Annotated in this window: 110 protein-coding genes (2 of these 110 running past the window's edge); 48 read left to right on the top strand and 62 right to left on the bottom strand. The window is 46.6% G+C overall.

The window, feature by feature from the left end:
• The 3 genes from ACVA6Q_RS09650 to chrA all read right to left on the bottom strand — a co-directional run.
• Positions 1–578, bottom strand: the start of a protein-coding gene (locus ACVA6Q_RS09650) for an AMP-binding protein (protein ID WP_353496946.1). It extends 1,111 nt beyond the left edge of the window; 578 of the gene's 1,689 nt are visible here — the first part of the coding sequence; the start codon lies at positions 576–578; its stop codon lies off the left edge, out of view.
• Between the two features lie 224 nt (positions 579–802).
• Positions 803–1,936 carry an HD domain-containing phosphohydrolase gene (locus ACVA6Q_RS09645; protein ID WP_446647367.1) on the bottom strand — a complete coding sequence of 378 codons (1,134 nt, stop codon included), beginning with the start codon at positions 1,934–1,936 and terminating at the stop codon, positions 803–805.
• 223 nt (positions 1,937–2,159) lie between these two features.
• The gene (gene chrA, locus ACVA6Q_RS09640; RefSeq protein WP_446647501.1) at positions 2,160–3,326 is read right to left on the bottom strand and encodes a chromate efflux transporter; all 1,167 of its coding nucleotides are present in this window, start codon (positions 3,324–3,326) and stop codon (positions 2,160–2,162) included.
• Positions 3,327–3,497: 171 nt separating this feature from the next.
• On the opposite strand from chrA, the gene ACVA6Q_RS09635 reads away from it, so the two are divergent.
• Positions 3,498–4,418: a LysR family transcriptional regulator gene (locus ACVA6Q_RS09635; protein WP_446647500.1), complete on the top strand. Its 921-nt coding sequence runs from the start codon at positions 3,498–3,500 to the stop codon at positions 4,416–4,418.
• A 55-nt stretch (positions 4,419–4,473) separates the two neighbouring features.
• Here the strand turns inward: ACVA6Q_RS09635 and ACVA6Q_RS09630 are convergent, their stop codons facing one another.
• Positions 4,474–5,817 carry an MATE family efflux transporter gene (locus ACVA6Q_RS09630; RefSeq protein ID WP_353496943.1) on the bottom strand — a complete coding sequence of 448 codons (1,344 nt, stop codon included), beginning with the start codon at positions 5,815–5,817 and terminating at the stop codon, positions 4,474–4,476.
• A 350-nt stretch (positions 5,818–6,167) separates the two neighbouring features.
• Between ACVA6Q_RS09630 and ACVA6Q_RS09625 the strand changes: the two genes are divergently transcribed.
• A complete protein-coding gene (locus ACVA6Q_RS09625; RefSeq protein ID WP_446647366.1) occupies positions 6,168–7,352 on the top strand; it encodes an NnrS family protein in 1,185 nt (394 codons plus the stop codon).
• Between the two features lie 50 nt (positions 7,353–7,402).
• Here the strand turns inward: ACVA6Q_RS09625 and asnB are convergent, their stop codons facing one another.
• From asnB to nagA, 4 genes are all read right to left on the bottom strand, one after another.
• Positions 7,403–9,067 (bottom strand): asparagine synthase B, encoded by a 1,665-nt coding sequence (asnB, locus tag ACVA6Q_RS09620; protein WP_446647365.1) that lies wholly within the window; start codon positions 9,065–9,067, stop codon positions 7,403–7,405.
• Between the two features lie 214 nt (positions 9,068–9,281).
• Positions 9,282–10,862 carry a cation:proton antiporter domain-containing protein gene (locus ACVA6Q_RS09615; protein ID WP_446647364.1) on the bottom strand — a complete coding sequence of 527 codons (1,581 nt, stop codon included), beginning with the start codon at positions 10,860–10,862 and terminating at the stop codon, positions 9,282–9,284.
• Positions 10,863–10,966: 104 nt separating this feature from the next.
• Positions 10,967–12,181, bottom strand: coding sequence for a DNA-binding transcriptional regulator NagC (gene nagC / locus ACVA6Q_RS09610; protein ID WP_446647363.1), 1,215 nt, complete (start codon positions 12,179–12,181; stop codon positions 10,967–10,969).
• A 2-nt stretch (positions 12,182–12,183) separates the two neighbouring features.
• On the bottom strand, positions 12,184–13,320 hold the full coding sequence (gene nagA / locus ACVA6Q_RS09605) for an N-acetylglucosamine-6-phosphate deacetylase (protein WP_353496939.1): 1,137 nt from the start codon (positions 13,318–13,320) through the stop codon (positions 12,184–12,186).
• A gap of 458 nt (positions 13,321–13,778) precedes the next feature.
• Here nagA and nagE point away from each other — a divergent pair, with 458 nt between their 5' ends.
• Together nagE and glnS are read left to right on the top strand one after the other, a co-directional pair.
• On the top strand, positions 13,779–15,350 hold the full coding sequence (gene nagE, locus ACVA6Q_RS09600; RefSeq protein WP_353496938.1) for an N-acetylglucosamine-specific PTS transporter subunit IIBC: 1,572 nt from the start codon (positions 13,779–13,781) through the stop codon (positions 15,348–15,350).
• A 206-nt stretch (positions 15,351–15,556) separates the two neighbouring features.
• Positions 15,557–17,224, top strand: coding sequence for a glutamine--tRNA ligase (gene glnS / locus ACVA6Q_RS09595; RefSeq protein ID WP_446647362.1), 1,668 nt, complete (start codon positions 15,557–15,559; stop codon positions 17,222–17,224).
• A 240-nt stretch (positions 17,225–17,464) separates the two neighbouring features.
• On the opposite strand, the gene fcrX is transcribed toward glnS, so the two are convergent.
• Positions 17,465–17,911: a ferric iron uptake transcriptional regulator FcrX gene (fcrX, locus tag ACVA6Q_RS09590; RefSeq protein WP_112459624.1), complete on the bottom strand. Its 447-nt coding sequence runs from the start codon at positions 17,909–17,911 to the stop codon at positions 17,465–17,467.
• A gap of 201 nt (positions 17,912–18,112) precedes the next feature.
• On the opposite strand from fcrX, the gene ACVA6Q_RS09585 reads away from it, so the two are divergent.
• A complete protein-coding gene (locus ACVA6Q_RS09585; RefSeq protein WP_446647361.1) occupies positions 18,113–18,616 on the top strand; it encodes a DUF4442 domain-containing protein in 504 nt (167 codons plus the stop codon).
• A gap of 72 nt (positions 18,617–18,688) precedes the next feature.
• On the opposite strand, the gene fldA is transcribed toward ACVA6Q_RS09585, so the two are convergent.
• The 3 genes from fldA to ACVA6Q_RS09570 form a co-directional block, all read right to left on the bottom strand.
• Positions 18,689–19,222 carry a flavodoxin FldA gene (fldA, locus tag ACVA6Q_RS09580; RefSeq protein ID WP_112459625.1) on the bottom strand — a complete coding sequence of 178 codons (534 nt, stop codon included), beginning with the start codon at positions 19,220–19,222 and terminating at the stop codon, positions 18,689–18,691.
• A gap of 50 nt (positions 19,223–19,272) precedes the next feature.
• Positions 19,273–19,494, bottom strand: a complete 222-nt coding sequence (locus tag ACVA6Q_RS09575) for a DUF2788 domain-containing protein (protein ID WP_042496654.1) — start codon at positions 19,492–19,494, stop codon at positions 19,273–19,275.
• 97 nt (positions 19,495–19,591) lie between these two features.
• Complete coding sequence (locus ACVA6Q_RS09570; RefSeq protein ID WP_446647360.1) at positions 19,592–20,350, bottom strand: alpha/beta fold hydrolase; 759 nt, start codon at positions 20,348–20,350, stop codon at positions 19,592–19,594.
• 92 nt (positions 20,351–20,442) lie between these two features.
• Here ACVA6Q_RS09570 and seqA point away from each other — a divergent pair, with 92 nt between their 5' ends.
• From seqA to rlmM, 6 genes are all read left to right on the top strand, one after another.
• Entirely contained in the window at positions 20,443–20,973 is a 531-nt protein-coding gene (gene seqA, locus ACVA6Q_RS09565; protein ID WP_353496933.1) for a replication initiation negative regulator SeqA, read from the top strand.
• A gap of 92 nt (positions 20,974–21,065) precedes the next feature.
• The gene (gene pgm / locus ACVA6Q_RS09560; protein ID WP_429761043.1) at positions 21,066–22,712 is read left to right on the top strand and encodes a phosphoglucomutase (alpha-D-glucose-1,6-bisphosphate-dependent); all 1,647 of its coding nucleotides are present in this window, start codon (positions 21,066–21,068) and stop codon (positions 22,710–22,712) included.
• Between the two features lie 413 nt (positions 22,713–23,125).
• A complete protein-coding gene (locus ACVA6Q_RS09555) occupies positions 23,126–24,034 on the top strand; it encodes a transcriptional regulator GcvA (protein WP_353496931.1) in 909 nt (302 codons plus the stop codon).
• A complete protein-coding gene (locus ACVA6Q_RS09550; RefSeq protein ID WP_353496930.1) occupies positions 24,027–24,665 on the top strand; it encodes an alpha/beta family hydrolase in 639 nt (212 codons plus the stop codon). The genes ACVA6Q_RS09555 and ACVA6Q_RS09550 overlap by 8 nt, the downstream gene beginning before the upstream one ends.
• Positions 24,658–25,074: a DUF423 domain-containing protein gene (locus tag ACVA6Q_RS09545; protein ID WP_446647359.1), complete on the top strand. Its 417-nt coding sequence runs from the start codon at positions 24,658–24,660 to the stop codon at positions 25,072–25,074. Before ACVA6Q_RS09550 ends, ACVA6Q_RS09545 begins: the two co-directional genes overlap by 8 nt.
• Positions 25,071–26,162: a 23S rRNA (cytidine(2498)-2'-O)-methyltransferase RlmM gene (rlmM, locus tag ACVA6Q_RS09540; protein ID WP_446647358.1), complete on the top strand. Its 1,092-nt coding sequence runs from the start codon at positions 25,071–25,073 to the stop codon at positions 26,160–26,162. The genes ACVA6Q_RS09545 and rlmM overlap by 4 nt, the downstream gene beginning before the upstream one ends.
• Before the next feature lie 26 nt (positions 26,163–26,188).
• On the opposite strand, the gene xni is transcribed toward rlmM, so the two are convergent.
• From xni to queF, 5 genes are all read right to left on the bottom strand, one after another.
• On the bottom strand, positions 26,189–26,971 hold the full coding sequence (gene xni / locus ACVA6Q_RS09535) for a flap endonuclease Xni (protein ID WP_353496927.1): 783 nt from the start codon (positions 26,969–26,971) through the stop codon (positions 26,189–26,191).
• 62 nt (positions 26,972–27,033) lie between these two features.
• The gene (gene ppnN / locus ACVA6Q_RS09530) at positions 27,034–28,395 is read right to left on the bottom strand and encodes a nucleotide 5'-monophosphate nucleosidase PpnN (protein WP_446647357.1); all 1,362 of its coding nucleotides are present in this window, start codon (positions 28,393–28,395) and stop codon (positions 27,034–27,036) included.
• Between the two features lie 230 nt (positions 28,396–28,625).
• Positions 28,626–30,194, bottom strand: a complete 1,569-nt coding sequence (locus ACVA6Q_RS09525) for a GGDEF domain-containing protein (protein ID WP_353496925.1) — start codon at positions 30,192–30,194, stop codon at positions 28,626–28,628.
• A gap of 103 nt (positions 30,195–30,297) precedes the next feature.
• Positions 30,298–32,580: a tetratricopeptide repeat protein gene (locus tag ACVA6Q_RS09520; protein ID WP_446647356.1), complete on the bottom strand. Its 2,283-nt coding sequence runs from the start codon at positions 32,578–32,580 to the stop codon at positions 30,298–30,300.
• A 25-nt stretch (positions 32,581–32,605) separates the two neighbouring features.
• Positions 32,606–33,451, bottom strand: a complete 846-nt coding sequence (gene queF / locus ACVA6Q_RS09515) for an NADPH-dependent 7-cyano-7-deazaguanine reductase QueF (RefSeq protein ID WP_353496923.1) — start codon at positions 33,449–33,451, stop codon at positions 32,606–32,608.
• Positions 33,452–33,561: 110 nt separating this feature from the next.
• Between queF and syd the strand changes: the two genes are divergently transcribed.
• Both syd and ACVA6Q_RS09505 read left to right on the top strand, forming a co-directional pair.
• Complete coding sequence (syd, locus tag ACVA6Q_RS09510) at positions 33,562–34,107, top strand: SecY-interacting protein (protein WP_353496922.1); 546 nt, start codon at positions 33,562–33,564, stop codon at positions 34,105–34,107.
• Positions 34,108–34,109: 2 nt separating this feature from the next.
• Positions 34,110–34,886, top strand: coding sequence for a Zn-ribbon-containing protein (locus tag ACVA6Q_RS09505; protein WP_446647355.1), 777 nt, complete (start codon positions 34,110–34,112; stop codon positions 34,884–34,886).
• A gap of 82 nt (positions 34,887–34,968) precedes the next feature.
• On the opposite strand, the gene metQ is transcribed toward ACVA6Q_RS09505, so the two are convergent.
• Genes metQ through metN form a run of 3 tightly spaced genes read right to left on the bottom strand, consistent with a single transcriptional unit; the run spans position 34,969 to position 37,514 of the window.
• The gene (metQ, locus tag ACVA6Q_RS09500) at positions 34,969–35,778 is read right to left on the bottom strand and encodes a methionine ABC transporter substrate-binding lipoprotein MetQ (protein ID WP_353496920.1); all 810 of its coding nucleotides are present in this window, start codon (positions 35,776–35,778) and stop codon (positions 34,969–34,971) included.
• A 34-nt stretch (positions 35,779–35,812) separates the two neighbouring features.
• The gene (locus tag ACVA6Q_RS09495) at positions 35,813–36,490 is read right to left on the bottom strand and encodes a methionine ABC transporter permease (protein ID WP_353496919.1); all 678 of its coding nucleotides are present in this window, start codon (positions 36,488–36,490) and stop codon (positions 35,813–35,815) included.
• The gene (gene metN / locus ACVA6Q_RS09490; protein WP_446647354.1) at positions 36,480–37,514 is read right to left on the bottom strand and encodes a methionine ABC transporter ATP-binding protein MetN; all 1,035 of its coding nucleotides are present in this window, start codon (positions 37,512–37,514) and stop codon (positions 36,480–36,482) included. Before metN ends, ACVA6Q_RS09495 begins: the two co-directional genes overlap by 11 nt.
• A 199-nt stretch (positions 37,515–37,713) precedes the next feature.
• Here metN and gmhB point away from each other — a divergent pair, with 199 nt between their 5' ends.
• The 5 genes from gmhB to treC all read left to right on the top strand — a co-directional run bounded on the left by gmhB (position 37,714) and on the right by treC (position 43,045).
• The gene (gene gmhB, locus ACVA6Q_RS09485; RefSeq protein WP_353496917.1) at positions 37,714–38,265 is read left to right on the top strand and encodes a D-glycero-beta-D-manno-heptose 1,7-bisphosphate 7-phosphatase; all 552 of its coding nucleotides are present in this window, start codon (positions 37,714–37,716) and stop codon (positions 38,263–38,265) included.
• Positions 38,266–38,289: 24 nt separating this feature from the next.
• Positions 38,290–38,658: an MliC family protein gene (locus ACVA6Q_RS09480; RefSeq protein WP_353496916.1), complete on the top strand. Its 369-nt coding sequence runs from the start codon at positions 38,290–38,292 to the stop codon at positions 38,656–38,658.
• A gap of 14 nt (positions 38,659–38,672) precedes the next feature.
• Entirely contained in the window at positions 38,673–39,617 is a 945-nt protein-coding gene (treR, locus tag ACVA6Q_RS09475) for a trehalose operon repressor TreR (RefSeq protein WP_446647353.1), read from the top strand.
• A gap of 239 nt (positions 39,618–39,856) precedes the next feature.
• Positions 39,857–41,281 carry a PTS trehalose transporter subunit IIBC gene (treB, locus tag ACVA6Q_RS09470; protein ID WP_353496914.1) on the top strand — a complete coding sequence of 475 codons (1,425 nt, stop codon included), beginning with the start codon at positions 39,857–39,859 and terminating at the stop codon, positions 41,279–41,281.
• A gap of 81 nt (positions 41,282–41,362) precedes the next feature.
• The gene (gene treC / locus ACVA6Q_RS09465) at positions 41,363–43,045 is read left to right on the top strand and encodes an alpha,alpha-phosphotrehalase (protein WP_446647352.1); all 1,683 of its coding nucleotides are present in this window, start codon (positions 41,363–41,365) and stop codon (positions 43,043–43,045) included.
• A gap of 209 nt (positions 43,046–43,254) precedes the next feature.
• Here the strand turns inward: treC and ACVA6Q_RS09460 are convergent, their stop codons facing one another.
• On the bottom strand, positions 43,255–43,854 hold the full coding sequence (locus ACVA6Q_RS09460; RefSeq protein WP_446647351.1) for a YitT family protein: 600 nt from the start codon (positions 43,852–43,854) through the stop codon (positions 43,255–43,257).
• Positions 43,855–44,202: 348 nt separating this feature from the next.
• On the opposite strand from ACVA6Q_RS09460, the gene glyA reads away from it, so the two are divergent.
• Positions 44,203–45,453 (top strand): serine hydroxymethyltransferase, encoded by a 1,251-nt coding sequence (gene glyA, locus ACVA6Q_RS09455; RefSeq protein ID WP_353496911.1) that lies wholly within the window; start codon positions 44,203–44,205, stop codon positions 45,451–45,453.
• Positions 45,454–45,537: 84 nt separating this feature from the next.
• Here the strand turns inward: glyA and ACVA6Q_RS09450 are convergent, their stop codons facing one another.
• From ACVA6Q_RS09450 to leuS, 13 genes are all read right to left on the bottom strand, one after another.
• On the bottom strand, positions 45,538–45,867 hold the full coding sequence (locus ACVA6Q_RS09450) for a hypothetical protein (protein WP_042496692.1): 330 nt from the start codon (positions 45,865–45,867) through the stop codon (positions 45,538–45,540).
• A 171-nt stretch (positions 45,868–46,038) separates the two neighbouring features.
• Positions 46,039–47,004 (bottom strand): lipoyl synthase, encoded by a 966-nt coding sequence (lipA, locus tag ACVA6Q_RS09445; RefSeq protein ID WP_446647350.1) that lies wholly within the window; start codon positions 47,002–47,004, stop codon positions 46,039–46,041.
• A 4-nt stretch (positions 47,005–47,008) separates the two neighbouring features.
• Entirely contained in the window at positions 47,009–47,650 is a 642-nt protein-coding gene (gene lipB / locus ACVA6Q_RS09440) for a lipoyl(octanoyl) transferase LipB (protein ID WP_446647349.1), read from the bottom strand.
• A gap of 175 nt (positions 47,651–47,825) precedes the next feature.
• The gene (gene ybeD, locus ACVA6Q_RS09435) at positions 47,826–48,104 is read right to left on the bottom strand and encodes a DUF493 family protein YbeD (protein WP_042496698.1); all 279 of its coding nucleotides are present in this window, start codon (positions 48,102–48,104) and stop codon (positions 47,826–47,828) included.
• A gap of 143 nt (positions 48,105–48,247) precedes the next feature.
• Positions 48,248–49,426 carry a serine hydrolase gene (locus ACVA6Q_RS09430; RefSeq protein WP_353496909.1) on the bottom strand — a complete coding sequence of 393 codons (1,179 nt, stop codon included), beginning with the start codon at positions 49,424–49,426 and terminating at the stop codon, positions 48,248–48,250.
• Positions 49,427–49,525: 99 nt separating this feature from the next.
• Positions 49,526–50,329, bottom strand: coding sequence for a septal ring lytic transglycosylase RlpA family protein (locus ACVA6Q_RS09425; RefSeq protein WP_446647348.1), 804 nt, complete (start codon positions 50,327–50,329; stop codon positions 49,526–49,528).
• On the bottom strand, positions 50,329–51,450 hold the full coding sequence (gene rodA / locus ACVA6Q_RS09420) for a rod shape-determining protein RodA (protein WP_353496907.1): 1,122 nt from the start codon (positions 51,448–51,450) through the stop codon (positions 50,329–50,331). Before rodA ends, ACVA6Q_RS09425 begins: the two co-directional genes overlap by 1 nt.
• Positions 51,447–53,333: a penicillin-binding protein 2 gene (mrdA, locus tag ACVA6Q_RS09415; RefSeq protein ID WP_353496906.1), complete on the bottom strand. Its 1,887-nt coding sequence runs from the start codon at positions 53,331–53,333 to the stop codon at positions 51,447–51,449. The genes rodA and mrdA overlap by 4 nt, the downstream gene beginning before the upstream one ends.
• An 11-nt stretch (positions 53,334–53,344) precedes the next feature.
• Positions 53,345–53,815, bottom strand: coding sequence for a 23S rRNA (pseudouridine(1915)-N(3))-methyltransferase RlmH (rlmH, locus tag ACVA6Q_RS09410; RefSeq protein ID WP_042473711.1), 471 nt, complete (start codon positions 53,813–53,815; stop codon positions 53,345–53,347).
• A 4-nt stretch (positions 53,816–53,819) separates the two neighbouring features.
• A complete protein-coding gene (rsfS, locus tag ACVA6Q_RS09405; RefSeq protein ID WP_112459641.1) occupies positions 53,820–54,137 on the bottom strand; it encodes a ribosome silencing factor in 318 nt (105 codons plus the stop codon).
• Positions 54,138–54,208: 71 nt separating this feature from the next.
• On the bottom strand, positions 54,209–55,228 hold the full coding sequence (holA, locus tag ACVA6Q_RS09400; RefSeq protein WP_418641997.1) for a DNA polymerase III subunit delta: 1,020 nt from the start codon (positions 55,226–55,228) through the stop codon (positions 54,209–54,211).
• Positions 55,229–55,241: 13 nt separating this feature from the next.
• The gene (locus ACVA6Q_RS09395) at positions 55,242–55,814 is read right to left on the bottom strand and encodes an LPS-assembly lipoprotein LptE (protein WP_353496903.1); all 573 of its coding nucleotides are present in this window, start codon (positions 55,812–55,814) and stop codon (positions 55,242–55,244) included.
• Between the two features lie 132 nt (positions 55,815–55,946).
• Positions 55,947–58,520: a leucine--tRNA ligase gene (gene leuS / locus ACVA6Q_RS09390; protein WP_418641999.1), complete on the bottom strand. Its 2,574-nt coding sequence runs from the start codon at positions 58,518–58,520 to the stop codon at positions 55,947–55,949.
• 114 nt (positions 58,521–58,634) lie between these two features.
• Between leuS and ACVA6Q_RS09385 the strand changes: the two genes are divergently transcribed.
• The gene (locus ACVA6Q_RS09385) at positions 58,635–59,105 is read left to right on the top strand and encodes a zinc ribbon-containing protein (RefSeq protein WP_446647347.1); all 471 of its coding nucleotides are present in this window, start codon (positions 58,635–58,637) and stop codon (positions 59,103–59,105) included.
• A gap of 47 nt (positions 59,106–59,152) precedes the next feature.
• Here the strand turns inward: ACVA6Q_RS09385 and cysZ are convergent, their stop codons facing one another.
• A complete protein-coding gene (gene cysZ, locus ACVA6Q_RS09380) occupies positions 59,153–59,887 on the bottom strand; it encodes a sulfate transporter CysZ (protein WP_353496900.1) in 735 nt (244 codons plus the stop codon).
• Positions 59,888–60,071: 184 nt separating this feature from the next.
• Between cysZ and zipA the strand changes: the two genes are divergently transcribed.
• From zipA to ACVA6Q_RS09365, 3 genes are all read left to right on the top strand, one after another.
• Entirely contained in the window at positions 60,072–61,052 is a 981-nt protein-coding gene (gene zipA / locus ACVA6Q_RS09375; RefSeq protein WP_446647346.1) for a cell division protein ZipA, read from the top strand.
• Positions 61,053–61,118: 66 nt separating this feature from the next.
• Complete coding sequence (gene ligA, locus ACVA6Q_RS09370) at positions 61,119–63,122, top strand: NAD-dependent DNA ligase LigA (RefSeq protein WP_446647345.1); 2,004 nt, start codon at positions 61,119–61,121, stop codon at positions 63,120–63,122.
• A gap of 481 nt (positions 63,123–63,603) precedes the next feature.
• Positions 63,604–64,746: a porin gene (locus ACVA6Q_RS09365; protein ID WP_446647344.1), complete on the top strand. Its 1,143-nt coding sequence runs from the start codon at positions 63,604–63,606 to the stop codon at positions 64,744–64,746.
• Between the two features lie 125 nt (positions 64,747–64,871).
• Here the strand turns inward: ACVA6Q_RS09365 and ACVA6Q_RS09360 are convergent, their stop codons facing one another.
• Positions 64,872–65,495: a YccT family protein gene (locus tag ACVA6Q_RS09360; protein ID WP_446647343.1), complete on the bottom strand. Its 624-nt coding sequence runs from the start codon at positions 65,493–65,495 to the stop codon at positions 64,872–64,874.
• Between the two features lie 168 nt (positions 65,496–65,663).
• Here ACVA6Q_RS09360 and cueR point away from each other — a divergent pair, with 168 nt between their 5' ends.
• Positions 65,664–66,062 (top strand): Cu(I)-responsive transcriptional regulator, encoded by a 399-nt coding sequence (gene cueR / locus ACVA6Q_RS09355; RefSeq protein ID WP_446647342.1) that lies wholly within the window; start codon positions 65,664–65,666, stop codon positions 66,060–66,062.
• Between the two features lie 39 nt (positions 66,063–66,101).
• On the opposite strand, the gene ACVA6Q_RS09350 is transcribed toward cueR, so the two are convergent.
• On the bottom strand, positions 66,102–66,275 hold the full coding sequence (locus ACVA6Q_RS09350) for a hypothetical protein (RefSeq protein ID WP_162631220.1): 174 nt from the start codon (positions 66,273–66,275) through the stop codon (positions 66,102–66,104).
• A gap of 416 nt (positions 66,276–66,691) precedes the next feature.
• On the bottom strand, positions 66,692–67,606 hold the full coding sequence (locus ACVA6Q_RS09345; protein WP_446647341.1) for a TraB/GumN family protein: 915 nt from the start codon (positions 67,604–67,606) through the stop codon (positions 66,692–66,694).
• Positions 67,607–67,883: 277 nt separating this feature from the next.
• On the opposite strand from ACVA6Q_RS09345, the gene ACVA6Q_RS09340 reads away from it, so the two are divergent.
• From ACVA6Q_RS09340 to ACVA6Q_RS09315, 6 genes are all read left to right on the top strand, one after another.
• Complete coding sequence (locus ACVA6Q_RS09340) at positions 67,884–70,541, top strand: beta-N-acetylhexosaminidase (RefSeq protein ID WP_446647340.1); 2,658 nt, start codon at positions 67,884–67,886, stop codon at positions 70,539–70,541.
• An 80-nt stretch (positions 70,542–70,621) separates the two neighbouring features.
• Positions 70,622–71,773: a porin gene (locus tag ACVA6Q_RS09335; protein WP_353496893.1), complete on the top strand. Its 1,152-nt coding sequence runs from the start codon at positions 70,622–70,624 to the stop codon at positions 71,771–71,773.
• Between the two features lie 49 nt (positions 71,774–71,822).
• Positions 71,823–72,287, top strand: a complete 465-nt coding sequence (locus ACVA6Q_RS09330) for a DUF2057 family protein (RefSeq protein WP_353496892.1) — start codon at positions 71,823–71,825, stop codon at positions 72,285–72,287.
• Between the two features lie 461 nt (positions 72,288–72,748).
• On the top strand, positions 72,749–73,420 hold the full coding sequence (locus ACVA6Q_RS09325) for an oligogalacturonate-specific porin KdgM family protein (protein WP_338165150.1): 672 nt from the start codon (positions 72,749–72,751) through the stop codon (positions 73,418–73,420).
• 215 nt (positions 73,421–73,635) lie between these two features.
• Positions 73,636–73,989 carry a DUF2799 domain-containing protein gene (locus ACVA6Q_RS09320; protein WP_353496891.1) on the top strand — a complete coding sequence of 118 codons (354 nt, stop codon included), beginning with the start codon at positions 73,636–73,638 and terminating at the stop codon, positions 73,987–73,989.
• Between the two features lie 310 nt (positions 73,990–74,299).
• The gene (locus ACVA6Q_RS09315) at positions 74,300–75,043 is read left to right on the top strand and encodes a porin (protein ID WP_353496890.1); all 744 of its coding nucleotides are present in this window, start codon (positions 74,300–74,302) and stop codon (positions 75,041–75,043) included.
• Positions 75,044–75,103: 60 nt separating this feature from the next.
• Here ACVA6Q_RS09315 and ACVA6Q_RS09310 read toward each other — a convergent pair whose 3' ends face one another.
• Positions 75,104–75,553: a DUF411 domain-containing protein gene (locus ACVA6Q_RS09310; protein WP_418642004.1), complete on the bottom strand. Its 450-nt coding sequence runs from the start codon at positions 75,551–75,553 to the stop codon at positions 75,104–75,106.
• Positions 75,554–75,625: 72 nt separating this feature from the next.
• On the bottom strand, positions 75,626–78,382 hold the full coding sequence (locus ACVA6Q_RS09305; protein ID WP_446647339.1) for a heavy metal translocating P-type ATPase: 2,757 nt from the start codon (positions 78,380–78,382) through the stop codon (positions 75,626–75,628).
• A gap of 146 nt (positions 78,383–78,528) precedes the next feature.
• Here ACVA6Q_RS09305 and gltX point away from each other — a divergent pair, with 146 nt between their 5' ends.
• Positions 78,529–79,956, top strand: a complete 1,428-nt coding sequence (gene gltX / locus ACVA6Q_RS09300; protein ID WP_446647338.1) for a glutamate--tRNA ligase — start codon at positions 78,529–78,531, stop codon at positions 79,954–79,956.
• Positions 79,957–80,085: 129 nt separating this feature from the next.
• On the opposite strand, the gene dxs is transcribed toward gltX, so the two are convergent.
• The 3 genes from dxs to xseB are packed head-to-tail and all read right to left on the bottom strand — an operon-like array spanning position 80,086 to position 83,123.
• Positions 80,086–81,951 (bottom strand): 1-deoxy-D-xylulose-5-phosphate synthase, encoded by a 1,866-nt coding sequence (gene dxs / locus ACVA6Q_RS09295; RefSeq protein WP_446647337.1) that lies wholly within the window; start codon positions 81,949–81,951, stop codon positions 80,086–80,088.
• Between the two features lie 24 nt (positions 81,952–81,975).
• Positions 81,976–82,860, bottom strand: a complete 885-nt coding sequence (gene ispA / locus ACVA6Q_RS09290) for a (2E,6E)-farnesyl diphosphate synthase (RefSeq protein ID WP_353496885.1) — start codon at positions 82,858–82,860, stop codon at positions 81,976–81,978.
• A 20-nt stretch (positions 82,861–82,880) separates the two neighbouring features.
• Positions 82,881–83,123 (bottom strand): exodeoxyribonuclease VII small subunit, encoded by a 243-nt coding sequence (gene xseB / locus ACVA6Q_RS09285; protein WP_353496884.1) that lies wholly within the window; start codon positions 83,121–83,123, stop codon positions 82,881–82,883.
• 334 nt (positions 83,124–83,457) lie between these two features.
• On the opposite strand from xseB, the gene pomA reads away from it, so the two are divergent.
• From pomA to thiI, 3 genes are all read left to right on the top strand, one after another.
• The gene (gene pomA, locus ACVA6Q_RS09280) at positions 83,458–84,222 is read left to right on the top strand and encodes a flagellar motor protein PomA (protein WP_353496883.1); all 765 of its coding nucleotides are present in this window, start codon (positions 83,458–83,460) and stop codon (positions 84,220–84,222) included.
• Between the two features lie 33 nt (positions 84,223–84,255).
• Positions 84,256–85,191, top strand: a complete 936-nt coding sequence (locus tag ACVA6Q_RS09275) for a flagellar motor protein MotB (protein ID WP_353496882.1) — start codon at positions 84,256–84,258, stop codon at positions 85,189–85,191.
• A gap of 268 nt (positions 85,192–85,459) precedes the next feature.
• Positions 85,460–86,908 (top strand): tRNA uracil 4-sulfurtransferase ThiI, encoded by a 1,449-nt coding sequence (gene thiI / locus ACVA6Q_RS09270; protein WP_353496881.1) that lies wholly within the window; start codon positions 85,460–85,462, stop codon positions 86,906–86,908.
• A gap of 151 nt (positions 86,909–87,059) precedes the next feature.
• On the opposite strand, the gene ACVA6Q_RS09265 is transcribed toward thiI, so the two are convergent.
• On the bottom strand, positions 87,060–88,631 hold the full coding sequence (locus ACVA6Q_RS09265) for a lytic transglycosylase (protein WP_353496880.1): 1,572 nt from the start codon (positions 88,629–88,631) through the stop codon (positions 87,060–87,062).
• Positions 88,632–88,707: 76 nt separating this feature from the next.
• Positions 88,708–89,466, bottom strand: coding sequence for a hydroxyacylglutathione hydrolase (gene gloB / locus ACVA6Q_RS09260; protein WP_446647336.1), 759 nt, complete (start codon positions 89,464–89,466; stop codon positions 88,708–88,710).
• A gap of 38 nt (positions 89,467–89,504) precedes the next feature.
• Between gloB and ACVA6Q_RS09255 the strand changes: the two genes are divergently transcribed.
• Complete coding sequence (locus ACVA6Q_RS09255) at positions 89,505–90,254, top strand: class I SAM-dependent methyltransferase (RefSeq protein ID WP_446647335.1); 750 nt, start codon at positions 89,505–89,507, stop codon at positions 90,252–90,254.
• Here the strand turns inward: ACVA6Q_RS09255 and rnhA are convergent.
• Positions 90,251–90,715, bottom strand: a complete 465-nt coding sequence (gene rnhA, locus ACVA6Q_RS09250) for a ribonuclease HI (RefSeq protein ID WP_353496877.1) — start codon at positions 90,713–90,715, stop codon at positions 90,251–90,253. The genes ACVA6Q_RS09255 and rnhA overlap by 4 nt on opposite strands.
• Positions 90,716–90,772: 57 nt before the next feature.
• Here rnhA and dnaQ point away from each other — a divergent pair, with 57 nt between their 5' ends.
• Positions 90,773–91,519 carry a DNA polymerase III subunit epsilon gene (gene dnaQ / locus ACVA6Q_RS09245; protein WP_353496876.1) on the top strand — a complete coding sequence of 249 codons (747 nt, stop codon included), beginning with the start codon at positions 90,773–90,775 and terminating at the stop codon, positions 91,517–91,519.
• 9 nt (positions 91,520–91,528) lie between these two features.
• On the top strand, positions 91,529–92,785 hold the full coding sequence (locus tag ACVA6Q_RS09240; protein ID WP_446647334.1) for a TIGR03503 family protein: 1,257 nt from the start codon (positions 91,529–91,531) through the stop codon (positions 92,783–92,785).
• A 130-nt stretch (positions 92,786–92,915) separates the two neighbouring features.
• Here ACVA6Q_RS09240 and fadE read toward each other — a convergent pair whose 3' ends face one another.
• Entirely contained in the window at positions 92,916–95,360 is a 2,445-nt protein-coding gene (fadE, locus tag ACVA6Q_RS09235) for an acyl-CoA dehydrogenase FadE (RefSeq protein WP_446647333.1), read from the bottom strand.
• A gap of 334 nt (positions 95,361–95,694) precedes the next feature.
• Here fadE and lpcA point away from each other — a divergent pair, with 334 nt between their 5' ends.
• Positions 95,695–96,270: a D-sedoheptulose 7-phosphate isomerase gene (lpcA, locus tag ACVA6Q_RS09230; protein WP_353496873.1), complete on the top strand. Its 576-nt coding sequence runs from the start codon at positions 95,695–95,697 to the stop codon at positions 96,268–96,270.
• Positions 96,271–96,319: 49 nt separating this feature from the next.
• The gene (locus ACVA6Q_RS09225) at positions 96,320–97,162 is read left to right on the top strand and encodes a class II glutamine amidotransferase (protein WP_353496872.1); all 843 of its coding nucleotides are present in this window, start codon (positions 96,320–96,322) and stop codon (positions 97,160–97,162) included.
• A 107-nt stretch (positions 97,163–97,269) separates the two neighbouring features.
• Here ACVA6Q_RS09225 and purN read toward each other — a convergent pair whose 3' ends face one another.
• Both purN and purM read right to left on the bottom strand, forming a co-directional pair.
• Positions 97,270–97,908, bottom strand: coding sequence for a phosphoribosylglycinamide formyltransferase (gene purN / locus ACVA6Q_RS09220; RefSeq protein WP_353496871.1), 639 nt, complete (start codon positions 97,906–97,908; stop codon positions 97,270–97,272).
• Positions 97,909–97,912: 4 nt separating this feature from the next.
• A complete protein-coding gene (gene purM / locus ACVA6Q_RS09215; RefSeq protein WP_353496870.1) occupies positions 97,913–98,953 on the bottom strand; it encodes a phosphoribosylformylglycinamidine cyclo-ligase in 1,041 nt (346 codons plus the stop codon).
• A 243-nt stretch (positions 98,954–99,196) separates the two neighbouring features.
• On the opposite strand from purM, the gene upp reads away from it, so the two are divergent.
• Positions 99,197–99,823: a uracil phosphoribosyltransferase gene (gene upp / locus ACVA6Q_RS09210; RefSeq protein ID WP_112459669.1), complete on the top strand. Its 627-nt coding sequence runs from the start codon at positions 99,197–99,199 to the stop codon at positions 99,821–99,823.
• A gap of 77 nt (positions 99,824–99,900) precedes the next feature.
• Here the strand turns inward: upp and ACVA6Q_RS09205 are convergent, their stop codons facing one another.
• Positions 99,901–101,142 (bottom strand): uracil-xanthine permease family protein, encoded by a 1,242-nt coding sequence (locus ACVA6Q_RS09205; RefSeq protein ID WP_353496869.1) that lies wholly within the window; start codon positions 101,140–101,142, stop codon positions 99,901–99,903.
• 259 nt (positions 101,143–101,401) lie between these two features.
• Between ACVA6Q_RS09205 and ACVA6Q_RS09200 the strand changes: the two genes are divergently transcribed.
• Positions 101,402–102,601 carry a DUF2066 domain-containing protein gene (locus ACVA6Q_RS09200; protein WP_353496868.1) on the top strand — a complete coding sequence of 400 codons (1,200 nt, stop codon included), beginning with the start codon at positions 101,402–101,404 and terminating at the stop codon, positions 102,599–102,601.
• Positions 102,602–102,711: 110 nt separating this feature from the next.
• Here the strand turns inward: ACVA6Q_RS09200 and ACVA6Q_RS09195 are convergent, their stop codons facing one another.
• From ACVA6Q_RS09195 to bepA, 4 genes are read right to left on the bottom strand one after another with little or no spacing between them, the layout of a single operon-like run.
• Complete coding sequence (locus tag ACVA6Q_RS09195) at positions 102,712–103,137, bottom strand: DUF2069 domain-containing protein (RefSeq protein WP_446647332.1); 426 nt, start codon at positions 103,135–103,137, stop codon at positions 102,712–102,714.
• 33 nt (positions 103,138–103,170) lie between these two features.
• Positions 103,171–103,746: an NAD(P)H:quinone oxidoreductase gene (gene wrbA / locus ACVA6Q_RS09190; protein WP_446647331.1), complete on the bottom strand. Its 576-nt coding sequence runs from the start codon at positions 103,744–103,746 to the stop codon at positions 103,171–103,173.
• Entirely contained in the window at positions 103,746–104,096 is a 351-nt protein-coding gene (gene arsC, locus ACVA6Q_RS09185; RefSeq protein WP_112459673.1) for an arsenate reductase (glutaredoxin), read from the bottom strand. Before arsC ends, wrbA begins: the two co-directional genes overlap by 1 nt.
• A gap of 18 nt (positions 104,097–104,114) precedes the next feature.
• Positions 104,115–105,566, bottom strand: a complete 1,452-nt coding sequence (bepA, locus tag ACVA6Q_RS09180; protein WP_353496865.1) for a beta-barrel assembly-enhancing protease — start codon at positions 105,564–105,566, stop codon at positions 104,115–104,117.
• 265 nt (positions 105,567–105,831) lie between these two features.
• Here bepA and ACVA6Q_RS09175 point away from each other — a divergent pair, with 265 nt between their 5' ends.
• Positions 105,832–106,089 carry a sulfurtransferase TusA family protein gene (locus ACVA6Q_RS09175; protein ID WP_353496864.1) on the top strand — a complete coding sequence of 86 codons (258 nt, stop codon included), beginning with the start codon at positions 105,832–105,834 and terminating at the stop codon, positions 106,087–106,089.
• The gene (locus ACVA6Q_RS09170; protein WP_353496863.1) at positions 106,083–107,153 is read left to right on the top strand and encodes an AI-2E family transporter; all 1,071 of its coding nucleotides are present in this window, start codon (positions 106,083–106,085) and stop codon (positions 107,151–107,153) included. Before ACVA6Q_RS09175 ends, ACVA6Q_RS09170 begins: the two co-directional genes overlap by 7 nt.
• A gap of 71 nt (positions 107,154–107,224) precedes the next feature.
• On the opposite strand, the gene bcp is transcribed toward ACVA6Q_RS09170, so the two are convergent.
• Together bcp and ACVA6Q_RS09160 are read right to left on the bottom strand one after the other, a co-directional pair.
• Positions 107,225–107,689, bottom strand: coding sequence for a thioredoxin-dependent thiol peroxidase (gene bcp, locus ACVA6Q_RS09165; RefSeq protein WP_446647330.1), 465 nt, complete (start codon positions 107,687–107,689; stop codon positions 107,225–107,227).
• Between the two features lie 31 nt (positions 107,690–107,720).
• The gene (locus ACVA6Q_RS09160) at positions 107,721–108,263 is read right to left on the bottom strand and encodes a glycine cleavage system protein R (RefSeq protein WP_042496795.1); all 543 of its coding nucleotides are present in this window, start codon (positions 108,261–108,263) and stop codon (positions 107,721–107,723) included.
• A 326-nt stretch (positions 108,264–108,589) separates the two neighbouring features.
• On the opposite strand from ACVA6Q_RS09160, the gene dapA reads away from it, so the two are divergent.
• Both dapA and bamC read left to right on the top strand, forming a co-directional pair.
• A complete protein-coding gene (gene dapA / locus ACVA6Q_RS09155; RefSeq protein WP_042496796.1) occupies positions 108,590–109,468 on the top strand; it encodes a 4-hydroxy-tetrahydrodipicolinate synthase in 879 nt (292 codons plus the stop codon).
• Positions 109,469–109,518: 50 nt separating this feature from the next.
• Positions 109,519–110,541: an outer membrane protein assembly factor BamC gene (gene bamC / locus ACVA6Q_RS09150; protein ID WP_446647329.1), complete on the top strand. Its 1,023-nt coding sequence runs from the start codon at positions 109,519–109,521 to the stop codon at positions 110,539–110,541.
• Positions 110,542–110,646: 105 nt separating this feature from the next.
• Here bamC and ACVA6Q_RS09145 read toward each other — a convergent pair whose 3' ends face one another.
• The 4 genes from ACVA6Q_RS09145 to ACVA6Q_RS09130 are packed head-to-tail and all read right to left on the bottom strand — an operon-like array spanning position 110,647 to position 113,123.
• Positions 110,647–110,859, bottom strand: coding sequence for a DUF2897 family protein (locus ACVA6Q_RS09145; RefSeq protein ID WP_446647328.1), 213 nt, complete (start codon positions 110,857–110,859; stop codon positions 110,647–110,649).
• Positions 110,860–110,868: 9 nt separating this feature from the next.
• Complete coding sequence (locus tag ACVA6Q_RS09140; protein WP_446647327.1) at positions 110,869–111,543, bottom strand: M15 family metallopeptidase; 675 nt, start codon at positions 111,541–111,543, stop codon at positions 110,869–110,871.
• A gap of 31 nt (positions 111,544–111,574) precedes the next feature.
• Positions 111,575–112,714 (bottom strand): succinyl-diaminopimelate desuccinylase, encoded by a 1,140-nt coding sequence (dapE, locus tag ACVA6Q_RS09135; RefSeq protein ID WP_353496858.1) that lies wholly within the window; start codon positions 112,712–112,714, stop codon positions 111,575–111,577.
• Positions 112,715–112,772: 58 nt separating this feature from the next.
• On the bottom strand, positions 112,773–113,123 hold the full coding sequence (locus ACVA6Q_RS09130) for an ArsC family reductase (RefSeq protein WP_353496857.1): 351 nt from the start codon (positions 113,121–113,123) through the stop codon (positions 112,773–112,775).
• A gap of 285 nt (positions 113,124–113,408) precedes the next feature.
• On the opposite strand from ACVA6Q_RS09130, the gene ACVA6Q_RS09125 reads away from it, so the two are divergent.
• Positions 113,409–113,690, top strand: a complete 282-nt coding sequence (locus ACVA6Q_RS09125; RefSeq protein ID WP_042496808.1) for a winged helix-turn-helix domain-containing protein — start codon at positions 113,409–113,411, stop codon at positions 113,688–113,690.
• Positions 113,691–113,779: 89 nt separating this feature from the next.
• Here ACVA6Q_RS09125 and ACVA6Q_RS09120 read toward each other — a convergent pair whose 3' ends face one another.
• The gene (locus ACVA6Q_RS09120; protein ID WP_446647326.1) at positions 113,780–114,130 is read right to left on the bottom strand and encodes a DUF4156 domain-containing protein; all 351 of its coding nucleotides are present in this window, start codon (positions 114,128–114,130) and stop codon (positions 113,780–113,782) included.
• Complete coding sequence (locus tag ACVA6Q_RS09115) at positions 114,117–114,455, bottom strand: DUF2956 domain-containing protein (RefSeq protein WP_446647325.1); 339 nt, start codon at positions 114,453–114,455, stop codon at positions 114,117–114,119. Before ACVA6Q_RS09115 ends, ACVA6Q_RS09120 begins: the two co-directional genes overlap by 14 nt.
• A 127-nt stretch (positions 114,456–114,582) precedes the next feature.
• Between ACVA6Q_RS09115 and ACVA6Q_RS09110 the strand changes: the two genes are divergently transcribed.
• Complete coding sequence (locus ACVA6Q_RS09110) at positions 114,583–115,080, top strand: DUF2919 domain-containing protein (protein WP_446647324.1); 498 nt, start codon at positions 114,583–114,585, stop codon at positions 115,078–115,080.
• A gap of 35 nt (positions 115,081–115,115) precedes the next feature.
• Positions 115,116–115,343, top strand: partial view of a Dyp-type peroxidase gene (locus tag ACVA6Q_RS09105; protein WP_446647323.1) — the 5' portion only. It continues 678 nt past the right edge of the window; only the first 228 of its 906 coding nucleotides appear in the window; its start codon is at positions 115,116–115,118; the stop codon falls past the right edge of the window.

Genomic DNA, 115,343 nt, shown 5'->3' with positions numbered 1-115,343 from the left:
GGAAGACCAGATGTACCAGAGGTATAAACCAAAGACATCAGTTTGTCGTCATAGTGCACTGGACGCTCTTCACTTGGCTGATGATCCGCTACAAGCTGAGTAAAGCTGTGTTGGCAGCTCGGCGCTGTATCGTAAGGCAGTGAAACGGTGATAAGCGAATCCAGTCCACTGATGACTTCACTGGTTGCCGTTGGGTCATCAAGCTTACCGGCAATAAGCGCTTTACTCTCACTGTGTGTTAAGCAGTACTCAATAGTGTCAGGGCCGGCCGTTGGGAAAATAGGTACGCTGACATAATCGCCAAGCATCATGGCTAAATCACAGATGAACCATTCAGCACAGTTTTTCGATATCAGTGCGACTTTATCACCCGGCTGCACCCCAAGTGATCGTAGTGCGCTGACGAGTCTCAGCGCTTTATCAGCAACATCGGCATAAGTAAATTCTACGAACTCACGATTGATGATCTGTTTGAGGTAAACCTCATTCGGTTTTTCATGCGCCCACTTTAGGATCATTTCATTGGGCGGCGGTAGCGTACAGCTAGAAGTAGTCGTTTCGTTATTAGGCTGTATCATTCTTGAACTCCGTTTGCGTGTAGAACGATAGATTTTATAGTTGTAGTTATGTTAATTGATTGTTAACAATACAATACTAGTCACTGTGATTAGGGACTGCAAGAAGGGAGTGACTGATAAATGAGGCCTTTAGCACATAATTTGAGTAAAAACTCAGATCTGTTTACGAGGAGTCACTTCAACATCGAGCGCAAGCTATGAGATCACTTGCGCTTACATGAGCGTTAAACTCTTGGTACGTGAGCCGACTGCATCACAAGCCTGACAGCGTCTTGCTGGGCTCGAAGTGCTTGTACACAATTACCATCAAGCTTGCCCATGGCCACCATTTTTTCGAGCTCAAGCAGGGCGTGAGTCAATGACCAAGATTCGCTGTAATAGCGATGACTTGTTAGAGCATCAAAAATGTTAGCAACAGTAACAATGCGAGCTGACACTGGTATGTCAGCGTGGCGCAAACCAAGTGGGGCGCCACTGCCATCTAAATATTCATGATGATATTGAATGATGTCACGTAGCAATTGCACACAGGTGTGTTGCTGCTCATGGATTTGTCGTGCCAAATCATTAACTAGATTTAAACCGTGTTGGATTTGAGCGGTCAGTTGTAAGTGATTCCCCCAATCTTCAAGCCATAGACTTTGCGAAGAGGTGCCAAGCGCTGAGTATTTTCCAATATCATGCAACTGAGCAAACTGCACGATATGATCCAAAGTTTCATCATCCAACTGATAAAGCTGCGCAAGCTCGGTGCCGATAATATGAGCAAACTGACCAACCCGGTAGGCGTGATCTAAGCTCTCATCTTGGTGCTCAAAGTTGGTGCGTCTCACTACATGACCCAAGTCTGTCATCGCGTTGACGCAGCGACGTTGATGAGTAATCACTTCGAGCAGAGGTGCTGAGTGGGCGACGAGTTCTTCTCGGGTCGCGGAGTCAAAGTAGTGCGGTTGAGTGGCATCGTAGAACAGCATGCCAAGAAATTGGCCATCATCGAAAATAGGTTGCGTTAACGATGATTGATAGCCTTGTTCGAGCAACCAATGTGAATGTCTACTAGCACTGGTTACGGTTGATGGGATGTCATTGAGCACCCGCGCTTGTTGGCGAGTAATGCTTTTACCAAGAGAGGACTGACTGTTGATTGGCGCACTGTAATGAAGTAGTGGGCTGCCAAGTTCTGTGCTGTGCGCAAAAGTCTTCAGTGTGCCTCGCACATCGTCGTAACTGGCAAAAGCCAGTCGTACAATTTCAGGAGCTTGATGAGAGATTTTGCGATGGGTGTGTTTAATCGCTTCACCAATAGTATCGGCATTTGAGCTCGTATGCAGAGATTGACCTAGTTTTGTGCTATCCATAACTCACCTCCTGAATATCACCCTTTGTCATGGAGGCATATCGAGTGGTGTTTACTCTGATGGAGCATGCATGTCTTAGGTGAATTGAGTCATTAATTGTCTTTTATTACCATTAACCCTTTTATTGCTAGTATCACAGGGGGCATTTGCCCCCAATAATTAGTGTAGAAATGCTTTTAATAGGTTGCGAGCTATCACAGCAGTAATCCGCTATAACTTTGATTTAGATTAAATTTGCAACACTTGGCGCCATGAATCCGGCAGCAGCAAAGTAGATGACCATCCAAACGATCGGTAACTTGAACTGCTTCATTAATAGTGCTCCTAATAGCACCCAGCAAAGATCGAGCGGTGTGATGACTGCGCTAGTAAACACCGGTTGATACAGAGCGGACAGCAGCAGTCCCACCACAGCAGCATTGACGCCAACCAATGCACCGGATACAGCAGGAATAGCAGCCAGTTGTTGCCAGTTTTTCAGCACGCCAACAAGCAGTAGAAAGCCAGGCACAAAAACGCCAAGGGTAGCAATGATGGCACCGAGCAAAGGCGCTGACGGCATAAGCTCATAACCGATATAGGTAGCAAAGGTAAACATTGGGCCTGGAACGGCTTGAGCAGCAGCATACCCGGTCAAAAAGGCATCTTGCGTAAGCTGATCGCCAACAATATTTTGCAGCAATGGCAGAACCACATGCCCGCCGCCAAACACTAGACTACCCGCTTGATAAAAATCGGAAAATAGCTGTACCGATGATGAGTATGTGCCAACAAGGGGAAGAGTGAGCAGCAACACAAAAAAGCTTGCAAGTGGTAGCCATGAAAATGAGCGGGTGGCAGAGGCTGGCTTGTCTTTGGTGACATTACCATGGGCGAGATAGCGCACGCCAACAGCTGCAGCAATCACGAGTACCAACACTTGGCTTGCGACGCTTTGAAATAGCAGTAGGGCAATGGCGGTACCGATACATAAAGTGACAGTGAGCGGAGATTTACAGAAATTCTTGTACATACCCCATGCAGCATCGGCCACCACGAGTACAGCCAATAATTTCAAACCATGTACGACATTTTGAAAATAGCTGGATTCAGTAAGCTGGCTACTGAGTACCGCTAGAAGCAACATAAGTATCACGGAAGGTAAGGTGAAGCCCCAAAAAGCCATGATGCCCCCACCAAGGCCAGCGCGTTGATACCCCACGGCAAAACCAACCTGACTCGAGCCGGGGCCTGGGAGGAACTGACTCAGAGCAACGATCTGAGCGTACTCTTCATCACGTAGCCAGCCGAGCTTTTCAACGAAGGTGTTGCGAAAATAGCCAATGTGCGCTGCAGGTCCGCCAAAGCTCACCCAGCCAAGGCCGAAAAAGATTTTGAAGATAGCAAACAGTGATGTTTGCTCATTGTCATGTGCTTCGTTTTGCGCAGCGGAAGGTTGAGTAGACAAAATATAACCCAATTGATAATCAAATTTTCAGTTGGTACTGATAGTAGAGCCTGAGATATAATGATTCAAATCGATAGTTTTGATATCTACTATGAATAAAATGGGACAAGAAAACTGGACTGGAAACGTATAGATCTCAACTTACTGATTGTATTTTATCGGCTGTATCAGACACGAAGTGTGTCGCTCGCTGCACAAAAATGCTTTGTCAGTCAGTCTGCGATGAGTCATAGCTTGGCAAAACTGCGTGAACTGTGTGGGGACAAGCTATTTGAGCGCAAAGGGCATCAAATGGTGCCCACTGAGAGAGCGAGTGAGCTATTTCCTGCTGTGGAACAAATCCTTAATCTGGTTGAGCATAAGGTGCTACCTAGCAGTGAATTTGAATCTAGTGAGTATCGAGGGGTGTGTAAAATTGGTTTGACCGATTATGCCGAGTTCATTTTCGGACCCGTGATTTACGATGCCATTTTGTCCGATGCGCCTCATTCTCGAGTTAGCTTTGTCAATGTGAACCGAAACAGCTACAAGCAACTTAGTGAGCAGGAGAGCCTAGATATGATCATTGGTAGCATTCCTGAACTTGATGAGCAGTTTGCAAGTCAGAAGTTGTACACCGAGAAGCATGTCTGCATATATGACCAGTCTATGGTAAATATTGAACAGGTCGATATCGAAACCTTCGTCTCTTTACCTCACTGCTTGGTTAGCCCAGAAGGCGCGTTCTCAAGTAATGTGGACAAGCACTTGGATGCCGTTGGACTCAGTCGCGCAGTCACTGCGGTATCACGCAACTTCCTTACGATTGGTCGGCTTGTCAGTGGGCGAGCGATGTTTGCCATCGTTCCAGAAAAAATGGCGCAAATCAGTTTGATGCAATCGCACCTTACTGCTGTGCCTCCTCCTGTTCCAGTAGCGGATTTTGATATTTCCCTTATTTGGCCAAAGCAGTCTCAGCTTAACGATAAGGCCAAGTGGCTTAAAGAAGCATTGTATGGATCCATACTGCGTTCGATACGAGAAAGTAATTTGTAGCTCGAGCCATGATGGCTCGAGCTCTTTATTGATAGGTCTAGGGAGTGCGGAAGGACTAGGTCAGCGCAAAGCGTGTCCAAACCTTTGAGCGCCAGCGACGGATCATCACAATCCCACGCAGCCACTCATCCATACCAATTGCTATCCAAGCGCCAAGTATGCCGTAGCCCCAGTGAATACCGAGTAAGTAGGCAAACATAACGGCAACACCCCACATGCTTAAAATACCCATTTGCACCGGGAACTTGATATCACCTGCACCTTTGAGAGCCGCGATAAAGATCAGGTTAGAGACGCGACCAGACTCAACAAAAATAGAACCACCGATGAGAAGTGCGACTAAAGTAACGATCTCTGGATCTTGAGTGAACAGGTCAATCAGTGGGTAGCGGAAGATAAACAAGCTCACCACAATACTGATCGATGCGGCAAGGCCGACGAGATAGTACTTTTGCACGCGATTGAGAATATCATCAGACCAACCTTTCCCTATGAAGTAGCTGGTTTGGATTTGTCCCGCCTGACCGAGCGCTAAGGCAAAAGCAAACGAGACACGCGTGATGTTCTGTGTGTAAGTGAACGCAGCCAATGACGCGGTACCCATTTGCACCACAAAGTAAACAATCGCCATTTGCGCCATGTTATAAGACAGCACTTCGCCAGCGTTCATAACGCCAATCTTAATGATTTTCTTATAAAGCTGATTTGGAATATCGCGCCATGTGGCAAAGGGTAGCTCGATTTTTTTCGCCCGCACCATACCAATCATCAGCAAAGTACCAATCAGTTGACTCACCACCGTTGCGGTAGCCACACCGCTGACGCCAAAGACAGGCAGTCCAAAAGGCTGATACAGGGCGATGTAGTTACCTGCGATGTTAATCACACCGGCGATCAGGTTGATCATCATAGGTGAGCGAGAATAGCCATGACTGCGAAGAATGGTCGTCAGTACAATACCCAGCGTCACGTTAAAGGTCATTGAACCACTGATGATCAGATAATCGTAACCAAAGTCTGCCACCTGCTCTTCTAGGCCAAACAAGGCAATAAAATGCTCGGCACCTAAAAATAGCGCTAAACTCAATCCAAAACCCACAACAAGTGCCAGCAGAATACTCGCGACACCTGTTTGTGCCGCCTCAGCGAATTTGGAGGCACCATTGTATTGAGCGATCAAGATCCCAGTACCACTGCTGACCATCATTGAGATCACAATGAGGAAGAAGCTGATCTGAGTGATCACACCGACAGCAGAAACCGCTTGATCGGAGTAGCCACTTAGCATGAATACGTCGGTGGTATTCAGGGCTGTGCGCAGCAATACCTCGATAAAAATAGGCCACGTCAGCGCAACGATGTTCATTCTATTACTGAGCGCTGAAGCACGGTTCGACATTGTTTTCACCTAGTATTGTTGGGGTTTTGGTTAAATGGGCGGCAAGTTTACTCTCAATGGCTATAAACACAACACAATAATCACAGCAAAAACTGAGTTTGAAATTATTGTCTGTGAAAAAGCGAATTTTGTTCCATTTGGGGTAAGGCGCACGCCGGCGAGGTTACAATAATGTCGGCGATTGAAGTTAAGTCACATGACACCTTTAGAGTCAAAATGACATAAATACACTCCGTGTCAATGGGACTCTTTTTATGACTAGGTACTTTTTACGTATCTGATAATTATAGTTTTTTTAATTGGTACATTTTGTGCTTTAGTCAACAAGATTGGATTATAGAGTGATTGGTATGATTAACATCGTTGATAAAAAGGCAGAAGAAGCCATTCCTGCGTGGCTGCGTTTAGGGTTTCGTCCTTTTTTCTTATTGGGAAGCATCTACGCGGTATTTGCGGTTGTCGCTTGGGTTGTGATGTTTCAGCATGGTCAGCCGAGCGCATTGGCGGTACCTGCCTTGTGGTGGCATGCTCATGAAATGATTTTTGGTTTTTCGATGGCGATTGTGGTTGGTTTTGTGCTCACTGCCGTGCAGACCTGGACGGGAGTGAACGGCACTAAACATTATCGACTGTTGTTATTGGTGGCACTTTGGACGATAACGAGAGTACTATTTTGGACATCAACGCCTTTGTGGCTAATCTCATCGATTGAATCACTTTTCATTGCATTGGTGGCCTATGAAGTCGGCTTTAGAGTTTATCGATCAAAAGGCTGGCGTAACCTGTTTTTTGTCCCGCTGTTTATGTTGGCCATTTTTGCTAACTTTGCTAGCTACGCAACGATCAAAGGCATGCCTCCGTTTAGCTCAAGCGCAGTATGGCAAGCAATGTTATGGTGGTTTACCTTATTGCTGTCGATAATGGGCGGTCGAGTGATTCCGTTCTTTGCTGCTCGCCGTTTTCAGTATGACAAGCCTCAGCCTATTGTGTGGTTGGAGTGGGGGGCAACCTTGCCGTTGCTGGCCCTGTTTGTATTGAGCTTTTTCCCCCTCTCTTTTGCGACGTTAGGTCAACCGTTGATGCTGGTCGCCGGTGTCGCTCAGTTGGCTCGTTGGGCTCGATGGAAACCTTGGTTAACTCTCTCTGAACCGCTAGTGTGGTCATTGATGCTGACGTATCTCTGTTTGCCGTTAAGCTTGTTAAGTCGCGGGTTACTCTCTGATGCGTTTGCGTCTCATGCAATGTTGCATCTATTTGCGGTTGGTGCTCTGGGTGGGGTGGTGCTTGCGATGATAAGCCGAGTGACGATGGGGCACACAGGGCGAGCAATATATAAAGGCCCGAATATGACGATTGCGTTTGTTGCCGTAATTGTAGCGGCGGTGATACGTAGTGCTGGCGTAGCCTTGTGGCCGCAGCATATGTTCATTCTTGTCGATGTGAGTGCGGGTCTCTGGACGCTGGCGTTTGCCATGTATGTTTTCTATTTTGGAAAAATGCTCGTGACGCCAAGGGTAGATGGTCATCCAGGTTAAGTTGTAGACACAAAAAAACCAGCCGAGGCTGGTTTTTTTGTGTCTAGCGATTAGTAAGCGTCGTTATGCACCGTTTGTACCGCGCGGCCCGATGGGTCGACACAGTTTTGGAACGACTCATCCCATTCAATCGCTTTCGCTGAAGAACAAGCGACAGATGGACCACCCGGTACACATTTCGCTGCTGACTCTAGCGGGAACAACTCTTCAAAGATTTCACGGTATGCATAACCTTCTTTCGTTGTCGGTGTGTTGTATGGGAAGCGGAATGCCGCGGTTTCCATTTGCTGGTCTGTGATCTTCGCTTCCGCGACTTCTTTTAGCGTATCAATCCAGCTGTAGCCAACGCCGTCTGAGAACTGCTCTTTTTGACGCCATGCGATAGACTCTGGTAGGTAATGCTCAAAACACTCACGAAGGATGTGTTTTTCCATCTTACCGTTGCCACACATCTTGTCTTCAGGGTTTAGACGCATCGCTACATCGATAAACTCTTTGTCTAGGAATGGCACCCGACCTTCAACGCCCCAAGCTGCTAGAGATTTGTTAGCACGAGCACAGTCGAACATGTTAAGGGCTAGCAGTTTACGAACCGTCTCTTCATGGAACTCTTTCGCGTTTGGCGCTTTATGGAAGTAGAGGTAACCACCGAAGATTTCATCAGCACCTTCGCCAGACAGTACCATCTTGATGCCCATTGCTTTGATCTTACGACCCATTAGGAACATTGGTGTGGATGCGCGGATTGTCGTCACGTCGTATGTTTCGATGTGATAGATAACATCACGGATCGCATCCAAACCTTCTTGAATGGTGTACGTCATTTCGTGGTGTACGGTACCGATTTGGTCAGCCACTTCGCGAGCCGCTTTCAAGTCAGGTGCACCTTCTAGACCTACCGCAAATGAGTGAAGCTGAGGCCACCATGCTGCAGATTGCTCATCATCTTCAATACGCATAGCTGCAAAACGTTTAGCCACCGCTGAAGTAATAGAAGAATCTAGACCGCCAGAGAGTAGAACGCCGTAAGGTACGTCAGTCATAAGCTGACGTTTTACTGCTGCTTCAAGTGCTTCAGTTAGCTCTTCTTTGCTGGTGGAGTTGCCTTGCACTGCTGCATATTCGTTCCAGTCACGAATGTAGTAGCGCTGAGGTTCAGCATCTTTAGAGCCGTAGAAACAACCAGGAGGGAACTCGCTGATGGTCTTACAAACAGGCACTAGGGCTTTCATTTCTGATGCCACGTAGTAGTTGCCGTGTTCATCATAACCTTGGTAAAGCGGGATGATACCAATGTGGTCACGACCTACTAGGTACTCATCTTTCTCTTCATCGTAAAGTACGAAGGCAAAGATACCGTTTAGTTCTTCAAGAAGGTCTGCACCCATGTCTTGGTAAAGCGCTAGGATAACTTCACAGTCAGAGTCGGTTTGAAACTCGTACTTACCTTCATAGCGTGCACGAATTTCTTTGTGGTTATAGATTTCACCGTTAACAGCAAGGATGTGTTTTTTATCTTGGCTATACAGAGGTTGAGCGCCACTGTTTAGACCAACAATCGCTAGACGCTCATGCGCTAGAATTGCTTTATCTGAGGCATAGATACCGGACCAATCTGGGCCACGGTGACGAAGTTTCTTAGACATTTCAAGAGCCACTGGACGTAGGGCAGCGGCATCGCTTTTAATGTCTAAAATACCAAATACTGAACACATACAACTTCCTTTTAGATGAAATTTAACGCTGTTGAGTTCAATTTGCCATCTGCTCAAAAAAAAGCAACCGTGAGGAATGAAAAATAAAATAAAAGTGGAGTCTTTTTAAAATTCATTTACCAAAAACTGATTTATGGTGAATATTTTCTAACTTGGGCTATTTTTTGACCAAAAAGGAAAAGTCAGCCACTAAAAAGTGGCTGACTGAAGGCGATTATTTAAGGTTAGGTTGCAGCTGTTCACATACGTGGCGAGCAAAACCGCTGCCGGCTTCGCTGTATATGTTAAACGCAGCGCTTACGCCCATCTCTTTGAGTTCAGCAAGTTGGTCTGGGTAAGCTGCAATCGCAGCAACCTGACCTTTAAACTGTTTGGTTTGCAGCAGTTCAAGCGCCGTTTGGTTCCCTTGGTGGTGGGGCATGGCGAGTAAAACCAGTTTTACATGAGCCGTATCGAGGATGCGCTCCCAAAAGTCTGGGTCGGTGGCATCACCTGCTATGACGTTGCGACCTTCTTGCTGATGCTGCTTAGCCGCCTCTTCTCGCACCTCGACGCCGAGACAAACTTTGCCATAACGCTCGAACAGTTCATCGTAGGCACCACTGCCAATACGACCCATACCTAAAATCAACACTTGAGCTTCACCAGGGTTGATAAATTGATCGCGAGTGTTGATATTCTCAGCGGCTTGCTCTTTGAGCCACTTGGCGCTGCGCAGATAAATGGCGTGACCAACACGATTTAGTGGTGCTGAGATGATAAACGACAGCGATACTGCAATGGCGAGTGCGACTAAAATGTCTCCCGAGATCCAACCAAGCTTGAAAGCCAGGCCGCCAACAATTAGACCAAACTCGCTAAAGTTGAATAGCGTGAGCGTGGTAAGAAGGCAGGTGCGAACGCGAAACTTAAAGGCGTTGATGACAACGAAGTAGAGTATGCCTTTGAGTGGCAATAGTAGCACCAGTAACGCACCAAGTATAAAGCCCTGCATGGTGGGTTCGTCGGCCAAGCCAATGTTTAGGAAGAAGCAAACGAGGAACAGCTCTTTTAAATTAAAGAGAGACTTTGACAGCTCGGAGGCTTTGCGATGCGAGGCGAGCAACATGCCAAGGATTAGCGCTCCTAAATCCGCTTTCATCCCAACAAGTTCGAACAGACCGGCTCCCATCACTAGTGCAAAGAAAATACCGCTTAGTACCAGCATTTCGCCGTGGCCGGCTTTATCAAGGAACTTAAACATCAGCGGGCGCAGTAGCGGTAAGCCAAACAGTGCGATGGCATACCATTCTGGGAACTTACCGGTGGAAGCGGTCAAGAAAATCACCGCGAAGATATCTTGCATCACCAAGATACCGATAGCGAGCGTGCCGTAGGTGGCGTTCATTTCGCCTTTTTCCTGCAAGGTTTTGACGGCAAATACGGTACTTGAGAAGGATAGGGCAAAGCCAAGCAGAATGAGTTGGTTGATGTCTAGGCTGGCAAGGCTAGTCACTCCTAGGAACTTAAGCCCCAGCAATAACAGTGCGAACAGTAATGTGGAGAGTAAGTTATGCACGGTGGCACCTGCCCATATTTCTTTGGACAGTAAGGTCTTAATATCGAGCTTCAGGCCGATGGTAAACAGCAATAGCGTCACACCAAGATCGGCAAGAGTGGTAATAGTGGGGGTCGACTCAAAGCCAAAGTCATGCAAAAGGAAACCAGCGAGCAGGAAGCCCACTAAAGGGGGGAGTTGGCATTTGAGTGCGAGAAAGCCTGCGACGAAGGCGACAGTGATGAGAATTAATTCCATATATTTTTTATTAACTATCCACGATAAAAAAGACCGCACGATTGTGCGGCCTATATTCTACTCGAAATTGTCTTCAGCGTGCTGAGTTATTTCGCAACATTTGTTCAATCTTCAAGGAGTTTTTGTAACAAAACGCCGTTAAGCATAGCTCGCTTGATCATCGCAAAAGCGCCCATCGTTGGTTGCTTATCAATTTCAGACGCCACAATCGGAAGGTCAGTGTGGAAGGTCGTCAGAGATTGGTTTTCAACGTTACGACGAATAGCCGGGAATACAATGTCCTTCGCCATGGTGATGTCACCAGCGATGATCACTTTTTGTGGGTTGAACAAGTTAATCGTGATGGCAATGGCTTTACCGAGCTGGTTGCCCACGCGAACCAGGCTTTGTTTCGCCAGTTCGTCACCATTGAGTGCGTGTGAGCAGACATCTTCAATGGTGATGTGCTCTTTGAGCGCCAGTGTTGACTCGTAGCCTTGGTCGATCAGTGTGCGTACGCGCTTAACGATAGAAGGATTTGATGCGACTGTTTCAAGACAGCCAAAGTTGCCACATTGACATTGCTCACCGAGCGGATCAATTTGGATGTGCCCAATTTCACCGACGTTGCGGTTATGGCCTAGGAATACTTGACCGTTAACGATAATACCTGCACCGGTACCACGGTGAACACTGACCAAGATTGAATCTTGGCAATCGCGGCTCGCACCAAAGTAATGTTCGGCTAGCGCAAGGCCACGCACATCGTTACCAACAAAACACTCGACTTTGAAATGCTGTTTGACCAGATCGGCGAGCTCAAGTTTATCGATGTCGGTATTCGGTACGTACTCGACCACACCTGTTGTCGGGTTAACCAAACCTGGCAGAGTGACGCCAATAGCAATCAACTGTTCGATTTTAGGGCTGTGCTCTTTTAGGAACTCACGCAGCTCAACAAGTAAGCCTTCGCTTAGCTCGTTTTGATTGGTGTAGTAAAGCTCTTTGTGAGAAAACGCGAGCTCTTTGCCACCTAGGTCATACAAAGAAAAAGAGATGTAGTCTCGACCTAAGCGAACAGCTACTGAGTGAAATGGCTCCACCGCGGTTGTGAGGGAGATAGCGCGACGGCCGCCGGTTGAAGCTTGCTGAGCGACCTCTTTAATGAGGCCGCGCTCAAGAAGTTGGCGGGTAATTTTGGTAACGCTCGCAGGCGCCAGCTGGCTGACATCTGCAACTTGAATACGCGAAATAGGCCCTTGCTGGTCTATCAAACGGTAAACCGCTGCGCTATTGAGTTGTTTTACTAAATCTACGTTACCTATTTGTCCGCCATTCATGCTTAATTTTGCTCGTATTGTCCGTTAACAACCGTGCCTTGAACATTGAAGTCTCTATCAAATACCGTCAGGTTAGCCACCATGCCGTTTCTGATGCGACCAAGTTTATTGTCGACCCCCATGGCTTTTGCTGGGTAGAGCGTTGCCATGCGAAGAGCTTCGTCCAAAGCGATACCAGCGTGTTCAACTGTATTTTGAACCGCTTCTATCATGGTCAGTGCGCTGCCACCTAGGGTGCCGTTTTCATCTACGCACTTACCATCTTTGTAATATACTTTCTTACCGACAAAAATAAAGTATTCCATGTCAGCACCCGCCGGAGCTGTGGCATCCGTCACTAATACGAGCTTTTCACCCTTCACTTTATGCGCGATGCGAATATTAGCGTAATCGACGTGGAAACCATCAGCAATGATACCCGCGTATACGTCAGATGAGTCGTAGATTGCACCTACAACCCCTGGTTCACGGCCTGTCATTGGCGTCATCGCATTGAACAGGTGAGTGGCGAATGTGATACCTGCGTCAAAACCTTTACGCGCTTCTTCATAAGTGGCGTTGGTGTGACCGATAGAGACAACAATGCCCGCGTCACGAAGCTTCTCGATATGCTCTGGTGCATTTTGCTCAGGCGCTAGCGTTACTTTGGCAACCAAATCACGATGCTCGCAGATCAAGTCAATCATCGCTTCGTCAGATTGACGAATGAAGTCCGGGCTGTGGATGCCTTTTTTAGCTACATTTAAGTAAGGACCTTCAAGGTGCAGACCTAGAGAGTGATTTTGGTACTGGTTGTGGTAGTCGCGCGCTGCTGATAGAGCTTGACGCATGTTCTCATCAGAAGATGTGATAAGCGTTGGTAGGAAGCTAGTACAGCCAGATTTTAGGTTGGCTCTATGCATGATATGAATGGTTTCTGCTGTGATTTCGTCATTGAACATCACACCACCACATCCGTTGAGCTGTAGGTCAATGAAACCTGGGCTTAGGTTCGCACCGTTAAGGTCGATACGCTCAATAGAGGCAGACAGCTCTGATTCGTGGACGATAGATTGGATGGTGTCGCCATCAATGATCACCGCATGATTGGTCAGAACATCAGTACCTGTGAAGACCTTACCGTTCGTTAATGCATACATAGTTAGTGAATCCTTGTGTTGTATTCTCTCTAGCCCGTTACGACGCAATGCTTGAATCATATTGATTTATAGCTCTTAGTAACGAAACAAATTTTTTAGTCAGCAAGTTGTAAATAGTTAAAGTAATCAAAGTAACTCAATGATTACATGAGAGTTATTATCATTTTTTAGCGTTTCAATACGGTATAAAACTTGATTTATATCGCAATTTAACTGCTTGTGTTTGCAACTCTCATGGCCAGAATCCTACTTAGATTTGGCTATTTTTTCGTATGATAAAATAAGTTTTATGATCTCGCTAGCAAAAAGCCTGTATTTTGGCAAAAACTGGTGATTAGGATCACAATTGATAAGGTTTTAATTTGCGGGGCGAATTTAATTCCATACACTGAATAGGACTAAATTGAACGGCTAAAATAAGTCGTCCAAAAATTCAAATCCTATAGGGGGAACTTAAGGTGAATATTCTAGGATATGCGCAGAAGCTAGGTAAGGCATTGATGCTACCTATCGCAACGCTACCAATTGCGGCGCTTCTACTACGTTTGGGTCAAGGCGACCTTTTAGACATTCCATTTATGGCACAAGCTGGTGGTGCGATCTTCGGCCAATTGCCTCTTCTTTTCGGTCTAGGTATTGCAATTGGTCTTTCTAAAGATGGTAACGGTGCAGCAGGTCTTGCTGGTGCGGTTGCTTACTTCGTACTGACAGCAACAGCAACAACTATCAACGCTGACGTAAACATGTCGTTCTTCGGCGGTATCTTCGCAGGTATCATCGCAGGTCACTGTTACAACGCGTTCCACGCAACTCGTCTGCCTGAGTGGCTAGCATTCTTCTCTGGTAAGCGACTTGTACCTATCATGGCAGGTCTGTTTGCTCTAGTCGCAGGTGCAGTATCCGGTGTGGTTTGGCCTTCAATCCAAGGCGGCCTAGACGCGCTAGCACATGCAGTATCTACATCTGGCGCAGTTGGCCAATTCGTATACGGTACACTTAACCGTGCACTTATCCCTGTAGGTCTACACCACGTACTAAACTCGTACTTCTGGTTCGGCATGGGTACATGTCAAGAAGTTCTAGTAACTGGCGCTCAAGCTGCTGGTCAAGCACTTCCTGCACTACAACAGCTTTGTGTTGACCCTGCTCTTGCTAAGACTCTAGTCGCTGGTCAGTCTCACACATTCGAATTTGCTAACTCAGTAACGCCTGAAATCACTGCAACAGTGAAAGAAGTAACTGAAACAGTTAAGTCTGGTGACCTACACCGCTACTTCGGCGGCGATAAAGGCGCTGGCGTATTCATGAACGGCTTCTTCCCTGTAATGATGTTTGGTCTACCAGGTGCGGCACTAGCAATGTACCTAGCAGCGCCAGCTGAAAAACGCAGCCAAGTTGGTGGCGCTCTATTCTCAGTAGCTTTCTGTTCTTTCCTAACAGGTATCACTGAGCCACTAGAATTCATGTTCGTATTCCTAGCTCCAGCTCTATACGCAATGCACGCAGTATTTACTGGTCTTGCTCTAGTGGTTGCTAACATGTTCGGTACGCTACACGGCTTCGGCTTCTCTGCAGGTCTAATCGACTTTATCCTAAACTGGGGTCTAGCAACTAAGCCATTCGTACTACTACTAATCGGTCTAGCATTCGGTGCTCTATACTTCTTCACATTCAGCTTCGCAATCCGCGCATTCAACCTGAAGTCGCCTGGTCGTGAAGACGATGACGAAGCAGTAGAAGTTGCAGCTGGTGAAGGCAAAAGCGGTGACCTAGCTCGCCAATACCTAAAAGCTCTAGGTGGTCACGATAACCTAACGTCTATCGATGCTTGTATCACTCGTCTACGTCTAACGCTTAAAGACCGCTCTGTTGCTGACGAGAAGGTTCTTAAGAAACTAGGTGCTAAAGGTGTGGTTAAACTAGGTGAAAACAACCTACAAGTTATCCTTGGCCCTCTAGCAGAAATCATCGCTGGCGAAATGAAGTCTATCGGCGCTGGTGAAGACCTATCAGAAGTGAAACTGCCATAATCACTCTCTGACTCATTGATTTCCATACCAAAGCCTCTCTCCCGAGAGGCTTTTTTTATGCCTTCCGAACCTTGCGAATCACCTGTCTATAAATCAGTACTAAAATAATCTAATGAAAATGCGAGTTCTTGTTGAGGTTTCTCAAAGAATTGTGGATCATTAGCGTTTATATATCTGACAATACTTAAAACATAGAGGTGTTATAGATGAGTGAAGCTGAGGCTCGTCCATCGAACTTTATTCGCCAAATCATTGATAAAGATTTAGCGGATGGCAAGCATACTAGCGTGCATACTCGTTTCCCGCCGGAGCCAAATGGCTACCTGCACATCGGTCACGCGAAATCTATTTGTTTGAACTTCGGTATTGCTCAGGACTATCAGGGTCAGTGCAACTTGCGCTTTGATGACACCAACCCTGAAAAAGAAGACGTTGAATACGTTGAGTCAATTAAGAATGATGTAAGCTGGTTGGGCTTCGATTGGTCTGGTGAAGTGTGCTATTCATCAAACTACTTCGACAAGCTCTACGAGTATGCGGTTGAATTAATTAACAAAGGCTTAGCGTACGTTGACGAGCTAAGTCCAGAGCAGATCCGCGAGTACCGTGGTACGCTAACCGCACCAGGTAAGCCAAGCCCTTACCGCGACCGTTCAATTGAAGAAAACCTAGCGCTGTTTGAGAAAATGCGTGACGGCGGCTTCAAAGAAGCTACGGCATGTCTACGTGCAAAAATCGATATGGGCTCATCGTTCATGGTGATGCGCGATCCTGTTCTATATCGTGTTCGCTTTGCTGAGCACCACCAAACAGGTGACAAGTGGTGCATCTATCCGATGTATGACTTCACTCACTGTATCTCAGATGCGCTAGAAGGCATTACGCACTCACTATGTACGCTTGAGTTCCAAGACAACCGTCGTCTATACGATTGGGTACTTGAGAACATCACTATCGATTGTCAGCCTCGTCAGTACGAGTTCAGCCGACTAAACCTTGAATACACAGTGATGTCTAAGCGCAAGCTAAACCAACTTGTAACTGAGAAATTGGTTCACGGTTGGGATGACCCACGCATGCCGACGATCTCTGGTCTGCGTCGCCGCGGCTTTACGCCTTCATCAATTCGTGAGTTCTGTAAGCGTATTGGTGTGACTAAGCAGGAAAACATGATCGAGTTTGGTTCTCTAGAATCTTGTATTCGTGAAGACCTAAACGAGAACGCACCTCGTGCGATGGCGGTACTTGACCCTGTTAAGATTGTTATCGAAAACTACGAAGGCGAAGGTGAGACGTTAACGCTTGCTAACCATCCAAATAAAGAAGAAATGGGTACTCGCGAAGTTCCATTTACTCGTGAAGTTTGGATTGAACGTGAAGACTTCCGCGAAGAAGCGAACAAGAAGTACAAGCGTTTGGTGCTAGGTAAAGAAGTTCGTCTACGTGGCGCGTATGTGATCAAAGCTGAGCGTATCGAGAAAGATGACGCGGGTAATATCACCACTATCTTCTGTAGCTACGATTCAGAAACGCTAGGTAAAAACCCAGCAGACGGCCGTAAAGTGAAAGGCGTTATCCATTGGGTATCAGCGGATAAAGGTCTTCCTGCAGAGATTCGTCAATACGATCGTCTGTTTACCGTAGCAAACCCGGCAGCGGCAGATAACTTTGCTGAAACCATCAACCCAGATTCACTGGTTGTGATTAACGGCTTCGTTGAGCCAAGCCTAGCGGCAGCGAAAGCTGAGCAAGGTTACCAGTTTGAGCGTATGGGTTACTTCTGTGCGGATTCTAAAGATTCTACTGCTGAGTCTTTGGTGTTTAACCGTACGGTTGGTCTTCGTGATACTTGGGCGAAGATTGAAGGGAAGTAGGTTTAAGAGCTGTTAAGAGCTTACCCCCTCTAGCTCCCCCTTATTAAGGGGGAGAACCACTGCTCGTTACTAACGTAACATTGCACTTTTTATAAGGCGATGCGCAGCGAGCCTATGGTTCCTCCCCTTAAAAGCGGGGCGCGTAGCCGGGAGGCTAGGAGGGGTAAAAACAGCACCCACCAAACCCAACCCACAAAAAAACCAGCCACAAGGCTGGTTTTTTCATATCAAAATAAAGACTTACTTAGGCTTATGTGCCTTAGGATCAGTCTTACAAGCACCGCCAATACACTTACCGTATAGGTACAAGCTGTGGTTAGTCAGCTCAATGTTGTATTTCGATGCGATTTCTTTCTGACGAGTCTCGATAAGGTCATCAGAGAATTCAATCACTTCGCCACAGTCTAGACAGACTAGATGGTCGTGGTGGTGTTGAGTTGATAGTTCGAATACTGATTTACCGCCTTCAAAGTGGTGGCGAGTAACGATACCAGCATCATCAAATTGGTTAAGTACGCGATAAACTGTCGCTAGACCGATCTCTTCGCCAAGGTCGATAAGCTTTTTATACAAGTCTTCTGCGCTAATGTGTTGGTACTCTGGCTTCTGCAGTACTTCTAAAATTTTTAGTCGAGGCAACGTGACCTTCAGTCCCGCGTCCTTAAGTGCCTTGTTATTGTCTGACATAAACTTTCCTGTGATGATCTGCAGCAATAAACAGATTTCATGTATCCGTCCATTATAGGGTACTAGCGCGTAACAATAAACCGTGAAGTTCAAAGGGTTACTAACTATTAACATAGAAGTGGAACTGTGTCACTTTACAAACACATCTGACCAGTTACAATCTGTTTACATTTAATGGACTTGCAGTAATGGATGAATCAGATGGATAAACGACTCGCCAAAATATACAAACCTAAGTACGTTAAGTTCGCGCTAAACATCTGGCCGCCATTCTGGGGAGCGGGTATCCGTATAGAGGAGATCAGTGATGATTTTCGCAGTGTCAAAGTGCGCTTGAAATTGCGATGGTGGAACAAAAACGCCAATCGATCTCAGTTTGGTGGCAGCATTTTTGCGATGACGGATCCTATTTACTCATTGATGTTAATGGGAATTTTACGTGAGCAGTATTATGTTTGGGATAAGGAAGCCAGCATTGACTTTATTAAGCCGGGGTTTTCTGATTTGCGAGCAGAGTTTGTCATCAGCCAAGATATGCTAGAGGACATTTTGAGGAGCACTCAGACCGGTGAGAAGTGTTTTCCTGAGTTTGTCAGTCATATTCAAAATGACAAAGGTGAGATAGTGTCGACTATCCAGCGTAAGCTCTACATTCGTAAAAAGGCGCAGTTCCGGGATGTGGAATCAGAGTCGGTTAATGCCTAGAGGTAAGATTTGTTGTTGCCATATTCAGATACAAAAAAACCTCCGTTAGGAGGTTTTTTTAAAGCGTAGAGATTAGTCTTCTAGCTCAGCTAGGCACATCTCTTCGTAAATCTGTTTAGTCCAGTTTGATACGCGCTCGTCAGTAAGCTCTGGCTGGCGATCTTCATCGATACATAGACCAACAAATTGAGATTCATCACCCTCAACTAGCGCTTTAGATGCTTCAAACTCGTAACCTTCAGTTGGTGTGTAGCCGATGATAGTGCCGCCTTTCGCTTCAACGATGTCACGCACTGTGCCCATCGCATCACAGAAATACTCTGCGTAATCTTCTTGGTCACCACAGCCAAAAATAGCGACTAGCTTAGTTGAGAAGTCGATGCCTTCAAGTTCTGGGAAGAAGTCATCCCAATCTGCTTGCGCTTCGCCGTAGTACCAAGTTGGGATGCCAAGTAGAAGCAGATCGAAGTTGTCGATGTCTTCTTTGCTGCTTTTAGCAATGTCTTGAACGTGAACGAGCTGTTTACCCAATTGTTTTTGGATCATCTTTGCAATAGCTTCTGTGTTGCCAGTATCGCTACCAAAGAATAGACCTACACTTGCCATAAATTCAGTACCTTTTTATCTGTCTTCGTTGGACTCAGGAATGGAGATAGTTAGCCTAGTCCTGTACCTTCCCAGCTTAGCTGAATAATGCCTTTCGCGACAAAACCTGCACAGCCTAAGAACAGCACAAGCCACACAATACGTCGACCAAACACCGGGACATTGCCTTGTTTTAGTACATCTTTGATTGCCATGCCGATCAGAAAAAAGATCGACGCAAACAACAGATCCAAACCAATGGACTCGAGTTTATCTATATAGTCGTAAAGCATGGTATTCCTTTGTGCCAATATGCTTGCGCGGAACTATACCATTGTTACTCGGTAAAGTTAATCCATGGAAATCAACCCGGTTACGATACAGGTCAAATTAAATGAATTTGCGTATCGCGCGCAGTACTTCGTTGGGCTTTTCTGCGTGCAACCAGTGCCCGGTATTGGCAACAATATGCACCTTAACTTGCGCAAATTGCTGTTGGATTAGTGCTTGGTGAGCGGCTTGTAGGTAATCGGAATCGGCTCCTTTAAGAAACAGAACTGGCGTGCTGGTTTTGCTGATTGGCTGCCAGTCTAGAATGTTCCAATAATTTGCTTCCAACCCCTTAAGGTTAAAGCGCCACCCCATGTGCTCACCCGCATTATATAGTGACTTGCCCAAGAACTGACGCACGCCCTCTATTTCAATATGTTCACTCATGACTGCCATGGCGTCGGCGCGAGTCTTCGGAGTTTGCTGACAGACTGCGTTGAGGCCAGCGAGCACATTATCGTGACGGCGGGTGGTGTATTTAACTGGGGACATGTCCATCACCACAAGCTTCTCAATCGGGTAATCAAAGTCACACAGTTTCATGGCGACTTTGCCGCCCATTGAGTGGCCGATAATAATAGGCCTTTCGACGTTGAGATCTTCTAGTAACGTAATGATATCACTCGCCATTAATGCATAATCGTGATCGTCACTATGAAATGAGCGACCATGATTTCTTAGATCAACACTAATGACGTCATGATCCTGTTTCAGTTCTCTGGCGAGCACGCCAAGATTATTCAGGTCACCAAACAGTCCATGGATTAGAACGACTGGCGTACCTTGACCTTCTCTTTTGTAGTTTAATAAAGCTGACATTTTCTGTTATTCGTGATGTGTTTAACGTGGAGGTTCATCGCGGAACTCGTTATAATCATCCAGAGTTTAAACATAGAGATTGTGAAAAGCGAATGAAAACAATTGAGGTTGATGAGGATCTATACCGTTACATTGCAAGCCAGACCCACCACATTGGCGAAAGTGCTTCAGATATCTTACGACGTTTATTAAAGGTAGATGCAGCCGAGACGGAACAGAGACCCGCTGCCGCTAAGACGATTGTCGTGAGTAAACAGGCACCAAAAGCAGAAACCGTTGATTCAGTAAAAGAGATGCGCTCTCTACTGATTTCTGACGAATTCGCTGGACTGAAAAAAGCCATTGATCGCTTTATGCTGGTGCTATCTACGTTGCATCGCTTGAACCCAGAAAGCTTTTCTGAGGCGACACAAGTAAAAGGCCGCAAGCGAGTCTACTTCGCAAACAATGAAGCGACGCTACTAGAAAGCGGTAATACGACCAAGCCAAAAGCCATTCCAAATACGCCGCTTTGGGTGATTACCAACACCAATACTAGCCGCAAAAGGCAGATGGTCGAACAGGTGATGACCATGATGGAGTTCCCCGCTGAGCTCATCGAGAAAGTCACGGCTTCTATCTAAGATTTTCGATTTAAACCTCATAATGTTCAAACTTAAACGAGTATTATGAGGTTTTTTGTATTTTTAAGCTTAAATTTGAAAGGACGTCAGTTATGGCTATACACCCACGCGCGGGCCAGAAGGCTTTGCAACAAGACCTTCATAACATTCCAGCGCTAGTATCCAATTATTTCCTAATTCAACCAGAAGCGGACAACACGGCACAAAGTGTTCAGTTTGGCACCTCTGGTCACCGCGGCAGCGCGGACAAAGCGACGTTTAACGAAAACCACATTCTTGCTATTGCACAAGCGGTAGCAGAAGTGCGCGCAGAGAAAGGCACGACAGGCCCACTGTTTGTGGGTAAAGATACCCACGCCTTGTCTGAGCCAGCGTTCGCGACTGTGGTTGAAGTATTGGTTGCGAATGGTGTTCATGTTATTGCGCAAGTAGATAACGGCTACACGCCAACACCAGGTATCTCACATGCGATTTTAACGCACAATCTAATGAGCGATAAAAAAGCCGATGGCATTGTGATCACACCTTCGCACAATCCACCGCAAGATGGTGGTATCAAATACAACCCAACTCACGGTGGTCCTGCTGAAGCAGAGCTCACTCAAGCGATTGAAGATCGTGCTAACGAAATCATCAGCAACGAGATGAAAGATGTGAAGCGTCTACCTATCGCGGTTGCTAAAGCGGATGATTTGTTTGAAGAGCGTGACTTGGTGAAGCCTTATATTGATGACCTAGTCAACGTTATCGATATGGAAGCGATTCAAAAAGCAGGCCTTAAGATTGGTGTTGATCCATTGGGCGGTTCAGGCATCGACTACTGGCGTCAAATTGGTGCAGCGTACGACCTAGATCTAACCTTGGTAAGTGAAGCCGTTGATCCATCGTTCCAATTCATGTCGCTTGATAAAGATGGTGTGGTTCGTATGGACTGCTCATCGCCATATGCAATGGCAGGCCTTCTAGCGCTTAAAGATGATTATGATTTGGCATTTGGTAATGACCCAGATTATGACCGTCATGGTATCGTCACACCAAAAGGTCTAATGAATCCGAATCACTACCTAGCAGTATGTATCGATTACCTATACCGTCATCGCAGCGAATGGCGTGATGATGTTGCTGTGGGCAAGACGCTGGTATCAAGTGCACTGATTGACCGTGTTGTTGCTGACCTTGGCCGTACACTGTGCGAAGTGCCAGTTGGCTTCAAGTGGTTTGTTGATGGCCTTTATAACGGTGAGTTTGGCTTTGGTGGTGAAGAGAGTGCTGGTGCGTCTTTCCTTCGTAAAGATGGTACGCCTTGGTCAACAGACAAAGATGGCATCATTCTTTGCCTGTTAGCAGCAGAAATTACCGCGGTAACGGGTAAGAACCCACAGCAGTACTATGAAGAGCTAGCGGCTAAACACGGCGAGTCTAAGTACAATCGTATTCAAGCTGTGGCAAATACAGAGCAGAAGAACGTACTTAAGAAGTTGTCACCAGAAATGGTATCGGCGGAAACACTGGCTGGCGATGCGATTACCGCTCGTCTAACTCACGCTCCTGGTAACGGTGCAGCCATCGGCGGTCTTAAAGTGACGACGGCAAATGGTTGGTTTGCTGCGCGTCCTTCAGGCACAGAAGATATCTACAAAATCTACTGCGAAAGCTTTAAGGGTGATGAGCACCTAAAACAGATCGAAGCTGAAGCACAAGAGATTGTGAATCAAGTCTTTGCTGATGCAGGTCTGTAAGACTAATCCGACGAAAAACGATTAGCTCAGCTATTAACAAAACTATAGAAAGCGGTCACCTTGGGTGGCCGTTTTTTTATGGGACAATTTATCACTGAGTAAGTGAATAAAATTTAGATAAAAAAACACCGCCATATAGGCGGTGTAAGAAAATTTGACAGACAGGTCAAAAATACAGGAAGTACACACATCAACTAGGGGATAACTAGCCAAGGTGTGGTGGTAGAATTCTACCTAACTCGAAAATCGAGATTGCAAACACAACATCGCAAGCGCAAGTCAATCGGTTCTAGAGAGAACCGAGCCGTTCAGACTCGCGTTTACGGGGTGAAATATAGAATTTCTCTGGCTGTTCGGCAATGGACAAATTATAATGTTTCAGATTAAAAAAACTAATGCATTAGAGAGTCGTTATGTCGAGACGTTTGCCTCCCCTCAATTCGCTCAAAGTTTTTGAGGCCGCCGCGCGCCATTTGAGTTTTACTCGAGCGGCGGAAGAGCTGTTTGTTACTCAAGCGGCAGTCAGTCATCAAATCAAAGCGCTTGAAGAATTTTTAGGTCTAAAGCTGTTTCGCCGTCGAAATCGCTCGTTGCTACTTACCGAAGAAGGCCAAAGCTACTTTCTTGATATCAAAGATATTTTCACATCTTTGGCCGAAGCGACCGATAAGGTGCTAGAGCGCAGTGAGAAGGGCGCTCTGACCATCAGCTTACCACCTAGCTTTGCCATTCAGTGGCTTGTGCCTCGCCTCGCTGACTTTAATGAGCAAGAGCCTGATATCGATGTGCGTATTAAAGCGGTGGATATGGATGAAGGGTCGTTAACCGACGACGTTGACGTTGCGATTTACTACGGTCGCGGCAACTGGCCGGGACTGCGTGCTGACAAACTATATCAAGAGTTTTTGGTTCCCTTGTGTGCCCCCGCTCTTTTGCTCGGCTCTAAACCACTCAATACGCTTGAAGATCTCTCTAAGCACACATTGCTGCATGATACCTCGCGTAAAGACTGGAAGCAGTTTACTAAACAAAATAACCTTGAAGGCGTGAACGTCAATCATGGTCCGATCTTCAGTCACTCCACTATGGTTCTGCAAGCCGCAGCACACGGCCAAGGCATTGCATTAGGAAATAATGTTCTCGCTCAGCCAGAGCTGGATGCTGGTCGACTTATTGCGCCATTTGATGAAGTATTGGTCAGTAAAAATGCGTTCTATGTAGTGTGCCATGATAAACAGGCCGACATGGGACGAATCGCTACATTCAGAGATTGGATGCTAGCTAAAGCACAAAGTGAGCAAGAGGTATTATTAGATGACTAAGCTTATTATTGATGGACCAGAGCGCGGTCCGCTGTTTTTATTTGCTCATGGTGCTGGCGCGGGTATGGAGCATGACTTTATGCAAGATATGGCTGCTCGTTTATCTACAAAGGGTATCCGCGTTGTCAGGTTCAACTTCCCTTACATGGTGAAACGTGCAGAAGACGGCAAAAAGCGACCGCCAGATCGCGCGCCAAAGCTACTTGAGGCGATGACAGAGGTAATAGAGCACGTTGCTAACGGCGCGCCTATTGTCATTGGTGGCAAGTCGATGGGCGGACGAATGGCGTCACTGCTCTCTGAGCACGAACTAGTGAAATCAATTGCCTGTTTAGGCTTTCCTTTTCACCCGCCGGGTAAGCCAGAAAACTTCAAAGGCGACCACTTGGCGACGATGACAAAGCCATGTCTTATCTTACAAGGTGAGCGTGACACCTTTGGTAAGCAAGAAGAATTTGCAGACTTTATTCTATCAGATAAGGTCGAAGTGAGCTTTGTACCCGATGGCGACCACAGCTTTAAACCAAGAAAATCGTCGGGTTTCACCGAAGCGCAAAACCGCCAAATGGCCGCCGATCGTTTAGCGCTGTTTATTAAAGGCATCAATGATATGGAAGAAGCCAGTGCGTAGTCGTACACTCATTATTATTGCTGCGTTGTCGGGACTTCTTAGTGTCGGGCTAGGGGCATTTGCGGCTCATGGCCTTAAAAGCTTTCTGTCGCCTTATCTTCTGGGCGTTTTCGAAACGGGTGTGACCTATCAGTTTATCCATACCCTAGCACTGTTGTTATGTGCGCTTTTTGCATTACATAGCCGGGCAGAGAAAGCGCAAAAGGCATTTCATCGCGCCGCGATTTGCTTTATCATCGGCATCCTTTTCTTTAGCGGTAGTCTATACGCCCTTGCGCTAACAGGAGTGAAGTGGTTTGGTCCCATTACTCCACTGGGCGGGGTGATGTTTATGGTAGGTTGGGGATTCCTCGCTTATGCTGGATATCAGATGACTGACGAAACAAACAAAGATGGAGTCAATCAGTGAAACAGGTAATGCTTTATTGCCGCTCTGGATTCGAGAAAGAGTGTGCAGGCGAAATTCAAGACAAAGCGACAGCCCTAGAGGTATTCGGCTTCCCGCGAGTCAAAAACAACTCAGGCTACGTGATTTTCGAGTGTTACCAAGACGGTGATGCGGACAGGCTTATCCGCGATATTGATTTCCAATCGCTTATCTTCGCTCGTCAAATGTTTGCGATTGCTAGCGAGCTTGAAGCTTTGCCATCCGATGATCGTATTTCTCCGCTACTGGCTGCGCTCGATGAAGTGGAAGATTTCCCTCGTTGTGGCGATATCCGTATTGAAACTCCAGACACCAACGAAGCGAAAGAGCTGCTCAAGTTCTGCCGTAAGTTTACCGTGCCAGTGCGTCAAGCAATGCGTGGCAAGGGTTACTTGTTTAATAAAGAGCATGCTAAAAAGCCGGTATTGCACATCTGCTTTATCGCACCGGGCCATTGTTATGTGGGTTACTCTTACCCGAACAACAACTCTGCGTTCTTTATGGGCATTCCACGTCTTAAGTTCCCGGCAGATGCGCCAAGCCGCTCAACGTTAAAGCTAGAAGAAGCATTTCACGTGTTCATTCCCAAAGAAGAGTGGGATGAGCGCTTAGCATCAGGCATGTGGGGTGTTGACCTTGGTGCGTGTCCTGGTGGGTGGACGTATCAGTTGGTTCGCCGCTCTATGTTCGTCCATGCGATTGATAATGGCATGATGGCAGATAGCCTAATGGAAACTGGTCAAGTTAAGCACCATCAAGAAGATGGCTTTAAGTTTGAGCCACCGCGCAAGAACGTCACTTGGTTGGTGTGTGACATGATCGAGAAACCGTCTCGCGTTGCACAGCTAATGGGTGAGTGGTTGATTCGTGGCTGGGCGAAAGAGACGATCTTCAACCTTAAACTGCCAATGAAAGGTCGCTATGATGAGGTTCTACAAGACATTGAGAACCTAAAGATCTTCCTGATTGAGAACAAGGTGAAGTTCAAGCTGCAAGCGAAGCACTTGTACCATGACCGTGAGGAAATCACGGTGCATATTCAAGTGCTATCCAATATCTCACCATACTAATTTGGTGTAGAGCGCCTCTAAAAGGTCTAGGTATTCGTGCCTAGGCCTTCAAATCGAATATCCTGCAAATTAAAACCGAGCTCAATATCTGTTTTGAGTGCCGATACTTGCTTTGATTTTCTCGCCATCTCAATATGCTCGTCGAGTTTCTTGCGATATTTAGCTGCAAGCTCATCAGAGGCATACGCCGACTCAATGTCGTTGTACGTGGTCAAAATCTCTTTTGCTGCCTTTGGGCCAACTCCAGCAACGCCCGGTACCTGTGACGAACTCACGCCTGTTAGTCCCCAGTAATCGGAAAGCTGTTCTGGTTTTACGCCAAATTCTTGCTCAATGAAAGGCGCATCCAGCCAGCGATGTTGGAAGTAATCTCGTATCTGTAGAGTCGGGGAGAGTAGTTGGCAATAACCTTTGTCGGTCGAGATAATCGTGACTTTCTCACCATGGCTGGCAACTTTAACGGCAAGTGTTGCTACCAAGTCATCCGCTTCATCGCCTTCGGAGAGCAGTGAATCAATACCGAGCTGCCACCACGCATCTTGGATTTTATCTAGACCATTGTAGAGCGGCTCTGGCATTGGCTTTCTGTTCTGCTTGTATTCAGGCAGGATGTCCCCGCGCCAGCCTCTGTCTTGTTCGTGGTGATCGAATACCGCAATAATATGCGTCGGTTGCGCTTCATCAACGATGCGGCGTAGTGTACGAGAGGTAGTCTGTATGGTTCTTTCTATGTCAGTGGGATCGGGTTGCACCGCATGGACTCGGCGGATCAGGTTTAGAGCATCGATGATAACAAGATGAATTGACATAAAATTAAAGCCACGAGGAAACGTGGCTTTATTGTAAATAAAACGCTACTGAGTTTCAGGTTTTATTCGCCATTCGCGATGCGATAACACGGAATGTACTCAGAACCCGGTAGTTTCATGCGCTGTTGAGTCACAAAATCGCTGAGCAGTTTGTCCATTTTCTTCATCAAGGCTTTGTCTCCATCAATCATAAATGGTCCATGGCGCTCAATTTCTCGGATACCCTCTGCTTTCACGTTACCAGCGACGATGCCTGAGAAGGCTTGACGCAGTGCTGCCGCCAAGTTTTCTGGGCGCTGATTCAGATGAAGATCGAGTCCAGCCATGTTCTCGTGGGTTGGATCGAATGGCAGTTGGAACTCCGGCTCGATATGCAGTGACCAGTTGTAACTGTAGGCGTCGCCATTTTTCTTGCGGTGTTCTTTTACTGCTGGCATGGCCTGCTTCATGATCTTGGCGGCTTTTTCTGGGTCAGCAATGACGATCTCGTAGTATTTGGTGGCTTCCTCACCGAGTGTCGAGCGCACAAACTCATCAATAGAGCGGAAATACGCTTCACTCTCTTTTGGACCCGTTAACACGATTGGCATCGGCTGCTCAGTATTATTCGGGTGCATCATGATGCCCAGTATGTAGAGCAGCTCTTCGGCTGTACCCGGGCCACCAGGGAAAATGACAATACCGTGAGCGATACGCACAAACGCCTCAAGACGCTTTTCAATGTCTGGCATGATGACCAGTTCATTAACGATAGGGTTTGGCGGCTCAGCAGCAATGATGGACGGTTCAGTTAGGCCTAGATAGCGCTGGTGGGTATAACGCTGCTTGGCGTGGCCAATCGCTGCGCCTTTCATCGGGCCTTCCATCGCGCCAGGACCACAACCGGTACAGATGTTCAGCTCACGAAGACCAAGCTCGTTACCTACTTCACGGGTGTACTGATACTCAGTGGGATTGATGGAGTGACCGCCCCAGCAGACAATCAAATTTGGGTCGATACCGGGAATCAAAGTGCCTGCATTACGCAGGATACCAAACACCAGATTGGTAATATGGGTCGAGTTGGTCAGATTTAGGCGCTGATTGTCTGCAAGGTGCATGTTGACGTAGACGATATCACGCAACACCGAAAACAAGTGCTCTTGAATACCTTTGATGATTTGACCGTCGACAAACGCATGCTCTGGTGGGTTGGTGAGTTCGAGCTTGATGCCGCGCTCACGACGCATGACGTTGACATCAAAGGATTGGTGTTTATCCAGTAGCTCTTTTGAGTTATCGGTGTGGCTGCCAGAGTTAAGTACCGCTAACGTACAGTTGCGATACAGCTGATATAGGTCACTAGACGCGGTCTTTTTAAGGCGCTCAACTTCGAGTTGAGACAAAAGATCCATGCTACCCGCGGGACTAATGTGAGTGATCATAAGCAAATTCCTTATCTAGAACCGAATACTGCGATCTTTTGTGTGGGGCAAGAGAAAGTTGGTTGTTCGGGTGCCCACTGAATCGAGAACGCAGGTGTTTTGGGTTCATTGTTATAGTTATCTATCGCAAGGTTTATACGGGCGCTTTTGGCCAAAATTTACAAGCGATTAACTATTAGAGTAGCAAATGTCAGGAAGGTTTCTATAACTATCTGAAAAATATAGCGAGATTATGGGTTCCACGCGAGCTGGTTCGGGCCAAGCTTTTGTGTGTGGGACAAGGTTTTGTGTAGACGCTCTAACACATCTTCAGGAATGTCATTTTGGCTAAACAGCGCACTGGTTGCTGTTAAGGTAATCGTGAGCAGTTGGTCGCGGAACTTAAACGGCAAATTACTGACTTTTTTCTGGATCTCACGTACTTTTGCCAAACTTGTTGCTTCGTTCTGCTCGGGCATGATCAAAATAAACTCTTCACCAGAGAAGCGTGCGACGGTATCGGTTTTGTCGACCGAGTTGGCGATGGTTTTGGCGATGATCTTTAGTGCTTTATCACCGGCACTGTAACCAAAGTTGTGGTTGATGCTCTTAAACTTATCGATATCAAATACCACAACCCAGAGTGGGTGCTGATTCTTCAGCCAGCGGCGGTATTCAATTTCAAGCTTATCTAAAAGAGCTGTGCGATTATAAACCTTGGTCAGTGGGTCGAGCAGCATACGTTGAGACTGGTCTTCTAAACGGCGACGATAGTCTTGTGTGTTATCGTAAAGTGCTTCAAGCTGGTTCTTGTTGTGTGCCATCTGCTCAATCAGCGCAGCTTCTCTTACTTCGGCATGTTGCAGACGCTCCGTTAATGACGCAAGCTGAGCAAACAATGGCGTCATCGCACGTTTGGCTTCCTCTAAGTCTTGCACTGAGGCAATGCCACGTTTACCACTAGAGACCAGGTTGTGCAGCTCCTTGCTCATATTTTGGCGCTGCTCAAAGTAGATTTGGCTTTGGTCGAGGTTTTGCGAGTTGTTCTTCAGTGACGAAGAAAGTGAGCCGTTGACTTGTTCTAGGAACTGCTGCGAGGTGCGGCGTTCATATTTAGTGGCGTCAATGACCAGTCTTAACACCTGCAAGGTATGCTCGAGTAATTGATTCGATGAAGCGTCCGTGAGTAGCTTATAACGGATCTCGAATAACTGTTCACCCGGTTCACCATCGAAATCAAGTTCAGTAATGAGGTTTTGCAGCTCTTCATTGAGATTCTGTAGTAAACCACTATTCTCGGTTGGCTCCGATTCTTTTGGTAATAATGCAGAGTTGGAAGTGATTATCTTGGTCGCGCGCTCATAAATGGCCAGCAGCTTGACGGCATTGTCAGTGAGCTTCAACGAACTTTTATCGTTGAAAGCCAATACGTTCCTCAGGTCGCGTTTGATTTGAGCAGGCAAGCCACCAATGCGCTGCAGTGTTTCGCCACTGCGCCTTGTTTGCTCTTCCAATGATAGCTGTTGTTTTTCCATCGAAACGGACCTTTGGCCGATGAGACGCTCCAAGATGGCAAACTTGGGCACCAGAGTACTAATGTCCTTGTTATGCTCTAATTCTTGGCGGAGTTCAATCAGTTTATCGTCAATGCGCGAGTGGGCACCAATATGACTATTGCTGAGTGTCGAAATGAAACGTTTGAGGATGGCTTGTTCACGACGCGACTTAAGCGAAGCATCGCGATGAGCTACACGTAATTGCTCCACCTGCACTTTAAGCTGGTGGAGATGCTCTAATGTCTCGCTATCCTGTGAGCTCATAAATCCTTTAAAACAAACCAGATGGGAATCTTATTGATGTATTGATCGATAATATCAAAAAACATCACAACGTCACGTTATTCAGTGTTCAACTGCGGACTTTTTACTCACTCATCAACGATTTTTTGAACCCGTCCTCATTCTGAGAAGAAGAGTGAACTTTTATTAACCCCTGTTTTATCGCTGTGCGACAGGCTTGTCTGACATTGTCGGTGGCAAGACTCGCTGCTGGAGCATTATCAATCGCCTTGAGGTAAACCCAATGACTTTGGCTTTCGCGCATGCTGACTTCGCGCGCCATGTGTGTGGCGACTAATAAGATATCGAGCAGCTCTTTGTCGTTGATGGCAGTGTAGGCGCGAGGTAGGAATGGGTAGTTGGCCATGCCGACTCGTACGATGCGATTGATCTTCCGATCCTGCTCAAAATCATTGATCCAACTTTGAATCTCTTCAAACAGACTTTCCGCCGTGCGTGGCTTGATACTTGGCTCGATATACAGCAAGTTAGCATCAGAAAAGTGATAGATACGAGCTGGCGCTTCAATTTTGCTACGAATAAACTCACCAAATGCGCGTTCCAACTTTAAGCCTGCTTCGTAACCGTTTTGCAGATACATATTGCGAAGAAACGGGACATCAATCATCACAAAGCGTAAGCGGTCACTGAGCGGCTCATTGATAAGTTCGCCGACTTGCCACTGCTCAAAGTAGCGCTGAGTACGTTGCAGAGAGCTTGGCAAGTTAGCATTGAGAAGACGCAGATTCGGCAGACCTGAACGCGCGTGGGTAAACAGGTTTTCATTCAGCTGTTCAACCTCATTCTTATTGCGCCTATTGGTGTAGCTTAGGCGCAGTACCATCAGTGCCAACAGCGAGGCTATACAGAATAGACCAAGCGCCACTTTTTGAAATTTGTTTTGTTTTTCTAGCGCTTCAGCAAGCTCTTGCTCTTGGATTTCGTAATGCAGACCTTGCTCGACAAACTGTCTTTGCTTACGGAATGCTTCTTCACTGATTTGATTGAGCTGAGCCTGTTGATAAATACGCAGTGAGTTGGCTTTTTTAATGTTGCTGAATGCTTGTTTAAACTTGCCACTTTGCTCATAACCGAGTGCAAGTAATTGATACGCTTGCTGCTCGAGTGAAGCTTGTTCAATAGACTCGCTCATGGCGAGTGATTGGCTGAGTGTCAATGCTCGTTTCGCTTGCTCAATCACTTGCTTGTTATCTTGCTGGAAGTAACCAAGTCCCGCATCAAGCAGCGCCGCTTTGGTCTCAAGCTCTGGTAGATCTGAGTAGCTAAGTAGTTTCTCAGCACGTGCCAAATACTGCTCCGCCAATGGGTAGTTGTAGAGCTGCAAATAGGTGGACGCAAGACTCAGGCGAATATCGATAACTTTTTCGATGTTCTTATCAGTCTTCTTTTGATCGATCACGTTGAAGTAGTGCACTAACGCTAGGTTGTATTTACCTTGCAAATAATACACATCCCCCATTTGCTTGAGCACATCAGCAAGAATTGGGGATTCTGGGTAGGTACCGTAGAAGTCAGCCGCCTGTGACAAGTGCTCAAGCGCTTTGTCGAGTACTTGGCGTTGCATAAATAGTTGTGCAAGCTGTTGGTTGATACTCGCTAGCTGGTCGCTACTGTTAAGCTCAATGGCAGACCAGTAAGCGAGTAGCAGTTCAGACAGGGCTTCGTTGTATCGACGGTGATGTAAATAGTGCTTACCAAACTTGGTATGAAAGTCGATTTGCCATTTTGATAGCTTGTCATTCGGGATATAAGACAGCGCCGCTTGGAACAGGCTATTGGCTAGCTCAAAATCGTTTTCGTTAGAAGCGATCTGCGCTTGCAAAATCTTGATGCGATAGCTGGTTCGATTGGCAATGTTTTGTCCTTTGCGAATTGATACGAGATCACGCTCAACTTGCTCGAGTGTCGCCAAGGCTTTGGTTGCTTCGTTCGTGGTAAGCCAGTGCAGCCTAGCTTTCAGGATACGCACATCCAGCGCCAAAAACAGCAATTGGTATTTTTCGGTCATCGACTCAGCAAGCAGCAAACTCTGCATGGCAGCTTGGCTATCACCTAGATTGAACTGAGCCTTGGCAACGATCTGCAGCGCATTGACACTGCTTAGCGGTGTGCGAATACGCTGGTCAGTGTCATCACGCTTGAGTTTCGGTAGTCGGTCGTCATTAGGCTCAGCAAAGGTACGATCGGTCAGATACTTGTTGGCAATCTCCAGTGCTTTTGCCGGTTCAATATCTACCAACTTATCCGCCTCTACTAAAATCGGAGACGTAAAGGACGTTTTAGCGTGCGCTGCTCCTGCAATCAGTGAGCAAAGCAGAGCCAATACTGTCCAAATTTTTGAGCCCATGACGGTTTCCATTAATTGAGAGTGCTTACTGTCGTGCCATACGCATGTTGTGAGAAGGTGCGCTGTGCTGGTTTGAGCGGTACGGGTTGATATCCAAACCGCCACGGCGCGTGTAGCGAGCATACACGGTTAGCTCTGTTGGCTTACAGTACGCCATAATATCTGTGAAGATACGCTCAACACATTGCTCGTGAAACTCATTATGTTCACGGAACGAAACAAGGTAGCGTAGCAGGGCTTCACGGTTGATCTTTGCGCCGTGATATTGGATCTCGACACTGCCCCAATCAGGTTGATTGGTGATAAGGCAATTGGATTTTAGCAGGTGGCTATGTAGCGCTTCTTCAACCACTTCCTCTCCAGATGCACCTTCCAGCAGTGCTGCATCAAAGTCGTAGCTGTCGATACGAATATCTTGGTTGTCGATGCACTCGCCCTTCATGCCAACGATCTGGGTGTTTTCAAAGTCACCTACTGGGATAAGCTTTACCGTCACCGTTTCACCGGCACAGATTGATAGATCGCCGGCGATGGTGCTTTGCACCTCATCCCATGAATCAAATCGCGTTTGGTTGTAGCTGTTGAGATACAGCTTAAATGACTTAGATTCGATAAGGTTGGTACTGGTTGCTGGGATGTAAGCTTCACCAACAGCGACCTGTGGCAAGCCATTGGCATTGAGCCAAGAGATCTCATACATAGTCCAAATATCACAGCCCTGGAATGGCAAGCTATCACCGAGTTCAAGGTCGTCACGGTTTAGGCTTCGTGGTACAGGTTGCAAAAGGGTAGCATCATACTGGTTGGCATAATCGGTCTTTTGACCCAGTGTGAGTCCTGAAAGCTCTTTCGCGTTGGAATATTTGCTCATAATTGTGTGATATTTCGATTAGAATAAAACGAATTTTACGAGATCCCTGAATAGCTGTCATCCTTTGTGCTCGGAAATCGCCGAACAATTGAAGGATGAGTGGAGAGCATATGAATCAAAGTGTACAACAAGCTTTAGAGGCGTTTTCACAGCGCTATCAACAGGCTTGGCAAGAAAAGCATCAAACACTACCGGCCAGTGAAGAGCTTCATGGCTTAGTGTCCCCTTGTATTGATCGCAAAGATGACGAATCGGTGTATTGGCGTGCCTGCGTCCGCGACGTCCCTGAGCGTTTGGAAAATATCGAGCAAGGGATAGAGCTAACGTTACACGATGACATTAAAGCTTTCTATGGGCATCAGTATAGCGCAGATATGAATGCCACATGGCAGGGCAACGAGTTGACGCTGCTGCAAGTGTGGAGCGATGATGATTTCACTCGCCTGCAAGAGAACATTTTGGGTCACCTAGTGACTCAGCGCCGCCTTAAGCTCAAACCAACCGTATTCATTGCGGCCACCGATGCTGATATGGATGTGATTTCTATCTGTAACATCTCTGGTAACGTGATTCTTGAGCGTCTGGGTACTGATCGCCGCGATGTGGTTGCCGAGAATATCGAGACATTCCTCAACGGTCTGGAGCCTGACGTTTAATTATGTATGTGGTAGAGCTTCATTTTGAGTGTTTTGATAACACAACGATCAGCGCGGTAGAGAAGGGCATTAACGGTCTGATGGACGCGCTGCGCTATAACGGCCAAGTGTTAGGGCGCGAGTTTCCGGTGGTGATGGGGGAGGGGGAATTCTTTGTTCGCGCGGTATGTCCTGAGCAAGATAGCTTGCATCCAAGTAACCACTCAGATTTCGTAAAAGTATGTTTAAAGCGTTTATCGGATGCTTGCCTGTTGGCACCTAAGGTTCGCTTGCTGGGTCGTGATATCAATTCAGAGCAAGCAGCAGAAGATGAAACGCCGAGCTGGCAAGTGCTGTACACCACGTATGTGCACACCTGTTCACCGCTTCGAAGTGGTGAAACCTTGCTGCCAATCCCGCTGTACCGTAACCCACCGACACTCAATGGCGACCATAAGACGGTGATTAAATGGCAAACCGAGTGGCAAGCTTGCGATGAAATTCAAATGGCAGGTGGCTGTAAAGCAGAGCACGCAGCATTGCGAGAGCTGTCTGAGGTAGGCAGTGACCTGTTCCGTCGTGGCTGGGATATTCGCGGTCGTATCGAGTACATTACCCAAATCCCAACGTACTACTATCTGTACAAGGTGGGCGGTAAGAGCCTCGAGGAAGAAAAAGCACGTACGTGCCCGAAATGTGGTGGAGAGTGGTTGCTTGATGAGCCGCTGCACGACATCTTTTACTTTAAGTGCGATTCTTGCCGAATCGTCTCCAATATTTCTTGGGATCACCTAAAGTAAGCAGATTTATCGATTGAAAATACAAAAGGGGTTGAAGCTAAGCTTCAACCCCTTTTTGATGTTTGGTGCAAAGGTGGTGAGATTACCAGCCTTTAACAACGCCACCTTTGAAGATATCAGAAGCTGCGTTGTACACATCTTCTGTTTGGTACGCTTTTACGAAGTTCTGAACGTTTTCTGCGTTCACATTGTCTTCACGCGCAACGATTAGGTTTACGTATGGCGACTCTTTGTCTTCAACAAACACACCGTCGCGTTGAGGTGTTAGGTCGATAGAGCTTGCGTAAGTTGTGTTGATGATAGATAGCGCTACGTCATCAAGAGAACGTGGTAGTTGTGCTGCGTCTAGCTCAACGATAGTGATGTTCTTTGGATTTTCTTCGATATCACGAACTGTCGCCAGTAGACCAACACCTTCACGTAGAGTTAGTAGACCTTGTTGCTCAAGTAGCAGTAGTGAGCGACCTAGGTTTGTTGGGTCATTGGGTACTGCGATACGTGCGCCGTCTTGGATTTCATCCACAGACTTAACTTGCTTCGAGTAGCCCGCGATAGGGTATACAAACGTGTTGCCTGCGATAGTCAGCTTGTAGTTACGATCCGTTACTTGCTGGTCTAGGTATGGCTTATGTTGGAATGCGTTAAGGTCGATAGAGCCATCGTCCAGTGCTGCGTTTGGTGTTACGTAGTCTGTGAAGGTGACTAGCTCAACGTCTAGACCGTATTGCTCTTTAGCAACCTTCGCTGCGACCTCTGCAACTTGTGCTTCTGCACCTGCCATCACACCGACTTTGATCTTGCTGGTGTCGACTTCTTTTTCACCACAGCCAGATAGAATAAGTGCTGATGCAGCAGCTGCAATTGCGAGTAAATTCTTAACGTTGAATTTCATGACTCTCTCCTTGTTATAAATCTTAAAATCTCGATTATCTGTGGTCTACGCGGCGAACAACGGCATCACCGATAGACTGAATAATTTGTACCAATACAATGAGCATCACCACGGTCACGGCCATAATGGTCACATCGTATCGGTGGAAACCATAGCGAATGGCTACGTCACCTAGCCCGCCACCGCCGACGGTACCCGCCATTGCTGAGTAGCTTACTAGAGTCACTAGGGTGATTGTCACCGAATTGACAATCGTAGGTAATGCTTCTGGAAGCAGTACCTTAGTAATGATTTGGTATGGTGTTGCGCCCATTGATTGTGCGGCTTCTACCAGACCTGTTGGCACCTCAAGTAGTGCGCCTTCAATAAGGCGTGCCACAAATGGAATCGCACCAACCGTCAGTGGAACAATAGCTGCCGTGGTACCGATAAAGGTGCCAATCAAAATCTTGGTCAGTGGAATGATCGCTACCATTAATACTAAGAAAGGCACCGAACGACCCACGTTAACAATGGCACCTAGCACACTGTTTAAACGCATGTTTTCTAGCAAGCCACCTTTTTTAGTGGTATGCAGAATAACACCCAGTGGGATACCGACGGCGAAGCCAACCACTCCTGCTACGGCAACCATATATAGGGTTTCCCATGTTGCCCCTAATAGTAGGTTACTGTTTAGAGATAACCAGTCTGAGACAGTGTTAAAGGACATAGCCAAGTACCTCTACTTTTACATTGTGGTCACGAAGATATTGAATCGCCGCGTTGTCGTCTTGCTCATTACCAAACAGCTCTGCCACCATCATGCCGAATTTTACGCCGCCCGCGTAATCAAGATCGGAGCTTAGGATGCTGACATCAATATTGTATTTGCGTGCAATTTGCGTCATTAGCGGTGCATCTACAGTAGCACCGGTAAACTCTAGGCGAACAAGCGGGTAGCTGCCATCAACGCGCTCAGCTTGCAGCCTTGCTTGATAGTCTTCTGGAATCGACAGGTCGAGCGTTGAACGGATGAATTGGTGCGCAAGTTCAGTTTTCGGATGGGCAAAGATTTCACCAACAGTACCTTTCTCAACTAAGTGACCGTCGCCAATGATTGCGACTTCATGACAGATGCTTTTTACCACGTCCATTTCGTGAGTAATTAGAAGAATGGTGATCTTAAGCTTGCGGTTGATTTCTTTCAGTAGCTCAAGAATTGATTGAGTCGTCGCAGGGTCGAGTGCGCTGGTGGCTTCATCACAAAGCAGCACCTTAGGATCTGACGATAGTGCGCGAGCAATCGCGACACGCTGCTTTTGACCACCACTTAGATTGGCAGGGTAAGTATCGCGCTTATCTGCCAGCCCGACGAGCTTTAGAAGATCCGTCACTTTGGTTTCGATGTGTGAGCGCTCTTTGCCAGCAAGCTCAAGTGGCAGTGCCACGTTTTCAAATACGGTGCGAGATGAAAGCAAGTTAAAGTGCTGGAAAATCATGCCAATGTTGCGGCGCGCTTCTGAAAGCTCGGATTTCGATAGCTTAGTCAGGTCAACACCGTCAACGATGACTTCACCCGACGTTGGCGCTTCAAGCATGTTTACGCAGCGAATCAACGTACTCTTACCCGCACCAGAGGCGCCAATCACACCAAAGATGGTACCTTCTGCGATATGCAGATTGATGTCTGCCAAGGCGTTGATTTCCTTAGTGCCTTGATAAAACACTTTGTTTACTTGATTAATTTCGATCATCTAAGCAACCTGAAGTCCGTGAGTAGCATAAAAGTTTGAACTACATCTCAATTGATAGAAGATGCTATGGTTTTCCCCTTTTAGTGTCAATAGATATTTTTACGTCTAGACGTCTAAACGGCATTTTCATAGTGCCGTGACTATAAAAGCGTGTAATAATTCAGGTTATTAGCACCTATCTATAACAAGAGAGTGAACTGTGGCAAAACCAGCTGTTTTTTTGGATCGTGATGGCGTCATTAACGTTGATCATGGGTACGTTAGCGATGAACACGACTTTGAGTATGTTGAAGGCGTTTTTGAAGCGACGAAAAAACTGCAGGACATGGGCTATATGCTGGTGTTGGTGACCAATCAATCAGGCATTGCTCGCGGTATGTTCTCCGAAGATCGCTTCCTTTCTTTAACTCAATGGATGGATTGGAACTTCTCTGATAATGGCGTCGAGTTCGATGGTATCTATTATTGTCCACATCACCCAGAGCATGGCATTGGTGATTACAAACAAGATTGTGACTGCCGTAAACCAAAACCGGGCATGTTTATCTCTGCTCGTGATTTCCTAAAGATTGATATGGAAAACTCAGTCATGGTCGGCGATAAAGCCGAAGATATGATGGCAGCTGAAGCAGCTGGCGTTGGCACCAAGATCTTAGTACGTACTGGCAAACCGGTCACCGAGCGCGGTGAGTCTGTCGCAACTGTGGTACTTGATAGTATCCGCGATGTGCCGCAATACTTAACTAAGTAATCGTTTGATCCTAAAGGAGTCATTATGAGTGCATTAGTTAAACATGGATTGGTTACGGCTATGATGGTTGGCGGTTTGGTGGCGTGCAGTAGTTCGGATCAGGTGGAACCTGAAAACCCTTATCATGTCCTCCAGTATCAGTGCGATAACCAGAGCTTTCAGGTAACCCAGTTATCGAGTGAGCAAGTCTTGCTGCTTATCGATGGCGAAGAATATCATCTGCACCGCGTCCCTTCTGCGTCAGGCGTGAAGTATTCACTTGATGGTCAATCTCAAGTTGAATCAGAGGTTGAGCTGTTTAGTAAGGGCAGAAAGGGCATGCTTACCATTGCGGGTGAAACCGATAAAAGCTGTATGATGACCACACGAAGCATACCAAAAAACGGATACTAAGCTTTTAGATAACCATGAGCAAAAAACTCACCATACTTGATATTGCAAAGCTGTCGGGAGTCGGTAAATCAACCGTCTCTCGCGTGCTCACTAACGATCCTAAAGTAAAACCTGAAACTCGCGAGAAAGTGGAGCGTGTGATTGCAGAGCATGGCTATGTGCCCTCTAAGTCGGCGCAATCGATGCGTGGGGGCGGAGTGCAAAAGGTCATTGGTGTCATTATCTCGCGTCTCGACTCGCCTTCAGAGAACAAAGCGGTGAGCAGCATGCTCAATGTGCTTTACTCTGCAGGTTACGATGTGGTTATCATGGAGAGTCAGTTCGACCCCGATAAAACCAACGAGCATCTAAGCGTACTGCGTAAACGCAACGTTGAAGGTGTCATTGTGTTTGGTTTTACGGAGCTTGATATCGATAGAGTGTCTTTGTGGCAGGAGAAGGTGGTGGTCATTGCCATGGATACCGATCAAGTCTCCTCCATCAACTACGACAATCAAGGATTGATCCAAGCGGTTTTGAATAAATTGCAGGCGCAAGGCGTCAATCAACTTGCCTATATTGGTGTCGATCCTAAGGATAAAACCACGGGCTTGGCACGCCTTAATGCATTTCAAAAATGGTGTGATGATAACGATCAACACGCCGTTTATCGTACCGGTGAGCTTCATCATGAGAGTGCTTACCAGCTTGTTGATGAGGTAGTGACAGACTCATTACAAGCGATCGTGTGTGCCAGTGATTCCTTAGCGCTTGGAACCATTAAACGCCTTCAAGAGCTTGGCCGAGAAGATATCGTGGTGACTGGCGTCGGTGGTAATGAACTGCTCTCTTTCCTGTTCCCTAATATTTACAGCATTGATCCCGGCTATCAGCAAGCGGGAGAAAAAGCAGCTAACCTATTGATTAGTCAGCTTACTGGCAATAAATCCATCTCTCATCTTACGCAAGAAGCAGTGTAATCACGGCTTCTTTTTCGTAGCAGTTCCACTAATCAACTTGACGCATTTATCAACAATTATTGTGATCACACTCAATTAATGGGACTGTTCCCATTTCTGTTCTGATTGTTCCATGGCACACTTAACTCAAGTTTTGGGAATGTTCCCATTCGCGTGTTGCGATATTATTAATACAACGAGACAAATGGACCTAGACGTCTTAACCCTACGTCTCTATATCAGGAAAAGGTGTACAAACGATGAGCAAAATAGCCCAGCAAGACATTGCCGCGATCATCGACGGTGTTGGCGGAGCTGACAACATTGCCAGTGTTAGCCACTGTTTAACTCGCTTAAGATTCGTTCTTAACGATACCGATAAAGCCGACAAGTCGGTACTAGAGAGCCTCAAGATTGTTAAAGGCTGCTTTACCAATGCAGGTCAGTTCCAAGTGGTGATTGGCACTGAAGTTGATGAAGTCTACAAAATGTTGATTGACTCAACAGGTAAGAAAGCGGCATCTAAAGACGATGCCAAGCTGGCTGCTCGCCAGAACATGAACTTTCTAGAGCGTGGTATCTCGCACTTAGCCGAAATTTTTGTTCCCCTTTTGCCGGCGATTATCACAGGTGGTTTGATTCTTGGCTTCCGCAACGTTATCGGCGACATCCGTATGTTCGATGGCAAAACCTTAGTGGAAATCAGCCAGTTCTGGGCAACTGTTCACTCGTTCTTATGGCTTATCGGTGAAGCTATTTTCTTCTTCCTACCGGTTGGTGTGTGTTGGTCTACGGTGAAAAAGCTTGGTGGTACGCCCATTCTTGGTATCACGCTGGGTGTCACCTTAGTATCGCCCCAGCTGATGAATGCTTATCTCATAGGTAAAGAAGTGCCAGAGGTTTGGGATTTCGGATTGTTTGTGATTGAGAAGGTGGGCTATCAGGCTCAGGTGATCCCGGCGATGCTGGCAGGTGTGGCACTGGCGCTAATTGAAACCAACTTAAAGCGTATTGTCCCAAGCTACTTGTATCTGGTTGTGGTGCCATTCGTATCAATCATTCTGTCGGTCATTCTTGCTCATGCTTTCATCGGCCCGTTTGGTCGCGTGCTAGGTGATGGTGTTGCGTTTGCGGCAAAAGCTGCGATGACGGGTGATTTTGCGGTACTTGGCTCTGTGGTCTTTGGTTTCCTATACGCACCGCTGGTTATTACTGGTATCCACCACACAACCAATGCGGTTGACCTTCAGCTTATGCAAGACCTAGGCGGTACGCCAATCTGGCCTTTGATCGCACTGTCTAATATCGCTCAAGCATCTGCTGTTGTTGGCATCATCATTATCAGTAAGCGTGAGGGTGAGCGTGATATCTCAGTCCCCGCTGCTATCTCGGCATACCTAGGTGTCACTGAGCCTGCTATGTACGGTATCAACCTGAAATACAAGTTCCCAATGCTGAGCGCAATGATTGGTAGTGCAATTGCGGCAGCTATCTGTGGCAGTGCAGGCGTGATGGCGAACGGTATCGGTGTCGGCGGTCTACCAGGCATCCTATCGATTCAGCCGCAATACTGGATGGTGTATTTCATGGCGATGCTAGTAGCAATGGCCGTGCCGATTCTACTTACTTTGTTCCTGTACAAACGCGCTCAATCAAAAGGTGAGCTAGAGCTTGCGAGCGCGTAACCCCCATTAGTGGCTCACATTGAGCCACTTCTTTGCTTTTTATTTTGACGAATTTCCAAATTGGTAAGTGAGATTAAACCTATGAGTCAAACTGCTCAAAAAGACTGGTGGAAAACAGCCACGATTTATCAAATCTACCCTAAGAGCTTTTGCGATAGCGGTGATAAAGGAATGGGCGACATCAAAGGGATTACCTCGAAGCTTGATTACTTATCGAAGTTAGGTGTAGACGCGATCTGGCTTACTCCAGTGTATGCCTCACCAATGATTGATAACGGTTACGACATCTCTGATTACTATGCGATCAACCCTGACTTTGGCACCATGCAAGATTTTGATGCGTTGCTCGCTGCTGCCCATCAGAAAGGTATCCGCATCATTATGGATATCGTTGTTAACCACACCTCAACCGAACATCAATGGTTCCAGTCGGCACTTGGAGATAAACAAAGCCCGTACCGTGATTACTACATCTGGAAACCCAATGAAGGCAAATTACCCAACAACTGGCAGTCAAAGTTTGGTGGCTCTGCATGGGCATTAGATGAAGCCACCGATGAATACTATCTGCACCTATTTGCCAAAGAGCAGGCTGACCTTAATTGGGAAAACCCAACAGTTCGTGAAGAAGTAAAACAGGTCATCGAGTTCTGGGCACAGAAAGGCGTGGATGGTTTTAGGCTTGATGTGATCAACCTTATCTCAAAACAGCAAGACTTCGCTGATGATGATATTGGTGATGGTCGCCGTTTTTACACTGACGGTCCGCGCGTTCATGAGTATTTACAGGAGATCAGCGAAGCGGTATTCCAGAAGTATGGCTCGGTCACCGTTGGTGAAATGTCTTCAACGACTCTAGAGCATTGCCAGCAATACAGTTCACTCGATAACAAAGAGCTTTCGATGGTGTTCAATTTTCATCACCTAAAGGTCGATTACCCAAATGGTGATAAGTGGACGAAAGCGGACTTCGATTTCCTGCAGCTAAAACAGATTTTTAACCACTGGCAGACAGGTCTAAATGGGAAAGGCTGGGGCGCACTGTTCTGGTGTAACCACGACCAACCTCGCGTGGTCAGTCGCCTTGGCAATGATCAGCAATACCGAACTGAGTCAGCAAAAATGCTGGCAGCGTCTGTCCATCTGATGCAAGGCACGCCATATATTTATCAAGGTGAAGAGATCGGCATGACCAATCCGAGCTTCACGGATATGAGCCAATATCGAGATGTCGAAAGCCTTAATATGTATCAGCTGATGGTTGAGCAGGGCGATACCTCTCATGATGATATGATGGCTATCTTGAGACAGAAATCTCGTGATAACTCTCGCACACCTATGCAATGGAATGACAGCAAACACGCTGGCTTTACCCAAGGTACGCCTTGGATTGGCGTCGCTGAAAATTATCCTCAGATCAACGCTGAGGCAGCGGTTGAAGATGAGCAGTCGGTATTCTACTTCTACAAAGAGCTCATTGCGCTTCGTAAGCAGTTAGCGGTGATTACTGACGGTAGCTATGTGGATTTGTTCCCAGAGCACACTCAGGTTCATGGCTACTTGCGTGAGAGTGAAGATGCGATGCTGCTGTGCTTGAACAACTATTATGGTGAAGAAACTAGCGTGGTGTTGCCGGAGCAGTTTGATGGCTTGGTGAGTCGTGCTGTGTTGAGTAATTGTGGGGTTGTTGGTGAAGTTGAACTGAAGGGTGAGGTGGTTTTGAGGCCTTATGAGACTTTGGTGTTGTTGGTTGATAAAGGTTAAGAGCTAAGAGCCAAAAACACAGGTCAAGAGCTTGACCCCCTCTAGCTCCCCCGGCTACGCGCCCCGTTATAAAGGGGGAGAACCAGTGCTCGTTACTTACGTAACATTGCACCTATACGTGAGGCGATGCGATAGCGAGCCAGTAGTTCCTCCCCTTTATAAGGGGAGGTTAGGAGGGGTAAACGAGCGAAGCGAGTAAAGCCCCAACCTCACCCATAAGTCACCACATAACGAGTCGGCTTATGATTCATCGCCAGCACCAAGTTCAACATCACCGCACCAAGAATCGAAATCGCAATAATTGACGGCGACACAAAGAAGAACGACGCAACAAGAATGGCACTATCAATCGCCATCTGCGTTTTACCGACCGAAATTCCAAACTTGTCCTGGATAAACAGACACAACACATTAAAGCCACCTAGGCTTGAGCGGTGCCTGAATAGAATCAGCATACCAAGACCCATCAATAAGCCACCGGCGATCGCGCAGTAGATAGTATTGACGTTATCCAGTGTGACCACTCGATGCATGTTGTCCGTAATAATAGATACCAAGGCACCAGAAATGGCGCTGCTAGCCGCAAAGCGTTTACCGAAGCGTTTCCAAGCAAGTAGGTAAAACGGGCTGTTTAGGGCGAAATAAAGCGTACCAAAAGAAATTGGTACAAATTGGCTCATAAGAAGGGCAAGACCTGTGGTGCCGCCAGTTAAAAGTTGAGCCGACTGAAGAAAGAATATTCCCTGAGCAACGATAAAGGTGCCAGTTAGAATCGCTATCCAGTCTTCTTTGAGTGTGTGTTTTTGCATCAATTTTAAATTCTTCTAATCAATAAACGCCGCAATATTATTGAAAAGTTGATGTTTTCGGTAGCTTGAAGGGTAAATTTACGGTAAACCTATGTAATTCAATTTTTACACTGTGTAAATGGAATTATTGACACTTAGCGCATTCGAACGATGCACTTTATCGGGGCATATGATGAAGCCTAAGGTTCACTATGAAAAAACTGCATGAGAAAATTCCAATTTTCTCTTTATGACCTAGATCAAATTATGTATCATGCGAGTCATCAAATGTGGTGACGAAAACGTTTGCTTTTGGTCATTGTGTGGTTTTTTTGAAACTTTCAGAACAATCTGAGTCAGGAGATACAGATGCTTAAGCGTGATATGAACATCGCTGATTACGATGCGGAGCTATTTGCAGCAATTCAAGAAGAGACACTACGTCAAGAAGAGCACATCGAGCTAATCGCTTCGGAAAACTACACCAGCCCGCGCGTAATGGAAGCGCAAGGCTCTCAGCTAACCAACAAGTATGCTGAAGGCTACCCGGGTAAGCGCTACTACGGTGGTTGTGAGTATGTTGATAAAGCGGAAACACTAGCGATTGATCGTGCGTGTGAGCTATTTGGTTGTGAGTACGCGAACGTTCAGCCGCACTCTGGTTCTCAAGCGAACAGCGCAGTGTACATGGCGCTGCTTAACCCAGGCGACACAGTTCTAGGTATGAGCCTAGCGCACGGTGGTCACCTGACTCACGGTTCACCAGTAAACTTCTCTGGTAAGCACTACAACGTGATTCCTTACGGTATCGACGAAGCGGGTCAAATCAACTACGACGAAATGGAGCAGCTTGCTGTTGAGCACAAGCCTAAGATGATCATCGGTGGTTTCTCTGCATACAGCCAAATCGTAGATTGGGCTCGCATGCGTGAGATCGCAGACAAGGTTGATGCTTACCTATTCGTTGATATGGCGCACGTTGCGGGTCTTATCGCTGCAGGTGTTTACCCAACGCCAGTTCCACACGCTCACGTGGTAACAACAACAACGCATAAGACTCTAGCGGGTCCTCGCGGTGGTCTTATCCTGTCTAATGCAGGCGAAGACATGTACAAGAAGCTTAACTCTGCTGTATTCCCTGGTGGTCAGGGTGGTCCTCTAATGCACGTTATCGCTGGTAAAGCCGTCGCGTTCAAAGAAGCAATGGAGCCAGAGTTTAAAGAGTACCAAGCGCGCGTTGTTAAGAATGCAAAAGCGATGGTTGCACAGTTCCAAGAGCGCGGTTACAACATCGTATCTAACGGCACTGAAAACCACCTGTTCCTTGTTGATCTAATCGACAAAGACATCACAGGTAAAGAAGCGGATGCCGCTCTTGGCGCAGCAAACATCACGGTTAACAAGAACTCAGTTCCAAATGACCCACGCAGCCCATTCGTAACGTCTGGTATCCGTATTGGTTCACCTGCGATTACTCGCCGTGGCTTCACTGAAGCAGATGCGACTGAGCTTGCTAACTGGATGTGTGATGTTCTAGACAACATCAACGATGCATCAGTGATTGAAGCAACGAAAGCAAAAGTACTAGAGATCTGTAAGCGTCTGCCTGTTTACGCGTAATTCTCTACGGCTTTAAAGCGAACAAAAAAAGCGAGCTAAATGCTCGCTTTTTTAGTGCTTGAAACTTTTAAGTCGCAGGTAATGTTACTTATTAATGTTGAGCAGAGTGCCTGATTTACAGCGGAATGAGTAATATTTACGACTTTCGCTAAACTGACCTAGGCCTTCGCCATTACAATAATCAATATTGATATCGCGCATGATATCCAGCGTCTTCTCGCTGTTCAGTGCGAACTTAGCGCCGTCCTTACAAACGATACGAACGCGACCATCGTCGCTAACCGAGTATAGGTTTACTTCAGTATTACATAGCTCGAATGACGCTTCTAAATAGTTGTCTTGCTGGGTGTTCTGCGCACAGCCTGCAATCACAGTTGCCGCGAGAATAGGCAAACCAATTTTCAATAACTTCATGTTACGTCCTTGATTGGGTGAAACTTTTTATTTAAGCCTACCTAAAAATAGCAAAAATGCGAGTATGAGATTGTCATGTTGCATATTTTTCTCAAAAAAAACACGGATTGCTTCAACAGCGAATCCGTGTTTTATGTCCGAAAAAGGCAATGTTACTTCTAAAAAGTAATGCTATTTCACTTCTTCGCCTTTTGCTTGTAGGTCTGCATGGTACGACGAGCGAACAAATGGACCACAGGCTGCATGGGTAAAGCCAAGTTCAAGGGCGATCTCTTTTAGCTCGTCAAACTCTGATGGCGGTACATAGCGCTCAACCGGTAAATGGTGACGACTTGGTGCTAGGTATTGACCCAGTGTTAGCATAGTGACGCCGTGAGCACGGAGATCTTTCAGTACTTCAACAATCTCTTCTTTGGTTTCGCCCAAACCCATCATCAAGCCAGACTTAGTCGGTACGTCAGGGTGCATCTCTTTAAACTTCTGAAGAAGCTGAAGTGACCATTTGTAGTTCGCACCCGGGCGCGCCTTACGATATAAGCGTGGAGCTGTCTCTAAGTTGTGGTTAAACACATCTGGCGGGTTATCTTTTAGTGCTTCAAGCGCTACATCCATACGGCCACGGAAATCAGGCACCAGGGTCTCGATGCGGATCTCTGGGTTAAGTGCGCGGATTTCACGGTTGCAGTCTGCAAAGTGCTGAGCACCACCGTCACGCAGGTCGTCACGATCCACAGAGGTAACCACTACGTATTTAAGCTTCATGTCCTTAATAGTTTGCGCAAGCTTTTGCGGCTCACCCGCTTCAGGCGCATTTGGGCGGCCATGAGCTACATCGCAGAAAGGGCAACGACGAGTACAGATAGCACCAAGGATCATAAAAGTTGCTGTGCCGTGATTAAAGCACTCAGCCAGGTTAGGGCATGAGGCTTCTTCACATACCGAGTGAAGATCGTTTTTGCGCATTGCAGACTTGATGTCTTGAATACGCTGACTGTCCGCTGGCAGCTTGATCTTCATCCATTCAGGCTTACGAAGGATTTTTTTTTGCTCGGTAGGCATGTTCTTTACGGGAATCAATGCCATCTTGTCAGCGTCACGGTACTTGACGCCTTTTTCCATTTGGATAGGTTTGCTCATCGTCTTATGCTTCTTCGCTGAATTCTACTTGCTCGTAATCAAGTATTTCTAATAGTGCTTTGATCATTTGGTCTTCGACAGTCGAGACCTCATTTGGACCACCCAGTTGGCTCACTTGAACCATTTCCATCCCAGCATAGCCACAAGGGTTGATACGAAGGAAAGGGGAGAGATCCATATTAATATTTAGCGCCAGTCCGTGAAATGAGCACCCTTTACGGATACGCAGACCAAGGGAGCAGACTTTTTTACCATCGACATACACTCCAGGGGCATCGGGCCTAGCCGCTGACTCAATATCATACGCGTTAAGTGTGTTGATAACGAGGTTTTCGATGTGCGTAACCAGCTCGCGAACGCCAAGCTTTTTACGACGCAAATTGATAAGAAAGTAGGCAACGAGCTGACCAGGACCATGATAGGTGACCTGTCCGCCGCGATCGCTTTGAATGACTGGGATATCACCAGTGTTGAGTAGGTGCTCTTCTTTACCTGCCTGTCCCTGAGTAAAGACAGGGTTGTGCTCCACTAACCACACTTCGTCGCGTGTATCGTCTGTTCGATTGTCAGTGAAATCATGCATGGCTTTCCAGACTGGTTCGTAGTCTTTTCGCCCAAGCTTCCTTACAACTAGCTGATTTTCCACCAGTCACCTCGCTGCTACTTAATAAAGTATTCGCATTATAAACATGTTGATGGTTTTGAACTACTAATAAATAACGAATTCTTAACCATTACATGATGCTGGATATTTATCTGATTGATAAATAAAAAGAAAGCAGCCTAAGCTGCTTTCAAATAAATTTGAAACTTTCAATTTATTATAGAACCATACGAACAATGTCGATATCACCAAGTTCTTTGTAAAGGGTCTCTACCTGCTCGATTGAGGTCGCTGTAATGTTAATAGATACAGCGTGGTAGTTGCCTTTTGCACTTGGCTTAATGGTTGGGCTGTAGTCCCCTGGCGCGTGGCGTTGGATCACTTCCAGCACTTTTTCAGGAAGCTCTGGTTTAGCGTAACCCATCACTTTGAAGGTAAAAGAGCAAGGGAACTCGAGTAGGTCTTTGAGTTTTGCATCAGAGTTGATGGTCAACATAGTAGGGACTCCAAAAAATACCAATTCTTTATAACGGTGCGAATAGTAATGCCTTACGTGGACGATCTCAAGCCAATGAAAAAGTAAAGCCGCTTATAGCGGCTTTACGATGACTCGATTACTTTGGCGTTAAACGCTAGGGCTTAGAAAAAGCTCTTGAAAAGTAATACGATGTAATCCCACAAGCGACTGAACAGGCTACCTTCTTGAACATCTTCAAGAGCAAGCAGCGGATACTCAGCAACGTCTTCGCCTTCTAGTTGATAGTATAGCTTACCAACGACATCGCCTTTAGATATTGGTGCTTCTAACTGCTTTTCAAGTACGAAGCTTGCTTTTAGGTTTTTCGCTTGGCCGCGTGGCAGTGTGACATAAGTGTCTTGGTTCACACCTAACGCGACTGCGTCTTTGTCACCCATCCATACTTTTTCTTCAACGAAGGTTTCGTCTGCTTTGTGTGGATTAACCGTCTCGAAGAAGCGGAAGCCGTAACTCAGTAGCTTTTTACTTTCCGATTTACGAGCGTTGGCGCTCTTAGTACCCATCACGACGGCAACAAGACGCATCTTACCTTCAGTTGCCGAACTCACTAGGCTGTAGCCTGCTTTGCTTGTGTGGCCAGTTTTGATGCCATCAACGTTCATGCTCTTGTCCCAAAGTAGACCGTTACGGTTGTATTGGGTGATGCCGTTGTAGGTGAATTTCTTCTCAGAGTAAATACGGTACTCATCTGGCACGTCTTTGATAAGCGCGCGACCCAGAAGAGCCATATCATAAGGGGTTGAGTACAGATTCGGATTGTCTAGACCGTGCACGTTAGCAAAGTGCGAGTTGGTCATGCCGATAGATTTCGCCCATGCATTCATAAGGTCAACGAATGCATCTTCTGAGCCTGCAATGTGCTCAGCCATCGCGACACAAGCATCATTACCCGATTGAATGATGATGCCTTTGTTTAGCTCATCAACGGTAACCTTGGTGCCTACTTCAATGAACATCTTTGATGAATCAGGGAAGTTCTTTGCCCACGCATTTTTGCTGATGGTCACTTCATCTTGTGGTGAGATGTTACCGCGCTTTAGCTCTTGGCCGATAACATAGCTGGTCATCATTTTGGTCAAACTTGCCGGGTGGAGCTGAGTATTCATCTCTTTCTCAGCGAGAACCTTACCAGAGTTGTAGTCCATCAAAACGAAGCCTTTCGCTGCGATTTGAGGTGCATCAGGCATGACAACAGGTGCCGCAAAGGCAGAAGTTGCTGCCAAAGTTGCGGAAAGAGCAATAGTGGTTACAAATTTCATAGAAGATTTATTCTTATTCATTTCGAATGCGTTTGAGTAATAGTTCGTATAGTAACAGAATGTTGCCTGCAAACTAGATAGCTTACACTAAGTAACAACGGTTATTTATGTCAATGATGTTTACAGTTTTTTGACGAAAGCTGAGGGGTAGCCAATCTTTTGCACCTGCTCCAGTACGTCTTGAGTTTGCTTGTAATCTTTAAAGGGGCCAAGCATCAGTCGATAGTTCTTGTTTACCGGGGTAAGAAAGGTGTCGACAGATAGCTTTTCACTCAGTTGCTTGGACAAGTTGTCGATGCGATCTTTATGAGGTGAGGCAACGACTTGAATAGTGTACTCCGGGTGCTTGCTCAGCTCATGTTGACTAGATGGTTTTTCGACGATAATCACTTCAATTTCGACGTTAGCCGTACCCGTTTTAATCACATCTAGCTTGTTTGCTGCTGCATAACTTAGGTCGATAATACGGCCGTCATGGAAAGGACCACGGTCATTAACACGAACAATGGTCTCTTTTCCGTTATCAAGATTTTTAACTTTAACATAGCTCGGTAGAGGCAAAGTCTTATGGGCTGCCGACATTGAGTACATGTCGTATACTTCGCCATTCGAGGTTAAGTGTCCATGGAACTTTTTGCCATACCAGGATGCTTCGCCACGCTCTGTAAAACCTGCTGGGTCTTTAATCACGGTGTAGCTTTTGCCGCGCAGGCGGTAACTCTTATTACCCCCGAGACTGTATGGTTCATACTTTGGCACCGCGCCTTCAATATGATCGACAGAAATAGGCGCGCTAGGTGCCACATCGTCTTTCAGGTCATAGCGACTGTCTGATGACGAAGAGCACCCAGCTAGGGCGGTCAGCCCTAAGGCCAAACCCAGCCAAGAAAGGCGCTGGCGCCATGTGTCATTCCGTTTGTTCATTAGGTTGCCTTTGAGAATGCTTTTCGGTGTGTATGAATTGACATCAGAATGCCAAATCCAGCCATGAGGGTCACCATGGAGGTGCCACCGTAGCTGATCAGCGGCAATGGTACACCAACTACCGGTAATATACCGCTCACCATACCAATATTTACAAAAACATAAACGAAGAAGCTAAGAACGATACTGCCAGCCATCATTCGACCGAACGCAGTTTGTGCGGAACTGGCTAGATATAAGCCTCGCCCGATAATGAATAGATAGAGAGTAAGCAGCAATAGAATTCCGAACATTCCCCACTCTTCAGCAATAACCGCAAAGATGAAGTCGGTGTGACGCTCAGGCAAAAACTCGAGCTGTGATTGAGTGCCTTGCATCCAGCCCTTACCAGTGATCCCGCCAGAGCCGATAGCAATTTTACTTTGAATGATGTGATAACCCGCGCCCAGTGGATCCGATTCGGGGTCAAACAAGGTACGTACGCGTACTTTCTGATACTCACGCATCAAAAAGAACCAAAGCACCGGGACAAAAGCACTTAGCGCAAGCACGGCTCCAAAGATAATTTTCCAGCTGATACCAGCTAAGAAGACAACGAAGATCCCCGAGGCGGCAATCAAAATGGAAGTCCCAAGGTCTGGCTGCTTGGCGATTAATATTGTGGGTACGAACACCATCACTAGCGAGATGATCAAGGTCTGAAACGTGATGGGTAGTGAACGCTTACCAATGTAACGAGCCACCATTAAGGGTACCGCCAGTTTAAGAAGCTCCGAGGGCTGAAAGCGCACAAAGCCCAAATTTAGCCAGCGCTGAGCCCCTTTTGAGGCTTCACCAAAGAACAGCACGCCAAACAGCAGCATGACGCCCGCAAAGAACATTAAGGGCGCTAAGGTTTCATAGGTTCTTGGCGATAGCTGGGCGAGGACAACCATTACCACTAGAGCAAGTACCATACGCATTGCTTGCCTGTCCATCATAGCCATACTTTGGCCGCTGGCGCTGTACATCACTACAAGACCAAAACCCATAAGTGCCAGAATTCCGAGCACCAAAGGCAAATCGATGTGGAAGCGTTCGAACATCACTCGGCTTTGACCGGTGGAAGGATCAAATCTCATTCTTCTTCACTCTCTTCCTTTTCTGCCAATGCTAAGTCGAACAGCTGTCGAGCGACTGGCGCTCCGTTGCTAGAACCACCACCGGCGTTCTCAAGTACGACAGTAACCACGACCTCAGGGTTCTCAAACGGGGCGAAGCCGGTAAACAATGCATGGTCTTTCAGATGCTCTGCGAGCTCTTCAGCGTTGTACTCTTCGTCTTCTGCCAAGCTAAACACCTGTGCAGTCCCCGATTTACCACCACTTTGAAAAGGCATATTGGCGAACGCGCGTCGAGCTGTGCCTTTAACGCCGTGGTTTACCCGGCGCATACCTTCTAAAGCAATATCCCAGTAGCGCTCTTGTACACCGGTAATAGGCGGTCTCGAGTCAACTTCACTTAAGGTTTGATGATCAAAGCTGTCGCCATTATTTATGGTCGCACGCAATAGATGTGGAGAGAGTACTTCGCCGCGATTAACCAGAACTGAGGTTGCTTTGGCTATCTGCATTGGCGTTGCTGTCCAGTAACCCTGACCGATACCGACAGGGATGGTATCACCTTGATACCATGGTGTTCTGTGTCTGGCCATCTTCCATTCGCGAGTTGGCATATTGGCTTTGCTCTCTTCGAAGATATCAATGCCTGTGTAGTCGCCGAAACCAAACATCATCATCCACTTCGATAGGCGATCAATGCCCATGTCGTAAGCAATTTGGTAGTAGAAGGTATCCACCGACTCTTCAATCGCTTTGAGAATATCAACCTTACCATGACCCCAACGCAACCAATCACGGAATGGACGTGTCTTCGAGTTTGGAATACGCCAGTAGCCCGGGTCATTACGTGTAGTTTTGGTGGTAATGACGCCCTCTTGAAGTGCGCCGACCGAGATAAACGGCTTAACCGTTGAAGCGGGTGGGTAAATACCAAGGGTTGCGCGGTTTACTAGTGGTCGGTTTTTATCTTCCAGTAGTGCGCGATAGCCTTTGCTCGAAATGCCGTTCACAAATGCATTTGGATCGTAGCTTGGGCTGGATACCATTGCTAATACACCGTTATCACTTGGATCAAGAATGATCGCTGAGCCACGTCTGCCATCGAGCAGTTTGTGAACCTTAAGTTGAAGCGTTATGTCCAGGTTCAGAACGATGTCTTTGCCAGGAAGAGGTGGCACGAACTTGAGGGTTCTTAATACGCGTCCACGGCTGTTCACTTCCACTTCCTGATAGCCAGCAGTGCCGTGCAAAATATTTTCGTAGTAGCGCTCAATACCGAGCTTACCAATATCGCGTGTCGCCTGATAATTTGCGTCTTGCTCTTCGCGGATCAGGCGGCGCATGTCTCGATCATTAATGCGGGATACATAACCAATTACGTGAGTAAGCACATCACCGTAGGGATAGAAACGTTTTAGGTTCGCAGCTATTTCAACGCCAGGGAACTTATGTTGATGAACGGAAAAGATCGCGACTTGGTCTTCAGTCAATTGGGTCAGAAGCGGGATCGATTTAAAACGGCGAGTACGCTTGCGATCGCGATTGAAGGCTTCTTCACGCTCAGGTGAGATATCCAGATATTGTCTTAGCGCCTGGATGGTTGCATCCATGTCTTTGACTTTTTCTGGTGTGACTTCTAGGTTGAAGACAGGACGGTTCTCCGCCAGCAAAATGCCATTGCGGTCGTAGATGAGCCCGCGATTAGGCGCGATAGGCACGACTTTGATGCGGTTATCGTTCGAGCGGGTTTTATAGTCTTGATACTGGTTGATCTGGATGTTGTAGAGGTTAGCGACGAGCACCAACATCATCACAACGATACCAACAAACGCCACAATAGCGCGACTTTTAAATAGTCGCGCTTCGGCCTGATGATCCCGTATCTGGCTGCGTTTACGTTTCATCGCTAGCTCAATTACTCTCTGTGATACGGATGATTAGCGGTAATTGACCACGCTCGGTACAAGCTCTCCGCCATGACAATGCGCACCAGCGGGTGAGGAAGGGTTAACGCAGACAAAGACCAGCTTTGGTCTGCGGCTGCTTTACAAGCTGGAGCCAATCCTTCAGGACCACCAATCAGAATGGAAACATCACGGCCGTCGAGCTTCCAGCTTTCCAGCTGCTCGGCGAGCTGTGGCGTATCCCATTTTTTACCGGGAATATCCAAGGTGACAATACGGTTGCCCTTTGGCACGGCAGCAAGCATCGCTTCACCTTCTTTTTGAAGGATGCGCGCGATGTCGGCATTTTTGCCTCGCTTACCTGCGGTTATTTCGATGAGCTCAAGTGGCATGTCGTGTGGGAAGCGGCGGCGATATTCTTGAAAGCCTTCTTCTACCCACTTAGGCATTTTAGTGCCAACGGCGATCAGTTGAAGTTTCAAACTGTTAGCTCCAAAGCTTTTCTAGTTGGTATAGCTCACGGTGCTCTTCTTGCATTACGTGTAGCATGGTTGAACCCATATCCAGTACAACCCATTCACCCTCGGTGCTGCCATCGATACCTAGTGGTTCTAGGCCTACCTTTTTCACTTCTGCAGCAACATGATCCGCAATTGAAATGACGTGTCTTCTAGAAGTGCCGGTACAGACGATCATGAAGTCTGTAACGCTAGACTTGCCTTCAACATCTAGGGTGACAATGTCTTGTGCTTTCATATCGTCCGCTTTATCAGCTAGAAAAAGTTTCAATTCTTCGCGTTGCAAAAGAGATTCCTCAGTATGTATATAGTTAGGGGAGTATCGCTACTCAATCGATCGGTAATTATATCACGATTTTATGGTTGCAAAGACAGACCGCTGTCAGCACTGCTCAGGTTAAGCGAGAGTTGCTGCAAGTATGGCCAAGGACTTTGCTCGTATTGGGTTTTCACCTGAACCTCAATGGCGCTGAGCAATTGGATATTTTTGCGCAGTTTTTCTGGTGATAACCGGTTTAGTGCGGCGCTATAGATCGGCTTTTTATTTTGCCATACTCGAAACTGATCAAGCACCTGACCAAGTGACGATTGAGCTAACATGGCTTGCATCTTACCAAGCTGTACCAGTTCTTTTTGAATCGTACGGAGTAAAATTGTTGCTTCTACACCTTCAGCCTCAAGTTGGGTTAGCACGCGATGGGCACGCTTTGGTTTGCCTTCCAAAACAGCATCAACCCAATGAAATACAGTGAAGTGATTGTGTCTGCTGAGCGACTCTTGAACTCGCAGCAGAGTCAATTGGCCATCAGGGAAGAGCAGGCCGAGTTTTTCAAGGCTTTGTGACAAAGCAAATAGGTTGCCTTCATGCCATTGGCACAGTAGTTGAACGGCTTCCCCGTCAGGCATTAATTGATTTGCTCGACAGCGTCTCATGACCCACTGTGGTAACTGTTTAATATCTGGCGTGTTACAGCTAACTAGGCAGCCGCCCAGCGCCTTAAACCATTTCGCAGACTCTTGCGCTCGGGTGAGCTTGGTGCCAGTGATGATAAGCACAATATCTTCATGCAGAGTAGGTGCTATGTCCGCGAGCTGTTTGGCAATACTGGCATTAACACCAGTCTCCGGCATGCTGAGTTCAATGATCTGCTTTGACGAGAATAGACTCAGTGCTTGAGTACAGTCATACACTTCATTCCAGTCAAGTGAGTTATCGACGCTAAAGCGGTGATGCTCTTCAAAGCCAAGCTGCTTAGCGTGGCGAATAACCGCATCTCTACTCTCTTGAACGAATAGTGGCTCATTACCAAACAATAAGAAGCAGTGGTGCCATTGCTTCGTTAGGTGCTCAGAAAGGCGGTCAGCAAAAATTCTCACAATCGGTTACCTATTAAGACGGTGAGTTGTCTTGCGTATTGCTATTCGATTCTTCAAGGTGTTGCTTTTCTTCAAACTCTTGAATTTCAGTTTTAAGTCTTGCCATTTGACGCATCATTTGCTGCGCAGAAAACTCGCGCATTTCATCTTCGATAAGCTTACGCTCAGCCGACTTAGCGAGCGCTGAAAGTGGGTTGTCTAGGTAGCTGCGAGTCATAGTCGCAGTAAAATCTTTTGCGCCCAGATCAGGAACGGTGACTCGATAGTTGACTTCGTACACTACTTCTTTCTCGGCAGCACGTGTGTTTTGGTACAGAGATAAAGTACGGTCGGTAATGGTTTCACCAATGATATGAATATTCGGAACATCTTTGTTTGGCGTCACTAGCTCAATTTGGCTGAGGCGCAGTTGCTCTTTTACCAAGCGAGTGATTTTGCTGTACTTATCATAACTCGTGACAGAGATAGCGGTAATGTCTTCGGGTACAGAGTACTCGCCACGTAGCTGAAATCCACATGCTGTCAGTAGAGAAGAGAGAAGAAGAATAAAACTGGCTTGTGTTAGTTTTTGTTTGAATCGAAACATAGCTACCGAAGGCTCTCGTTGAAAAGGCTTATGTAAATTTCCGAAGTAGAAACTTAAATAAGGCTTTGCTTAAAATGGACGAAAGAGCCGCAGTTGTTCGCTGCGACTCTTAGTATCATAAAGTGATGATGATTAGTTCGCTACAATATTCAGCAGCTTACCAGGTACATAGATCACTTTACGAACAGTTTTACCGTCTGTGAATTTGGTGACGTTCTCGTCGTTCAGACCAAGCTCTTCAACTTGCTCTTTAGACGCATCAGCAGGCACAGTCAGCTTAGCGCGCAGTTTGCCGTTTACTTGAACAACGATCAGCTTCTCGTCTTCGACTAGTGCTTTCTCGTCGTGTGTTGGCCATACTGCGTTGTCGACGTCCGACTCACCTAAAGCGACCCACATTTCGAATGAAATATGTGGAGTGATTGGGTAAAGCATTGCCACTACCGCTTTTAGTGCTTCATCTAGAATCGCACGGTCTTGCGCTGACTCTTGAGGCGCTTTCGCTAGCTTGTTCATGAGTTCCATGATAGCTGCAATAGCTGTATTGAACGTTTGACGACGGTCGATATCGTCCGTTACCTTCGCGATAGTCTTGTGAACGTCGCGACGAAGTGCTTTTTGGTCACCAGAAAGAGCGGCAGTATCTACTGCTTCTGCTGCGCCTTTCGATGAATGCTCATTCACCAGTTTCCAAACACGTTTTAGGAAGCGGTTAGCGCCTTCAACGCCCGACTCTTGCCACTCAAGTGTCATATCAGCAGGAGATGCAAACATCATGAATAGACGTACTGTGTCTGCACCGTACTTGTCTACCATCTCTTGAGGGTCGATACCGTTGTTCTTTGACTTAGACATCTTGATCATGCCCGAGTGCTCAACGTCACGGCCTTGGTCGTCTTTCGCTGAAGTGATGCGACCTTTACCGTCACGCTCAACAGCAACGTCAGTCGGTGCAACCCACTCTTTGCCGCCTTTGTCGTTTTCGTAGTAGAACGCGTCAGCGAGTACCATACCTTGACATAGTAGCTGCTTAAACGGCTCATCAGACGTTACGTAACCTGCGTCACGAAGCAGTTTGTGGAAGAAGCGCGAGTACAGAAGGTGCATACAAGCATGCTCGATACCACCGATGTACTGGTCTACTGGCAGCCAGTAGTTTGCTTTTTCTGGGTCTAGGATGTCATCTGCTTGTGGTGAACAGTAACGTGCGTAGTACCAAGAAGATTCCATGAACGTGTCGAACGTGTCTGTTTCACGAAGTGCTGGTTCGCCGTTAAATGTGGTCTTCGCCCACTCTTTGTCGGCTTTGATTGGGCTGGTAACGCCATCCATCACCACATCTTCTGGAAGAATAACCGGTAGTTGGTCTGCTGGTACTGGATGAACTTCACCATCTTCAGTGGTCACCATTGGGATTGGAGCACCCCAGTAACGCTGACGAGATACACCCCAGTCGCGTAGACGGAAGTTTACCGTCTTGTGGCCTTTGCCCTCTGCTTCCAGTTTTGCTGCGATGGCATCGAATGCCGCTTGGAACTCAAGACCATCGAACTCACCAGAGTTAAATAGAACGCCTTTCTCGGTATAAGCTTCTTCAGAGATGTTTAGCTCGCTGCCATCGGTAGGCTGAATCACAGGAAGAATGTCTAGACCGTATTTAGTCGCAAACTCAAAGTCGCGTTGATCGTGACCAGGAACCGCCATCACCGCGCCTGTGCCGTAGTCCATCAGTACGAAGTTAGCCACGTAAACTGGCACTTCACGACCGTTCAATGGGTGAATAGCAGTAAGGCCAGTAGCCATACCTTTCTTCTCCATTGTCGCAAGCTCAGCTTCCGCAACCTTATTGTTTTTGCACTCTTCGATGAACGCTGCAAGCTCAGGGTTGTTCTCAGCCGCGATCGCCGCTAGAGGATGACCTGCCGCAATACCTACGTACGTTACACCCATTAGAGTGTCTGGACGAGTTGTGTAGACTTCTAGATCTTGTTGACCGTTAACGGCAAACTTAAGCTCAACACCTTCAGAGCGACCAATCCAGTTGCGCTGCATGGTCTTAACCATTTCAGGCCAACCTTCAAGGTTGTCTAGGTCATCAAGAAGCTCTTGTGCGTACTCAGTGATCTTAATGAACCACTGTGGAATTTCTTTTTGCTCAACTGGAGTATCACAGCGCCAGCAGCAGCCATCTTCAACCTGCTCGTTTGCAAGAACGGTTTGGTCGTTTGGACACCAGTTAACCGAAGAAGTCTTCTTATACACTAGGCCTTTTTCGTATAGCTTAGTAAAGAACTCTTGCTCCCAACGGTAGTACTCAGGCGTACAAGTTGCGAACTCGCGGTTCCAGTCGTAGCCAAAACCCAGCAGTTTAAGCTGGTTTTTCATGTATTCGATGTTTTCGTAAGTCCAAGGCGCAGGAGCCGTGTTGTTCTTAACGGCTGCGTTTTCTGCAGGCAGACCAAATGCATCCCAACCGATTGGTTGCATTACATTTTTACCTTGCAGGCGCTGGAAACGAGATACCACATCACCGATGGTGTAGTTACGTACGTGACCCATGTGCAGTCGTCCGCTTGGGTAAGGGAACATTGACAGGCAGTAGAATTTTTCTTTATTTGGGTCTTCACTTACAACAAAGGTTTCATTGTTGTCCCAATGCTGTTGAACTTTACGTTCAATGTCTTGTGGGTTGTATTGTTCTTGCATCGATGATGTCCGGTTATCTTGGAATTTGTGAGTTCTGTTACTACAGAGACTAATAGATCGTCATAGAATACCTAAAGGAAGCTCGGTCAACAATAGCCAATAACAGGGGGATGTATGCCTAAGCGTAAAACCAGTTATGAAGAAATGATCGAAGATGTGGTTGAGAACCTCAAACATAGTCCAGAAGAGTTACAGCACGTGTTTGAAAAGTCGGGACAAGTGGTGGAAGCTGCGAACGACATGACCAAGGACGAGATGGCGCTGATCTCCGCGTATGTTAAATCGGATCTCAAAGAGTTTGCTGATAATTACGAAGAGAGTAAAAGCGGTCCCTTCTATCTAATGATTGCTAACTCAATTTGGCAAGGGTTATTGGACATTACTGACCGAACGAGAGTGGAATGGGTCGAGTTGTTCCAAGATTTAGAGCATCAGGGTGTTTACACGTCAGGTGAAATGATAGGGCTTGGAGTATTGGTGTGTGAGCAGTGTGGTCATAAAACCGAGTACAATCATCCAACCGTGATCGGCGATTGTGCTAAATGTGGTAATCAGTCCTTTAGTCGTAAGCCATTAAAACCTTGAGTGATACCAAGCCCCAATCAAGGGGCTTATGTTTAGTTGTTTGTGTGCTAGCTATGTTGTTTAAACTCTTGCACCCACATTGCCGTCGCGCCACATACTGAGACAGGGACGATAAACAGATTTAAAATTGGAATAGCAGTAAACAAAGACACCAGCATGCCAAAGCCGTAAGCCTTACCTTGTTTTTGTTTCATCGACAGGCGCATGTCGTTGAAAGGGACTTTGTGGTTATCAAACGGGTAGTCACAATATTGAATCGCCAACATCCAAGCGGTAAAGATAAACCATGCGAAAGGGCCGATTGTCTGGCCGATAGCTGGAATCAAGAGTAATAAGAACAGCCCAATAGCTTTAGGCAAGGTGTAGAGAAGCTTGCGCCATTCGCGCGCCATAATTCTCGGCACATCTTTGACAACGCTCATGAGTCCTTCATCATTAATTTTATTACCAGTGAGCATTTCTTCTACTTTCTCTGCCAGCAAGCCGTTAAATGGGGCGGCTATAAAGTTAGCTAGAGTGCTAAAAAAGTAGGAAAAGGTCGCTAGGATAGTAAGCGCTAACAAAGGCCACAAGATATAGCTTAGCCAAGATAAAAACTCAGGTAGGTAGCCAAGCCAACCTTCAATCCAAGCGTTCAAGTGGGAGAATAAATAATACATCGCGGACCCCACCAAAAGGATATTGGCTAAAAGGGGCATCAGCACATAGCGTCTGATCCCGGGCATAAAAGCGATTTGAAAACCTTGCATGAAGTAGCCAAACCCAGTGTTTGCTTTGTTCAAAATTGGTGTCCTTTATCTGGTTTTTGCGTTGCTTATGATTTCGACTATAACAAAAAAGGGTTTACGAAATCACAAACTTCTTATACTTAGGTGTTCTAATCATCTATAGAGTTTTGGTAAAGTAGACAAAGTTGAAGTGTGTAAGCGCTTCTTTAAGGACTATTTTTAACATTGAGAGCAAACAATGCAGGAATTGCGATTCGTACTCATTATTGTCGGTGCCTTAGCTATCGCGGCGCTGTTGTTTCACGGCTTGTGGTCGAGTAAAAAAGAAGGTCAAAAGAAATTCGGTGACAGACCGCTAGGAAAGTTGGACGACAATGATAACGCCGACGATGAATACGTCGCTCCTGAAGATGACTTTGAAATCATCAGAAAAACGCGCACCGAGCCTGATTTTGGATTGGATGCGCAAAAGCCTGCTTACGATCCGCTAGAGGCTAGTTCTTCTGATAGTGACGTTTCAGAGCCTTTGTATAAAGCCGAATCTCTGGTTGAAGAGTCTTCACACCAGCCAAAACAAGCTGAAGAAATTGAGCCAGATTTTGTCTCTTCTCAAGAAAAAGATGAACAAGAGCCATTGCCCTCATTTACCGCAAGTAAAGAAAATGACGACATTGATGTGAGTGAACCTCGCATCGATCTAGATTCATTGGATGAAGACTTAGAGCAAGAGCCTCAAGCCGTGGTTAACTTAGCGGATAGCGCGAAAGAGGTTAAGGAAGAGCCAAAAGAGCCTGAAATGCAGGTGTTGGTTCTTAATGTCCATTGCTCTGGCGAAGAGCCATTTAACGGTATTCAGCTATTTGATAGCATGCGTCAAAACGGCCTGAACTATGGCGAGATGGATATTTTCCACCGTCATACTGACCCCTCAGGTACTGGTAAGGTACTATTTAGCGTCGCTAATATGATGCAGCCAGGCACGCTTAAACATGATGACCCTGCAACCTTTACAACGAAAGGCATCTCATTTTTCATGACGCTGCCTTGCTTTGGCGAAGCTGATCAAAACTTTAAGCTTATGCTGCGTACCGCACAACAGATCTCTGACGATCTTGGCGGCAATGTACTTGATGATCAGCGTAATCTAATGACGCCACAAAGACTGGATGCTTATCGCCAGCAAATCAAAGATTTTAACCGAGCGAAAGCCAGCGCTTAAACCAATAAATTCGAAGCAAAAAAGGCTCCTTAGGAGCCTTTTTTATCAATACTATCAAGGTATAACATGTCGCAACAACGATTAAACGAACTCAAGCAACAGCTCCACTATCATGGTGTGAAGTATTATGTTGAAGACAGCCCTGAGATCCCGGACGTCGAGTACGACCGCCTGATGCAAGAGCTGATCGCGATTGAAGCGGAGCATCCTGAATGGGTGACGGTGGACTCTCCAAGTCAGCGAGTGGGTGGTTTACCGTTAGATAGCTTTAGCCAAGTTCAGCATGAAATCCCTATGCTCTCTCTCGATAATGCGTTTTCTGATGAAGATCTCGATGGCTTTAATAAGCGAATTTGCGAGCGCCTCAATCGAACCAGCATCGGTGATTACTGTTGCGAAGTGAAACTCGATGGTTTAGCGGTGAGCCTTCTCTATGAAAATGGCATCCTTGTTCAAGCGGCGACACGTGGTGATGGTACGACGGGTGAAAACATTACTGAGAATGTTCGCACTATTAGTGCTATTCCACTCAAGCTGCAAGGCGATGATATCCCTGCTCGTATCGAAGTGCGTGGTGAAGTCTTCATGCCAAAGGCAGGCTTTGACAAGCTCAACGAAATCGCTGCGAAAAAGGGCGAGAAAGTATTCGTTAATCCACGAAATGCGGCAGCGGGCAGTCTGCGCCAGTTAGATTCGCGCATTACTGCTAAAAGACCGCTTAGCTTTTATGCCTATAGTCTAGGTGTGGTTGAAGGCACTGAGCTACCGACAAGCCACTATGATCGCTTCCTGAAACTAAAATCACTGGGTTTCCCTATGGGGCCAGAGACCAAACGAGTGAGCAGTATTGAGGAAGTGAAGCTATACCATAAAGCCATTCAAGAGAAGCGCGATGAGCTAGCGTATGAGATTGATGGTGTGGTTATCAAAGTTGACGAGATTGCGCTTCAGGAGCAGCTTGGCTTCGTCGCTCGTGCTCCGCGCTGGGCGATTGCATACAAATTCCCAGCACAAGAAGAGATCACTGTGCTGAACTCGGTCGACTTCCAAGTGGGTCGCACAGGCGCGATTACGCCAGTGGCGAAGCTTGAGCCTGTATTTGTTGGTGGTGTAACGGTAAGTAATGCCACGCTTCACAACGCAGATGAGATTGAACGTCTTGGCGTTAAGATCGGCGACAGTGTGGTTATTCGCCGTGCGGGTGACGTTATCCCTCAAATCGTTTCTTACGTGCCAGAGCGTCGTCCTGACGACGCCAAAGAGATTACGTTCCCAGCACACTGCCCAGTTTGTTCCTCGCTCGTTGAGCGCATCGAAGGTGAAGCTGTAGCAAGATGTACCGGCGGCCTAGTTTGCCAAGCTCAGCGTAAAGAAGCGCTAAAGCACTTTGTATCGCGCAAAGCGCTCGATGTAGATGGTTTAGGTGAAAAAGTAATTGAGCAGCTGGTGGATAAAGAGATGGTAGAAACGCCAGCCGATCTGTTCCGCTTATCTGCTGGTCAACTGACAATTTTGGAACGTATGGGGCCTAAATCGGCACAAAATGTGGTGAGTGCCCTCAACGTATCTAAAGAAACGACGCTAGCTCGTTTTCTTTACTCACTGGGTATTCGCGAAGTCGGGGAAGCCACCGCTGCTAACTTAGCTGCACACTTTAAAACGCTAGAAGCCATAAGCAAAGCTACTCACGACCAGCTTATTGAAGTTCAAGACGTGGGTGAAATTGTCGCTAAGCACATTCAGTTCTTCTTTAAAGCGGAACTGAATCAATCAGTGATCACCGCATTAATTGAAGCGGGTGTAAACTGGCCAGCTATTGAAGAACTCGCAGAAGACGCTCCTCAGCCACTTGCTGGGAAGGTAGTGGTATTGACCGGTTCACTATCAGTATTAAACCGCAATGATGCTAAAGCAGCGCTACAAGCACTGGGAGCGAAGGTGACGGGCAGCGTATCTAAGAAAACAGATATTTTGTTTGCTGGTGAGAATGCGGGTTCTAAGCTAGCGAAAGCGCAAGAATTAGGTATTGAAATAAAAACAGAAGCAGATTTGATTACGTTAATTAATTAAAACTGCTTTATTGGAAACTAGCCCTGCTTTTAGCGGGGCTTTTTTTTGCGAGTAATATCAAATTATTCTGCCCTAGTGCAATGGTTATTGAAAATCAAATATCACGATCTCTATATTTTTAATAACTCAAATAAAATAAATACCATGCGAGTCACTTCACGGAAATGTATTGACAAACCACCAGAATAGCGTTGTTTTATCAGTGTAAAGCATTTCATTAAAGTGCGTCTAAAAAATAAGATCTCCATCAATAACTCGCCCAAAAATTTGTAGTGCCTCCTATTTTTTTTACCCAAAATAAGTCTTGAATTGATATTTTTTCTCGCGAAGTTAGTCTAGTGAATATGGATACACACAGTGTAGACAGCAAAATTAATCAGAAGTTCTGATTAAAATAAAAAGGAAATGATTCACTCTTCGGCGGCCAACTTAAGCGTGAATTATGGAAAGCAGCTATACCCATTTTTAGGAGTTTAATTCCATGGAAAAAATGTTTAAACGCACCCTTCTAGGTGCAGCAGTGGCGTCATTAACAATGGCAGGGGCGGTTCAAGCGAAACCAGCAACAGATTCAGTTGACCTATATGGTCAGGTTGCGCTTTCTGTTTGGCAATTTGGCGAAGACAAAATTGGCGGCGGTGATGCCCCAATTAAGTTAGAAAACGAATCTCGTTTTGGTTTGCGCGGTTCTCATGAGCTGGCTCGCGGTCCTAAGTTCATTTGGCAACTTGAAGGTGGTAACGTTGGTGACGATGGTGCTGGTAGCGGTCTGGGTGTTCGTGATACCTACGGTGGTTTTGAGTTTGAAGATGCAGGTCGTATCCGTATCGGTCGTATGCTAACGCCTCTATACGAAATCATTGACTGGCCATACTCAGGTCAGCGTGCTGGTGCTGTCTTTGACTGGGGCGGTGACATCATCGGTGGTGCTCGTTATGACCGTCAATCAAACATGGTTCGTTATGACTCTGCAAACCTTGGCGGCTTTACGTTTAACGTAGCTGCAGGTCGCGGTGCAGAAGATGTTAAAGATTCTAACTTTGTTGGTTTGGGCGCTCACTACACAGCTGGTTTCTTTACTGTACATGGTGGTTATGAAGCAGGCCAAGACCGTCAAATCAGTAAGCTAGGTGATCTAGTTAAGCGTTGGCAGAACCAAAACCCTGGTGAAGGTCCAACAATTGGCGAAGAATTTGATGCGAAAGGTGAGTCTGATACTAACGCAGCGCTACTAGGCTTCGAGCTAAACTTTGATACATTTGCATTCTACGGTGCCTACAAACGTGAAGCTGCAGACTACAGCAACATCACAGTCACATTCAAAGACAACGGTGATGACAAAACTGAAACGTTTGAAAACACTAAGCTTGAGCAAGATAGCTACTCTCTAGGTGTTGTATTCAGTGGTGTGGAGAACTGGCAATTCAAAGCGAACTATGCTGCAAACATGGACGTGAAACTTGACGGTGATTCAGTTGCTGATTCAGCAGACAGCATCGTTTCCGCTCAAGCTCTATACTTCCTAGATGATTCTGCAGTGACTTATGTTCGTCCATACATGATCTCTAAAGATGGTTCTGACAATGAGTTTGGTTGGGGTCTAGGTGTAGAATACTACTTCTAATCTCAATACAATATACTGCCTAATTCGCCGGCTCTTTGAGCCGGCTTTTTTACGTGCTTGAATCGCTAAAAATAAAAAACTCGCTATATGAATAGCGAGTCTATTGTTCTTGTTAAATAGCTTCGTTAGTCATCGAGATTACTAATAGCCCAAGTTAGGAATTTCTTTCTATCTTCTAATGATGCGGACTTAAAGGTTGTTTTCAGGCTGTCATAGTGGTCGGTTGTTTTTTCGCTTACTAGTAGCGTTGGATTGCGGTAGTTTTTCAAACTTGCAGGTAAGTCAGTTTGATTGTAGTTTTCAATTTCTTTTACCATGTCTGCTGCAAGGCTAAAAGTAAGACCTAGTTGACCCTTGTTAACATTAACAACTTCACCAGAGCTCACGTTAATATCAAATGTTGGGTTGTCATTGAACATGCTGCCTTCATAGAGGGTTTTTATGTTGGGCACATCAAATGATAAAACGGCATCTTTACCTTCAAATGTTGCTACCAAAGGCTGAGATTTATACTTTGTCTTTTCTGAACCAGTCTCCATGACGATTTTGGAGATACGGAATACGATCTGATTGACGCCATCTTCAAGTTGAATATCGCTCTTAGAATCAAAGCCAAAGCTTGAGTAGCCAGAGTCCTTTTCGTTTACGGTTAATACTTGAATGCCATTTGGTACTTTAACGGTAACGGCTGAGAATGCGATTGATGGTGCGAGCATGAGACTCGCTAGCATAGGGTATTTTAGCTTCATTGCCACTCCTTTAGACTTTGCCTGTATGGCAATCTTTGTGTAGGGTAACCATGATTTTAGTTTTTTTGTTTCGCGAATAATAGCAGTGCTATGTAAACTGGAGAAGGAAGAACATATTTTTGCGAGACAGTTATCACTCTGTTGTCCAATGTGAAACGAAGGTAAGTAATGAACATTAGTGAAGTGGCCAAGCGTACCGGGCTAACGGCAAAGTCGATCCGCTTATATGAAGACAAGCAGCTTATCTCATTGCCCGAACGAGAAGGTAATGGGTATAGAGTTTATGGTGAGCATCATATTGAAGAACTTAGGGTTATTGCTAGAGCTAAAGGTGTAGGTTTTACTTTGGATGAGTGCCGTGAGTTGGTACTTATTTCGATGAACGAACAGCGCATGAGTGCCGAAGTAAAACAAAAGGCGACTGAGAAATTAGATGAGGTTAGGAAAAAAATTCTAGAACTGCATACCATAGAGAGTCAGTTAATTGATTGGATATCTCTATGTCCGGGTGACGAAAACTCAACTTGCCCGATTGTTGACGATTTAAAAAAGGGCTGCACGCGCTAGTTGCATACAGCCATAGATTGTTGAACAGAGACCGATGACCTAAAACAGTTTCTCCCCACCGGCTCGCTGACAAACCACAAGTGGTACAAAAGTACGAGAGCCATCCGGTAATTGGCAGTCTACAAATGGACCGGCTGCTGAACTTTGGTATGCTGCGCTTGGCAATGAGAATGCGAGTACACCTCCTAACAACAGTGCTTTGATGTATTTCATAACCTTCCCTCTCAATCGATACAGATAATGTGACATATCTCGCAAATTTGGCGAGTCGTTTTAAGTATGAGTATCAGAGAATAAAGATCAAAAAATATTGAAAAAATAAAAAAATTTTTATTTCCAAATAAGTATGACTTAATTGTTTGCGAGAATAAATAACATGCTGAAATTAAAAAGAATTGTTTTAGAGTAGCAATATTGACTAAATGAATGAAATCGAATAAACAACCTATCTAGCATTACTTTGTTTCTAACAATATCTAACTCAGGATGTGGTTAATAATTTGATTTATAGCGTTTTTTTACTAACGTGCACAGACTTGTTGTGACAAAAGCAGTCAATTCCAAAAAAGTCGCTCGTCTTTGCAGTTTTTCATCGTTTTGTTGTCTTATAGTGTCTCAGGTTTAAGACGCTATACATGCGTTTTCATACTGCAGTGAGCCGATTTTGAATGACTTATCTGTTCAATAGTAAATCCTTGCCGCTTAAGTAACGCCACCACACTCTCTTGCCCAACTAAATGCAATGCCCCTACCGCGATAAAATATGTCCCCTTTTGATACTCCGATGACGTTACTAAGCTTCGAACCCAATTTTTGTTTCTGTCGATTAGAAACCGCTGGTAAAAGTCGTCGTTATCACTGTCGATATGCAGCATCGCCTCAAGGTTAGCGACATCGCCATGACTCCATGACTTGATCAAACATAGGATGTTGTTTTCGGTATACGGCCATTCTTCGATTGTTTGAAGCAGCATTTGCTTTCCGCCTTGCGGCTGATTCGCAAGTAAGTCTATTTGAAATTGTAGCGACTCGAGCCCTTTGACAGGGAGGGCATGAGTTTGTGCCCAGCTGCTGAGCTGGTGTTCTACGCCAAACTCAGCATGAAAGTCGAGTGCTGTAAAAACATGTTGCTGTAATACCAAAGCGGCTTGCCATGAGGGCAGGGACTTTAGCATATCAATATTAAGCTGGGTCTCTGAGGCAATTTCATTGAGCTGCGCTAGTTCGTTATTTGTTAATACATCCCTCACTGAATGTTCAACAAGGCTGGGAAAGTTGATATTGCCCCCGAGTTCAGCTTCTAAGATGAGCGCGTCACTTTGCTTGATTGCCATTTCTACAGGCTGGTTTATCGCTTGCTGAGACCTAGAACCAACATGAACGGTGCCGAATAAATACAGTGTTTGTGACCCCTTTTGTGCTTTGTATAGCAGAGGCTCTGCGGAGACAACAAAAGAAAGTAATGAAATCAGTAACGTAGAAAACGTCAAAATGGACTTTTGGGGTTTAAATGCTGACCAGGTGAATTGCGAGACGACTAACATTTTTAAGCTCAATGAAAATAAGGGATAACCAAAGGATATCAATTGGTTTGAATATGGGGAAGAAGTTCTAAAATTCACTGTAACAAAAGCGTCATATTGTTGGGCGGGCATTCTGAAAAATTACGACAGAATGGGTTTAAGTTGCTGTAATTATTGATTTTACTTTTTGTTTGTTTTTCTGATAACGATGGAGATCACAGTTATTTGGAGGGCTAATTGAAGCTGCTGAAGGGGAAGATAACTTGTGCCGCATAATTTACTTCCATCCGGAGAACTCATGTTCCGTAACAGCATGATTAGCTTAGCCATCTTGGCATCAGGAATGTCCCATGCGACGCAAACGCCACAACAACTGGTGGATCGTATTTCAGAAGATCTGTTGATTCATTATCAGGTTGAGGCCAACACCTCAGACGTGAATAACTTGCCTTGCCAAACATTGGGAGCTGATTGGGCGCTATGCAATAAAAGTGTGATGACGCTTAGCAATCAAGGTCAAGCTATCAACAACAAAGACTGGTCTTTGTACATACACAGTGTGCGTATTATTTTGTCTTTGGATAGCGAACAGTTCACGATAGCACGCCTTACAGGTGACTTATATGAGCTTAAACCAACAGCTGCGTTTAAAGGTCTTGAGCAAGGTGAAAGTCTAGATATTCCGGTGATCGGCGAATATTGGCAGTTGTTTGAGTCGGACTTTATGCCGCGAGCATTTGTGAATCATGAACAGGCAGAGCCTAGAGTGCTCAAGCAAATGGACACTGAGGATCTAAGTCAGTTTGTTAAACCCATTGCACCGAGCCTATTAAAACGTGTGTCGACGGATAACAATACCCTGATGACGCCAAAAACGCGATTCGAGCAAAACCAAGACTTAGACCAACTCGATATCGCAAGTCATATAGTACCAACGCCTAATCAAGTTCGCTTAAGCAAAGGAAATTTGGACATAAGCCAAGGGCTAGATTTTACATCATTGCCACTCTCTAACGAAGCGTTAGAAGCCATTGAGCATCGAGCGGTGATGTTGGGACTGGCTGGGCAAGGTGAGCAAAAGGTTTATGGCGATATTGATCCCAATGCACTAGATAGCAAGCTTCGGGTCAATGGCGGTTACCAACTTTCGGTTACCGATCGCGGCATAGCCATTACCGCTTTTGATGAGACTGGTGTGTATTATGCGGTTCAGTCCATTTTTTCTCTGGTGGATATCCAAAAACCGACAGTGTTACCTTTGGTTGATGTCGCCGATGCTCCACGGTATCAGTATCGCGGCGTGATGGTGGATGTGGCGCGAAACTTTCATTCCAAGTCCGCAATTTTCCAAACCCTAGATCAAATGGCGGCGTATAAGCTCAACAAACTTCATTTGCACCTTACAGATGATGAAGGTTGGCGTCTAGAAATCCCAGGTTTGCCTGAACTTACAGACATTGGTGCTAAGCGATGTTTCGATAAATCGGAAACTCGCTGCTTGTTGCCTCAGCTTGGCTCTGGGCCTACTAGCGATAACTTTGGATCGGGTTTCTTCAGCCGACAAGATTACATCGATATCTTGCAATATGCCGCAGCGCGTCAAATTGAAGTCATTCCAGAAATCGACATGCCAGCGCACGCCAGAGCGGCTGTAGTGTCTATGGAAGCGCGCCATCGTAAGTACGCTAAGCTCGGTGAGATGGAAAAGGCCAATGAGTTTCGATTGCTCGATCCTCAAGATACATCCAATGTCACGACGGTTCAGTTCTACGACCGTAAAAGCTTTCTAAATCCATGCCTTGATTCGTCTCACCGCTTCGTGAAAAAAGTAATGGCTGAAATTTTAGCTATGCATGAGGCAGCAGGAGTGCCATTGACGACTTGGCATTTTGGTGGAGATGAAGCGAAAAACATCAAAAAGCTAGGTGGTTATCAAGGTGTAAGCTCGAAAGCTAAAGTGCTTGGCAAGGGTGAGATTGAGCTCAGCGCAGAACATCATCCATTTGAGAAGTCGCCAAAATGTCAGGCGCTTATTGCTAATAACACGGTTGACTCAGTGCAGGCACTACCGAGTTATTTTGCCAAGCAGGTTGCCAAGTTGGCGGCAGAATTGAATGTCGGCGCATTTCAAGCTTGGCAAGATGGCCTTAAAACAGCGAACAGCGCTGCTGAATTCGCCACGAAACAAACCCGTGTCAATTTCTGGGATACGCTTTATTGGGGTGGTTCAGCGTCAGCGTATCAATGGGCGAACAAAGGTTATCAAGTGATCATCTCGAGCCCAGATTATCTTTATATGGACTTTCCATATGAGTTTGATCCAAAAGAGCGCGGTTACTACTGGGCGACACGGTACAACCATTCAAGAAAAATGTTTGCCTTTGCACCTGACAACCTTCCGCAAAACGCCGAAACCTCTGTTGATCGTGATGGAAACGGATTTAGTGCCAAAGGATCAGTAGAGGCAGCGCCATTTTATGGCATGTCAGCGCAGTTATGGTCAGAGACTGTTCGCACTGACGCACAATATGAATATATGGTGTTCCCGCGTGTCATCGCAGCGGCTGAGCGTGCTTGGCACAAAGCAGAGTGGGAGCTGGATTATCAGGCTACAAGAACGTACAGCCAAGAATCTAACTATGTAGACGAAGCGGCACTAACCAAAGATTTCAATCGATTTGCCAATGCTCTAGGGCAGCGTGAACTGAATAAGCTCGCTAAAGCCAATGTTCACTACAGGTTGCCAGTGCCAGGCGCTGTGATTGAGCAAGGTAAGCTCTATATGAATAGCGCCTTCCCCGGCGTGGCACTTCAGTATTCGCGAGACCGCGGCGCAAGTTGGCAAAGCTATGAGGTAAACCGTGTTCCAAGTGTTTCCGGCGAAATTTGGATACGCAGTGTTGATTATCAAGCTAAAAGAGCCAGCCGCGTGACCACCTTAACCTCTGAAAACTAGATCCCTTTCCTCCAACGCTTCCCTTTCTTGCGCACAACAAAGGATGTTTGAGAAAGGGAGGCCACAATTAAGAAAAAGCAATGAAACAAAAAACAGTACTAATGCTGACGTGTTTGTCGGCAGGGGCTTTTGCGTCCGATAACATTGTCGATATTGAAGCAATCAAAGCAGGCATGAAATACGAGGTATACGGAAAAATTGCTCTGCAAGCTCACGTTCGTGATTATGAAAACTCACCGAACTTAGAAGGTTTTCAAACCAATAATGAAAGCCGAATAGGTTTTCGAGGCAGCAAACAGTTTGCCAAATTTAAGCCTCTGTTTATATGGCAGATAGAATCGGGCTATGTTGACCCTTCCTATAAGAACCATGAAGCAAGCGGTGGCTTGGGGGAGCGTGATACCTTTGTCGGTTTCGAAGATTGGGACTCGTTTGGGCAAATTCGCTTAGGTCGAGTGCTGACGCCTATGTATGAAATTGTTGATTGGCCTGGTGCCAACCCTGGTATGGGTGACGTTTGGGATTGGGGGGGACTAATTGGTGGTGCTAAGTTCCAAGATCGCTCATCCAATACAGTCCGTTGGGATTCACCGGAGTGGGGTGGCCTATCTGTTGACCTCGGTTACGGTCGAACTAAGGCAGCGGCGGTTGGTAATGATCAAGGCTGGTGGCAGGGCGGTGCAGCGCACTATAAAGTTGGGCCGTTTTTGGTGTCGGGGGCGTATGAGCTTAACCGCAATACCAAGGAAACCTTGAGCTATGAAAAGCCGGGAACGACAGAAAAGAAGGTTTCGGATAGCCGAATTTGGGATAACAACACCTACTTAGCAAGTCTACAAGGGTGGTTTGACAACGGTATTTCATTCTTCACTCAGTACCGCTGGCAAGACGCTTCAGTGACCTCGGGTATCGACACGGGACGAAAAGAGAAACAAAACGCTTTATCAAGTGCCATCATGTACGACATTGCTGATTGGCAGTTCAAACTGGGTTATGCGAAAAATGAGGAACTGCACGTGAATGGCAAAAAGCTTGCCGGTACTGATGATGACGTGATCTCATTCCAAGCTATGTATTATGTTGACCCAACAGCGGTTCTTTATTTTCGTGCCAGAGATGTGCGTATGGGAGACAACAAGGTGCCAGTACGAGGTGGGCAAGATGTTGCTTACCGACGCTGGAAGTCGGACTCCTTTAATGAAGTTTCTGTAGGCGTAGAGTACGTTTTCTAATCGTTGGTTAATTTCAGGGAGGCAATGCCTCCCTATCTAGAGGTAAAGCATGAAAAAGATAGTAATGGCTCTGATGGCATTGTTAGTCACCTGTGGTGCAAAAGCGAACGAGGACAGTGTTCTATCGCTGAGTAGAGGTATCGTGGTACATGTGGTTAATGGTAAAGCGGTCGATAAAGAATGGTTAGTCAGCCAGCAATTGCTGAACTTACCTAAAGGCGAGAATCAGATTCTAGTGACACTTGAGCAGCCAGTTCCCTATAACACCATGAAGGAAAAACATCGCTCAAACCCTATAGTGTTGGAGTTTACCCTGCCAAAAGGCGAGAGCCAGTTATCTTATCGTCTATTTCGTGACAAAGCGGATGCACGAGCGTTTGAACAAAGCTTAGACTTTTCACTGTTAGATACAGCTGGTAGCCCAATGGATTTTGACGCGACGGTGCTACATGCGTCAGGTTTTGTCGGGTTTGAAGACTTTCTTGAGCTGATTAACCAGCATAATCAAAAATAGACACGAACATAGTCGGCTTTGTTACCCCTTAGTCGACTAAGTCGGGCATTTAATACTTATATTTCGTGGTGAATTAAGTGGTGTTGCTAGTTAAAAAACAGCGTTGTTTTTTCTAAAATTAATCACCTAGATCACAGTTTTAGTGTCTGTTGTGAGTGGGATGTCTACGGTTTTCTGCCATTTTCAGTATTTGTTGTAGATTTCTAGGGCTTTTTTTGTGATGATGATCTTGTTACATCGCTTTACAAAAATAGATATTGGTTTTTATATTCATTTAAATCTATGTTTTTATTGTGTTTATATTTTATTTGATTTGTGTTTGGTGATAAAGATCACTAAAGGGCGCTTATTATTTGTTGGCGCGAAATAAATGTCGTTATATTGTGCTCAAGCCAAATCGGCAATGTAACAAGACGACAACATAAGTCGCCCACACACAATCAATTAAAGGTGTTTTAACCATGAAAAAAGTTCTCGCTCTTACCGCTCTAGCAGTAGCTTCAACAAGCGCATTCGCTGGTTCTTCTTACGTAACAGGTAACGTTCAATTTCACTCTACTTACCTACAAGGCGCAAAACAGACGTCTACACTAGAAGCGGGTCACACTTTTGATTCTAACACCACACTATTAGTGGAGTTTGATGGTATTCCTCTAGGCAAAATTGACCCAAGCGCTGCAAACAACCCTCTTCCGTTCACGACTCTTGGTGCAGAGCAAGTGTTCAACATCAATGACAACTTCTGGGTAGCAGCAGGTTACCATCACCTAATTCAAGCGGGTGAGACGTTCCAGTACCGTCCACTTATTAAAATCGGTTACAACTTCGACAACGGTATCTCTCTAAGCAACCGTACTCGTCACCACATCCAAGCGGATGACGTACGTGGCGGTGTAAAAACTAACGACGAAACTCGTCTAGACAACAAAATCGCTTACGCTTTCCAAGATCAGCCTCTAGCGGTTAGTTACAACAACATCTATGTGATCAAGCAAGGTGATGCTGACAACTCTATGGATCACGAGCTTCGTGCAACTTGGACGCGTAGCGGCGTTCAACCATACATCGAGTACCGTAACCAAGCGAACAACGAAAACAATGCATTGGTATTCGGTGCTTCTTACGGCTTCTAAGAAGTTATTTGCCCCTGAAAAAAGGCTCCGTCGGGAGCCTTTTTTGTATGTAATGAATGTAAAATCTGGTGTTAAATTCAAGTGATGTCTCGCAATAACCACCGCTTTGGTCTCTAGGGTAGTGAAGACTTTTTTTGAATACGTGATAATGAACACATTCGGTGCGTTTTCGTACAAACGCTCAAATCACTCAACTCTGACGTTTGGAGGTGTTCATGAGAAACTGGACGACACTGGGAGCCATGTTACTCACCATGGTATTAGCGGGATGCGCGGCGACAAACTTACCAACGGATGGTTCTACTGAGTCATGGAGTCAATTCGGATATGAAGAAGGCCAAAAAGGATTTATTAAAAAAGATCAGGAGTGGCTAGAGCTCACACAGGAATCGCTTTTTGCTGCTTATTTAGATGGCTATGAGAAAGGTCGAGAAGAGTATTGTAGTCAGGATGCCTATAAGTTAGGGATTATGGGTAAGCCGTATGCTGGAGTGTGTGATGAACTAGATTGGCGATTTCGCATGAGATACAACGATGGTCGGTCAAACCAAAGCCTTGGCCGATTGTGAGTTCATAAATATCGTGAGATAAGCCGGTTCAGCCCGGCTTATTTTTTTTGGTAGTTTTTTTCAAAGTTTTAAAGCACACAAGAGTTGTATAGTAGGGCAGCGGGCAAGTCAGTATTGTGTATGAACAGTCGTCAGCGATGACGTGCATCTGACTTGCACTTTTGATTTTTGTTTTTAAGTGTTTGAAAAATACGTTCTTACATGTATTTTTGTTCTTTTTCAATTAGCTTGGCGATGACAATGTCAGAACTTGCGTTTCATTCATATCCCCTCATTATTGCCGCAAATTTTTAAGCACAAGGAAGCTTTTTTGCGACACTTATTGATTGCGCTTTTCACTCTCTCGAGTTTTGGAACCAGCGCCGCCTCTTCGTACATCGAGGGCAATCTCCAATTCAACAGCACCTATCTCTATGAATCAAAAACCACCGCTAAAATGGAAGCGGGTCACACGTTTGATACGGATACAACCGTTCGCTTTAAGATTGAAGATATTCCAATTGGTCAAACGCCACACAGTCACCATCATCACCATGATAATGTCTATTACGGTCACTCAGCACGGGCACCTCTGACGACTTTGGGGATCGAGCAGAAGTTTCAAATGTCGAAAAACTTTTGGCTAGGAGCCGGGTACGAGCATTTGATGCAGCTTGGCGAGACAATGCAGTATCGACCTTTATTTAAGATTGGCTATGACTTTGATGAGGGGGTTTCGCTTAGTCACCGTACACGTGTGGAAGCGTATGCGCAGCATGACCGTTTCGGTTATAAGCCGGACATCGATTATCGCTTTGACAACAAGATCGCATACCAACTGAAATCACATCCCATTAAATTACACTATAACAATGTGATTCATATGGGCGGAGCTTACTACCCTTATTACAATTATCGCGACAATGCGATGGATCATGAGTTTAGGCTCACGCTAACCAAGTATGCGTTTCAGCCGTATTTTGAATACAAAAGCCAGGGACACTTTAGAACGCCTTATTACCCGCGTGGTACTGCAAACTCGGCGTTTGTTGTTGGTGGTAGCTACCATTTCTAACCAACTGTTTGATGCATTGGCTCCATGTAAAAACGCCCACGGTAACGTGGGCGCTTTTGATTACATGTTATGCGAGCGGTAAGAAAAAACCTGCCCCTTTTCATTGTAAGCATAGACATGGTATGGGTCTTTCTGATCGCCATACTCCATACCTGGCGAGCCTACTGGCATGCCAGGTACTGCAAGTCCTTTGGCGCCTTTAGGTGGGTTGTCTAAAAATGCTTTGATATCGTCTGCTGGGATGTGACCTTCAAATACATAATCACCGATCACCGCGGTGTGACAGGAGGCGAGCTCTGGTGTGACCCCTAATTTTTGCTTAATCGGGTTCATGTTTTTATGGTCTTCTACCGTGACGTTAAAGCCAGCATCTTCCATATGAGTAACCCAATCCTTACAGCAGCCGCAGTAAGGAGATTTGTAGGTCAGTACGTTGGTTGCAAACGCCGAGCCAGTGAATACGGCCAGTGATAATGTAGCCAGTTTTATCATTCGTTTAGTGGTCGACATAATCCTTCCTTTTAAGTAATTATCTTTAGAAACAATGAGCTGCAAAGCTATCAATATCGCATATGGCAGCGGTTAGCCTTTGTGCTGAAACTTTCTCAATCTATTGGCATTAGTTACGACAGTAATCGACGAAAGTGCCATTGCTGCGCCTGCAAAAACCGGGCTAAGCAAAAATCCGAACAGAGGATACAGTACACCTGCGGCAATAGGGATCCCTAGGGTGTTGTAAATAAAGGCGCCAAATAGGTTTTGCTTAATGTTACGTACCGTCGCGCGCGATAGCGAGATGGCATAACTGACACTGGCTGGATTGCTGTTGAGTAGCGTCATAGGAGCGCTTTCTATGGCGACATCACTGCCAGTGCCCATTGCAATGCCCACATCGGCCAGCGCAAGTGCTGGTGCATCGTTAATACCATCGCCTACCATTGCAACATGTTGATGGCGGCCCTTTAGTGAGGCAATGTGCGCGGCTTTCTCGTCCGGCAGTACCTCAGAAATGACTTCATCTATGCCTAGTTGTTCTCCAATGACACTAGCAACATGCTGGTTGTCGCCAGTTAGCATAATAGTGTGAATACCTTGTGCTTTTAGAGAGTTGACGGCATTCGCGGCATCGGTTTTTATCCCGTCTGCAATTGCAATTAATGCGACGGCTTGACCCTCGATAGCAACGACGATTGGTGTATGTGCTTGATTGGCGGCCTGAGCAAGAGGGATTTCAAGTGCCTGTAGGTCGATACCCAGTGTTTTAATGTGATTGATTGAAGCAATAACGATTCGCTTTCCATCTACAATGCCTTGCACGCCTTTGCCTTTTAGGTTCTCAAACTGCTCTGGCTCAAGGGGATTAGCGCCACTCCAATAGTCGGTAACCGCTTTAGCGAGCGGATGCTCCGAGCGTTTTTCAAGTGGCACAACCCACTTAGCCAGTTCTGTTTCACTGATACCGATAGGATGGACGGTTTGCACTCTCGGCTGCCCGAGCGTTAAGGTGCCGGTTTTATCAAATACCACGGCGTTGACTTTGCTGAGTTTTTGCAGCGCATCCGCATCTTTAATCAGTATGCCTGCTTGGGCTGCTTTACCTATACCCACAGTGATGGATAGCGGCGTCGCTAACCCAAGAGCGCATGGGCAGGCGATTATGAGTACTGTGGTGGTCACAACAAGCATATAGCTTGCCTTAGGCTCTGGCCCAATGAAAAACCAGACCAAGGCAGCAAGCAGTGCAATAGCTACGACAACGGGAACGAATACCGCGGAAATAGAGTCCGCAAGCTTGGCGATAGCAGGTTTGCTGCTTTGAGCATCTCTTACCATGTGGATGATTCTCGAAAGCATGGTATTTGCGCCAATCCCAGTCGCTTTGATCACCAAGCTGCCATCGGTATTTACGGTTCCAGCGGAAACGTTATCCTTAACGCCTTTTAAAACCGCAATTGGCTCACCCGTTAACATCGACTCATCCAGATAGCTATGACCCTCAATGACTTCGCCATCAACGGGCACTTTTTCTCCCGGTTTAATGCGCAGCAACATCCCTAGTTGAATGTCACCCACCGCAAGGCTAATGTCTTGACCGTCGATAATGGCCGTCGCGACTTGAGGCTGCAAATTCATCAGTGCCTGTAAGGATTGGTTGGTTTTCGCTTTTGCTTTCGCTTCAATAAAGTGACCGAGGGAGATCAAACCGATAATCATCGCGCTCGCTTCAAAATAGACATGGCGTGATGCTTCTGGAAACCAAGATGGCATGAGTACAACCAACATGGAATAAAGCCAGGCTGCACCCGTGCCAAGGGCGACTAATGTATCCATAGTTGCGCGTTTGTGCTTAAGGGCTTGGTATGCGTTGGCATAAAAGGCACGACCAGCGGTGGCAAGAAGCCACAGACACAGCAAGCCAACAACGCCCCAAGCAAGCTGATCCGTAGAGTTTTGTATCGTCATGCTGCCACCAAGTCCCCCCCACAGCATGAGAGGTGCGCCCATGGCCAATGCCCAATACGTATTGCGTTTTTGCAGCGCTTGATGCTGTTGAAGCGCTTGCTGCTGTTTTTTCTGTGTTGAAGCTAAGTCTTCAACTATCTCACCTTGATAACCCGCTTCTTTGATCGCCTGAAGCAGTGGTTGCTCAATATCTGAGTTAGTTAAGCTAGTAAGTACTAACGCGCTTTGTTCTGCAAGGTTGACTCGTGCTTTGTCGACGCCAACTACCGATTGCAGCGCTTTTTCGACGGACGAGACGCAGCTGGCACATGTCATCCCTTGAATAAGTAGTTGAATGCTGGAATCTGATTGAGATGAAGCCGGTGAGCTGGTGGCTGAAGCCTTCACAGAATCACTAGGCTTGTTTTCTGTCGTATTGCTTAGCTCACTGCTAGCGATCTCGGCTTGCGAGGCATCGCTCAATAATGCTCGGAAGCCCACTTGCTCAATGTTGTCTTGGATGAGATTAACACCAAGATTTGATTCAATGGTAAGTGACTGCTTACTTAACGCGATAATATTGCTTGAGTCGAGTGTTTCAAGCTGAGCCTGAAGCTTTGCGACGCACTTGCCACAGTTAAGACCTGATAACTCAAAATACCATACAGGTTTTGCCTCAAAGCCTAAGTTGGCGATAGGCTGGATAATGTCATCGATGTTGGCATCAGTCGAGACAGTTAACGCGTGTTTATCAAGCTGTTTGATTTCAATGTTAGCCGATGCCTGTTCCAGTGCATTGCGCACTTTTTTTACGCAACCCATACAGGATAAGCCTGATAAATTGAGTGTGTAAGTAACCATAACCAACCTCGATACTTGTCTATTAATGCTAAACATAAACCTTCCCTCAAGGGTAAGGTCAAGTGGTTTCATCTCATTTAGGTATAGAGATTGTAGAATTAGTGTAAGGTGATAAAATAGCGCCCAAAATTTGCAACGCACGATGACAAGCATTGTGCGACGTTGACAACAAGGTACTTTCGATGACGGTTAAAACACGTTTTGCTCCAAGCCCAACTGGCTATCTTCACGTCGGTGGTGCGCGTACTGCACTTTACTCTTGGCTATTTGCTAAAAACCAAGGCGGTGAATTCGTTCTACGTATTGAAGATACGGATCTTGAGCGTAACTCTCAGGAAGCGGTAGATGCGATCCTTGAAGGTATGCAGTGGATGGGACTTGAGTGGGACGAGGGCCCGTACTACCAGTCGAAGCGTTTTGATCGTTACAACGAAATGGTCGACAAGCTACTTGCTGAAGACAAAGCTTACAAGTGCTATGCACCAAAGGAGCTTCTCGAAGAGATCCGTGCCGAGCAAGAAGCAAGCAAAGAGATCCCTCGTTACGATGCAAACCACCCAAAAATCGTTGCAGCGAATGCGGCGGCTAAAGATGGTGACCCATGTGTGATTCGTTTCCGCAACCCGAAAGAGGGCAGCGTAGTATTTGATGATCAAATCCGTGGTCGTATCGAGATTGCGAACAGCCAAATGGATGACCTTATCATCCGCCGTACCGATGGTGCGCCTACTTACAACTTCGTAGTGGTCGTAGATGACTGGGATATGGGGATCACTCACGTGGTTCGTGGTGAAGATCACATCAACAACACGCCACGTCAAATCAACATCTACGAGGCACTCGGTGCACCAGTTCCGACATTTGCTCACTGTGCAATGATCCTAGGTGATGATGGTGCTAAGTTGTCAAAGCGTCACGGCGCCGTGTCTGTTATGCAATATCGTGACGAAGGCTACTTACCAAATGCACTAAACAACTACTTGGTGCGCCTAGGCTGGTCTCACGGTGACCAAGAGATCTTCTCTCAAGAAGAGATGATTAACTTGTTCTCACTGAATGCGATTTCTAAGTCAGCATCAGCGTTCAACACAGATAAGCTGAACTGGCTGAACAACCACTACATCAAGACATCTGAGCCTGAATACGTTGCTAAGCACCTGCAATGGCACCTAGATGAGCAGAAACTAAACACAGAGAATGGTCCAGCTATCACAGAAGTGATCAAGCTAGTAGGTGAGCGTTGCAATACGCTTGTTGAGCTTGCAGAGCAGATCCGTTACTTCTACGAAGATTTCTCTGAGTTTGAAGCGGGTGCTGCGAAGAAGCACTTGCGTGGTGTTGCTAAACAGCCACTAGAAGTTGCGCTTGCTAAAGCAGAAGCGCTAGAAGAGTGGACAACAGCAAACATTAAAGATCAAGTGATTGCTGCGGTTTGTGAAGAGCTAGAAATCGGCATGGGTAAAATCGGTATGCCACTTCGCGTTGCAGTGACTGGTGGTGGTCAATCACCTTCAGTTGATGCTGTTATGGAGCTTGTTGGCAAAGAGCGCGTGATTGCTCGTATTAAGATGGCGCTAGAGTTTATCGCTGAGCGTGAAGCAAACGCATAATTGCCATGCAATGAATTTGAAAAGCCGCAACTTAGGTTGCGGCTTTTTTTGTGTTTTCTGAACGAGACAAACTAGCAATAAAAAAGCGACCCTAGAGTCGCTTTCTTTGCTTAACTTGTGGATGCGTCTCTACTTGGAGATGTAATCGCGAATAGAGGCTTCGATGCCAGCAGCATCAAGGCCGAGTTCAGCGTGAAGCTCATCTTGTGTGCCTTGTGCGATAAACTTGTCGGGAAGACCAAGGTTAAGCACTGGCTTCATTAGCTTCTCACTCATCATAAACTCAATCACCCCAGCGCCAGCGCCGCCAGCGATAGCGTTTTCTTCGAGAGTGACGATCACATCATGATTGTCACACAGCTCACGGATAAGCGCCTCATCGAGAGGTTTAACAAATCGCATGTCAGCCACGGTAGCATTGAGATTGTCTGCTGCAACCAAAGCGCTGTCCAAGAAGGTACCGAATGATAAAATCGCTACTTTCTCACCTTCGCGAACAATACGGCCTTTACCGATCTCTAAAGCGGTAAACTCAGCTTCTGGTGCCGTACCATTACCGCTGCCACGAGGATAGCGAACAGCACTTGGACCTGTGTGCATGTGACCGGTGTAAAGCATCTGACGACACTCGTTCTCATCACTTGGTGCCATGATCACCATGTTCGGAATACAGCGCATAAAGCTAAGGTCAAACGCGCCTTGGTGGGTTTGACCGTCTGCACCAACAAGGCCTGCACGGTCGATGGCGAACATCACTGGCAGGTCCATAATCGCAACGTCGTGGATCAGTTGGTCGTAGCCACGCTGTAAGAAAGTCGAGTAAATCGCGACGATTGGTCTATTACCAGCAATAGCCATTCCTGTTGCTAGTGTTACAGCATGCTGCTCAGCGATAGCAACATCGAAGTACTGACCAGGATATTCTTTAGAGAAACGAACCATACCCGAGCCTTCACGCATCGCTGGCGTAATCGCCATTAGCGATGGATCTTTAGCTGCCATATCACATAAAAAATCGCCAAAGATTTTCGAATATGTTGGTTTGCTTGAGCTGCTTTTCGGTAAGGTTGAGTGCGACGGATCAAATTTAGGCACGCCGTGATAACCGATAGGGTCTTTCTCAGCAGGCTCATAACCTTTACCTTTCTTAGTCATGATGTGCAGGAACTGAGGGCCTTTAAGCTCACGCATGTTTTTTAGCGTTTTTACCAGTTCATTTACGTCATGACCATCAATAGGGCCAATATAGTTGAAACCAAGCTCTTCAAACAAAGTCCCAGGTACAATCATGCCTTTGAGATGTTCTTCGGTTCGCTTAACCAACTCTTTGATTGGTGGCAGCCCTGATAGCGCTTTTTTGCCGCCTTCACGAATAGAGGTATACAGGCTTCCAGATAACACTTGAGCGAGGTGGTTATTTAGTGCACCAACGTTTTCCGAAATCGACATCTCATTGTCGTTTAGGATAACGAGCATATCAGGATGCACATCGCCAGCGTGGTTAAGCGCTTCAAACGCCATGCCCGCTGTGATTGCGCCGTCACCAATGACGCTGACGACTTTGCGATCTTTACCTTCTTTGGCGGCAGAAATCGCCATGCCCAGTCCAGCGCTGATCGATGTCGAAGAGTGACCAACAGACAGAGTGTCGTATTCACTCTCTTCACGCCACGGGAATGGGTGCAGACCATCTTTTTGACGGATGGTTGAAAGTTGCTCACGACGACCCGTTAAGATCTTATGCGGATAGGCTTGATGGCCAACATCCCAAATAAGTTGGTCGAAAGGCGTATTGTAGACGTAATGCAAGGCGACGGTGAGTTCCACCGTGCCAAGTCCGGAAGCCAAGTGTCCACTAGACTGGCTCACTGAATTTAGCAAATACGTCCTAAGCTCTTCACACAGCTTAGGTAAAGATTCCTTCGGCATTAGGCGAAGTTCTTCTGGCGTGTTTGCTAATGTCAGTGTCGGATACTTTGAAATATCAAGTGTCATAGTTATTTAGCGCTTTAATATAGTCTAGTTGTTGCGCTCGATGACGTATCGGGCGAAGTCTTCGAGAAGTTGAGTATTGTAGGGTATCGCTTGCAAAGCACAAAGTGCTTCTTCAAAAAGCTGTGTGGCTTTTTGTTGAGCGCCTTCCAATCCCAGCAATGCAGGGTAGGTGCTCTTGTTCAGTTCAACATCTGAGCCCTGAGGCTTACCAAGGGTCTCGGTGTCACCCACAATGTCTAAAATATCATCTTGAACTTGGAACGCGAGGCCAATGGCTTCAGCGTAGGTTTCAAGCTGTGGCAAGTATTCGCGACCTTTATCACCCGCTGCCAATGCGCCCAGTTGAACCGCGCATTTTATCAGTGCGCCCGTTTTGTGGCGATGGATACGCTCAAGCTCATCCAATGTAACTTGGCGGTTTTCAGCTTCGAGATCCAATGCCTGTCCGATGCACATACCCGCAGCACCAGAAGCACGCGCAAGCTCTTTTACCATAGTAATACGTTGCGACTCGGCAAATGGCGCCAAAGTACCTTCTGATAATATGGTGAAGGCTAGCGTTTGCAGAGCATCACCGGTCAAAATCGCGGTGGCCTCATCAAATTCTATATGGCAAGTTGCTTTGCCGCGGCGTAATTCATCATCGTCCATAGCCGGCAAATCGTCATGGACGAGAGAATAGGCGTGAATACACTCAATCGCAGCGGCTGGTGTGTCGAGCTGCTCTTCACTGCAACCAAAGATAGAGCCAGTGGCATAGACTAAGAATGGTCTCGCACGCTTGCCACCCAAAAGCAGGGCGTAGCGCATGGCTTCAATCAGTCGTTGCTGCTGAAAGGGGTAGCCATCCAACCAAGCGTCCAGTTGCTGGTTGTTACGGGTTTGATAAGACTTCAAAGTCTCAATCATGGGGATACTCACTTTTGAAATTATTCTGACGGCTGAGTAAAGTCTTGAAGATCGGCGTCATCATCCTTAGCCAATAAGATGCTAACTTTTTGTTCCGCTTCGGTCAGCTTTTGCTGTCCAGCTCTCGCTAGGGCGATACCACGCTCGAACTTCTTCAGCGCATCGTCCAGTGCCAGATCGCCGTTTTCCAGTTGTTCTACGAGTGTATCGAGCTCGTCTACTGTCGCTTCGAACGACATGTTCTCAGGTTTCTTAGTCGCCATAACGTACTTATTTTTTATGAAATGATCGAACGTTACATGAGCGGCTAGCGATGGTCAAACTTATGGTGCGAAAAATGCTGTTAACAACCACTGTGCGGATTTTGATTGCTAAAAAAAACGTCAATATTGCCAGCTAAGCCGTTATCTTCTCTGTAGAAAGCGAATGGAAGCGAAGGAGTTCTGACAGTTGGCGACGCAATTTTGTGATTTTGTGGTCATAAATCACTTAAAGATATGGCTACTTGGTCGATAACCTAAAAGTAACGAGATAGACTCGGGCTGCTTTTCGGTTCGTCTGAGTGGCTAAGATGTCAAATTTTCTATGGAGTGTTGAGTGGATTTAGCAACGCTGATAGGCCTCATTGGTGGGGTCGCTTCGATAATTATTGCGATGGTGCTCGGTGGCAGCATCATGACTTACTATGATACTACGTCGGTATTTATCGTTATCGGGGGATCGACATTTGTCGTCTTGATGAAATTCACGCTAGGGCAATTCTTTGGTGCCGCCAAAATCGCCAGTAAAGCGTTTATATTCAAAACCGATGAACCAGAAGATCTGATCGCTAAGATTGTTGAAATGGCTGACGCAGCGCGTAAAGGTGGTTTTCTAGCGCTCGAGGAAATGGACATTCAAAATAGCTTTATGCAAAAGGGCATTGATCTTCTCGTCGATGGCCATGATGCAGAAGTGGTGCGCAATGCGATGCAAAAAGACATCGCCCTTACTGACGAGCGTCACGAAAAAGGTGCGGCAGTGTTTAGAGCTTACGGAGATGTTGCGCCCGCAATGGGCATGATTGGTACCTTGGTTGGTTTGGTTGCGATGCTATCGAATATGGATGACCCTAAGTCCATCGGTCCTGCGATGGCGATTGCACTATTAACCACGCTTTATGGTGCGATGCTTGCGAACATGTTGTTCTTTCCAATTGCCGATAAGTTGACTCTGCGTAGGGAACAAGAGAATCTTAATCGTCGTCTAATAATGGATGGTGTGTTGGCAATTCAAGATGGCCAGAACCCTCGCGTTATCGATGGCTACCTTAAAAATTACATCAATGAAAACAAGCGCGCGTTCGATCTCGATGGCGAGTAGCGTTTCCGTGGTGACTAGTAACGGGATTAAGTGATGGAACAGAAAGGCAAATGTAAATGTCCACCTCCAGGTGCTCCGGCTTGGATGGCGACCTTCTCTGATCTCATGTCGCTGTTGATGTGCTTTTTCGTTCTGCTGCTGTCGTTTTCCGAAATGGACGTGCTGAAGTTTAAACAAATAGCAGGTTCGATGAAGTTTGCGTTTGGTGTGCAAAACCGCCTTGAGGTGAAAGACATTCCTAAGGGCACCAGTATTATTGCTCAAGAATTCAGACCAGGCCGACCTGAACCGACGCCAATTGATGTGATCATGCAGCAAACCATTGATATCACTCAGCAGACGTTAGAGTTTCAAGAGGGAGATTCGGATAGGGCGGGGGGCAATCAGCGTGATGATGGCAAGATCACCGGCGGCCAAACCGCCGACCGTACTCAAAAGAATCAGATTGGTACTGCATCTTCAGATAGTGAACAGCAAAACGAAGATCTTGAAGAGTTGGAGCAAGTGATCAAGCAGGCGCTGCAGCAAGAGATCAACCAAGGTGCCGTCGAGGTGGAAAACCTAGGGCAGCAGCTTGTTATTCGTATTCAAGAAAAAGGCGCATTCCCTGAAGATTCTGCGTTCTTACAGCCTAAGTTTAGGCCCTTGGTAAGGCAAGTTGCCGATCTTGTTAAAGACATTCCAGGCCAGGTTCGTGTTTCCGGGCATACCGATAACCTGCCACTCGATTCTGAGCTCTATCGCTCAAGCTGGGATCTCTCTTCACAGCGCGCGGTATCGGTAGCGCAAGAGATGGAAAAGGTGAAAGGTTTCTCTCATCTAAGGCTAAGGGTCATCGGCGTCGCCGATACAGAGCCGCTAGGACCGAATGATACCGAGCGACAACGGGCTCGAAATCGCCGAGTTGAAATCAGTATCATGCAAGGTGAGCCGGTGTATACCGATGAGGTATCGGCCGATGGCAACTAATGGTTAAGTGATTGCCATGACTTCTAAAAACGCTAGAGCTTTGCTCTGGCGTTTCTGTTTTTTTATCGCTGAGTACCCCCCTTTTTTTGAATTGGGTGGATTGCTCGCATCTTATAAAGGTTGCGGGTATACTTGCGCCCCTAATGAACAATCGCTCAGTGAAGTCTCATTGTTTGCACTCTGAGTTGAGCGAATTTGTACTACAGTTGATATGTGTTTCCCCATACTGTCGCGCTCAGACAGCATTGCAACGAGATGTGAAAAGACTATGAGATTTATCGTAAAGCCCCATCCAGAGATTTTTGTAAAAAGCGATTCAGTGCGTAAGCGCTTTACAAGGATCCTTGAGTGCAACCTGCGAATCATTATCCAGCGCCGTACGGAATCGGTGGCGGTGTTTAACCGTCGTGATCACATTGAAGTGAGTGCAAGTTCAGACCAATATCATAGAGAAGTATTGGAGATCCTGACTCAGACCCCTGGTATCCACCATGTGCTTGAAGTTCAGCAATCTGACTTTACTGATATGCACGATATCTATGAGCAAGTTCTTGATCTTAATGGCAAACGTATCGAGGGAAAAACCTTCGTGGTACGTGCGAAGCGTCGTGGCAAGCATGACTTTACTTCGATTGAGCTTGAGCGTTATGTAGGTGGTGGCCTTAACCAAGCGGTAGAAAGCGCTCGTGTGAAGCTGTCGAAGCCTGATGTGACCGTCAATATCGAAGTGGCGAACGACAAGCTTAATCAGGTTATCGCACGTCACAAAGGTCTTGGTGGCTTCCCGCTAGGAACTCAAGAAGATGTGTTGAGCCTTATCTCGGGTGGTTTTGACTCAGGCGTGTCTAGTTACCTACACATTAAGCGTGGTTCAAAAACGCATTACTGCTTCTTTAACCTTGGCGGCCCTGCGCACGAGATCGGCGTAAAGCAAGTAGCTCACTTCCTTTGGAACAAGTACGGCTCGTCGGCGAAGGTGAAGTTCATCTCGGTAGACTTCGAGCCGGTTGTTGCTGAGATCCTTGAAAAAGTTGAAGACGGCCAAATGGGCGTTGTCCTCAAGCGCATGTTCATGCGCGCGGGTGGTATGCTTGCTGAGAAGTACGGCATTGAAGCTTTGGTTACTGGTGAGGCTTTGGGTCAGGTATCGAGTCAAACACTGACTAACCTTCGCCATATCGATGGCGTGACAGATACGTTGATCCTTCGTCCTCTTATCAACTGGGACAAAGAAGACATCATCGATCTTGCCCGTGAAATCGGTACCGAAGATTTTGCTAAGACCATGCCTGAATACTGTGGCGTGATCTCTCGTAAGCCAACGGTCAAAGCAGTTAAAGCGAAGCTTGAAGCGGAAGAAGAGAAATTTGATTTCGCTGTACTTGAACAAGTGGTGCTTGATGCTCGTATGATCGATATCCGTGATATCGAGAAAGAGAGCCAAGAGCAGGCGCCGGAGGTTGAGCAAGTGGAATCGGTTGAAAACGATGCAATTGTACTAGACATTCGCAGTGCAGAAGAGGAAGAAGCAAGCCCGTTAGAGCTTGATAACGTAGAAGTGAAACATCTGCCGTTCTTCAAGCTAGGCACTAAGTTTGGTGACCTCGACCAATCGAAAACGTACCTGTTGTATTGTGACCGTGGCGTAATGAGCCGTTTGCAAGCCTTATACTTGCAGGAACAAGGCTTCAGCAACGTTAAAGTGTACCGCCCATAGGGAGGCGCGCCTCGCTCACTCAACGAGTTTAATAGAAAAACGCCAAGCTAACTGCTTGGCGTTTTTTTGTTTAAGTCTTTTTGAACGATCAACGGGTGTAAAAAAGCCAGTCAATAGACTGGCTTTACAATTTATAGAGCTGAAGTAACGGTTAGGCGCTGGTTTTAGTGACGTCAACGTACAGCTTTAACTTCTGACCTGGTTTAAGGTATTTATTTTTCTGAAGGCTGTTCCACTTCACTACATCATTGGTACGCACTTTAAATTTGTGAGCAATACCGCTAATGGTGTCGCCGCTGCGAACCGAGTAAAAGATGGTGCGAATGATAGCGCCATCGCTAGCACTCTTCCAAATCACTAACTCTTGACCAACACGCAATGTGTCTCTTGGTCCCATACCATTCCATTTTGCCAATGATTGGTGTGACACCTTGTTCGCTTTCGCAATCGACCACAAGCTATCACCGCTTTCTACCTTATGGGTGACTTTGTAGTTACCGCGTGAGGTGGATTGTGTTTTGGCTAGGCGATTTGACGCACTCAAACTGTATGTGGAATCGTCTTTGGTTGACGTCGGCACCAACAAGTATTGACCAGCGCGGATATTATTGTTGCTTAGGCCATTCGCGTTGCGAACAACTTTAGTGGTGGTTTGGTGGCGCTGAGCAATAACACTGAGTGAATCACCTGATTTCACCTTGTAGCGTACTAGACGCATACCTTTGCCACGGTTCTTCTCTAGCTCAACGCGGAACTTTTCAACGCTATTGACCGGCAGCAGTAGGGTTTGTGGACCATTTGGTGCCGTTGCCCATTGGTTGTATGCCGGGTTGTAGCTCTGTAGCTCCTTCACTGAGATACCCGCGTATTTTGCCGCAATCGCTAGATCAAGCTGCTCATTTGGCTCGACAAGTTCAAGAGCGGGTTGGTTTGGAATCGCGGGGATATCAACACCGTATTTCTCAGCGTTGGCGAGAATATCAGCCAAAGCCAATAGTTTCGGAACGTAGCCACTGGTCTCTTTCGGTAGATCTAGCGAGAAGAAGTCGATAGGTTTACCTGCATTGCGATTTTTTCGAATCGCGCTAGAGACTCGGCCGCCGCCGCTGTTGTAGGCCGCTATCGCATGATTCCAGTTACCGTCAAAGCGTCGGTTAAGCTGTGTCAGGTAATCGAGCGCAGCATTGGTCGACAGAGTTACGTCGCGGCGACCATCAAACCAGTAAGTTTGATCTAGGCCGAACGCTTTGCCAGTGGCTGGAACAAATTGCCACAATCCCGCTGCACTACCGTGTGAGTATGCAAACGCATCAAACGAGCTTTCTACGATAGGAAGTAGTGCCAGTTCAAGCGGCAAATCACGCGCTTCGATCTCTTCAGTAATGAGATATAAAAACGGTTTAGCGCGCTGCGAGACCGTTTTTAAGTGATTAGGGTGCTTGATGTACCATTTGCGATAGTAATCGACTTTCGCATTATCCGGGATCTCCATCTCCAACTGCATCGCGATACGCTTCCAAACGTCCTCTTGTTGTTGAGGCGTGAGTGCTTTCGATGCAGGTTTTACTTCAGGAGTGTTAACGGAAACGGGCTTTGTTGTTTTAGTTGTCGCTGTTTCTGCAGGAGAGTTGGTTGGCTCTGTTGTGGTGCTGCTTGTATCTGGCTGCGTCATTTGACAACCAGCCAGCAACAGGGCAAATGCCCAACTGTATTTCTTATGCATTGTGTTTGCTACAACCTCTTACTTGAACGGCTGAGCATAATACTAATAGGCGTTGGGCCAAACAAGCAGCAAAACGTTAAAATTCGTTCTTCCACTCACGCAATGCGGTAAAAGTGGCTAAAGGATCATTATTCGCACTACGATTTGCTACCGAGTTCACAACTTCGGTTTGCGTGGTACGCAAGAACGGGTTGATGCGTTTTTCCACGGCAATTGATGTAGGTAAAGTCGGAAGTCCTTTGGCTCTTTTCTGATTCGCGTCATCGCGATATTGGTGCAAGAACTCATTATGCGGCTCAACGGCTAGCGCAAAAGCGAGGTTGCTCAGCGTATATTCGTGCGTACAGTACACTTCGGTTTCTTCCGGGAGAAGCGTGAGCTTTTGCAGTGAGTTGTACATTTGCTCTGGCGTGCCTTCAAAAATGCGCCCGCAACCGGCTGAGAATAAAACGTCGCCACAAAATAGCTTACCATCACCGACATAACCAATGTGATCGAGTGTGTGGCCAGGCAAGTTCAATACTAGAAACTCTTCGTGGAAAAGGTTAATGCGGTGACCTTCGGCTACCCTATGGGTCAGGTGTTCGGTAGCAGAGTGTTCAGGACCAATGACACTGATAGAAGGAAATTTCTCAATCAGTTTGGCGATACCGCCGGTATGATCCCAATGATGGTGGGTCACAAGAATAGTTACAAGCTCAAGCTCGTGCTGCTCTAGGTAGTTAATTACGGGCTCTGCGTCGCCTGGATCGACAACGGCACACAAGTTTTGGTTATTTTGAATAAGCCAGATGTAATTGTCATTAAATGCAGGTATGCTTTTGATATGTAACATTGTTGTTTCTCCAGTTCGGTTTGGGAGATTGCCCGAATATGAAACCAGCTCGCAGCAAGAAAAAAGTAGACCATCCTCATTCCTGGGATGAACTCGCCAATGGGCAATGGGTATCAGAGTCGATTCAAACGCGCCTTGACGAGTGGTGCCCTAAGTTATTTGGTTACCACTTACTTAAGTTAGGTGGTTTGAGCTGCGAGTTAACCAGCTGCAATTGCAATATTCAGCATCAAGTTAATCTTGATGTTAAAAACCCTCTTCACAATGTTATCGCTGACCGCTACGAATTGCCATTTTTAGAAAAGAGTTTTGATGCGATAGTGATGTCGCACCAACTTGAGTATGCGGAAGATCCACATCGTTTACTGCGCGAAGTTGATCGGGTGATGATGGATGATGGCTATTTGATTTTGACCGGGTTCAATCCCATGAGCTTTACGGGATTGGCAAGCTTGATGCCATGGCGTAAAAACAATTTTCCTTGGAGTGGCCGCATGTTCACGCCGGGTCGCATTAAAGATTGGCTTGGGGTACTTAATTACCAAGTCGTGTATGCCGACACCTATGCGTTGTTTCCAATGAAACGTTATCGCACGATGTGGACTTGGCTAGAGAGCAGTATGGGTGATTGGGCATCGTCAATGGGCAGTTTATATTTTATCGTCGCGAGAAAGCGTACCTATCCGCTAAAGCCGATCAAACCGCACTGGCGCTTGAAAAAGAAACTGACGCCCGCAAGCGTCAGTTACCGAACCGCAGATAAACAGCAGTCTGGTGATGTACGTTAGCTAGGCTGATAACCGGTATCTTCTTCGGTTGGGTTTTCCGCCGCCGCTCTGGCAAGCTCATCACACATCTCATTTTCACGATGACCTGCGTGACCTTTAACCCAGCGCCAATCAACCGTATGACGCGCCGTTTCGGTATCGAGTGCTTTCCAAAGGTCAGCGTTTTTCACTGGCTTCTTGTCCGCGGTTTTCCAGCCACGTTTTTTCCAGTTATGGATCCATTGCGTAATACCTTGACGCACGTACTGGCTGTCGGTGGTAAGGATCACTTCGCACGGCTCTTTAAGCGCTTGCAATGCGACGATGGTGGCCAGCATTTCCATACGATTATTGGTGGTGAGTGTGTAGCCTTTGGCTAGGGTCTTTTCATTCTGCTTGTAACGCAGCACAATGCCGTAACCGCCAGGGCCAGGGTTGCCTAAACAAGAGCCGTCTGTGAAAATTTCAACCTGCTTCGTCATGATTTGATACTATAGAGTCTTGAACGTTTATCCACATAGTCTGACATACAAAACGCCATGAATACCAGTCACAATCCAGAACAGCGCCGAATCGTGGTACTCGATACCGAAACCACGGGTATGAATCGTGAGGGTGGTCCTCACTATATGGGACACCGCATCATTGAAATTGGTGCTGTTGAGATCATCAATCGCAAACTGACTGGTCGTCACTTTCACGTTTATCTTAAGCCTGACATGCCAATCCAGCCTGATGCGATTGACGTTCACGGTATTACCGATGAGTTTCTACTCGACAAGCCGGTTTACAAGCAAGTGCATGAAGAATTCTTAGACTTCATAAAAGGCGCAGAGCTTGTGGCGCACAACGCGCCCTTCGACGTGGGCTTTATGGACAATGAGTTCGGAATGTTGGATGCCTCAATAGGCACCACAGACCAATATTGTAAGGTCACCGATACCCTTGCCATGGCAAAGCGCATGGCCAATATGCCGGCGAGAAAAAACCTCGATTCTTTGGCAAAACACTACACCATCGATACCTCGGCACGTATTCTCCACGGCGCATTGCTCGATGCGGAGATCTTGGCTGATGTTTATCTGGCGATGACCGGTGGTCAAACGTCAATGCAGTTTAATGCGGGGCGGTCAGATGGCAGTGATGCTGATGGCGAATCTATTAAGCGCCTCACATCTTCAAGAAAATCATTAAAGGTTTTGATGGCCTCTGCCGATGAATTGGATGCGCACAGTGCGCGTTTAGATATCGTTGAAAAAGGCGGCAGTTGTCTCTGGCGTCAGTAGGAGAGAGTCATGCAGAGGATAATGCTAGCGATAGCCATGTGGTTGTTGCTGACAGTGGGTGCGGTCGCGAGTGAATCCTCAATGCCTTTTCTCGACAACCGCTTTCGGGTCGATGAAACCGTCGATAGGATTACTTTCTTAGTCTATCGGCAAGAGCGCTCTAAGCCTGTCACACTCGTTAGACCCGATGGTAAAAAATACTATGCTTGGCGTCACCCGTCTCATGTTCGCTGGATAGAAGAGCCTACGGTTGATGTGATTACTATCGAGCGCCCTATGCCGGGGCCGTGGCAGGCGATCGGCAAAGTAAGTCCGAAAAATCATATTCAAATCATTTCTCAGTTAAGCCTCAAAGCAGAGACGCTCCCTCAACGTATTTATCAAGGCGAAAAGCTAAAGTTCACCGCTCGGTTGATGAGTGACGATGAGCCACTAATTGTAGAAAACATTCTTGATAGGGTTAACCTTCGCGTGGTGATGACCCGTTATCTAGAAGAGCAGACCCAGAAAAATAGCCAGCAGAGTGAAAAGATAGCGCCGGTGCCTATTGTCATTGGCGAGTTCTTTGATAGTGGTGAGGGGTTAGATGAGCGCTCCGGTGACGGTGTGTTTACCGTAGAGTTGCCTATCTCGGTCGAGCCGGGAAAATATAACGTTCGAATTACCACTGGCAACGGTGTGTTCTTGCGCGCGCTTGAACAAGAAGTCTTTATCTACCCAACACCATTTGTCACACGCTTTGTTCAAGGGGAAGATGAGAGTCCGCATCAGGTGGTAGTCCGCGGTGAACCTGCGACTTTGGAGACCGGCTCGCTTGCCGCGTCGATTGAACTGCAACAGCCAGATGACAGCCAAAGCGTCGCTCAGAGTCAAGCAGATAAAGATAAAAATGACATGGTAGTGTCGTTTCACGATAGCGATCAAATCGGTACTTATAGCTGGTCTGGTAACGTCTATGCCAATGAATCGGCCTCCGGACGACCTCTAGTGTTTGAGTTGCCAAATCGTACCTTTAGCGTAGTGGGCACTATTGATCTTGCGAAAGCGGAGCAAATGCAGCAGGCAGCCCGTGAGGCAAGGAAAAAAGCGGAGCAAGAAGCACAGGTATTGGCACATCGCCAACAGGTGCGTCAAAACGCCATCATCGCGATCGCGGTGGGTAATGTGGTGTTGGTTGTGGTGGGTGGTTTGATTTGGTGGTTCGTCAGACGCCGCAGAGTCATTAAAGCGTCGTTGCCAGAAATGCAGTTGAAAATGCCAGGTTGATATTAGCCTTGGCCAAATAGCGACAGACTAAAAAACGATAAACTGAAAGCTATGTACCAAAAGTTGTCAATTAAAAAAGCCAGCAAGGTTTCCCTTGCTGGCTTTGTTTTGTTTGTACGTTAATCAGCGATTACGCAACTTCCTCCATTGCTGGATAAACGGGCTTTGCTGCCAGTTCCTCCGGTGAGAAGTCATCAACGTTAATGGTGTATAGACGATGCGCTTCTGCTGTGGTCAACAGCTGTGCTTCTTCTTGAGTAATGATGCCTTTCTCTAAGCCAATTGCCGCTATTTTATCCAGTTGGGTAAATGGACGACGCTGCTCAATGGCTTTACATACTTTAGTAAACACAGGCTCGGCGCGTAGAATAATGTCTAGCGCTTGCTCAATGCGACCAACCGCATTGTACTCAGTTGGTTCGAAGTACTGACCATAACCTAAACGGGTACGTGCTGCGCTAGGAGTTTGCAGAATACGCGCAACCTGGCTGTCTAGTTTGTCAGACGGCGCTTTACGTACTGTGCCAAACGGTAAAACAATTATGCGCAATAGACGGCCAATGACTTTGTTCGGGAAATTCGCTAAGAAGTCATCCAATGCCTGCTCGGCTTGCAGCAAGCTATCTTGCATGCCCCAGTGCAGCATAGGTAAATCTTCACTGTTGCGTCCTTCAACGTCATAGCGTTTAAGCGTTGCACTGCTTAGGTAAAGCTGACTCAAGATATCGCCTAGGCGAGCAGATAAGCGCTCTTTGCGTTTCAGTGAGCCGCCAAGTACGGCCATGGAGACATCCGATAGTAGAGCTAAGTTCGCGCTGTAACGGTTGAGCTGTTGGTAGTAACGTGTAGTGACATCTTTATGGGGTGCAGAAGAACCACGACCATCGGTTAGACCTAGCCAGAAACTGCGCACTAGGTTACTCACTGTAAAGGCAACGTGACCGGCTAATGCTTTATCAAATTTGTCCACGGCATTTGAAGCCGTTGAGTGAGCGGCTTCCATTTCTTCCAACACGTAAGGATGACAGCGAATGGCACCTTGACCGTAGATGATCATCGAGCGAGTTAAGATATTGGCACCTTCTACCGTAATGGCTACGGGCGCGCCTTGGTAGCCACGACCGAGGAAATTTGAAGGACCAAGACATATACCTTTACCGCCAACAATGTCCATCGCGTCGATGATGCTGCGCTGTCCTCGATGAGTACAGTGGTATTTAACGATGGCGGAGATAACCGATGGTTTTTCCCCTAGGTCGATGCCTGTCACGGTTAGGTGACTTGCTGCGTCCATCACGTACGCATTGCCACCTAGGCGTGCTAGTGGCTCTTCAATGCCTTCCATGTGACCGATAGGCTGTTTAAATTGACGACGAATGCGAGCGTAAGCGCCGGTTGCGAGAGCTGCAGTCTTGATGCCACCCGTTGAGCTTGATGGCAGGGTGATACCACGGCCAACAGACAAACATTCTACCAACATGCGCCAGCCTTGGCCGGCCATCTTCTGGCCACCAATAATGAAATCGATCGGAACAAAGAGCTCGTTAGCTTGGGTTGGACCATTCTGGAAAGGTACATTAAGTGGGAAGTGGCGATTTCCGATTTCCACTCCTTTTAGGTGAGTCGGGATAAGAGCACAGGTAATGCCAAGATCTTCTTTGTCACCTAACAGAGCGTCAGGGTCTCTCAGTTTGAAAGCAAGACCCAGCACAGTGGCTACTGGCGCGAGGGTAATATAACGCTTGTTCCAAGTGAGCTTCATACCCAATACTTCTTTGCCCTCCCATTGACCTTTACACACGACGCCAAAGTCTGGAATCGAGCCCGCATCAGAGCCCGCTTCTGGACTGGTTAGGGCAAAACATGGGATCTCTTTACCAAGGGCAAGTCTTGGCAGGTAGTAGTCTTTTTGTTCTTCTGTGCCATAGTGCTGCAGAAGCTCACCTGGACCTAATGAGTTCGGCACGCCTACTGTTGACGAGACAACGCTCGATACGCCACACAGTTTTTGCAGCACGCAAGACTGTGCGTAAGCGGAAAATTCAAGACCGCCATACTGCTTTTTGATGATCATCGCGAAGAATTTATTGTCTTTTAGGTATTGCCAAATCTCTGGTGGAAGATCCGCCAGTTCGTGGGTGATTTGGTAATCGTTGATCATCGCACACACTTCATTGACAGGGCCGTCTAGAAAAGCTTGTTCTTCTTCTGTGAGCTTTGATGGAGTGATGTTTTGCAGCTTTTGCCAATCAGGCTTACCTTTAAATAGTTCCGCTTCCCACCAAACCGTGCCTGCATCCAGAGCTTCTTTCTCGGTTTGCGACATAGCAGGGAGGACTTTTTTGAACATTGCGAGCGCTTTAGCAGAGACAAGTGATTGTCTAATCGATGGTACACACAGCACGGCCACAGTGGCGATATAGAGCGCCCATGAGATAGCACCGAATACACTCAGTAGCGTGCCAAGCACCATTGCTGAGGTGATTAACAAAAGGGATTTTGCCAGCGACGCTCGTTGATAAAAGCTGATACCAATAGCGCCGAGTAAGGCGACGAGAGAGAGCAAGATGTCCATGATGGTTCCTTTATCTAGGTACTTATTGTTGTTTTGGGTCAGTTTGCGGTGGCACTGACTCTTATCTGTACGTTGAAGGTAAGAGGTCGTACCAGTAATAATTGTAATTAAAATATTGCACAGATGTAAAATCTGTCAAGTAATTGCTCTAGTTGATTGCAAAATAAGCGGCCTAGGCAGCACTTTGTCTGCCAAAGGTCAATTTGAGCAACAATAATGATGAAATTGGTGCCGTGGTCATATGCCATCTATCGACAGAGTTGACGGTTTATAGGTAAACTCAGAATCAACAGCCATCGCATAGGTATGGCGAAAAAACAAAGAGAACAACACTATGTACCAAGACTTGATTAGAAATGAGCTAACTGAAGCTGCTGAAGTACTGAATAAATTCTTAAGTGACGACCACAACATTGCTCAGATTGAAGCAGCTGCGAAGATGATCGCTGATTCTTTTAAGCAAGAGGGTAAAGTGCTGTCTTGTGGTAATGGTGGTTCGCACTGTGATGCCATGCACTTTGCTGAAGAGTTGACGGGTCGCTATCGTGAAAACCGTCCGGGTTACGCTGGTATTGCGATTTCTGATCCTAGCCACCTTTCTTGTGTGAGCAACGATTTCGGATACGACTTTGTCTTTTCTCGTTACGTAGAGGCAGTAGGTCGCCGTGGTGACGTGCTGTTTGGTCTATCAACGTCTGGTAACTCTGGTAATATTCTTAAGGCGATAGATGCGGCGAAAGCAAAAGGTATGAAAACCATTGCTTTAACGGGTAAAGATGGCGGTAAAATGGCGGGTCTGGCGGATATTGAAATTCGCGTACCACACTTTGGTTACGCTGACCGCATTCAAGAAGTCCATATTAAAATCATCCACATCATCATCCAGCTGGTTGAAAAAGAGATGGAATAGCCGCTTGCTATTGTGATGACAACTAGGAATCAAAAGAGTAGGGAACTCAATGTGTGAATTGCTTGGCATGAGCGCCAATGTGCCAACAGATATTTGTTTTAGCTTTACCGGTCTAATTCAACGGGGCGGTAATACTGGCCCTCACAAAGATGGTTGGGGGATCACCTTCTATGAAGGGAAAGGTTTTCGCACCTTTAAAGATCCGCAGCCAAGCTGCGATTCGAAGATAGCTGAGCTGGTACAAAGCTATCCGATTAAAAGTCGATCTGTGGTGAGTCATATCCGACAAGCCAACCGTGGCCAAGTGAATTTGGAAAACACCCACCCGTTTACTCGAGAGTTGTGGGGGCGTTATTGGACCTTTGCTCACAACGGTCAGTTGACGGATTACCAGAAACTTAATACGGGGCATTTTCGACCCGTGGGTGAAACGGACAGCGAGCTCTCGTTTTGTTGGTTGCTTCAAAAGCTAGAACTGCGCTTTCCAGAGCCACCGCAAGATATGGAGGCAATGTTCGCCTACGTAGCAGAATGTTGCGACGAGCTAAGGGAGCTTGGTGTCTATAACATGCTGCTGAGTGATGGTGAATACGTCATGACTTATTGCACCAATCACCTTTATTGGATTACGCGAAAAGCACCGTTTGGTAAAGCAACTTTATTGGATGAAGATGTCACGATTAACTTTCAAGAAGAGACGACCCCGAATGATGTTGTTTCGGTCGTGGCAACTCAGCCGTTAACAGGTAATGAAACGTGGCATCGAATGAAGCCAGGAGAATATAACCTGTTCCACTTTGGTGAGCGTGTTGGTGGTAATGTGGATAAGCTTGTAGACGTAGAATTTGCAGAAGCTAAGCCCAAAAGCCAAGCACCTATAGAGCCGTTGTAGTTCGTACAGCTATGCCGTTCTTAAAACGTGGTTAGAAAAATGAAAAAGCGAGTGATGAACATCACTCGCTTTTTTTGATTGGTTTATACAGCCGTATCGTGGTTTAGCTATTTGTCTGCATAGCCTTGTGGCCCAAGAGCGACACCATCTAATAGGGCTCTACTTCCATCCATGACCAAGCGATCTTCGACAAACCATTTCACTACCAATGGGTAAATCTTATGCTCTTGGCTTTGAACTCGTTGCTCTAGTGTTTCAACCGTATCGTCATCGAACACAGGGACCTTCGCCTGCAGAACAATCGGCCCACCATCTAGCTTTTCTGTAACGAAGTGGATACTGGTGCCGTGGTGTTCATCGCAGTTATCGATCGCACGTTGATGCGTATTCAAACCTGGATACTTAGGCAATAATGATGGGTGAATGTTAATCATTCGACCCATATAGTGACGAACAAACTCACCACTAAGAATACGCATATAGCCCGCTAGTACTAATAGATCAGGATTGTGCACATCGATTCGACGCATCAATTCAGCATCAAATGCTTCTCGTGTTTCGCTTAGCTTAGGGTCGAGAAATTCCGCCTCGGCGCCAGCATTACGCGCACGTTCCAGTGCAAATGCCGATTCTTTGTTAGAAAAAACAGCACGCACTTTCGCATTCGAGATAGTCGACTCACAGGCATCAATAATGGCCTGTAAGTTGGTTCCATTACCTGAAACTAAAACAACGATATTCTTCATGAAATTAATTGATCTCTACTTGCTCTTCACCAGCTTCTGCAGTTGCGATCTCACCAATAACCCATGCGTTCTCGCCTTCTGCTTTTAGAAGTTCAACCGCTGCATCTGCTTGTGCTTTAGGAAGAGCAACAACAAGACCTACACCACAGTTGAAAGTGCGGTACATTTCGAACGTATCAACGTTGCCTTTCTCTTGTAGCCAGTTGAAGATAGCAGGCCATTCCCAGCTAGTACCGTCGATAACAGCTTTAGTGCCTTCTGGCAGTACGCGTGGGATGTTTTCCCAGAAACCGCCGCCAGTAATGTGAGAAATGGCATGGATATCGTGTTCAGCGATCATCTTAAGAGCTGATTTGATATAAATTTTAGTTGGCTCTAGTAGGTGCTCACCGATAGTGCGCTCACCTAGTTTCTCGTTTTTATCTGCGCCAGATACTTCTAGGATCTTACGGATAAGCGAGTAGCCATTTGAGTGTGGGCCGCTTGAACCCACGGCAATAAGTGCATCACCAGCAGCGACTTTTGTACCGTCGATGACGTCTTCTTTTTCAACGACACCTACACAGAAACCTGCAACGTCGTAGTCTTCACCTTCATACATGCCTGGCATTTCTGCAGTTTCACCACCAATGAGTGAACAGCCTGCTTGGATACAGCCTTCGGCAATACCGGATACCACGTCAGCTGCAGTATCAACGTCAAGCTTGCCCGTTGCATAGTAGTCGAGGAAGAATAGCGGCTCAGCACCTTGAACAATCAGGTCGTTCACACACATAGCAACCAGGTCGATACCGATGGTGTCGTGCTTGTTCATGTCTAGGGCTAGGCGCAGTTTAGTTCCTACACCGTCAGTACCAGATACCAATACCGGGTGTTTGTATTTTGTTGGCAACTCACATAAAGCACCAAATCCACCGATGCCTCCCATTACTTCAGGGCGACGAGTGCGCTTAACCGCGCCTTTAATACGGTCAACTAATGCGTTACCTGCATCAATATCTACACCAGCGTCTTTATAGCTTAGGGAAGTGTTGTTTCCGCTCACGGGACAGTCCTCGATAAATAAATGGATGTGAAAGCGGCGCTATTCTAACAGGGGTTTATCCAAAAAGGAAAACGTTTGCGTAAGAAAATACAAACTATTTCCTCGAAGCATCAATCTGTGTATTTACAGTCTGTTGTGACATTTTATTGCGTACAAATACCATTTTGCCCACATTGCTAACTGAAATAGTTAAAGAAACCATGTATAATTTGCAGGTTTTGTGAAATTTTGCCGGAGTTGGAAATGAAAGTTGTTGAAGTTAAACACCCCCTAGTAAAACACAAGCTTGGTTTGATGCGTGAAGGGGACATTAGCACCAAGCGTTTCCGCGAGCTTGCGACGGAAGTGGGTAGCTTGTTAACGTACGAAGCGACAGCAGACTTTGAAACTGAGAAAGTAACGATTGAAGGTTGGAACGGCCCAGTTGAAGTTGACCAAATCAAAGGTAAGAAAGTGACCGTAGTGCCAATCCTGCGTGCAGGCCTTGGTATGATGGACGGCGTTCTTGAGCACATGCCTAGCGCACGTATTAGTGTGGTTGGTATCTATCGTGATGAAGAAACACTTGAGCCAGTGCCATACTTTAACAAGCTAGCATCAAACATTGACGAGCGTATCGCTCTTGTTGTTGACCCAATGCTAGCAACTGGTGGTTCAATGATCGCGACTATCGACCTTCTAAAAGAGAAAGGCTGTAAGCACATTAAAGTTCTAGTATTGGTTGCTGCACCAGAAGGTATCGAAGCACTAGAAAAAGCACATCCTGATGTTGAGCTATACACCGCAGCTATCGATGAGTGCCTAAACGACAAAGGCTACATCGTACCTGGTCTAGGTGATGCTGGTGATAAGATTTTCGGTACTCTATAAGTTCCGGCTTTCTAATAGTAAATAGGAAATAGTAAAAAGGCTGACCATTGGTCAGCCTTTTTTTGTGTCAGTAGGAATTAGTCTTCCATCTGAGCGTTATCAACAACTTTATTCTCACCGAGATCATGAGGCAGAATTTGGTTCAGGATAATCGCAACGATACCACATAGACTCACGCCTTGAAGGCTGAAGTCACCAATACCAAATGCCATACCACCGATACCAAATACCAAGGTAATCGCAACGATCACTAGGTTGCGTGATTTATGCAGATCCACATTGTTTTTGATTAGTGTATTCAGACCAACAGTTGCGATAGAACCGAATAGCAAAATCATGATGCCGCCCATCACTGGAACAGGAATGGTTTGTAGAATCGCACCAAGCTTACCAACTAGTGCAAGCACGATAGCGGTGACAGCAGCCCATGTCATGATTACCGGGTTAAATGCTTTAGTCAGCATTACAGCACCTGTTACTTCACTGTAAGTCGTATTTGGCGGCGCACCGACCAAAGATGCTGCAATCGTAGCCACGCCGTCACCTGCAATTGTGCGGTGAAGACCTGGTTTCTTCAGGTAGTCTTTACCGGTTACGTTTGAAATAGCTAGCATATCACCCACGTGTTCAACCGCTGGAGCGATGGCAACTGGCAGCATGAACAAAATCGCGTTGATGTTAAATTCTGGCGCAGTGAAGTTAGGTAGCGATAGCCAAGATGCTTCAACAACAGGAGTGAAATCAACCACACCATAGAAGAGGCTCGTTACGTAACCTGCCAAAATACCACTTACGATAGGTAAAAGTTTAAGGAAGCCTTTTGCGAACACGCTGACACCAACGGTCACAATAAGAGAGATTGCAGAGATCCACAGTGCTGCGTTGCCATCGATAAGCTGAACGGCACCATCGCCTGTTTTACCAAGTGCCATGTTTACCGCGACAGGGGCAAGACCCAGGCCGATAACCATGATTACAGGCCCAACAACGACGGGCGGTAGCAGCTTGTGAATGATTTCCACGCCTTTTACTTTGATTAGTGCCCCCATAAGGACATAGACGACCCCCGCAGCCATTAGGCCGCCCATGGTGGCACCGATACCCCAAGTCTGCACACCAAACATAATCGGCGCGATGAAAGCAAACGAAGAGGCAAGGAAAATTGGCACACTGCGGCGTGTTACTAATTGAAACAGTAAGGTGCCGACACCTGCACCAAATAGTGCTACGTTAGGATCGAGACCCGTTAAAAGGGGTACGAGTACCAAGGAGCCAAATGCGACAAACAGCATTTGCGAGCCTTGTAAGATCGTTTTCATAATGATTTTCCAAGCAAGTCAAAAAGAGTTAAGCAAAACGGATGGGATTCTAGCATCTTGTAATCGTTTACTTAATGATCTAGTTAAAGAGAACGCCGTTTTTGTAGCCTGAATCTCAATAGCTTGAGTGAGTTACTATTTGATCTATAGATGCGAGCCAGTAAACCCACTTATTGACCAAACCTTGAAGTAGTGAGCTTGCTCCAAAACGCATACTTGCTTATCATTTCCGCTTATCTGTTTGTAATTTAGGATGCTTATGCGTTATTTAGCTTGGTTGTTGGCCGCCGCGTGTGCTTTGCCAGCGTATGCGTTGACAAAAGTCGATATCTATTCGACGGAAGTAGTGGTGGATGCCCAGCAGCCGAATGCCGATGAATTGGCACGCCAAAAAGGCATGTTAGAGGTGTTGATTAAGGCCAGTGGCGATCTCAATGCAGCGTCCAACCCGGTTGTCAAAAAGGCATTAGGTAAGAGCTCTCAATACATTACTCAGCTTGGTTACACTCAAGTGGATGGTGAGCAGGCGATGCGCTTGAGCTTCAATAGCCAGCAAATCAATACGCTACTGACGCAAGCTGATTTACCGTCGTGGCCTGTTGATCGTAAGAATGTCATGGTATGGCTGGTGGAAGACAGTGGCTATGACCGCACAATCGTTTGGGAGCATAGTAACTCACAAGCCGCTAGCCAGCTGAAAAAAGAAGCGAATCGCCGCGGGTTGCCAATTACGTTCCCAATTGGTGACTTTGACGATATCACAGGGATCCAAACCACGGATCTTTGGGGTGGGTTTGTCGACCCTATTGCCGAGGCAACGGCGCGCTACCCGGTTGATGCTATTGCGGTGATTCGTCTGCAAGGCAATAATCTTCGCTACACCCTGTACGACCAAACGCCAGACAAACTAGGTAGAAATACACTAGCGCCAGTGACGGGTTCAACATCCGGTGAACTGGCTATGGCTAGCGCTATTGATGAGATTAGCGATTACTATGCCTCTCAAAATGCAGCGACGACGCTTGGAGAGAGTGCAGGCATGGTTACCGTGTCTTTCTCACGCATGAGTAGTGCAGATGCCTTTTTCACACTTGAGCGTGCTCTTGGCCGCTTAGCCTCAACAGCTAAAGTCGATGTAGCTGAAGTGAGTGGTGATGTTGTGACAATGCGTGTGTCTCTGCTTGGCTCACTAGAAGCGTTTGAAGAAGAAGTACTGAAATTGGGTTTGGTGAAAAAACTTGAGCAAGCACCAGTCGAGGTTCCAGTGCAAGCGCCCGTTCAAGACAGCGAAGTGCTAGCAACGGAAGAGGCAAACGCATCAGAACAAGGTTTGGCAGTTGAACAGAGTGAGAGCGCGGTAGCGCCAGTCGATACAGTGACCGAAGAATTTGTGACTGAAGGTGTGACCGAGGTGGGAAAGCCGGCGCAGCCTGAACTTAGCTTTGAGTGGCTGTATTAAACGGTAACAATAACCTTCGTTATCCCATTGAAAAAGGAGGCATGATGCCTCCTTTTTTGTATTTATCGCTAAACTCTTCAATGACTCAACTCATTTCTACGAGTGCTTTGCTATTTTCCAAAGCGCTCTCGCTCTTTCTTTTCTACCGATGACAACCTAGGTAGCTTCAATCCCATGTCTCGGCCTTTCAGGCGAGCATAAACGGTATTACCTACAAAGGCGAAACTGGTGAGAATTAGCTCCACAAGAGCTAGCCATCGCTCGCCCTCATCGGCGTATAGCAGAGTCAGCGCATGTAAAAAGTACAGCATCAACACAAAGTTTGCCCAAGCGTGGGTATAAGGTTTCCCCGCTAGTATACCTGGCAGAGGTAGCAGCAAAGGGATCAACCAGGCCACAGTTAAAGCGTACGGATTGATGTGCGGGTGCGGCGACAAATAGCCGTGCCATAAGCCTACCCAAAAGAGCAGGGCAAAGTTGGCACTTAGGGCAAAGGCGCGCATGTTTGCAGTGTTGATTAGGGAATTACGGCTCATCGATTGTACCTAGTCCTTGATACAGATTAGTCTTTAGTTAGCGTTTTTTAGCTTGCTTGCGGTGAACGCCAATCGTTGGCCAAGCGCCGTCGCTAACGTGTACTCTTCTTCGCTCAGCTGTACACCGTTGTTCGCTACATGAGAAGCACCGTATGGGGTGCCGCCAGTGGTGGTCGAGTGAAGTTTTGGCTCACTATAAGGAATCCCCATCAGCATCATGCCATGGTGCAGTAACGGCAGCATCATACTCATAGCCGTGCTTTCTTGTCCGCCATGCATCGATGATGATGAAGTGAACACACAAGCCGGCTTATCGATGAGACTACCGCTGAGCCAAAGCGAGGTGGTTTGATCCCAGAAATGTTTCAATGGCGCTGCCATATTGCCAAACCAAACTGGGCTTCCCATCGCGAGCCCATCACAAGCTTTTAACTCGGCGAGAGTAGCGATAGCATCGGTTTGTGATTCTCGCTCACCTTCCAGCTCTGGCACGGTTCGCAGCAGCGCTTCGCAGCCCTCTATCGACTCAATACCGCGGGCTATGGCGCGAGCCAGCCGTTGGGTACTCCCATGACGGCTATAGTACAACACCAATATTTGGCAAGACATTATAGGATCTCAAGCACTTGCTCTGGTGGGCGGCCGTGTTTGGCTTTGCCGTTAGTCACGACGATTGGGCGCTCGATAAGCTTAGGGTTCTCAAACATCGCTTGGAATAGTTGGTCATCGGTCAAGCTTGGGTCAGCGAGGTTGAGCTGCTTGTAGATATCTTCTTTGGTACGCATCATCGCACGCACGCTTTCTAATTCAAGCTGTTCAAAGATCTCTTTTAGCTTTTCAACCGTTGGCGGTGTGTCTAGATACTTCACAACCTCTGGCTCAATGCCTTTTTCTTCTAATAGCGATAGTGTTTGACGGCTTTTTGAGCAACGTGGGTTATGAAAAATGGTGACTGACATAAGGTTTCCTTTCTGTTTTTATTGTAGTGCCATGAAACGGTCACGGGCGACCAATAGTTGGTCTATTCGTGCGTCATAGCGAGCTTGTTTTAAACTTCCGAGTTCGGCGAGTTGGCTGGCCTGCGAGTAGAACTGAATCGACTTATCCCACTGAGCGTTTAACGCCATGAGTTCAGCGCGTGCTGCCAAGTCTTCTGCACTGTTACCCAGTTTAATATTGGCCTCAGATAGCAAGTGCCAGCCGTTGGTGTCTTTTGGCCTATCGTGGGTAAAGCGCTGCAATACCTTGATAGCCTCATCCGTTTTGTCACTTTCAAGCAGCGCATTGGCGTAGTTGATAGTGATAACCGCATTATTCGGTTTGACCTTGAGTGAGCTTTCCATCAGTTTGACTGATTTTTCAGGCTGCTTTTTCGCGATGTAAAGATCTGATGCTGCATCAAGATAGAAGTTGTTGTTCGGATCATGTTCGAGCAATTTATCGAGTATTGCTTCGGCTTTGTCTAGCTGGTTCGTGTCGAGATAGACCAACGCCTTACCATACTCAAACGAGTTCTGAATTTTCGGTGGTGCCTTTCTGGCGGTACGCTTAAACCAATCCATTGCCGCATCGGATTTGATGCCCGCATGGCGAGCAACAATGCGTGCTCTAGCCAAGTGGTAACTGATTGATGGCTGTACACGCAGCGGTGGGTAAGCCTGAGCACGTTCACGGGTATCGGTAATACGATCTTCTGGCAATGGGTGAGTCAGCAGCATTGGTGGTGGCTTACTGGCGTATCGATATTCATCGGCGAGGCGGCCGAAAAAGCGAGGCATGTCATTCACATCGAATTGAGCGCGCGCCAAGGTGGCAATGCCAAAACGGTCTGCTTCTTTTTCGTTACTACGGGTGTAGTTGATAGAAGCCTGCATTGAGCCTGCGGTTGTTGCCGTTAGCGCCGCCATGCCTGCTTGAGGGGCAGCGATAGCGAGCAGCAGTGAACCTACTAGCGCGGCAACCGTTGCCGGAGAGCGGCGTGCTTCGTCTTCCATTCTGCGTGCCAGGTGACGCTGGGTCACGTGGGCAATTTCGTGCGCCATAACAGAGGCAAGCTCACTTTCTGAGTGAGCATGCAGAAATAAGCCTGAATGAAGCGCAACATATCCGCCAAAGAAGGCAAATGCGTTGATGTTTCGATCGCGGATCATAAAGAAAGTGAACGGCGTTTTCACATCGTTAGCGCTGGAGACTAAGCGATGTCCAACCGAGTCTATGTATTCGTTGAGCACAGGGTCGTTAATGATGGGTGAGCTGGCACGAATCATACGCATGTAGGCATCGCCATAGATAAGCTCTTGATCTATGGTTAGGGTTGCACCCGCAGCCGTGCCAATATCGGGCAGATCCATTTCGGCGTACGACACTTGGGGAGTAGATAATGTGGCTGCAATACATAAGCAAAGCAACGAACGGGTACGTTTCAACATGCTGGTGAGGTAACTCCTTTATAGTTGGTAAGTAAGACCACAAAACTGACGCTGGGTTTCCTACCATATCCTCTAGGGCAACATTTTTGCATACGGATAGGCGTTAGAAAAGGACTTATCCGTGACAAAGATAGACTTTAGTTATTGTTTGTTGGTGATACATTGCTGAGGTAATTGGCGTTCTGTAACACATACAGGTTGGGGATGCCTGAAAAAGTCTTTACAATAGACGCATTGAAGGTAAACCACATACTGCGTGTGCAAGATGACGAGTGAAAACAAGCTGATGACGCACATTGAACTCGATTTAGAGCAAGAGCGTTGTCCTATGTCGTTGCTTTTGGTGAAGCGAGCTTATAAAGCACTCGGCTTCAACCAGACACTAAAGGTTCGAATCGTAGACAGTCAGTCCGTTCGTGATTGCAGCAATTATCTGCTCAGGCATAAAGCTGACGTGCAGTGCCAGCAGCAGGGTGAGGTTACCGTAATGACGATAGTTAATAAGAAGGATAGCGAATGCTAGACATGGTTCGTCGTTGGTACAAACGACGTTTTTCAGATCCAGATGCGGTAAGTCTGGTGGTTATTTTGCTATTTGGTTTTATCACCATTTACTTCTTTGGCAACTTGATTGCCCCACTGCTTGTTGCGATTGTTCTGGCCTACTTACTCGAATGGCCGGTAAGTCAGCTAAGAAAGCTCGGGTTACCGCGTACGGTTGCTGTCATAACCGTGATTCTAGCGTTTATTGGTTTGATGCTGATGGCTATCTTTGGTTTGGTACCGACCATATGGAATCAGATCGGTAACCTTCTCAATGATATTCCCAACATGTACAGCGGTTTACAGCAGTTTGTGGCGTCTATTCCAGAACGCTACCCAGACCTTGCTGAAGTGCATATCGTCGAGACTATTTTTAGTAACGTTAAAGATAAAGTCTTGCTGCTTGGTGAGAATGTAGTTAAAGGTTCAGTGGCGTCTTTAGTGAGTTTAGCTGCGCTTGCCGTGTATTTGATTCTGGTACCGCTGTTGGTGTTTTTCTTATTGAAAGACAAAGACGAGATGGTGGATATGGCGAGCGGCGTGCTACCAAGAAACCGCCGCTTAGCCAACAAAGTATGGATTGAGATGAACCAACAAATCTCTAATTATATTCGCGGTAAAGTGCTGGAAATCCTCATAGTAGGTACAGTCAGTTACATCACCTTTGCGATTCTAGATTTGCGCTATGCGGTACTGCTTGCTGTTCTTGTCGGCTTCTCTGTACTTATTCCTTACATTGGCGCTGCAGCTGTCACTGTGCCTGTGGCGATCGTTGGTTTGTTCCAATGGGGGTTAACACCACAATTCTACTGGCTGCTGGTGGCTTACGGCATCATTCAGGCGCTGGATGGAAACGTATTGGTGCCGATCTTGTTCTCTGAGGCGGTAAACCTTCACCCTGTGGCGATCATCGTTGCCGTATTGGTGTTTGGAGGCCTATGGGGCTTTTGGGGCGTGTTCTTTGCGATACCGTTGGCGACGCTTGTGAAAGCGGTATGGAATGCACTGCCAAGCCATGATGACCCAATACAGCCCGCGACATAGAAGCAAATAACATTCATAGTAAAAAGCCGCTCAAAAGAGCGGCTTTTCTATAAGCAAACTTTACGGAAGGTTTAGCTGTTCAAGTAATCCAATACAACTTCGTGGTGAGTCTTAGTTTTGAACTTGTTGAACACGTGCTCTATCACACCTTCTTCATTGATCAAAAAGCTGATGCGGTGCAGGCCGTCATAGACTTTGCCCATGAACTTCTTCTCGCCCCACACCCCAAACTGCTCTGCGACAGCGTGGTCTTCATCTGACAATAGCGTGAAGTTAAGTTGGTCACGTTCGATAAATTTACCTAAGCGCTTTACTGGGTCAATGCTCACGCCCAGTACAACCACATTGTGAGCGTCTAGTTCTGCTTTGGTATCGCGAAGGCCTTGGGCTTGAACGGTACAGCCAGGTGTCATCGCTTTAGGGTAAAAATAAAACAGGACTTTCTTGCCTTTAAAATCTGCCAAAGACACCGTATTACCATCTTGGTCGAGCAGTGAAAATTGTGGGGCTGGTGTGCCCGCAGTCAATGTGTTCATTGAAATTCCTTTGAAGATCGAATTGTTATTTTTAGTGGCCGCCGCTGATGAAGTTTAGCGACCCTTTTACAGAAAGTTGATTGCAAAGCGCTTCAAATTCTTCCTGAAGCTGCATTAGATTGCAGTCTTCTTCGACGTTGGCACTTAACGCAATTTGGAACTGATCAACGTCGGTACCCGCCCTTTCTTTAACAATGGTTTGCGCGCTGAGCGAGGCGAGGCCAATGTTTTTATCTGCGAAGAACTGGGTAAACTCCTCGGTTAACCCAACGCGATCCTCGGATTCGATAAACACTTCCACAGTGTATTGATTCGGGATTGAGTCGTGTTTGGAGGTACGTTTCATCATGGTGATCAGATCATGTTCCTGACCTAAAAGCGGCAAAGTGGTTTCTACGCGAGTGATGTAGCTTGGGTTACCAGATATCAGCATGATGAGCGTGAACTCATTGCCGAACATGGCGATGCGACTATCGATGATATTACAACCTGCGTTGGCAACGAGGTGGACGATTTCATTGCAGATCCCTGGTCGGTCTGAGCCAACTGCGGTAATCACTAAATACTGATTCATAGTGTCACTCTAAGTTCCTTGTTGGCTATATGTTAGCATAGCTATGGGCAAAGCTCTTGTGATTGATGTAACCGATTCTCGCAAATCAAAAATCTTAATACCCGTGGTGAGTGCTAAGGTGCCGATTATGTAAGCAGCTTGGGTGCCCAAGAGCAAAATTAACCCGCCACTGACACCTTTTAGGCGAAATAGCGCATCTTACACCTGCCTCATATCTGAAATCTGACATTATTCATCCACTTCTTGATGGGATCTGTTTTTCAGCTCTTGTGTTTATCAATAGCATTACAGTACCATGCAGTAAGTATCAATTTAGGGAGATCACCATGTTTTCAGGAAGTATTGTTGCGCTTATAACCCCTCTTACCACCGATGGCGAAGTCGATTTTGTTAGTTTACGAAAACTGGTCGAGTATCATATTGCTGCGGGTACGGATGGCATTGTTGCTGTTGGTACAACTGGGGAGTCAGCAACATTAACGGTTGAAGAACATGTAAAAGTCGTCGCGAAAACCGTTGAGTTCGCTGATGGCCGCTTACCAATTATTGCTGGCACTGGTGCCAATGCCACTCATGAAGCGATTACGTTTAGCCGTCTATTTAACAACGTCGGCATTGCAGGCTGCTTGAGTGTGACTCCTTATTATAACAAGCCGACACAAGAAGGCTTGTACCAGCACTACAAAGCGATTTCTGAAGAAACTGACATTCCACAGATTCTTTATAATGTACCAGGCCGCACTGGTGTGGATATGCAGCCAGAAACCGTTGCGCGTTTGGCAGAGATTTCAAACATTGTTGCTTTGAAAGATGCGACGGGTGATCTGTCTCGAGTTCAAATTCATCGTGAACTTTGTGGCGAAGATTTTATCTTACTAAGTGGTGATGACGCGACTGGCCTTGATTTTGTTCAAATGGGCGGTAAAGGCGTTATCTCTGTGACCAACAATATCGCAGCAGCAGACATGGCAAACATGATGCATTTAGCATTAGAAGGTAAGTTTGAAGAAGCTAAGCTTATCAATGAGCGCCTGATGACTCTGCACAAGAATTTATTTGTTGAATCAAGCCCGATCCCAGTTAAGTGGGCGGCGCACAAAATGGGTCTCATCGCAAATGGCGACCTGAGACTGCCAATGACAGAGCTGTCTGAAAATGCGAAACCGATTGTGGCGAAAGCACTGACAGAAGCCTGCATTTACTAAATTGTATGAGTAAGAGGAGCGATACGCTCCTCTTATATAAGGGAGTATCAATGAAATTTTCACGTCAGCTAGCGGTCTCTACGTTAGCTGTTATTGTTTTAGCCGCGTGCTCAAGTGATCCGAAAAACCGTCGCGAAGCCAAAGATGACTTCAACTACCTTGAATCACCAGATCTAAGAAGCTGGACTTTACCTGAAGGCGCGACTCCTCAGTTTTACCCTAACTATGAGATCCCTCAAGGTGACTTTTCTGGTGGAATCGGTCGTGACGTCGATATTCGTCCACCGCAACAAGTCTTAGAGCTGATCCCAGGCGCTCGTGTAGAACGACAGGGCTCAGAAGTAACGCTATGGCTACTTCAACAAGATGAAATGGACAAGGTTTGGGCAACGGTGAAAACCATGTTAGCCGAAATCAATGTTCAGGCGGTTGAAGAGGCAGACGATCGCATCGAAACCGATTGGGTATCTTGGGTGTCGGAAGACGAAGATGTTGAAATTGGCAGCCGTTACGAAATCACTCGTTTTGAGGCCAGCAATCGTTATGGTTTTAAGATGAAGCTGATCGATTGGCGTGAAGGTGGCTCAGTGAAACCAGTTACCCGCGTCAATGAAGAGCGTTACAACACTTTGATGACGAACTTAGTCACGGCGCGTTATGACCGCGACCTTCGTGAAGAAGCGGCGCTGCGAGCTCAAGAGTTGGTTAAATCTATCCCAATCAGCATGGGTACAGACCGTAGTGGCTTGCCGGTCATCATTGCACGTACGCCGTACAATGTCTTGTGGCAAGAGCTTCCAACGCTACTACCGAAAATGGGCTTTACCATTGAAGAGCGTAACCAGTCTCAAGGCACAGCGAAAGCGAAATATGCGTCACCAGATGATGACTTCTGGAATGAGGTTGGTCTTAAGCCTATAGACCTTGAGCCGGGCGAGTATACTTTCTTGTTTGGTGATTTAGGTAACCGTACGTCGATCAATGTGACCGACAGTGATGGTAAACCTGTTGCTGAGAACTTACTACGTTCACTTGAGCCGCTTATCGCGACAGTTATCAAGAAAGAGCAATGATAAAGGTATAGCCTTCATCAAGACTCACGAAAAAAGGACCGTTAAGGTCCTTTTTTATGCGCATAACACGGGTTTAAACTGTGGCTTCAACCCACAGTGATAAGGTTACTGAGGCTTATTGTGCTCATCATTCGGGGTGTCGCCGTACTTTTTTTTGTCTAACTCGTTGAGACGGTCTAGCTGATTCTTACGCGAATCAACCTTGTCACTTTGATCAAACTTCATGTTTGCCGTGTGTTTGAGCGCAGCAATGTTGCCAATCACCACAGCCAGTACCACGATTATGATTACCCAAGGGTTAAATAGCCATTCAATCATTGTCTGCTCTTAACGGTTTATGTTGGTCACATATTGATTGTAGATGGAATCGAGCTCAGAAAGTATCGCCTCACGTCCCAAAATATCCGATTGCTGTAAAACTTGTCGCCATTTATCGCAACAAAAGTGCGCTAAGCAAGTAGAACTCGCTTGGCGGTGGCTGATATGCCACGGCTCCATCGCTACGCCGCCTAGGTCTTTGCCATAAGGGAAGAAAAAACCATACAAAGGTGCGTACTCTTTAAGCCAGAGGTAAAACTCACGCTGGTGGCCATTTAAATACTCCCAAGGTTCCAACTGTAACTTAGTGTCTCTTGGAAGAAAATTACCAGCGTAGATATCGAAATCCGTGCCCCAGTGATGGCGACTCGCGCCGGGTAGGGCACTCCATTTTAAGATCGCTTGAACTTTCTCTAGCTCATTCATTTGCTCTGACGCCATCGGCTGACTGTTGTGATCCAAAATTGGCGTTGTGCCCGCCATTTTGTTGTTCCAAATTGTCAGCTGACGTTCAAACGAGCGATAGCCGCTTGCTAGGAATAGCTCAAATCCTGCTTGGTTTGCTGCATTCACTAGTGCCAGTAGGTCAGCTTGCACCTGCTCGTGCACCAAAAACGACTTACTCCCAATGGTGGTGTCAACCAAGGCATCTGTGGACTGCCCAACAAGCTGCGCTATCTGCATATTACCTTCTACCTAGTGCTCTCAACGTGACTTAGGACTTAGCGAACAAGTTAATCAAAGTGTGTTCATACATGTCAGTGAGTTTTTCAAGATCAGCGACATTCACGCACTCATTTACTTTGTGGATGGTGGCGTTAACAGGCCCGAGCTCAACAACTTGCGCACCCATTCGAGCGATGAAACGACCATCAGAGGTGCCACCGGTTGTTAGGAGCTCAGGTTTATGGTGATTCACTTCTTCTACCGCACTAACGATGGCATCAAGCAGGTTACCTTTATCCGTGAGGAACGGGTGACCGCTTAGCGTCCACTTAAGGTCGTAATCCAGTCCATGCAAGTCTAGCGTTGAATGGACACGGCTCTTGATGGTTTCATCGGTCAGTTCTGTACTGAAACGGAAGTTAAACTGCACGTTGAACTCACCTGGAATCACATTGCTCGCGCCAGTGCCTGAATGCAGGTTCGGGATCTGAAAGCTCGTTGGTGGGAAGTACTCGTTGCCGTCATCCCACTTAGTTGCCGTTAACTCTGCTAGCGCAGGTAGCGCTTGATGAACTGGGTTGTTTGCTAGGTGAGGATAAGCAACGTGGCCTTGCGTACCTTTTACGGTTAGATCGCCGGTTATGGAACCACGACGACCATTTTTAACCACATCGCCAACGCTGTGCGTGCTGGATGGTTCACCGACAATACACATGTCGATGATTTCATCGCGTGCCATCAGGGTGTCTACGACGCGTGTAGTGCCATTGATGAACGGACCTTCTTCGTCAGAGGTGATTAAGAAACCAATCGAGCCAGTGTGATCTGGATGATTCTCAATAAAGCGTTCAACCGCAACAATCATACAGGCGAGTGAGCCTTTCATGTCCGCCGCGCCGCGACCGTGCAAATGACCGTCGATGATAGTTGGCTCAAATGGAGGCGTATGCCAGTGGTCGAGATTGCCCGCAGGAACTACGTCAGTGTGGCCAGCAAACGCAAACAGTGGCGCTTGTGTGCCGCGACGAGCCCAAAAGTTAGTGGTGTCTTCAAACACCATGACTTCGACATCAAAACCGAGTTTTTCTAGGCGCTCGATCATCACTTTCTGGCAATCGGCGTCTTCTGGTGTCACGGATTGGCGGCTAATTAAATCTTTTGCAAGAGCCAATACTGGGCTGTCATTCATCCTTGAGGATCCTTGTTTCTAAATTTACTAATGAGAGGGAGTTAATGTGGCGGCTAAATTACACACTAAACACTTGTTGGTATTGCTCTGCTTTGAATCCGATATGCAGCGTACCGTCCACATCTAGGATAGGGCGTTTGATCATTGCTGAGTGTTCAACAAGTAGCGAAATCGCCGTTTCTTGATTCAAGCTGTCCTTTTGCTCTTGAGTCAGTTGACGGTATGTGGTGCCGCGTTTATTGACCACTTGTTCCCAGCCAAGTTGTTCGCAGAACTGGCGAACCATTTCTTCACTGATACCATCTTTACGGTAGTTGTGAAATTGATAGTCTAACTCATTGGCTTCAAGCCATTTTTTTGCTTTTTTAATCGTGTCGCAGTTGGGAATACCAAACATCGTTGTAGCCATGATGACTTCCTTATGGGCGTTGAACTGTTTACTTTTTTATTGTGTGTTGAGCGCTTAGAAATAGAAATTGGCGCTCAACACTTGCTTGTGTCTAAGCATCCTATCAAGAAGTGCCGTGTTAAACAAAACCTTGTCAGTGGTCACAGTTTTTATGCTTGTTTTCGCCACTTAAGGTTACAAATTGTTGAATTTCGAAATTAACACGATGAGCGAGAACTTGATCGAGCGCAAAACGGCCAAATGGAAATGCAATATATTGGAAAAGCACATAAATAGGAGGTGTCAATGGAACTGAGTCCTGTTTTTGCACGTCGTCTCTATCTTGCCTTGCTCGTCGAGAGCATTGAAAGACCGAATGTGCCAAAACTAATCGAGAAAACGGGTTGGCCTCGCCGTACCATTCAAGATGTTATCAAAGCGCTACCAGGTATCGGCATTGAGCTCATGTTTGTTCAAGATGGGCGTCGACACAATGATGGTTATTACCAGTTATCAGACTGGGGGCCTTTTGACAGCCAGTGGGTTATTGATCGTCAAGACGATATTGAAACCACGTTGGGCGTATAGCCTCGCTGCAAGAGGGTTTGCATACTCATTGTGCGCGGTAACCCAAAGTGCATGAGAATGAAAAATAAAGCCGAAGCTAAGCTTCGGCTTTATTTTTTGCAGCGATAGGCGCTGCCAAATAGGGTGACAGAGGTGCTGAAATAGACTGGGCTCAGCAGCAACACAGTATCGCCACCTAGCGCAGCGGTGTGATTCTTGATGCCATTGACCGCACCTTGCGTTAAAGAATCGTTTTTGAAGAATAGATACGTGTACCAATACCCTTCTGAGCCAGTCACATCTCCTTTCCACTCACAATCCGAGACATCTAAACTCGCATCAAGTCGTATTTCAACCTGGGCAGCTTGTTCCGACTGCAGTTGATTGAATGGCTGAGCACAGCCAGAGAGCAACAAAGCTATCGCAGCCCCAAGCCCCAATGTTCGCTTAAAGTGCAACATAGGCAATAAATCCTACCCAACTAATAGCAAGCAGTGCCCAAGGCAAAATGGTAGTGCGAGGAGCTGACACAGACTCGACCGTGTCTGCGGTTGTCTGGCTATTTGCTGGCTCGACTGGTTTAGCGCGCTTCTGCCTTTTCTGAGCCTTGTCAGCTTGACGCTTTTTCTCTTTCTGTTGTTTTTTGTACAGCGCAATACCTTTCTCTATACCTTGAGCGACCAGCTTGGTTTGCTCCTTGGTTTGTCCTGGTTTTTGCGTTGCTTTGGCAATTTTCATCGCCTCTTGTTGAGTCTCCACTGAGGGAGTGTTTTTATTGGTCTTCATCTAGGTTCCGCACAAACTTTTGAGCTTGTTATTTTTCGAACATCTTAACACAATGGCTTGCTCAGTCTTGAATCAAAGCGAGATTAGCACCATATAGTTTGATATCAGATAATTTTAGAGACGTACAATGCGCTATGCCTTAGAACAGTATGACCAGCATGGTTTACTCAAGCCGCCAGTATGGCTTTGGCTCGGATGGGCTTTTTTAATCCGTGCTTGGGTGGTGTTCGTTGTTGCGGGCGCAAGTCGTCAAGAAGGCAGCAACATTCTCCAGTACGTCTATCCTAATCATACGATGCTATATATTGGGCTTGCCATGGGCCTGCCGATTGTCATCGGTATGTGGTTGGTAGGACTTCGCAAAAGCGAGTCCAACAAAACCAACTTTCTGGTTAGCTTACTCAAGCCGGTAACGCTTGCTATTGTGGCAATGCAGTTAGTTCATACTGGGTACTTAGTTAACTTGCATCATTGGCAATTTAGTTGGCCGAACGCGGTGACCTTGGTACTGCTTGCTTGGTTTGCTATTTATCTGATAAATAGTCGTCGAGTAACAGATAGTTTAGCGCTGCCAGCCAAAATCACTTCAGTTCCTGATCAAGGTCATACAATCAACCATCAGTAGAAAATACACTGAGCGGAAAAAACAGAGGAAAGACAATGTCATTACCACAAAGCGCGATTACGCCAGAAGCCGAACCTTTTGCGTTGTACGCTCAAATAAAAGTCAATCAAAACGCTCAACAGGTTTTGGATGCATTGCAGACCCTGCCAAGTTTAGTGGATGAACTGAATCAATCTCAACCGGGTGCTGAGCTGGCGCTTTCTGTGGCATTCTCGCACGCATTTTGGTGCCAATTAGACCAAGCTATGCCGGCTGAGCTAAAA

Source organism: Vibrio sp. DNB22_10_4 (genome assembly GCF_052879755.1).
Note: the sequence above shows the minus strand (reverse complement) of the source record. Positions and strands in the feature narration are given on the sequence as shown.

Bases quoted from the DNA above. Each gene is read 5' to 3' on its own strand.
- ACVA6Q_RS09645 (WP_446647367.1), bottom strand. From the start codon at position 1,936: ATGGATAGCACAAAACTAGGTCAATCTCTGCATACGAGCTCAAATGCC.
- ACVA6Q_RS09630 (WP_353496943.1), bottom strand. From the start codon at position 5,817: ATGTCGAACCGTGCTTCAGCGCTCAGTAATAGAATGAACATCGTTGCG.
- ACVA6Q_RS09625 (WP_446647366.1), top strand. From the start codon at position 6,168: ATGATTAACATCGTTGATAAAAAGGCAGAAGAAGCCATTCCTGCGTGG.
- asnB (WP_446647365.1), bottom strand. From the start codon at position 9,067: ATGTGTTCAGTATTTGGTATTTTAGACATTAAAAGCGATGCCGCTGCC.
- ACVA6Q_RS09615 (WP_446647364.1), bottom strand. From the start codon at position 10,862: ATGGAATTAATTCTCATCACTGTCGCCTTCGTCGCAGGCTTTCTCGCA.
- nagC (WP_446647363.1), bottom strand. From the start codon at position 12,181: ATGAATGGCGGACAAATAGGTAACGTAGATTTAGTAAAACAACTCAAT.
- nagA (WP_353496939.1), bottom strand. From the start codon at position 13,320: ATGTATGCATTAACGAACGGTAAGGTCTTCACAGGTACTGATGTTCTG.
- glnS (WP_446647362.1), top strand. From the start codon at position 15,557: ATGAGTGAAGCTGAGGCTCGTCCATCGAACTTTATTCGCCAAATCATT.
- fcrX (WP_112459624.1), bottom strand. From the start codon at position 17,911: ATGTCAGACAATAACAAGGCACTTAAGGACGCGGGACTGAAGGTCACG.
- ACVA6Q_RS09585 (WP_446647361.1), top strand. From the start codon at position 18,113: ATGGATAAACGACTCGCCAAAATATACAAACCTAAGTACGTTAAGTTC.
- fldA (WP_112459625.1), bottom strand. From the start codon at position 19,222: ATGGCAAGTGTAGGTCTATTCTTTGGTAGCGATACTGGCAACACAGAA.
- ACVA6Q_RS09575 (WP_042496654.1), bottom strand. From the start codon at position 19,494: ATGCTTTACGACTATATAGATAAACTCGAGTCCATTGGTTTGGATCTG.
- ACVA6Q_RS09570 (WP_446647360.1), bottom strand. From the start codon at position 20,350: ATGTCAGCTTTATTAAACTACAAAAGAGAAGGTCAAGGTACGCCAGTC.
- seqA (WP_353496933.1), top strand. From the start codon at position 20,443: ATGAAAACAATTGAGGTTGATGAGGATCTATACCGTTACATTGCAAGC.
- pgm (WP_429761043.1), top strand. From the start codon at position 21,066: ATGGCTATACACCCACGCGCGGGCCAGAAGGCTTTGCAACAAGACCTT.
- ACVA6Q_RS09555 (WP_353496931.1), top strand. From the start codon at position 23,126: ATGTCGAGACGTTTGCCTCCCCTCAATTCGCTCAAAGTTTTTGAGGCC.
- ACVA6Q_RS09550 (WP_353496930.1), top strand. From the start codon at position 24,027: ATGACTAAGCTTATTATTGATGGACCAGAGCGCGGTCCGCTGTTTTTA.
- xni (WP_353496927.1), bottom strand. From the start codon at position 26,971: ATGTCAATTCATCTTGTTATCATCGATGCTCTAAACCTGATCCGCCGA.
- ppnN (WP_446647357.1), bottom strand. From the start codon at position 28,395: ATGATCACTCACATTAGTCCCGCGGGTAGCATGGATCTTTTGTCTCAA.
- ACVA6Q_RS09525 (WP_353496925.1), bottom strand. From the start codon at position 30,194: ATGAGCTCACAGGATAGCGAGACATTAGAGCATCTCCACCAGCTTAAA.
- ACVA6Q_RS09520 (WP_446647356.1), bottom strand. From the start codon at position 32,580: ATGGGCTCAAAAATTTGGACAGTATTGGCTCTGCTTTGCTCACTGATT.
- queF (WP_353496923.1), bottom strand. From the start codon at position 33,451: ATGAGCAAATATTCCAACGCGAAAGAGCTTTCAGGACTCACACTGGGT.
- syd (WP_353496922.1), top strand. From the start codon at position 33,562: ATGAATCAAAGTGTACAACAAGCTTTAGAGGCGTTTTCACAGCGCTAT.
- ACVA6Q_RS09505 (WP_446647355.1), top strand. From the start codon at position 34,110: ATGTATGTGGTAGAGCTTCATTTTGAGTGTTTTGATAACACAACGATC.
- metQ (WP_353496920.1), bottom strand. From the start codon at position 35,778: ATGAAATTCAACGTTAAGAATTTACTCGCAATTGCAGCTGCTGCATCA.
- ACVA6Q_RS09495 (WP_353496919.1), bottom strand. From the start codon at position 36,490: ATGTCCTTTAACACTGTCTCAGACTGGTTATCTCTAAACAGTAACCTA.
- metN (WP_446647354.1), bottom strand. From the start codon at position 37,514: ATGATCGAAATTAATCAAGTAAACAAAGTGTTTTATCAAGGCACTAAG.
- ACVA6Q_RS09480 (WP_353496916.1), top strand. From the start codon at position 38,290: ATGAGTGCATTAGTTAAACATGGATTGGTTACGGCTATGATGGTTGGC.
- treR (WP_446647353.1), top strand. From the start codon at position 38,673: ATGAGCAAAAAACTCACCATACTTGATATTGCAAAGCTGTCGGGAGTC.
- treB (WP_353496914.1), top strand. From the start codon at position 39,857: ATGAGCAAAATAGCCCAGCAAGACATTGCCGCGATCATCGACGGTGTT.
- treC (WP_446647352.1), top strand. From the start codon at position 41,363: ATGAGTCAAACTGCTCAAAAAGACTGGTGGAAAACAGCCACGATTTAT.
- ACVA6Q_RS09460 (WP_446647351.1), bottom strand. From the start codon at position 43,854: ATGCAAAAACACACACTCAAAGAAGACTGGATAGCGATTCTAACTGGC.
- glyA (WP_353496911.1), top strand. From the start codon at position 44,203: ATGCTTAAGCGTGATATGAACATCGCTGATTACGATGCGGAGCTATTT.
- ACVA6Q_RS09450 (WP_042496692.1), bottom strand. From the start codon at position 45,867: ATGAAGTTATTGAAAATTGGTTTGCCTATTCTCGCGGCAACTGTGATT.
- lipA (WP_446647350.1), bottom strand. From the start codon at position 47,004: ATGAGCAAACCTATCCAAATGGAAAAAGGCGTCAAGTACCGTGACGCT.
- ybeD (WP_042496698.1), bottom strand. From the start codon at position 48,104: ATGTTGACCATCAACTCTGATGCAAAACTCAAAGACCTACTCGAGTTC.
- ACVA6Q_RS09430 (WP_353496909.1), bottom strand. From the start codon at position 49,426: ATGAATAAGAATAAATCTTCTATGAAATTTGTAACCACTATTGCTCTT.
- ACVA6Q_RS09425 (WP_446647348.1), bottom strand. From the start codon at position 50,329: ATGAACAAACGGAATGACACATGGCGCCAGCGCCTTTCTTGGCTGGGT.
- rodA (WP_353496907.1), bottom strand. From the start codon at position 51,450: ATGAGATTTGATCCTTCCACCGGTCAAAGCCGAGTGATGTTCGAACGC.
- mrdA (WP_353496906.1), bottom strand. From the start codon at position 53,333: ATGAAACGTAAACGCAGCCAGATACGGGATCATCAGGCCGAAGCGCGA.
- ACVA6Q_RS09395 (WP_353496903.1), bottom strand. From the start codon at position 55,814: ATGTTTCGATTCAAACAAAAACTAACACAAGCCAGTTTTATTCTTCTT.
- leuS (WP_418641999.1), bottom strand. From the start codon at position 58,520: ATGCAAGAACAATACAACCCACAAGACATTGAACGTAAAGTTCAACAG.
- ACVA6Q_RS09385 (WP_446647347.1), top strand. From the start codon at position 58,635: ATGCCTAAGCGTAAAACCAGTTATGAAGAAATGATCGAAGATGTGGTT.
- zipA (WP_446647346.1), top strand. From the start codon at position 60,072: ATGCAGGAATTGCGATTCGTACTCATTATTGTCGGTGCCTTAGCTATC.
- ligA (WP_446647345.1), top strand. From the start codon at position 61,119: ATGTCGCAACAACGATTAAACGAACTCAAGCAACAGCTCCACTATCAT.
- ACVA6Q_RS09365 (WP_446647344.1), top strand. From the start codon at position 63,604: ATGGAAAAAATGTTTAAACGCACCCTTCTAGGTGCAGCAGTGGCGTCA.
- ACVA6Q_RS09360 (WP_446647343.1), bottom strand. From the start codon at position 65,495: ATGAAGCTAAAATACCCTATGCTAGCGAGTCTCATGCTCGCACCATCA.
- cueR (WP_446647342.1), top strand. From the start codon at position 65,664: ATGAACATTAGTGAAGTGGCCAAGCGTACCGGGCTAACGGCAAAGTCG.
- ACVA6Q_RS09350 (WP_162631220.1), bottom strand. From the start codon at position 66,275: ATGAAATACATCAAAGCACTGTTGTTAGGAGGTGTACTCGCATTCTCA.
- ACVA6Q_RS09345 (WP_446647341.1), bottom strand. From the start codon at position 67,606: ATGTTAGTCGTCTCGCAATTCACCTGGTCAGCATTTAAACCCCAAAAG.
- ACVA6Q_RS09340 (WP_446647340.1), top strand. From the start codon at position 67,884: ATGTTCCGTAACAGCATGATTAGCTTAGCCATCTTGGCATCAGGAATG.
- ACVA6Q_RS09335 (WP_353496893.1), top strand. From the start codon at position 70,622: ATGAAACAAAAAACAGTACTAATGCTGACGTGTTTGTCGGCAGGGGCT.
- ACVA6Q_RS09330 (WP_353496892.1), top strand. From the start codon at position 71,823: ATGAAAAAGATAGTAATGGCTCTGATGGCATTGTTAGTCACCTGTGGT.
- ACVA6Q_RS09325 (WP_338165150.1), top strand. From the start codon at position 72,749: ATGAAAAAAGTTCTCGCTCTTACCGCTCTAGCAGTAGCTTCAACAAGC.
- ACVA6Q_RS09320 (WP_353496891.1), top strand. From the start codon at position 73,636: ATGAGAAACTGGACGACACTGGGAGCCATGTTACTCACCATGGTATTA.
- ACVA6Q_RS09310 (WP_418642004.1), bottom strand. From the start codon at position 75,553: ATGTCGACCACTAAACGAATGATAAAACTGGCTACATTATCACTGGCC.
- ACVA6Q_RS09305 (WP_446647339.1), bottom strand. From the start codon at position 78,382: ATGTTTAGCATTAATAGACAAGTATCGAGGTTGGTTATGGTTACTTAC.
- gltX (WP_446647338.1), top strand. From the start codon at position 78,529: ATGACGGTTAAAACACGTTTTGCTCCAAGCCCAACTGGCTATCTTCAC.
- dxs (WP_446647337.1), bottom strand. From the start codon at position 81,951: ATGACACTTGATATTTCAAAGTATCCGACACTGACATTAGCAAACACG.
- ispA (WP_353496885.1), bottom strand. From the start codon at position 82,860: ATGATTGAGACTTTGAAGTCTTATCAAACCCGTAACAACCAGCAACTG.
- xseB (WP_353496884.1), bottom strand. From the start codon at position 83,123: ATGGCGACTAAGAAACCTGAGAACATGTCGTTCGAAGCGACAGTAGAC.
- ACVA6Q_RS09275 (WP_353496882.1), top strand. From the start codon at position 84,256: ATGGAACAGAAAGGCAAATGTAAATGTCCACCTCCAGGTGCTCCGGCT.
- thiI (WP_353496881.1), top strand. From the start codon at position 85,460: ATGAGATTTATCGTAAAGCCCCATCCAGAGATTTTTGTAAAAAGCGAT.
- ACVA6Q_RS09265 (WP_353496880.1), bottom strand. From the start codon at position 88,631: ATGCATAAGAAATACAGTTGGGCATTTGCCCTGTTGCTGGCTGGTTGT.
- gloB (WP_446647336.1), bottom strand. From the start codon at position 89,466: ATGTTACATATCAAAAGCATACCTGCATTTAATGACAATTACATCTGG.
- ACVA6Q_RS09255 (WP_446647335.1), top strand. From the start codon at position 89,505: ATGAAACCAGCTCGCAGCAAGAAAAAAGTAGACCATCCTCATTCCTGG.
- rnhA (WP_353496877.1), bottom strand. From the start codon at position 90,715: ATGACGAAGCAGGTTGAAATTTTCACAGACGGCTCTTGTTTAGGCAAC.
- dnaQ (WP_353496876.1), top strand. From the start codon at position 90,773: ATGAATACCAGTCACAATCCAGAACAGCGCCGAATCGTGGTACTCGAT.
- ACVA6Q_RS09240 (WP_446647334.1), top strand. From the start codon at position 91,529: ATGCAGAGGATAATGCTAGCGATAGCCATGTGGTTGTTGCTGACAGTG.
- fadE (WP_446647333.1), bottom strand. From the start codon at position 95,360: ATGGACATCTTGCTCTCTCTCGTCGCCTTACTCGGCGCTATTGGTATC.
- lpcA (WP_353496873.1), top strand. From the start codon at position 95,695: ATGTACCAAGACTTGATTAGAAATGAGCTAACTGAAGCTGCTGAAGTA.
- ACVA6Q_RS09225 (WP_353496872.1), top strand. From the start codon at position 96,320: ATGTGTGAATTGCTTGGCATGAGCGCCAATGTGCCAACAGATATTTGT.
- purN (WP_353496871.1), bottom strand. From the start codon at position 97,908: ATGAAGAATATCGTTGTTTTAGTTTCAGGTAATGGAACCAACTTACAG.
- upp (WP_112459669.1), top strand. From the start codon at position 99,197: ATGAAAGTTGTTGAAGTTAAACACCCCCTAGTAAAACACAAGCTTGGT.
- ACVA6Q_RS09205 (WP_353496869.1), bottom strand. From the start codon at position 101,142: ATGAAAACGATCTTACAAGGCTCGCAAATGCTGTTTGTCGCATTTGGC.
- ACVA6Q_RS09200 (WP_353496868.1), top strand. From the start codon at position 101,402: ATGCGTTATTTAGCTTGGTTGTTGGCCGCCGCGTGTGCTTTGCCAGCG.
- ACVA6Q_RS09195 (WP_446647332.1), bottom strand. From the start codon at position 103,137: ATGAGCCGTAATTCCCTAATCAACACTGCAAACATGCGCGCCTTTGCC.
- wrbA (WP_446647331.1), bottom strand. From the start codon at position 103,746: ATGTCTTGCCAAATATTGGTGTTGTACTATAGCCGTCATGGGAGTACC.
- arsC (WP_112459673.1), bottom strand. From the start codon at position 104,096: ATGTCAGTCACCATTTTTCATAACCCACGTTGCTCAAAAAGCCGTCAA.
- bepA (WP_353496865.1), bottom strand. From the start codon at position 105,566: ATGTTGAAACGTACCCGTTCGTTGCTTTGCTTATGTATTGCAGCCACA.
- ACVA6Q_RS09175 (WP_353496864.1), top strand. From the start codon at position 105,832: ATGACGAGTGAAAACAAGCTGATGACGCACATTGAACTCGATTTAGAG.
- ACVA6Q_RS09170 (WP_353496863.1), top strand. From the start codon at position 106,083: ATGCTAGACATGGTTCGTCGTTGGTACAAACGACGTTTTTCAGATCCA.
- bcp (WP_446647330.1), bottom strand. From the start codon at position 107,689: ATGAACACATTGACTGCGGGCACACCAGCCCCACAATTTTCACTGCTC.
- ACVA6Q_RS09160 (WP_042496795.1), bottom strand. From the start codon at position 108,263: ATGAATCAGTATTTAGTGATTACCGCAGTTGGCTCAGACCGACCAGGG.
- dapA (WP_042496796.1), top strand. From the start codon at position 108,590: ATGTTTTCAGGAAGTATTGTTGCGCTTATAACCCCTCTTACCACCGAT.
- bamC (WP_446647329.1), top strand. From the start codon at position 109,519: ATGAAATTTTCACGTCAGCTAGCGGTCTCTACGTTAGCTGTTATTGTT.
- ACVA6Q_RS09145 (WP_446647328.1), bottom strand. From the start codon at position 110,859: ATGATTGAATGGCTATTTAACCCTTGGGTAATCATAATCGTGGTACTG.
- ACVA6Q_RS09140 (WP_446647327.1), bottom strand. From the start codon at position 111,543: ATGCAGATAGCGCAGCTTGTTGGGCAGTCCACAGATGCCTTGGTTGAC.
- dapE (WP_353496858.1), bottom strand. From the start codon at position 112,714: ATGAATGACAGCCCAGTATTGGCTCTTGCAAAAGATTTAATTAGCCGC.
- ACVA6Q_RS09130 (WP_353496857.1), bottom strand. From the start codon at position 113,123: ATGGCTACAACGATGTTTGGTATTCCCAACTGCGACACGATTAAAAAA.
- ACVA6Q_RS09125 (WP_042496808.1), top strand. From the start codon at position 113,409: ATGGAACTGAGTCCTGTTTTTGCACGTCGTCTCTATCTTGCCTTGCTC.
- ACVA6Q_RS09120 (WP_446647326.1), bottom strand. From the start codon at position 114,130: ATGTTGCACTTTAAGCGAACATTGGGGCTTGGGGCTGCGATAGCTTTG.
- ACVA6Q_RS09115 (WP_446647325.1), bottom strand. From the start codon at position 114,455: ATGAAGACCAATAAAAACACTCCCTCAGTGGAGACTCAACAAGAGGCG.
- ACVA6Q_RS09110 (WP_446647324.1), top strand. From the start codon at position 114,583: ATGCGCTATGCCTTAGAACAGTATGACCAGCATGGTTTACTCAAGCCG.